The following is a 114354-nucleotide window of genomic DNA, read 5'->3' on the forward strand; positions in this document are numbered from 1 at the left end:
CTAATAACGACGGAGCAGTTGATGTGGCAGACGACGCGGAGAAGCTGGGCGGAAAAGCCGCAGTATTGTATGCGCTTGCCGCGGATGTGTTGAAAAATAGCGGAGCACAAATATTAGATGGAAGTCTTGACGCAAGTGGAAGCATCATAGCGCCTAATTTCAGGATAGATGTAGCGGACGGTTCTATGTGGTTTACGGGCGGGTCAAGGCTGTTCAGGATTCACTATGACGGCGGCAACAATCTATATTTTCACGTATATAATGCCAATGGGACAAGTGTTGTGGCGACGCCGCTGTATATATCGGCAGCGGGAGAGGTTGTCGCACCAACGATAAACGCGACGGGCGCGCTGAAATCGCAGGGTACATATAACCGTACAACGACGGCGGCGGCGAACACTCATATTTCCGACAGCGCAAGCGGCCATCATTTTTACCGCTCTACATCATCACAGCGGTGGAAGACGAATATCAACGCCGCAGACCTGGAAGAGATCAGAAAAGCATTATTAAAAATCCTTGTGGTCAACTTTACATCATTGTGTGAATGCGACGATCCAGATAAGGTACACACGGGATTTATTGCAGAACAGCTTGCAGAGATAGACCGGCGCATGGCAACGTACGGCACGGATGATGATGGCAATGAGCAAGTGGAAGGATTTGACAGCAACGAATTGATTTCGCGCACTGTGGCCGGGTGGCAGATACATGAAATGGAGATAAATAGGATTAAAGCGAAAGCTGCAAAATTCGACGCGCTTTCGGCGCTGCTCGTTTCCAAAGGGATACTCACACAGGAAGAAATTGACGGATTGGGGGATAAGGCATGATGCAAATAGAAATCACAATCCTGATTGCCGTAGTCGGGTGCTTTGTCGGCCTTGCGGGGTGGCTGACCGGACGGGACAAAAAAATAGCGAATGACAGCAAGTGGCGGGGCGGTGTAGACGCAAAGCTCGACACGATACTTGGCATAAAAAGCGACGTCGAAAAGCTCGATTGCAAGGTGGACGACCACGAACACAGAATTACGGCGGTAGAAGAAAGCGCGAAGCAAGCGCACAAAAGAATCGATCATATACAAAAAGACCACTAGGCGGCGAGAGCCGTTTTTATTTTGAAAGGAGCTATTATAATGGCAAAAATTACAGCGGCGCAGCTCATAGAGGGCTGCAAAAAAAGGTTAGGCTGGGGGTATGTCCTCGGCGGGCAGGGCGAATTGTATTCCGAGGATGTGGGAAAGCGGTTTTTTGAAAGATATAACGAAAAGCCCCTGTCCTACTATATCAAGGAATGCGCTAAATGGTTTGGTAAGCACGTTGTAGATTGTTCCGGGCTTATCATCGAGGCATTCAGGGATTATCTGCCCAGCTACGGCGATATGACGGCAAACGGTCTTTATGACAGATGCTTTGAGCGTGGGGCAATCGGGACGATCCCGGAAGTGCCGGGTGTGTGCGTTTGGAAGAATGGGCATATAGGGATTTATATTGGCGGCGGTAAAGTCATTGAATCGCGCGGTAAAGCCTATGGAGTGGTGGAAACGGTGTTAAACGCGCGGGATTTTACGAACTGGGGCAAGTTGCGTGATGTAGACTACGCAACGGCCACGCCACAGCCCGCAGCGCCTTCACAGAACGCTCCTACGCTTACGCGCAACCTTTCCAATGGGATGCGCGGCGAAGACGTGAGACAGGCGCAGGAGCGGCTTGAAAAGCATCTTGCACAGCCGGGGAAGATCGACGGCATCTTCGGAGAAAGGACGGAAGCAGCCGTAAAGCGTTTCCAGCAAGCGCGCAAGAACGAAGGCCGTGACATTGGCGCGGTAGATGGGATCATCGGCCCAAAGACATGGGCGATCCTGTGGGAATAAGGAAAGGAGAAGTAGGGAATGGAAAATATGCAGAACAGGTTAAGAAGTTGGCCGTTATGGCTGGCAATCGCGGCGCTGGCCGTGTGGGTAGTGAAGGCTTTCGGAGGTCTTGACATCTCGCAGCAGGTGAACGATTTCATGAACGTTGCCTTGCCTGTTGTGGTCGGTTTCGGGATTATCAATAATCCCACAGATGCAAAGAAAATATAACGGAATCGGGCGGCCTTGCGGTCGCCCTTTTTTTGTTCGTTTGGTTAAAGTGGGTTCAAATGTGGGTTATTATAAATATTGCTCGGCGCAAATCCGGCAATGTAATCGCATTTTAGGGATAAAAAACAGGCGTTTCCGACCCCCAATCATTTGCGGAAACGCCCGTTCTTCAGATATAAGATATATTTCAGCTGCACGGCAATTTAGGAGGATGCCTTTGCAGATGAAGCGCAATGCTTGCATGTGCCGTAAAACAAGATCGCGTGGCCTGAGATCCGGCAGCCCGTCTTTTCCTCGAATTCGTGATCGAACGGCGGAACATATTCCCGCGGAACGTCCACCATTGCCCCGCATTTCTCGCAGATCATGTGGTAATGCGGTTCCAGCGTGCCGTCGAAATGATCTGCGCCGCCCGGAACGGGAATTTTTATAAGCAGCCCGTTTTTCGCAAGCTGGTTCAGGTTCCGGTATACCGTCGCAAGGCTCAGCTCGGGGTGATCGGGCTTCAAAAAGGAAAAAACCGCATCTGCCGTGGGATGCACCCTGTTTTCCAGTACGGCTTTGAGTATCAGTTCCCTTTGCTTTGAATAGATCATAGCCTCACCTTTTCAAAGATCATAATTAAGAATAATTATCATTCCTGATTATGATTATACTCTCCACATCAAAAAAGTCAACACAAAATTGTAAAAATTTGCATAATTTTTTTCCGGATTGTTATATACAAGAGGCAAGACAAAATACAGGAGGAAACCGGTATGCACAAAATCATAAAAATCGAAGGAATGACCTGCGGGCATTGCGCGCAGCGTGTGGAAACTCTTCTGAATCAAATGGAAAACGTATCCGCGAGGGTCTATCTCGAACAGAATGCCGCGGATGTGGACGTCGGAGCACAGGTAAGCGATGAAACGCTTCGCGCGGTGGTGGAGAATGCAGGATTTCAGGTAACGTCCATCGAATAAAGCGGGCGCGGCGTGTCAAACCGCCGGATGAGCGCCATCGCGGCATAGGCGCAGCCGCATCCGAGCAGCGTCCCCGCGAGAACGTCGGACGGGAAGTGCACAAATACATAAACCCGGGAAAAGGCGATCAGGAGCGCGTAGGCCGAAGCGGGGATGCGCACTTTCCTGTTTGTGGCGTAGAGCACTGTCAGCGCGGCAAAGGAAGACGAAGCGTGGCCCGACGGAAAGGAAGAACCGGGGGGCGGCGGGATGAGAAGCTCCATAACGCCGTATTGCTGGAAGGGGCGCGGGCGCATTACAAGGTCCTTTACGATCACGTTTCCGATCACATAGGCAAGCGCGATTGCGAAAAACAGCATCAGGCCTTGCCTGCGCGTCCTTTTGTCAAGCAGCAGCAATAACGTGGCCAGCAGCCATAGGAACCCGGAGTTGCCAATCAGGGAAAAGGAGGCCATGAGTACGTCAAGGATACCGCACGAAAAAAAAGCGGTATGCAGCATGGCTTGGTCGGGCATTGGCGTCTTCCTCCTTTAGACATTCAAATGACATTATAGACAAACCGGGAAGCAAATGCACGCAACATTTTCTAAACAATTCCTGAACAATTCCCCCGAAGTATATAAAAAGGCCCGGGAACACCAGAAAGGCTTCCCGGACCGCAGACCTGCCCGTGCTTATTCCTCAAATACGGCGGCGACTTTTTTGAGCTGGTTTATGATATCGATATGCTGGGGGCAGGCGTGCTCGCATTGCCCGCAGGCGATGCAGCCAGACGCTCTGCCGAAAATTTTGGCATAGTTATTGTAATAGACCGACTGCAGGGAAAAAGTGGACGGCTTAGCCTGCTTTTCGGTATTATAGAGCGCAAAATATTTCGGGATAGGGATATTTTCCGGGCATCCCGGCACGCAATACTGGCAGGCGGTACAGGGGATGGCGATAGATTCATTGATGATATCCGCCACCTGCCGGACCATCTCCCGCTCTTCCGGGGAAAGGGGTTGGAAATCGCGCATATAATCCGTATTGTCAAGGAGCTGCGCCATGGTAGACATCCCGCTCAGCACCATCATCACGTTTTCAAGGCTGGCGGCGAAACGAATGCCCCACGAGGGAACGGACCAATTTGGGCGGCGCTCTAAGAGAAGCTGTTCTGCTTTCGGCGGCACCTGCGCCAACATGCCGCCCTTCACCGGTTCCATAACGATTACCTTTTTTCCATGCCTTTGCGCAGCCTCATAGCATAGGCGGGACTGGATGCTTTCGTTGTCCCAATCGAGGTAATTGATTTGCAGCTGAACGAAATCAACTTCCGGATGCTCGGTCAGGATCCGGTCCAAAAGCTGTGCGCTGTCGTGGAAGGAAAAGCCGATGCTGCGGATCATTCCTTCCTGTTTTTTTCGGGAGATAAAACGGAAGCTGTCCATTTTCTCCGCGATTTCATAAGTTTCCGTGCCGAGGTTATGCAGCAGATAGTAGTCGAAATAATCCACGCCGCATTTCTCAAGCTCTTCGTCAAAAATACGGACTTGGTCGTCCTTTTGCCTCATGAGACGCATGGGAAGCTTGGTCGCCAATGTAAAACTGCCGCGGGGATGGCGTTTTACCAATGCCTCCCGAATGGCATATTCACTTTTCAGACCGTGGTAGACGTACGCAGTATCAAAATAAGTAAAACCGCGTCCGAGGAAAACATCTACCATGCGCGATACCGTATCAAGATCGATTGCTTCCGCATTGTTCGGGTCAAGCAACGGGAGCCGCATGAACCCAAAACCTAGTTTTTTCATCAAGATCCGCCTCTTTTTCTGTTGGTATAAAGAGCTTATTTATCCGCCGAACGTTTCTCTCGCCCGTTCCATATTTTCGCGGATAGGAACCCCAAACGGACACCGCGTTTCGCATGCGCCGCAGGCGGTGCAGTCCGAAGCAGGGTGGGAAAGGGCCGCGTAATGTTCGCGCACTGTTTCGGGAACCGTATCCTGCGCCCTTGCAAGATTCAAGAATTTCGTGACGGCAGCTACATCGATCCCCTGCGGGCAGGGGGCACAGTGGCCGCAGTACATACAATGCCCCTGCCAGCTGATTTTTGGAAAAGATGCAAACGCCGCCGCATAATCCTTTTCGCTGGCCGGGGCTGTTTCATAGGAAAGGTCAGCGTCGAGCTGCTCCCGTGAATGGACGCCCGCAAATACCGTCGCCACGGCGGGGCGTGTGAGTGCGTAGTGAATACACTGGTTTACCGTCAACGCCACCCCGGCAGGTGAATCAGCCGTCAAAAGGTCGCCGCCGCCAAAGGCTTTCATTACGGTGATGCCAACGCCCATACGCTGGCATGTTTCGTACAGCGCCTCGCGGTTGGGGTCCATATTGAAAAGATGGTTCTTATAGCTTTCTTCCGCCCACAGGGCTTCGATATCTTCCCCGCCGGGCTGCAAGTCATAACAGGGGTTGACGCTGAACATCAGCACGCGGATCAGACCGCTTTTCACAGCTTCGAGCGCGGCAATAGGATTGTGGCTGGAAAGGCCGATTTCCCGGATATTCCCGGCGGCTTTCAGCTCTTCGGCATACCGCATGACTTCTCCGTCCGCGATGCTGTGCCAGGTATCTACAGAATCGACATAGTGGATCATGCCGACGTCGATATAATCCGTTCCGAGACGGGTGAGCAAATCGTCGAAAGAGGCGCGGACCTCGTCCGGCCTGCGCGTCGCTTTGTATTGCCCGTCCTGCCAAACGGTGCATAAGTGCGCCTGCATCACAAAATCCTTTCTTTGTCCGCGCAGGACGCTGCCGACCCGGCTTCGCAGATCCGGGTCAGGGCTGTAGAGGTCCATGCAGTTCACGCCGTGTTTCCGGGCAAGGTCAAACATTTGCCGGGTAAACGCTTCGTCCCTACCGGCAAAGCCTTCGCACCCGAGGCCGATTTCACTTACACTGATGCCCGTTTCGCCGAGCGCACGATACTTCATAGATTACCTCCCCGTCCGTTTGCCCGGCGCGCCATTGCGGTCTTGATCGCTGTGAATGCCTGCGCGGGGTCATCGATTTCCGCAACGGCTTTTTCCATGGGACAGGGCCCGGTTCCCGCACGGTTTTCGATAGACGGCGTAAGCGTATCGCAGGAAAAGGCAATCCCGTTTTGCCGCAGCACTGGCAGGGCGGACCCGCTCATCACAGGAGCATATATTTCCCGCGCCCCGGCCAGTGCAAATAAAAGCGCGGCGGCCTTGCCGACGATCTTGTCGGCGGCGGAAAAACCATTGAGACCTGCGCCCGAGGAAAGAAATTCCACTAGGGGGGCGATGCCCGCTTTTCGGCTGGTATAAATGATATCGCCTTTCACAAGGACGCAGGAACAGTCTTCTGTTTGCAGGAGGGCCTTTGCCCGTTCTATATCACGCATGGCTCTTCTCCCGGTTTTCCAGCCAGAAGACAGCAAGGGGGATCAGGCACCATTGGAGTGCGAGGCCCGGGAGTCCTGTGGCAATGCTCATCCAGATGGAACTTACCGTTACCGCTTCGCTGCCCATGCCATAGACCGCGGCGAAGACAGCTGCCGCGCGAATAATCCGGCCGGCAACTTGTGCCAGGAGTAATTTTACAATCACGGGCATTTTGGTTTTGCCAAGAAACCCGGCCGCAAGCCCATAACCCGCAAGTTCGATCATCATAAAAGGAACCATTGCCGCGCCCGGCATGCCAGATAGGGCGAAACTCAGCAGCGGGCTGAGCGCGCCTGCCACCGTACCGACGACCGGTCCCGCAAGCAAGCCCACCAGCAGGATCGGCAGGTGCATGGGTAGGAACGCCTGACCGAGGGACGTGCCCATCCCAGACACGGCGCCCAGTACATGGAATAACTGAGGCAGAGCCACCGCAAATACGATAGCCGTCAGGATAGCGGTGGACTTGGCCTTGATTGTTTCCTTTTGAAGCGTGATTGCATGTAACATAATAACGATTCTCCTCAAATGTTTGATAGTTCCTATTAAGGGTAACACCTGGAGTGCGCTCTAAGTCAAGAGGGATTTTTCTATTTAAGGAATTTATGTGCGAAAAGGATAAGCAAGACGTGAAAACCATCGGCATAAAAGCGATCGCCTATTTGCGAAAGATTGATTGCACAAGCATGCGGCATTCCTTATTGCACAAATTATAAATTAAAATGCTGCAATCAGGGCGTTGACTTTTTCCGGGCTTTATTATACAATAATATAGCTTCAAATTTTATAGTTGTGCCAGTAGCTCAGCTGGATAGAGTGTTTGACTACGAATCAAAAGGTCGGGGGTTCGAATCCCTTCTGGCACACCAGAAAAAGCCTTTAACCATGCGGGTTAAAGGCTTTTTGCTTTTTCTTGATTTTTCCGGGAGCTTGTTTTGGTCATTATTTGGTCATTACGGCGTTTTTTTATAGGTTTTCCGACACGATGAAAAAAGAGGCGTTTCCGTTTAGGATTGCCCCTCTTTCGATGCAGGATTTAAGATATCGTCGAGCACTTCCGCCGCCGCTGCGTCGGCTGATTGTATGGCGTGAGCGTATATATTAACCGTTGTGGAGGTCTGCGCATGTCCGAGCCGCTGTGATACTGTTCTGATGTCTGCCTTATTAGCGATCAGCAAAGTTGCGTTTGTGTGCCGGAGGCTATGTAGCGTAACGGGTGGCAAGTCTGTCTTCTTGATGAATTTTGCGAACCACCCGGAAACGGTATCTGGGTGAATAGGGTTCCCGTCCCATTGCGTAAACAATCTGTCCGTATTGTGCCATTGATCGCCAAGCTGCAACCGTTCTTCATTCTGCCACGCCTTATGGCTCTTTAATAATTGGCAAGCCACAGTCGGCAGCTTGATAACGCGCATGGACGATCTCGTTTTTGTGGTATCGGTATAAATCCCCTTATCCGGCAAATATAAGCTGTTCCTCTGTACGCTCATGGTCTGATTATCAAAATCGATGTCTTTCCATTCAAGGCCGCATAACTCCCCGCGCCGCAGACCTGTATAAATCAGCAGGATTATCATTGTTCTATACTGCGGCGGCGCACCGTCAAGAAGCTCTATTAAATGCCGCGCCTGCTTATCGTCTAAATATTTCGCTTCCGTGTGTTCAAGGCGCGGCGGCTTTACCCGCATGGCTGGATTGCTTAAAATCACTTGCCATTGTACCGCCGTTGTAAGGATAACGGAAATAAGCCTGTGATAGTGATTCAGCGTGTTTTTGTTCAGCCTGCGTTCTTCGGTCGCGGGTTTAAAGTACTCTTCCACACTAAGCCCGTATGCTTCCGCCGCTTTTTCGGCGGTTTTCCGGGAAACATGCTTTTGCTGCATAAGGTTCTGCGCCGTGTTGATTCCGATGTGTGCGGATTTTGAAAGCCGCGCAATAGATTGCCTATGTTTTTTCAGATAGGCAAGCATTTTATCAGTCGCAATATAGCCGATATTGCTTTTTACGCCGTTTTCAGCAAGGTTATTATAAAAGGCCAATAAATGATTTGGCTGTAGCCTGTCGAGGCGTATATGACCGATTGCGGCGTTGATACGTGGAAGCAAGGCGCGGTAGCTGCTGACCGTTCGGGGCTTTAGCTGTTTTTCCGCGTAATCGGTAAGCCAACGCTCTGTAAAAGAGGCAAATTTAATATTGCTGTCTATAAATTGGCTTGTCAAAACCTGTTCTTCAAACAATGCGGCCTGCTTCTGTGCCTCTTTTAAGGCCGTTTTTTCATTCATACCGGGTTTGGGCCTATACGTCATGGAAGCAAACATCTGTTTCCCCGTTACGTCGTAGCCATTTGATACCCGTATGCGGTACGTGTTATTTCTTTTCGTGATCGTCGCCATTTTCGGAAGCCTCTTTGGTACCTTTATCAAATATTGCATCTAATTCACGTTCAAATTCCTCATCAACGCCCATTAAATTATACTTCTTGTACTCCTGTAATTTATCATTCAGCCAAAGATCGTATAGGTGTTTATCAATCGTTCCAGCCTTGTACAGACTATATAATTTCTCAAAGTCTTCGATGAATTTTATAATATAGAAGTGCGCATCATGCAGAGCTTCGCCGTTATCTGTAAAATGAAAGGCTATACCCGCGCTATATTCCGTGGCATATTCATTATGAACGATAGTATCAATGATCTTCTCATCATAATAAAAAGAAGCATCGATCACGGAAATATCTAAAATACTTTTAATAATATCGCTTAAATTTTCGGGTTTATGCTCTTGTTTATTTTCAAGTCCACACAGCCAATCAAGCGATACCCCGCACTTTTGCGCAATATCTATCGCAACGGCTAAAGATGGATTTTTAGCGTTATTCTCATACGCGGATAAAGAAGTGATAGCAATCCCCAATTCCTCCGAAAAATCAGCCTGTGACTTATTGCCGCGCACTTCTCGGAGCCTTTCTGCAAATTTTACAAGTTTTGGGTTTTTGATTTTTGGGCGCGACTTATCCATTATTTTAGCCTCCTGTGCTTTTTGTACACTATTATCATACAACAGCAACAATAACAGCGTCAATAAATATTTTTGTGTTTTCATATGTTTGAATCGGTTCGAAAATAAATTATTTGTGTATTATTGTTTGTTTTGGCGAAGTTTAATGTTGTTTAATTTATTTTAGTGTTTTTATATGCGCTATATTCGTTTTATAAATACTATATTGAAATTATATCCACATAGGTGTATAATAACAGAAACAACAAACGGAGGTGTCAAAGCTATGTATTCCAAGAATTTAGACTTGAAAACAGAAGCGAAAGCGGCGGGAGTGTATTTGTGGCAAATAGCTGATAAATTAGGAATGCGGGATAATGAGTTCAGCCGGAAACTGCGCAAAGAATTATCCGCTGAGAAAAAAGCGGAAATCCGCGCCATTATCAAGGAATTAAGCGAGGTGAAATAGTATGCTGCGTATGCGAACAATCGAGCAGGCGGCGGCAGAGATCAAAAAGGCCGATCCAGACACCGCCATAACGAAATACGCGATCCGGCAGCTCGTGGTCTCTCACGAGATACCGAGCATCACACGCGGGAACAAGTATCTAATCAACATTGACGCTTTGCTTGCGTATCTGGGCGGAGAAACGCAGCCGGAGCCGCCCCGGAACGTAATCCGCATGGTTTCCGAGAGGTAGGAACGAATGACGAATACACAGAATCTGTCCGCCGCACTAAAAGAATCCGCCTTATTCTGCGTGTGGAAAAAAGAGGAACGCGGCGGCAAACCTACCAAGATCCCATACAATCCCATTACAGGCGGCAAGGCGCAGCCGAACAATAAAGCGACCTTTGCTCCGTTCCAGACAGCGGCAACAGTTATGGAAAGTTATGACGGGCTGGGAATCGGTATCTTTGATGGGCTGTGCGCTATAGATATAGACCATTGTATCAAGGACGGTAAGCCCTCCGAAATGGCAGCAGACATTATTTCCACAATGGACAGTTACACCGAATACAGCCCAAGCGGAAGTGGCGTACATATTTATTTCACCGTATCGGCGGGATTTCAGTATAACAAAGCAAAGTATTATATCAACAACCAAAAATCCGGGCTTGAGGTGTACATCTCCGGCGCAACGCAGAAATACGTTACCGTGACCGGGAACGCTATAGGAACGCGCGTCATCATGGAACGTGGGGAGCAACTTCAAAAGGTACTGGACAAATATATGCTGCGTAGAAAGCCGGACGAAGCACGAGGGAAGCACGAGCAAACCTCTTTTTCCCTATCGGACGACGATACATGACGATGAAATACTAACTTTCACATGAGAGAGTAAAAAGTTAAATATAAAAAAGTTGGAAAACGATCACCTTCCATCGTCAAAACAGCTTAACCAAGCGGTTTAAGCGGTGTGCGCAACTGTGGGGGGAAGGAGGGCGAAAATAGAAGTTTTGAAAAAGTATCGAGAGAAAACGCCTGAGTTTTCCAACCGAGAAAAAAGAGGTTTTTCCCCACTATAAAAAAGCCGAAAATACAAGCGGAAAAGATAGGTTTTCCAACACGAGAAAAAAACAAAGATAGGTTTTCTGACACGATAAAGAGAGGATGCCCCAATTTTGGGGAACGAAACGGGAGTTTTTTCCCACGATAAAACAAGAGGGGTTTTAAGGGGGTTTTTCCGAAGCCCTTTATAAAAAAGGGTTCGGGACAAAATAAACATACGGAGGAAAAAAGAAATGGTAAAGTATTGGGAAAATGAAACGCCGCAGACGGCAGACACGGGAGCAAATGTATTTCGGTATTTCAAAGAAGCGGGCAAGCTGCAAGTGAGTATGCCTTATTGGGAGGACGCGAACGGGAACCGGAAGCCGGGAAAGACGGTAACGCTTGACGTTGCGGCGTTCCGTGGATCGCCGGAGGCTATGGAATTGCTGCGGGGCGTTCTTGATGAATGATGGCAAGTACAAGAAATGCCCGGTGTGCGGTAAGCGGTTCTGGGTTGCGGGCAAATGGGCGTACAAACTCGATACAAAGTATTTTTGCTGCTATACGCACTACGTAGAGGGCGGAGGCGACGGAGGGCTTGACCGGGTAAACGGTATCAAGCGCAAACGGCGGTCAAGGTGGCACCGGGAATGATTGCGAGATTTGCAAGACCCTAAAAAGGACAACGAACAGTGAGCGCGAGTGCGCAATGATGAATCCGCAGGATAATAAAATCTGCGCGTACTTCCGGGATTGCGTGTTGCCGAACAATCCGGCACTTGAAGCGGAGATACTGCACAAGGACACGCAAAAGAAAGTTTGTGTGATATGCGACGGTGAGTTTGTTCCGGTGAACAATAGACAGGTATACTGTTCGCCGGAATGTGAGCGGAAAGGCAACAGAATTAAGAGCCGCGCCCGCATGGAGAAGAAAAGGGGGTTAAATGTTACGATTTAGAAAAGAAAAAAGCCTTTTGTAATGCGGGCTTGCGGGGTGCGTATTTTGAGGGTTGGACTTATTTATACCTATCCCCCTAAAATCGGGGTTCTAAATCGTAACAAAGCACAAACAAAAAGAGCAGCCTGCCCAAAGGCAGCTGCCGCCCTTTCCGTGTCCTTGTTTCATGGTAAATATACTATGCCACGGGAGGCGCGGAATGTCAAACGAGGAAGCTGCGCGGCGTATACAGGGCGGAGAGCAAAGCGCAATCCCTCTTTTATGGGAGGGCGTGAAAAGGTTCGTCCGGTTGTGGGCGCATAAATACTATGTGCAACATGAGAGCTTGTGCAGACGTACGGGAGTTGAAAAAGAGGATTTATATCAATGCGGGTACTTTGCCATGCTAAGCGCGGTGCGGGCGTATGACGCGGCAAAAGGCTATCAGTTCATTACCTACATGGCCTATCACCTGCAAAACGAATTTAACGCCGCTGTGGGCGTTCGGACGACAAAAGGACGTAACAACGCACAAATACGCCTAATAAGCCTTGAAGCGGAAAAAGAGGGCGCAGACGGCATTATAAACAGCGACAGCATACCAGACGAAGCGGCGCAGAATGATTTGGATAACGCCATTGAGAATCTATACAGCGAGGAAGCCCGCCGCAACATTGCCCCGGCTCTTGAACGGTTATCTACGGACGAATACGAGATCATGCGGCGGTATTTCTATCGAGGCCAGAAGCTATCAGAGATAGCGCGGGACATGGGCGTGGAATACCACAAAATACAGAGGCTTTACGGTTCGGCTCTGCGCAGACTAAGACACGCAAAAGAGGTACAGGAGTACAAAGAGGAATACATGAGCTTGTGGGCTTATAGGGGTACAGGGTTCGCCTCTTTTCGGGACAGACAGGAAAGCAGCGTTGAACGAGCGGCGGCGTATCTGGAAGAATTGCGGGAAAAACTCAAGGTGTGGGGGTATGAATAGTCCCCCCATTCGGAAATTACAGGAGAACACGGGAGACCGGGTTGCGGGAGTTAGATTTTACCCTGCAAGGCTCGCGCGAGGGGGTGTGAAAATGTGATTGCGCATGATACAATAATACCAGAGTTTGCGCTAAGAATAATCCGAAAAGAGGAGATATTATGAGTTTTCAAATTGAGATTATACATGGGCATGATAGCGGTTCCTATTTTTGGATTATGCCGGTTCGATGCCGCTCTGGGGTTCATGTTTTGGGTATCTGCGATGTAGAAGAAAAACGTGATGCCGAAATTTCTATAGAAGAAGAAAATGTGGCATCTTTTCTCGCTGTCTTTTTCCGAAAATATTTTGATAAAGATTTAATTTGGAATCGAATTCGAGAAGATTGCGAAATAGAGTTTGAATGGTATCTGGAGCATAATTTTTATACCTATCCAACTATACAAATAATGCTTCAGGAGATACAAAATGTTGCAAATCTTCTAAAAACTGATTGCACTAATCCTTTGCTCGATGAATATAAAGCACAGTTTTCAATCTATGATATGACGGAACCGGACAGTATTCTCCGGGAAGAAGCCTATGTGGCGACAGAAGAGCGTAAGAAGCAAATGATAGAGGAAAATATTGATGTAGTCATTGACTTTTATCATCGCTTTTGCACAGAACTTTCTAAAATGATCGAAGAAGCACCTGACTATCAATGTATATCTATTATGGGGCCATAAGGCATAGCAATGAAGCATATAAGATAACAAAAATGAGGGCTTACAACGCCCTCTTTTGCTGTCTGTATGGGTGGTAGTGCTGAAAAAAATGTGTAAACCTCCATTGTCAGATGAGATAAAATGATGATGGAGGTTAAAAAAATGGCAAGGAAAAACAACACAAAACTAAGAGAACTGATGGACGAGTTTGGCGTAAAAACGATGGATGATGTCCATGCGTTCGTAAAGATGCTGACGGCAGAGACAATTCAGGCGGCTCTGGACGGGGAACTGGAAAACGAGCTCGGATACAGCAAGTACGACTACAAAAACAAAAATACGGATAATAGCCGCAACGGCTACAGCACAAAAACAGTGCAGGGAGCGGTTGGAGAAATGGAGATATCTGTACCACGGGATCGTAACGGAGAGTTTGAACCGCAGCTTGTGAAGAAACACCAAACGGATATTTCGGCGATAGAGGACAAAATTATCTTCATGTATTCGCAGGGCATCTCCACGCGGGATATTCAAAAAACGATGCAGGAGATGTACGGCATAGACGTGGATGACAGCCGTGTGTCTAAGATAACAGACAAGGTCTTGCCGTTGGTGCGCGAATGGCAGGAGCGTCCATTACAGAGCGTCTATGCCATGCTGATGCTGGATGCGATTCACTACTGTGTGCGTGATAACGGGATCGTGGTGAAAAAAGCGGCATACATTGCCATCGGAACAGATTTGGAGGGGCGAAAGGATGTCCTTGGTATTTGGGTTGGTGCGACAGAATCGTCAAAATACTGGCTGAATGTACTGAACGGCTTGAAAAACAGAGGGCTGAAAGATATACTGATAGCGAGTGTGGACGGGCTTTCCGGGTTTGTGGATGCGATCAACACGGCATATCCGCAAACAGAGGTGCAGCGCTGCATCATCCACCAAATCCGGTCGTCGACGCGGTATGTATCCTACAAGGACAGGAAGGCATTTACGGCTGACTTAAAGCTCATCTACAAGGCCGCCACGGAAGACCTTGCCCTGCTGGCGTTGGAAGACCTGTCCAACCGCTGGAGCGCCAAATATCCACTTTCGGTGAAATCCTGGCAGGCTAACTGGCCGGAGCTTTCGACGATGTTCAAATACCCGCCTGAAATCCGCAAGTTGATATACACGACGAACGCAATCGAGAATTTTAACCGCCAACTGCGGAAGGTCACGAAAACGAAGAGCGCTTTTGTTTCGGACGGCGCCTTGATGAAAGTGCTTTACCTTGCGACCATGAACATAACAGAAAAGTGGAGCATGCCGATTCGGGACTGGGGCATGATACTGGATAATCTGATGGTCTATTTTGGGGACAGGATTGATATCTCGCTGTAAGAAACAGCCCTGGCCAATCGGCCAGGGCTAACAAAGACTTTATCTGACTTTGGGACTTTACACAAAATTTTACGCGCTATCTCACGGCATTGTCAAGGCAATTTCCTTTGCGCGACATACTCTGCCGGATACCCTTTTCCCGGAGCATTCTTTGATATTGTTTCATCTGATACTGCCAGCCCTGGTCAGAGTGCAAGATCAAATTCACGCTGTTAGGAAGTCGCCTAAATGCCTTTTCCAGCATATCTACTGTTTGTGAAAAACGTGGATGATGACTGATACTGTAGCTGACAATTTCTCTGTTGTATAAATCCAATATGGGAGAAAGATACAGCTTCTGTCCAAACAGAGAAAATTCGGTCACATCCGTCACCCACTTCTCATTGGGTATGCCTGCATGAAAGTCGCGCTGTAACAGATCGGGGGCAATTTCCCCAACCTCGCCTCGATATGAAGCATATCTCTTCATCCGAACACGGCAGTAAAGGCCAAGTTGCCGCATCAGTCGTTGTACGGTTTTATGGTTAATATGGTATCCTCGATTTTGTAATTCCAGCGTAATCCGTCGATAACCAACCCTCTGGCGATTTTCTTCGTAAATCACAGCTATTTCCTCCTTTACTGCCACGTATTTGTCAGGCTTCTCTAACTGCTTTGTGTGATAATAGTATGTGCTACGGGCAAGTCCTGCGATTTCAAGTAACAGGGTGATCCTGTGTACATGCCTTAGCTCCCGGATCACCTGGGTTTTCTCTCTTGCCGTTCCTTTTCTTGAACTAAGGCGTTCAATTTTTTTAAATAGTCTACCTCCGCGCGCAGGCGTTGGTTCTCTGCAATCAAGTCTTCTTCCGCTTGCTTAGTCAGCTTTGGTGGACGGCCTTTGATTCTGCGACCTCGGCGTTCAGCATACAATCCTTGCGCCCCTTCCTCTAAGTAGATGCGCTCCCAGCGACTAATTGTGCTATGTATAGCTATGTTATATTTCGCTGCCGTTTCCCGCAATGACAGTCTGTTTATGCGCATATCCTCTATAACGGTTTGCTTGAACTCTCCGGTATAACTGCTTCCCCGCCGATCCAGGCCTGCCACTCCATGCTGTTCATACGCCGCTATCCATTTTTGAATATCTCCTTTATGGATGCCCGTATTTCGCCCGGCCTCTTTAATGCCCCATTCTCCTGATAACACCTTTTCTACTATCGATACCTTTTCTTCCAGGCTATACTTCTTTTTTCCCAATAAAATACACCCCTCTCGCTAAACAGTTTATCATACTGTCCAACTTTTGGGGTGCAGTTCACGTGCCGGGGCGGTTGTTATTTTTTGCCTTTGAAAATCTGATAGATAACAATCAATATAATTGTTAACATTACCAAGTATTCCATTGACATCACCACTTTCTAGCCGTCAGAAACGGAGAAGTGGCTAACCGCCCGCATTGTACCCTTGCAAACTATATTTTTAACGTGAAAAAAAGGAAAAAGCAACAAAGTTACTTTTCCTTTTCATCAAAACAAGCGTGATAGATTTTCCAAAAGAGGTCAATTTCTTTTTTGGCTTCCGTTGCTGATTCGGCAACGGAGCAATTGAAGTTATTGGGCTGAAATAGAAAAACGAAAAAGAGCAAAAGAAACTATTGCACATCCTTTGAAAATCCGAATACTCTCATAGCTATCTGGGCCATAGATAATTTTTGGCAAGGAATGCAAAGGAAGACATACTTAGCAGTGTTGTAAAGGGAATAACGCACAAATATTGAGAAGTATGTTTTCCCATGCAGGATAACATATTTTAATTCAAGAACCTAATGGGTATACGGGAGCCGATAGAAAATTGAACGGCCCGCGGCTTTGCACAGTTATATCCTGTTTGTAGTGCCCTTGAGAAGCGAGAGATTCAAGATATACGGGTACAACTTGCTGTGCGCCGGGAAGTGCATTGACAGAAACCATGAGAAGCTTTGGTACGAGTCCTTCTAATTCAGGGAGCGGGATGCAAGCCAAACAGACAATCGACTGCTTGGGTTCAGCAGCTACTGATTAAGTTCCTCCTCTATCTCGTTTGGCGTATAAATCAGCTTTCGGTTTTCAGGCGAAGATTTAGATATACGGCTATCATCACTATGCCGTACATTTTTTCAAGATTTTTCTTATTCTTAATATAGATGCCCCGTAAATAAATGAAGCTGATTTATTCCTTACGGATGTCCGTCAGGGACTTCTTCACCAGTTGTGGTTCAAATACAAGATATACGACATCAAATTATTTTGATAATTAGCGGCCCATATAAGCCCTGTAATAGGTTAGTACATCATCGCTGGAATGTCGGTTCATATCAAATTGGGTAAGGACTTTTTTTTCGCCGGTAAAAAGAATTGTATCGCAGATATGTAACTGGTCATAAATATTGTTAGAAATAAGCAGGATAGATATTCCTGCACGTTCTTTAAGATGAACAATTTTGCGAAGGATTTGAGTGACGGAAAGACTATCCATTAACTTAGTGGGATTTATTAGGACCAATATAGACGGCCCCAGCATCAAAGCACGGCATAAGGATAATTCTAGGCGCATTTTGCGGCTAAAAGCTTTGATTGAATGTTTACGCATTTCTGATAATTCTTCCATAAAATGAGGCAGAACAAGCTCATTATACAACATCTGTATTTTAGAGTGTGGAATTATTCCGAAAGGAAGGCTAAATTCCTTCTGGGCAAGAAGTGTAATATTTTCATTCATTGAAAGATTCTCATAAATAATGTCATTTTCAGGAATTAAGAAAATATCACGATAGATAGCGCTGCGTAATAAAGGTCGCTGTCTAAATAGAATTTGCCCCTGTGTCGGGTGGGGAATTTTTAGAACGGCTAAAATGCCCTCCAGCATGTGTTTATTGTTGCAGAGCAGGCCCACGATTTGGCTTTTGTGTATGGCCATACTAAAAGACTTTAGCATCTTACCATAACAAACATTTTGCCATTCTAAAAGTGGACTGCCTTGATTTCGTAATATTTTGCCAGACCTATATAACGGTTCTTTAATTTTTTGGCCAATCATGATAGATGTCAGTTTTTTTTCATCAAATTGGTCAGAACTGCATATACTAGCAATTGTTCCTTCGCGTACAACAAAAATTCGATCACATAGGTGCATGAGTGTCTTTGCCCGATACTCAGATAAAAGAATAGAAATTCCCTCTTTGCAGATAATCTTTAAGACATTATGTATTGTTGTTAATTGATCCTCGGTAAAAGTAAAGAGGATATCTTCTATTACAATTATTTCTGCATGTTCAGCAATCGCTCGTGCGAGCAGGACAATAAATTGTTCCACCAAATTAAGATCGCGCACTTTTGTTTTGGAAGGAATACGTAGCCCCAAAAAATTTAAAATCGCTTGTGACTGCATGGCATGAACCTGTTCATTTACTAAAAATCTTTTCGGATTTTCTGGCATTAGAAAAATATTATTTGTTAAATCAAAATCTAAAAATAAAGAGTTGAAACTGTTAATGCGAACGATGCCCATTTGCTTAGCATGGACGGGAGATAATAGTACTACTGGTTTTTCATTCCGGTAAATACGTCCTGCGGTTGGAAGAATATTGCCGCATAAAATTTGAATTAAGGTAGTTCTTCCGGAATTATTTAATCCAAACAGTCCTACTATTTCATTTTTTTGTAGGTTTAGCCAAGCGTTATACAGCGTAGGAACATTGTGTGCATTAGCAAAAATTCCTTCTAACCGCAATACTTCTCGAATCATGGTCTTACCCCATTTTCTAAAATTAAGGGGAGGGTGACTTCAACTTCTGTACCAATATTTAGAGTGCTGGAAATTGTCAGGCCATACTGCTCACCCATCTGAAGACGAATACGCTGGTGAATATTATAGAGCCCGATTCCTATTCCTCTCTTCTTTTGTTCAGATGCAAAAAACGGTAATTTAAGTTTGTCCATAGACACTAAGCGGCAATTTATTTCATTCAGCCGGTCCCTGGAAATTCCCATACCATTGTCTGTAATGCGTATAATTAACCGTTTCTCAGTTGTATAAATATCCAATGTGATCAAACCGCCCTCGGGCAATAGTTCTAAACCATGAAAGATAGCATTTTCTACTAAAGGCTGTAAAGTCAACTTGGGAACCTTGTAAGAAAGTAAATGCGGGATCTCTGTATGAAACTTGGTATGCAGTTGAAATTTTCCGGGGAATCGAAAATCCTGTATCAATATATAATTTTGAACATTTTCCAGTTCATCGGAAAGTGGAACTAACGTATCCATATTCTGGATACTGCTGCGAAATAAATGTGACATTGCTTCTGTGATATCCGCAATCTCTGGAACATTTTTTTTCTGCGCAAATCCACGGATCGATTCCAATGTGTTAAATAAAAAGTGTGGATTAATCTGGCTTTGGAGGGCGTCGAGCTCTGCCTCTGTGCGCAAATATTCTAAAGTTAGTTCGCGATTGGCCAAGCGTTGCTGATTATCCATGATCCAATCTAACATTGCTTCCGGACTGTCTGCATAGCCGTTTTGTTGAGATGTTGTATTGCTACGTATTGAAAGCAATTTGATCAAAAAGTGTTCATAAGGGCGGAGGACGCGCAATTCAAAAAAAATAATAAAAAACAAAAACAATCCGAGTAGTAATGCGTTTATTGCAACAAAATAGAGTGGAAGGTATCTTTGTGTTAGGCTAAAGATGATAGATGGCAATACAATTAAAATTGCCCCTGCTGTAAAAACAAGGTTGCGCTGGGGAATACGAATAATCCAAGGAAGCGTATTAAAAAATTCAATTTTTTTCATTCGCTATCTCCATTTCTAGAGAGAGATTGAGACATGTTTCCTGCGGTATTCTGCGGGAGAAATACCTACATACTTTTTAAATACTTTAGAAAAATACCGGGCATTCTGGAATCCAACCATTTCTGCTATAGATGCAATACTTTCTTGTAGATTTTTCAACAATTCTTTAGACTTTTCAATCCGATATTCATTGATATAGTCTACAAAATTAAGGCCTGTATCTCGTTTGAAGCAAATACTAAAGTAGACAGGATTTAAAAAGACTTGGTTCGCAATATCTTTTAAACTAATATGTTCATTGTAATGCCGGGCAATATATTTTTTGGCAATCAAAACCGCTATATTTTCCGGCGGATGTGCTGGGTCGTAGTAATGCTTAAATTCATTCAACAGATATTTCGTAAAGGTTGTTTCAAGCTGTCGAAGAGATACGCAGTTGTCTAATAATTCGTAGAGTTCCTGATCCTTCTGTTTTCGATTTAGATCCTCTGCGATATGGATTGAAATTAATGTATTCCAGAACAAATCTGCCAACTCATAACAAATCTTGAAATAATACTTGGCGCTTTTAATCTCAGAAAGCCCCGCGTTGGTAAAGATATCCATAATCTGAGTTTGTAGCGCGTTTAAATCAAAACTTTCAATTGATTTCTTAAGCAAACGACTTTCGTAAGGAGACAAAGCGTTTTTAATATCCGGGTATTTATCCTCCTTGCAGGAAGTTGAAAGGAGGGTATTGCAGCCTGTCAAAATACGTTGCTGCAGAATGGCTGTTACGTCATCCCAAGAAGAAGAGAGATCTGCAGAATTTAGTACCTCTTTACCAATAGCGATTGTCAGGCTAATACCTTCAAATTTTTTAATATAGGCAAATAAATTTTTCCCAGTCATAGCAATGGAAGAATGTATTGCCGCATATTGATCGTGATCGTAGTTAAGCAAAAAAACAACATAAGATTTAATCGGAAGGCAAATAACCGTATGGCAATAATCTACAACAACCACAGTAAGGTTCTCTTTGATTTTAGTGCGGATTGTTTCGAAAAAAGAATCTTCAGATATTGGTTCCGTATTGGAAAATCTATCGATTTTACAACAAATTAACCGAAAGGAGCCAGTTTTAAAGCCTGTCAAGTATTTGGAATTCAATACATCCAAATTTGAGGGCAACTCTTTTTTCTCTATAATATGCTGGAGAAGAGATGCTTGCAAATGGTTTTTACTGGATAAGATTATTTTGTCTTGCTCCTTTAAAAGTATAGTTTTTTGCCGCTCTTCTGAAATTAACCGGATAAGCTTTTGCAACGCTTCATTAAGTTCCGTACGTTTGATTGGTTTTAATAGATAGTCTGTCACCCCATATTTAATGGCATTTTGTGCATATTCAAATTGTCGAAATCCACTAATAATAATGAAATGAGCATCGTTATTTTGTAGCCGCACACGCTTGATAAGTTCGATCCCATCAAATCCAGGAAGACGAATATCGGTAATAACGATATCGGGCCTTAAGGTTGTGATAGAATCAAATGCTGCAGAACCTTCTGTCGCAGTACCGACTAATTGCAAATCGGTTGCCTCCCAATCAATTAAAGCTTTTAGCATATCTAAAATATAAATTTCATCATCAACAAGCAATAGCTTCATTTGAAATTCCCCCTGAAAGATGTGCTAATCACTAATAGGATCATTAATAGAATAAATGGCGTGGCAATTTTAAAATTTAATAACATATTAGCACAAACGTTTTTTTTTGTCAAACAATAGCGGGCTTTGGTGTATAGACATAAAAATTGTACCCTAAATGTAAATTTTAGGATATTGAATACAAAGCTGTATTCCCGTATCTTATCATTAAGAACTTTATTCAACCCCAAAATAAAACTGAAGGAGCAAATAAATATGAGAACGATTTGCTATACCTGTCCCGGATACGGTCTTAAGGAATTGGAGAAACCCCAGATGATATTTGAGGATGATGTACTGGTTCGCATTGCCTATGCTGGGATCTGCGGATCTGACATCAATATTATCCATGGACACGAAGATGATTTTCTGGGAATCAATCCAGGCGATACCTATGTATTAGGGCACGAAGCCTCTGGTTATGTTGAAGCCTTAGGAAAAAAAGCAAATACCAAAGGGCTAAAAGTTGGCGATAAAGTGGCGCTTTATTTCAATCAATATTGTGGAAAATGCTATTATTGCCGCAACGCTCAAGAGCAGTTTTGCGAAAATGTACTGTCACGCGGCGGTTTTTTTGCCGATTATGCCGTTGTCAATGAACAACAGGTTTTTTTATTGCCGGATAATACAGATATGCGTAAAGCTGCGCTAGTCGAACCCATATCAGTTGTACAACGTGGAATCGACCTACTGAACCTAAAACCAGGTATAAAAGTTGCGATAATTGGTGGCGGGAGCGTAGGATTGCTATTTACTGAACTATTGCATACTGCAGGTGCTGTACGGATTACGGTTATTGAACCGGTAGCAAATAAACGTACTATGGCACTGGAGTATGGAGCTGATTATGCGCTTGATCCTAACAAGGAAGATATGATTGCCCAGTGTATGCAAATCACAGAAAGGCGTGGATTCGACGTAGTCGTAGAGACATCAGGAGTAAGATCTGCGATTCAGGCAGGATACGACATTTTAGGCAGGGGCGGTACACTTGAACTTTTTGCGAGCTACGGAAGCGGTGCTGTCTATCCGCTTGATCTGCCCTCTTTTTTTGCTAAAGAGGCGAAGGTGATAGGTGTATTCCAGTCACCTTATATGTACCCGCGGGCCATTGAACTCTTTAATCGCCTTGAACTGGATCCGTTCATAGAGCATATCTATCAGCCGGAGGAATGGAAAGAAGCTTTTGAATTTCGAATGAGCGGAGGTCCACAAAAAGTATTATTTGAATTTCATAAAAATCAGGAGAATTTATGATATGAAAAGTTTAGCCATAGAAAAAAATTATACTCTAAACCTCATTGACATCCCTGTTCCTCAAATCGATAGAAGCAGTGCCCTTGTTAAAATACATGGCTGTGGCATCTGTGGCACAGATATGAAGATCGTTCATGGGACATTTAAAGAATTTGAGACATATCCATGTTTGCTTGGACATGAGGCAGTAGGTGAAGTTGTAGAGGTCGGAAGTGATGTAACAGCTTTTAAAGAAGGCGATAAAGTATTGCTTCCTTATTTGGAAGGTGAGATTGATGGATATATTCCTTCGCATGGCGCTTTTTCAGAGTACGGGATTTGTCACGATATCATTGCTATGGCCAAAGAAGGGAGAGGCCCGGATTCCCCTGGATTCAATGAACTGTTTTATCCGCAGAAAAAAGTACCAGATGATTTTGACACTGAATGTGGGGTTATGATGGTAACCTTGCGTGAGGTTCTAGCTGCCACACGGCACTTTGGGTTTACAGCTGGTCAAAGCTTAGTAGTATTTGGCGGTGGAGCGGTTGGTTTATCATTTGTAAAATTTGCAAAGCTTATCGGGATGGCGCCAGTCATTTTGGTCGATATTATGGACGAAAAAGTCGATGATGCAAAATATATAGGTGCAGATTATGCTCTTAATAGTATGAAAAGCGATATTGTGAGCGAAATACGCAAGTTATGTCCGCAAGGTGTAGATTATACGCTTGATGCAGTTGGGGTAAACGAATTGATTTCCCAGTCTATGCAGCTTATTTGCCGGGGAGGGAAAATTCTAATATATGGAATTTCACCAGTGGTATCGATGCAGTTTGATTGGACATTAGCGCCAGATAATTGGTCGTTGGATTTCTTTTGGGCACCAGACAAGATTTTAGAATCGGCCGTACACGATCAGTTAGTGCAGTGGATATCAATGGGAATTGTGAATCCATATGATTTTATTTCCCACACATTTGCATACGCAGACATTATGAAGGCGTTTGATGTTCTGGAGCAAAAGAAACCCGCCAAAAAGATTATAGTAAAAATGACATAAGATGCTCTTGGTAACAGAATTCAAATATTAAACCAAAAAATTCAAAAACCATAGCTATTTGCCTTTGTTGTAATTAAGTACTAAAAAATAGTATCTACACATGTTGTACCTATATAGATTCATTGCGAAAAATCAAATCAGTCAAGTCTTACTAAACTCGAAAGTATTGAGTTTTTTAAAAAGAAAGGAATAAAAGGAGGAAATGTAATGAAAAGAATTTGGGTAGTAGTAGTATGCTTAATGGTAATGGTGTTGTTCTTCTCAGGGTGCGGTGCGCCAGCAAATGATGCAGTAGAGAAAACACCCTCTGTTGCAGCAGAAGATGGGGACGCAAGCAAATCAAATGATACAGGGAAGCAGATCACCATTGGATTGACAGCGAGAGATCTTGCCATCCCAGCTTATACCTCAATTACGGGACTATTAGAACAGAAATGTCAGGAAAATGGGGTACAGCTGACAGCGGTCAGTGCTAATGCCGATCCTTCAAAACAAGCTACACAAATTGAAAATTTTGTACAAAGCGATGTGGATTGCATAATCGTTATGGAAGCAGTTGAACAGTCGGCAGCGGCTACCACAGTACAGGATGCTGTTGCGGCAGGCGTGCCGGTGATTGGTTATGGGTTGGCTGTCGAAGGAAATACAACAGACCTTGTATGCCCAAACTATGATATAGGGTATGCAAGTGCTGAGCAGTGTGCGGAATGGATGAATGAAAATTATAATGGGAAAGGTGAAATTGGCATCCTCCATTTATCTCTAACATCTGAAGGGGGCATTGACCGATATGAAGGCGCTAAAGCCGGAATTAAAGACAAATTACCGGATGCGGAAATTGTAGCAGAGCAATTTGCGCAGACTGTAGAAGAAGGCGTCAAAGTTACAGAAAGTATGATTCAAGCCAACCCCGATATAGTTGCAATTGTGTGCAGTTCTGGCGGTGCGGCAGTAGGCACGGCCGAGGCATTGACTGGTTTGGGTCTAAATGATGGAAAAATTGCTGTATTTGGTACAGATACGACAACTGACGTGCTTTCAGCAGTGAAATCTGAAGCGAATCCACTTTTGGCCACAGTATGTGTAGGTAGCGATACCTATATGGCAGATAAGCTTTACGAAATGGCAATGTTGATTATCAATGATGAACCCTATGAGGAACACTATCTGTCAAAGTTAGAAAAAATTGATGCCGCAAATGTGGATGAATTTATCGAAAGAGAGAATATAGCCCTTTAACAATTAGGACCATAAAGCGGGCCGTCTATAGTCTTGAGTGTAGGTGGCCCGCATAAAAAGGAGTTATACTGTGGAAGAACATGCAATTTTAGAATTTCGCCATATTACGAAAAAGTTCCCAGGAACAATTGCTCTAGATGATGTTACGATTGATTTCAAAAAAGGCGAGGTCCATGCGTTGGTGGGCGAAAATGGAGCTGGGAAATCCACTTTGATAAAAACTTGCAGCGGTGCGATTTCACCCACGCAAGGAACTATATATATATCTGGACAAAAGTTCGAAAAACTTGATCCGATTACTTCGCAGGAAAATGGCGTAGCTGTTATTTATCAGGAATTTAACCTTGTTAATGAACTGAGTGTAGCTGAGAATGTTTATTTAGGAAATCCGATCAAAAAAAGAGGTATTGTTCCGGATTTTCGAGCAATGGAACAAGAAACTGAAAAAATTTTGAAACGTTTCCATATCCAGATCGATTCTAAACGGTTGGTCGACAATCTGAGTATTGGATATCAGCAGATGGTAGAAATTACGAAAGCTGTTTCCAAAAAAGCTAAAATTTTAATTATGGATGAGCCAACAGCGCCTTTGACGACATCTGAAGTAAATATTCTAATGGATGTAATCGGTCAATTAAAATCCGAGGGCGTAACGATCGTATATATTTCCCATCGGTTAGAAGAAGTTTTTCGCATTTCAGATCGTGTGTCTGTATTGCGTGACGGGAAATTGATCAAAACAATGCAAACAAGCGATACAAATAGGGAAGAACTCATTAGCCTCATGGTAGGACGAACCCTGAAAGAGACCTTCCCGGTCAGAGAAAACACCATTAAAAGTGAGGTTTTGCTGGAAACAAAAAATCTCAGTGGAAACGGAATTAAAGATATTTCATTTCAGGTACATAGAGGAGAAATACTTGCTTTTGCAGGCATTATGGGCGCCGGGCGTACAGAGTTAGCACAATTATTGTTTGGGATGGCTCGCCCTTCGGCAGGGGAAATTATTTTTAAAGGCAACCCCATATTTCCAAGGACGCCTGCTCAAGCGGCGGATTTGGGTATCGCATTGGTTCCGGAAGACCGTAAACAGCAGGGAGCTGTCCTTGATATGTCGATTGCACATAACATCACATTGGCACAAATTAAAAAGTTATCACATTTTTTTGTGATAGATAAGAAAAAAGAGATAGAGGTTGCCAGACAATACAAAAATGAACTGCGTATTAAAACACCGTCTCTGGTCAATGAAGTAAACAGCCTGTCCGGAGGAAACCAGCAAAAAGTAGTTATAGCCAAATGGCTAGCCACATCTCCCGAACTTATCATTATGGATGAACCAACTAGAGGAGTCGATGTTGGAGCAAAACAAGAAATCTATTACCTTATGAATAAATTAATTGATGCGGGTAAAACTATCATAATGATTTCGTCTGAAATGGAAGAAGTTATGGGGATGGCAGATCGCATTATTGTACTAAGTGAAGGTGTTATGACTGCAGAACTGAAGCGAGGCGAATTCGATAAAGAGACTATATTACATTATGCATCAAAGATAGGGGGGAATTAAAAATGTTAAAAGTATCAATCAGTTCTATTGTTAAAAAATATGCGGTATTTATTGTATTTATTATAGAAATTATTCTCTTCGCATGTTTGGCGGATACATTTTTTACAGTATCAAACTTTACCAATATATTACGGCAAGTATCAATGATCGCTATCGCAGGCGTTGGGCAAACCCTGGTACTGCTGACAGGGAACATAGACCTATCTATTGGATCACAAATTACCTTGCTCAATGTATTGTGTGCATTTTTAATGGTAAATGTGGGAATAGATCCGGTGTTAGCTTGTATTGTTGGTATGACGACAACAATTGTAATAAGCTATTTGACTGGTTTTATAATTACCGCTACAAAAATGCCGGCGATGATTGCCACGATTGCCATGATGAGTATTCTGCGTGGTATCGCCTATATGATTTCAGATGGGCAATCGATTTTTGGCTTCCCAGAAAGCTTTCGTGTTCTGGGTCAAGGCGTAATTGGAGGTGTCATGCCGGTTCCTGTTGTTATCATGATTGCATGCCTTATATTTGGCTGGTTTATATTGAATAAAACTTATATAGGGCGGTATTTCTTTGCGATTGGGGGAAATGAAACTGCGGCTGAATTATCTGGGATCAATGTCAATAAGATGAAGAGACTGTCCTATACGCTAAATGGCATTTTTGTAGGATTTGCAGGCATTATTATGCTGTCAAGGCTTAATACAGGCTCACCATTGACGGGAAAAGAATTTGAGTTTGATGTTCTGACGGCAGTGGTACTTGGCGGTGTCAGCATATCGGGCGGCAGAGCCAAAATATCCAGCGTTATTATCGGTGTTCTAATTATTGGAACTCTGACGAATGGGTTTGTACTGCTCAACGTTGGGGAATACCCGCAATTAGTAATCAAAGGAGTTGTATTGCTATTAGCAGTTGGCTTTGATTGTATTCAGCGGAGCAGAGAAGCAAAAACTAGCAAAATTTAATGATCTCTGCAAGTATACTTTAAAAACTTAATTATGTATGAAGGAGAATACAGATGGAATATAAAAAATTTAAAGTAGCCTTTATCGGCGCAGGCAGTGTGGAATATGCGGAAAAGCTAATGTATGATATCTTATCAGTTCCTGAATTTCAGCAAATAGAAATTGCGTTTCACGATATTGATAAAGCAAAGTTAGAGCGGTCGGTAGCATTATGCCAACGAGATATCGACGAAAATAAACTGTCCATTAAAATTGAGGGTACAACTGACCGACCCGAAGCCATTAAAGATGCCAAATATGTGTTCAATATGGCCAAGGTGGGCGGACTGAAGGCATGGGAATACGATTTGAAAATACCATTATCGTACGGATTGGACCAATGTGTAGGAGATACCCTGTGCGCTGGCGGCCTGATGTATGGCGCGCGGATGATTCCGCTTGTTTTAGATATCTGCAAAGATATGAAAATGTATGCGGCGCCTAATGCTATGTTTTTTAATGTTGCAAATCCATTGACCATGACAACCTGGGCTGCTGCTCATTATGGCAATGTGCCTTCTGTCGGTATGTGCCATGGCGTGGGTATTGGGCATCGGCAGTTTGCAAAAGTATTGGATATGCCAGTGGAGGATATTTATATTACCTGTCTTGGCGTGAACCATATGGGTTTTTATACTGAAGTGAAAACAAAAGATGGAAAGAATTTAATCCCTATGCTTCCGGAGGCATATGCCAAACATCCGATTTATGGAGAACTGGAAAAAGCTCGTCGTGATATGTTGGATTGGTTTGGCGCATATAATTCAGAGCAAAATGGCCACACCACGGATCTTGTTCCATGGTATCGTACAGACCCCCGAACATTACCTGACTGGATTAGCTACTATCATGTTTTTGGCGGTGAAACAAATGGTTATTTCGGTATGTCGGAGCTTGAGCAGAAACTTGCGGCGGAAAATTATGATAAACGTATGCAATCGCCAGGACTTATTTTTGACCCCAACAAGCGGTCGACCGAACATGCCTCCTTTTTAATGGAAGGGCTAGAATTAAACCGTATTTACCGCGGCCACGTCAATGTAGTCAACAATGGAAGTATTGCTAACATAATGGATGAGGCGATTGTCGAAGTTCCTGTATATGCAGATATTCATGGACTAAATGTACCAATTTATGGGGAGATGGATACTGCGCAGGCAGAGGTGGTCAATCGTATGGTTTCAGTCAATAAATTGGCGACTGAAGCATCGTGCACAGGCGATGTTAAAAAGCTTTATCAGGCTATGCTGCTTGATCCATTGACCGGTGCAGCCCTAGACCCACGGGCGATTCGTCAGATGACAGATGAGATGCTAATCGCGGAAGAAAAATGGCTTCCTCAATTTAAAGAAGGCATACAGAGCGCCAAGAAATGTATAAAACAGGCCAAAGCAGAAGGTACTTATATTCCAACAAATCCAAATTATAAGGGAGCAGCGGTGCGTGATTTCCCTTATGAAATGTATAAAGAATAGCCTTTCTTCCTATTTAAATGTGGCAGCCGGAACCGAAATTTATTTTTTCTGGCTCTGGCTGCCGCACAAATTTCGCGATTCCAGGAGGTAAATAAAATGTTAAAAAATAGAAAGCATGATCATATTGGTATTGCTACTAACGATATAGAAAGCTTTGTAACGTGGTATGTAGACGAAATGGGGTTTGAAGAATTTGGTTCGTGTACTGCACCAGATGGAACTCCCATTAAATTTATTCGCAATAATGAGCTCAAATATGAAGTGTTTCAACCTGCCAATGTTCAGCCTGAAAGCATAGGGAGAATTGACCATGTTTCCTATATTTCCAAAGATATTGAAGGGGACTATAAGTATTGCCAAGAAAAAGGCTATAAGATTTTAACGGATGGAATTGAGGAAATTCCAACCGCGTGGGAGAGAGGCTGTCGCTATTTTAAAATTGCAGGGCCGAATGGTGAAGCAATTGAGTTCGATCAAATATTATGAGGAGAAAGATAATGAAAAAAAACGCTGTAGTAACTGGGGCAGGCAGCGGAATTGGGCATGCTGTCGTAGAGCTGTTTTTAGATAAAGGCTATCGTGTATTTGCAATAGATATGCATCGGGAACAAATTTTAGAAAGTACACAGTCCAACGAACAAGAAGATTTTTTTGCCGTCGAACTTGATGTGCGGGATGCCGAAAAATTTTCTGAATTGGCAGCAAAGATGGATGAAAAAGGGGGATGTGATGTCCTTGTGAACTGTGCGGGTGTATTTTGCGGAAATCAAGTACATCAAGCACACGATAGGGATTATGATTTTCAGTTTGATGTGAATATGCGAGGAATATTCTATGCAACAAGGGCGCTTATCCCCGCTATGATAAAAAAGAACGAAGGTGCGATCGTTAATATTTCATCGGTTTCCGGTTTGCGAGGTGATTACAATGCGCCGCTCTATTGTGCGAGCAAAGCTGCTGTAATTGGATTTACACGAGCAATAGCGCTGGATTATGCGCAAAATGGTGTGCGTATTAATTGTGTCTGCCCGTCCGCAACGGAAACGCCAATGTTTTTATCTGGCACAAATAAAAATGTGATGGATTCATTTCTAAGCGCACTTCCGGATCATCGGCTGGGAAAACCAACAGATGTTGCAAATGCGGTCTATTTCCTCACCTCAGAATCTGCTTCGCATATCAATGGACAAGTATTATGTGTAGATGGAGGGCTTTCCGCATGGAATGGCCAACCGAGGCAAGATAAGGAGTAGAACGTGAAAAAGATAATAAATGACCCTGCCAATTTTGTCAGAGACACTATGGAAGGAATTGCGTTTGCCTATGCTGGAAAAGTGGCTCTTATAGATGGAGATGTGCGACTTTTGCGCTCTACCTATCCACGGAAAAAGGGCAAGGTAGGAATTGTGACAGCAGGCGGAAGCGGACACTTACCATTGTTTCTGGGATATGTAGGGCAGGGGCTCGTAGATGGCTGCGTTGTTGGCAATGTATTTGCATCACCTTCTGCCGCCAAAATAGAACAAATGATACGCGCGTGTGATTTTGGTGGGGGAGTATTGTGCCTATATGGAAATTATGGCGGTGATAGAATGAATTTTACATTGGCATGTGATTCTGTAGAATTTGATGGGATCGTAACACATCAAATCTTGGTGAAAGATGATATTGCTTCTGCGCCGATTGACCAAAAAGAAAAACGGCGCGGAGTTGCTGGTTTGGTCTATGCCTATAAAATTGCTGGCGCAGCTGCGGAAAGAATGTATGATATCGAACGTGTGGTAGAGATTACACAAAGTGCATTGCAAAATATACGAACTATAGGGGTTGCAACGGCTCCCTGCATTATTCCGAATATTGGAAGTCCGTCTTTTGTAGTGGAAGATAATCAAATTGAAATTGGCATGGGAATACATGGTGAACCCGGTATTAATACAAGTACAATGATGACGGCCGATGAACTTGCAAACCTCCTGTTGGATAAGCTGTTAGATGATATGCCAGTTTCGTCTGGAAATACAGTTTCTGTTATGATAAACGGATTAGGCTCGACCCCGCTTGAAGAACAGTTTATCTTTTATCGTGCCGTTTACATGCGTCTCAAGAGTATGGGAATTCGCATCCATATGCCACATATAGGAGAGTTTGCAACCTCGATGGAGATGGCGGGACTTTCGCTTACGCTATTCCAACTGGATGATGAACTAAAGTCGTTGTTAGATGCTCCGGCATGTTCGCCGTTTTATACGAATTATAATAAGTAGAGGAAATAAATTGTTATGATCACAACAAAGAGCTTGACAAAAGCTTTCCATGAAATCAGTATTTGTATTTCAAAAAATGTAGACAAATTGACTAAATTAGACCAGAAATGCGGAGATGGTGATCTAGGTCTTTCGATGAGCAATGGGTTTTATGCGGTGGACACTTTTTTGGCTGCAAGCTCCGAAATTGACTTGGGACGAATTTTGATGCAGGCTGCAAACACATTAAATGAAGCCGCGCCTTCTTCGTTGGGGACTATATTGGCAATTGGGTTATCGGGGATGGCCAAACAGCTACGCGGTAAAAAGGAGATAAGTCTCTCTGCCCTAACTGATGCAATGCAAACGGGGGTTCAAGCAATTATGAAGCGCGCGGGATCCAAAGCTGGTGAAAAGACAATTTTGGATGCGCTTATACCTGCAGTGGATGAACTGAAAAGATATTCAAATAGTAATGAAGAGAGGGCATACCATGCGGCTGCGGAAGCGGCCGCTGCTGGAGCAGAAGAAACAGCCAATATGCTAGCTGTTCATGGACGTGCAGCATATTATGGTAGTCAGGGAATTGGTTGTGTAGACGGCGGAGCCGTTGTAGGAAGTTTGATTTTTGAAGCGATAGCGATATGTGCTTCACCTAATCACAAAAGAAAAGCAGATGTGTTCCAAAATGAATAGAATGAAACCACACTTACATTTAAGAACAGTGCCTGAAATACAAGAAAAATTATGAATATGGGTAGTGCTGAAAAAAATGTGTAAACCTCCATTGTCAGATGAGATAAAATGATGATGGAGGTTAAAAAAATGGCAAGGAAAAACAACACAAAACTAAGAGAACTGATGGACGAGTTTGGCGTAAAAACGATGGATGATGTCCATGCGTTCGTAAAGATGCTGACGGCAGAGACAATTCAGGCGGCTCTGGACGGGGAACTGGAAAACGAGCTCGGATACAGCAAGTACGACTACAAAAACAAAAATACGGATAATAGCCGCAACGGCTACAGCACAAAAACAGTGCAGGGAGCGGTTGGAGAAATGGAGATATCTGTACCACGGGATCGTAACGGAGAGTTTGAACCGCAGCTTGTGAAGAAACACCAAACGGATATTTCGGCGATAGAGGACAAAATTATCTTCATGTATTCGCAGGGCATCTCCACGCGGGATATTCAAAAAACGATGCAGGAGATGTACGGCATAGACGTGGATGACAGCCGTGTGTCTAAGATAACAGACAAGGTCTTGCCGTTGGTGCGCGAATGGCAGGAGCGTCCATTACAGAGCGTCTATGCCATGCTGATGCTGGATGCGATTCACTACTGTGTGCGTGATAACGGGATCGTGGTGAAAAAAGCGGCATACATTGCCATCGGAACAGATTTGGAGGGGCAAAAGGATGTCCTTGGTATTTGGGTTGGTGCGACAGAATCGTCAAAATACTGGCTGAATGTACTGAACGGCTTGAAAAACAGAGGGCTGAAAGATATACTGATAGCGAGTGTGGACGGGCTTTCCGGGTTTGTGGATGCGATCAACACGGCATATCCGCAAACAGAGGTGCAGCGCTGCATCATCCACCAAATCCGGTCGTCGACGCGGTATGTATCCTACAAGGACAGGAAGGCATTTACGGCTGACTTAAAGCCCATCTACAAGGCCGCCACGGAGACCTTGCCCTGCTGGCGTTGGAAGACCTGTCCAACCGCTGGAGCGCCAAATATCCACTTTCGGTGAAATCCTGGCAGGCTAACTGGCCGGAGCTTTCGACGATGTTCAAATACCCGCCTGAAATCCGCAAGTTGATATACACGACGAACGCAATCGAGAATTTTAACCGCCAACTGCGGAAGGTCACGAAAACGAAGAGCGCTTTTGTTTCGGACGGCGCCCTAATGAAAGTGCTTTACCTTGCGACCATGAACATAACAGAAAAATGGAGCATGCCCATTCGGGATTGGGGCATGATATTGGATAATTTGATGGTCTATTTCGGAGACCGTATTGATATCCCGCTTTAAGAATTAGCCCTGGCCGATCCGGCCAGGGCCTGCAAGGACTTTATCTGACATTTGGACTTTACACAAAATTTTACGCGCTACTCGCTGGCGGGCTGATCCACTCACCGTTGACTGCTTCTATGAATTTGCGAAAAACTATTGACGGTACTTGCGACCGAAAATAACGGCGAAGCACTACACAAGCACAAAGCCGATATTGCAACGTTTGAAATATTTGTGGAACATGGGACATTTATTCCGAAAGTGTGAACAAAAAAAGGATAAAACGCAACACTTTCCAAAATGGAAATAGTTGAAAAAAGGCTTATCCGTACAGGAACAAACCTCTTTTAAGTAAAAAAATTTATCTTAAATAGTCTTCCCAATCCCCATTGCATCCCAAATGGCTTAACAAAATATTTGGATGCGTGGCGATAATGTTTTTAAATTCGTCCCGGAATGACTGTTGGCATTCTTTGGATAACAGGTTATACATTGCCACTATTTGGCAAAATACTCGGTTCCGTTTCACTATAGCAGGAGGATATTTTTTGCCATCTAATTTTGGGCTTGACACAGGGCGGTTGTATAATCTACCCCAGTGCGCACATATATTCCGTAAATCTGCAACGCTTTTGAACCAGCTAGATACATAGACCCAGCTACTATTGAAATAGGTTTTCGCAATATGCTTTTTATCAGGAGTAAGCATATTATCATAGAGCTTACTTAATGCACCGATGGTGATTGTTTGAACCGCGACCCAGACGGGAAAAACAGCCCCATATTTATTTTTATGATGTGCTACAAATACATCGTTCGAACGTTTGATTGTTTTATCTAAATTACAGATAAATTGCGCATAGTAGTGGATATTGTCAAAGTTATCTGATTTCAAATAGCCCGTGGAACCATAAGCTTCAGCATGATGGTGTGATATGGCATTTCTAAAGGCAATCTCTACACGTGCAATATATTTTAACAGTAAGACCTTTAATTCGTGATCGAAATAGTATAAATCCTCAATAGCTTCAAAAGTTACGTCCGGGTAAAAATTTGAACCGTTTTTGAATGTAAGAAAATAGCCACTAAATCTATAATAATTGACCTTTTTTAAAAAATTTTCTACGGTGCTTCGATTGTTTACAATTAGGCCATGATCAATAAGAATCTGGACAAGGCTATTATAATCATGAAATTGCTTTACCGGGCAAAGGTTAGGCATAGTAATACCCCCTGAAAACAAACGTCCCACCCTGGTACGCATAATAGTTTGCACTAACATAGGCGTGGTGGGATCTAGTAGCTATATTATACCACAAATTGTCATTTTATAAACCAAAGGAAGTTGTCAATAATCGCCTTTTGAGATCAAATACGATTTTAAATCATATTTTCCAAAGCAATAGGTGATCATTTCTTCCGTTTTCTTCTGTTTGCTGTATTTTCTAGTAGTCTGTAGTATTTTGAAGTATTTAAGCAATTATATTTGCTCTATTGTCATTCTGTGGCCTCCCTCATCCTTTCATAGCCTCGATATGCCGTTGATAACGTTTCGGGATATTGATACCTACAAGGAAGCCTAAAGCCTCCAGCGTGTGGGATATGACGTTAAAACCGTCTTTATAAAAGGCCGCAATGCGCCGCTGCTTGCCCTCTATCCCCTTATAGTCAGGCGGGCATACAAACGTCCAGTCCGCGCCGGAATCATCAAGGACAATGCGGAAATATTTATCAATATCACGGCTGTCTTTCCCTACGTTGGCAAGTAAAATGTGATGTTCCACACTGGCATCCACCGAACTCATAATGATTTCTGTTCCGTCGAAAGAAATTAGCACTAAAAGAGGTTCTTTATCTGTGATTGCCTCTTTTACTGTTTGCTCATCGGGGTAATATGTGTAATTCATTCTGTGGCCTCCGGTTTCCATTCAATACGAAAGCCAATTATTTTTGCAATCTCTTTGACTTCGCTATATTTAATCGTGCCGCGTGTTAGTTTGTTTGAGATATTCTGCGGCGTTGTCTTTTCATTTTCCGCCCTCTTTTTATTCATTTCCGCAACTATATCCACAAGCGACCAACCGGAAGCCGCAATATATGATTTTATTTCATTTCGAACATTTGAAAAATCCTTTTCGTTCATCGTTATACCCTCCTGTTATTATTATAACATGAATACACTATAATGCAACTATCAAAACTAAAATAAATATATTTTATTGTTATAGTGTTGACATTCGTTGCGATATAGTGTATAATGAAACTATGATAAAACAAAGGAGGCCACAAGCCATGAGTATAAGCGAGTTAAGAACAAAGTTAAACGAGTACCGAGACTACAAAGCGATGTTGAACGAGTTGCAAGACGCTATGAGCGCCATAGAGGACGATATCAAATCTTATATGGGCGAACAGGAAGAATTGAACGTAGAGGGCGTTAAAGTGCGCTGGACGCGGTATCAGTCCACAAGGTTTGACAGCAAGACCTTTGAGGCGGAACACGCCTCCATGTACGCCCAGTACACAAAGACTACGGAAGCCCGCCGTTTCACAGTGGCATAAAAATAGGGCTGTTTGCACAACCTACCACAGCAACGCAAGCAGCCCATAATACCCCGCAAAGGAGGTTGTATGTCAATTATGCGACCTCCGGCGGCAAATATCAAGGAGGAATTGAAAATTGTACGAGATTGAAGAAAAGGACGGTAAGAAGCATGTCTGCATCCCAGTTATAGAAATAAACGAGGATGGAGCCATTGACGGAAGGAGACTTAAAGAGATACTAGGCGTAGATGAAAACTGGCCCACTGCATGGGATATGGTAATGGGGAGGACTGGGGAATGAGCTATTACAGAACGTGCCCTGTATGCGGGGCGCATTTAGACCCCGGCGAGAAATGCGACTGTCAGCGATACACGTTTGGCGTGTGTGACACGTTATACGGGGCGCGTGTGTGTTGGATGCAGGTAAAAGAGGGCGAAATTTCAATTAGTGATACTTCGGAGGTTTGCCGTGTGCTCGGTTATGGTTACGTGATGCACATTGCAAGGCCAGAAGATCGCGAAGCTTGCTTCTGCGCTGTTATGGCTGATGAGACTGGGAACGGCTGCGAGGTAATAGAGACAATGGGGAAATATGAGTACACTTTGAAAATAGACCATAGAGAGGAGGCGCACTCCGACAAAGGCAGCACCCCCGAGCATTAGTTTTTTTTGTCATTATTTTTTCAAGGAATCGCTTAACCATGCAGGATAGAGAGCAAATTTTTGGTCATTATTTGGTCATTATTGCTACTAAAAACGACCTGAAACGGCTTGCGGACACCAGAGGCAAAATGGAGAAAAACCGCATAACAATGCGGGTTTCGGCGATTTGGTGAAAAATGCAAAAACGGCGATTTCGTTCTACGAATCAAAAGGTCGGGGGTTCGAATCCCTTCTGGCACACCAGTAAAAAGCCTTTAACCATGCGGGTTAAAGGCTTTTTACTTTATATTTTAGGCACTTTAAACTGCCGTCTTGAATTATCATTTTTGCGGGACGTCTCAATGCCCTCTTCGCTGGTGGATCGCTTGATCGTACAAATGTTACCTCGTATAAGGTTGTGAACAGCAATTTGCCAATGGTTCCTTTTTCCGGCACAGTGAGCGGTTCCGATCCTTTTTCGTCTAAATAAAAAATCCGTTCATTCCTGGACTTTGATCCGTATCACAACCTGTGCGCCGTGAGGGGCGACATTATGGATGGCAAGCACGGTATCGATTTCAGGATATAGGTAGTGCAGGCGGTCACGCACATTGCGAAGCCCGATATGCTGTCCGCGCTCGGATGCGCTGACGGGAGGTTCGTCTTTGGCATAAAATGCTGAAGCGGCTTCCTCTGAAATTCCCTTTCCGTCATCTGTAACGGTAATCAGGAGGTAATCGCCATCGAGGCTGAAAGCAATATCGATTCTTCCGCTGATTTGTCCGGTCTTCACATCGTACAGGCCGTGAAGCAGCGAGTTTTCAACCAAGGGCTGAAGAATGTTCTTGGGAACCTGAAACTTAAGCAGCTCTTCCGGACACAGGAATGAAATCGCTACATCCATTTGTGTGCGGTATTGTGTGATACTAATGTATTCACGCGTTACCGATATTTCGTGCCCGATGGAATCAAATACTTCCGTGGGTGTGATGCGCAGCCGGTCCTGAAGGAGCTTAATCAGGGCCGTATTCAGCCCGATGATATCATCGACTTTATTTTGGCGTGCGAGGGAAGTAATAATATTCATCGTATTTAAAATAAAGTGGGGGTCGATCTGGCTGACAACAAGGGAGAAACGGAGACGGTTTTCCTCACGCTCCTTCTCCAGCAGCGCTGCCGTATGCAGGTCGATCGTATCCAGCATAGAATTATAAATAGTGCTCAACTTGCCGATTTCATCCTGTGTTTCGATATGAACGCGCGCCTTGTTTTTGCCTTGCGTAATACCTTTCATTGCGGCATACAATTGCTGGATAGGGGCGAGGCTGCGTGAAATTATTGGCAACAAAATGATAATGGTTGCAAGGAAGATCAGGATGAAGCTAAGCAGGATGGCAAAAAAGTAGGACCAGAAGTCTGCATATAGGGTGGCTTGGGACGTATAGCCGATCAAGGAACAATTATGGTTTTTCCCGGAGGCAAGCGTAAAGTAATCGTAAGAGGAAGAATCTGCCGCATGAATGCGGCCGTAGATGTCTCCGAATTCCGGATTGCTCGCAAAGACGTCCGTATTTTGGGAACTGTACAGGCTGTTGCCGTAAATATCGAACAAGGCGATATCGTCGAAAAAAGAAGCGGAGATATCGCTCATATATGTAAAAATATCCGTGATATCAGCGTAAATGCTAATGATATAAGGGACATCGCTGATTACAAATTTTTTACAATATGCAAAAGAATAAGAGAGGGAATCCCCGCCTTTGGCATACGTGTAAATGGGGGAAATCCATGTGGATTTTGTGCCGTTTGCAATATCCCAATAGCTGGACGCGCTGAAGATGGCGGAATCGGCCTCGGATTTGCCTGTGATGGAAGAGAAAACAGCGCCGCCCATATCGTCTATAACGATGCGGCGGCAGGAATTATTGATACTGGCAAAATCGTTCAACAAAATATTGAGCTGTGCTGTTTCCTTCTCGGGGATACCGGAAGCGAGGGACGCCTGATTCAGTGCGGCAACTACGTCAGTGGAGCCGGCGAGGATATAGGCCATGTTGGACATCGTGTGCAGCTGGTTGTCGAACAGGTTGACAATGGTTGTGGAAATATAATTGCATTTGTTGGTCGTGGAACGGATGAGCGCGGGGAGCAGCAAAGTAAAAAGCAGGATAATAACCAAAAGAAAAAGAGCCAGTTCCACAAACAGGAAACGGAATGTGATTTTTTTTGCCAATACGGATTTTACCTGGATTTTATTCATGATTCATATGCCTCTGGTACTCTTTGGGGGCCAGGCCGGTGCACTTTTGGAATATCTGGCTGAAATATTGACCGGAAGAATAACCGACGAGGGCCGCGATATCGGAGATGCGGCGCGTTGGATCCTGCAATAATTTTTTGGCTTTTCCGATCCGTACATCGGTAATGAACTTTTTAACGCTTTTACCTGTCTCCTGTTTGAACAGGGTACAGAGATAACCCACGGAAAGATAGGAAAAGCCGGCGAGCATAGAAGTCCCGAGCCGAATGTCGGAATAGTTTTGATAAATAAATTCGATGGCGCGCTTGATGAGCGCAGAAGTGTCGGGGGCGCTGCCCTTATCCGCTGCGAGAGCTTCCTCCGCAGCGGATATGCACCAGGCGAAAAATTCTGCATAAGAATATACAGTGGGAAAAGACGGGTGCTCAAACCGCCGGCTGTACACCATTTGGTCGATTGAATGGAACAAACGGCCGGCCAGCTCCGGAAAAGGATCAAGGCCGTCACATTTTTCCAGAAAAAAGATTGCACGGTCGAATAATGTCCGCAGCTCGAAGAGATTGCCCTCTTCCAGCAAAGAAACCATCGCCGAAGGGTCCGCGTCGGGGTCCGGCGTTTTTCGCCCCGGAGCAAGGGAGGAAACCTCAACAATGAGGCTCCCGGCAGAAAGCTGACGGAAATGTCGTTCGGGAATACCGAGGGAAGCATATACGCTGTAAAAATCCGTAAGCGGCTGCATCGTCTCGGAAAACAACAGGCAGGCCCCGTGATGAAGGATGGATTCCAGGCGGTCAAGCAATTTCCGGCAAAAACGGTATAAATAATTTCTGGCCGCCAACTGGGATTTGGCATCGGAAAACTGCAGCACGAGTAAAATATGCCGGGCGGATACCGGAACCGCAGCCACCGGGAGGATTTCCGCCGCATAAGGGAAATCCAGTATATTCTTCATAACCTCGTCCACTGCCATTTCGGGCAGGCCGGATCTTATGGAGGAAGGCAACTCCAATATAATGTGATAATAACTTTTTTCCACGAAAGCCCGAAGGGTTTGATCCCTCTGCGTGGACGAGGGAATCGAAAGACGTCCGGAATGGAACAGCTCACCGATTACATTTTGCTTCAGGAAAGAAGTAAACTCAATTTCTTTTCGCAGCTCCTCGGCAATAGATTCCATCTTCCGGGAAAGGGTTTCCGGAGAAATCTCACTTTTCAAGAGATAATCGTTGGCAGCATACTGCAAGCCCTGTTTGGCGTAACAGAATTCATCGTAGGAGGTCAGCAGGATGACGTGTACGGAGTGGTCGAGCGCGCGAATTTCGCGCAGCAGGTCGATTCCGTTCATCCCGGGCATTACAATATCGGTAATGACAAGCTGCGGATGGAATTGCCTAAAGAGGGTTAAGGCCTGGACGCCGTTCACTGCCGTAGCGACGACCTGGAAGCCGCCGCCTTGCCAATCGTACATGGATGTGATATCATCTAACAATATTTTGTCGTCGTCTACGACAAGTACGGGAATATAATCCATTTTATCGCACCCCCGGGTTTTATCCTGCGTGACTTATTATAGTAAAAAAAGAGATTTAAAAAAAGTTTTTCAAGAATCATGTGAAGAAACATAACAAAAAATGAAGTTTATGATATTTTTTTTGTTTTGCCGCCCGTACATAATAATATCATAACCATCATCAACAGATCAAAAATTTTTCAAAAACACCTGAATAGACGGCGGGGAGAGTTCCATGGAGAAAAAGGATGTTATTTTAACGGTCAATGGTATGGATAAGTCGTTTGGGGCAACGAAAGCCCTGAAAAACGTCGGTATTGAAATCTACAGGAACGAGATTCACGGATTGATTGGGGAAAACGGCTCGGGCAAATCCACTCTGTCCTCCATTATCGCAGGGATGCAAAAATGCGATGAAGGAACAATGGAATACTGCGGGCGGCCGTACGGGCCGGCCAATATCTTCGAGGCCGAAAAGGCCGGAATCGCTATGGTCGGACAGGAACAAAATACACTGGAAGACATTTCGGTCGCGGAAAACATTTTTATCGGAAAAGAGGAGAGGTTCCAGTCGGGGCCGATTGTAAATTCCGGAAAAATGAACCGTGAAGCGCGGACGGTCCTGGATGGTCTCGGCCTTGGCAAAATAAAGGCTGAGGAACAGCTGAAGCATTACGATTTTGAGCAGCGAAAGCTGGTTGAAATCGCCCGGGCGTTGTATGATAGGCCAGAACTGATGATCGTTGACGAGACCTCGACCGCGCTCAGCAAATATGGCCGGGAAATTCTCTATCGGACAATCAACGGGCTGCGCGACCAAAACAAGGCGGTATTATTTATCTCCCATGACATTGTGGAGATCATGGCGGTCTGCGACCGTGTAACGATTCTGCGCGATGGTGAAATTGTCTGCACGCTGCCAAAGGAGCAATACGATTCGCACACCATGAAACAATACATGGTCGGCCGGGAGATCGAGGAAAATTATTACAGGACGGACTACGAGAACCGCCTGACAGACGAGGTCGCGTTACGGGCGGAACACATCAATACGGAGGTGCTCAAAGACGTATCGCTGGAGCTGCATTACGGAGAGATACTCGGCATCGGCGGGCTGACTGATTGCGGGATGCATGAGCTGGGACAGGTTTTGTTCGGCCTGCGCCGGCCGGTCGCGGGAAGCGTATGCACGGGAGACGGAACGCCGCTAAAGAATCCTTCCGTTGCGTTAAAAAAGAAAATCGCATACATCTCAAAAAACCGGGACAAGGAGGCCCTGATGCTTTCCTCCACGATTCTGGAAAATATTTGCCTGCCTTCGCTGGACAAGTTGAAAAAAGGGCTGCTCGTTACACCGGGGGCAGAGAAGGCGTTTGCGCTGAAATATGCCGATTTGCTGAGCGTTAAGATGGACCGCATCACCCAGAACGTTATGTACCTGTCGGGTGGGAACAAGCAGAAAGTAGCGGTTGCAAAATGGTTGGGGACCGATGCGGATATCTATATATTTGACTGCCCGACGCGGGGGATCGACGTCGGCGTACAGTCGGATATCTATGACCTGCTGGAACGCCTGCGCAAAAAGAAAAAGGCGATCCTGATGATATCGGAGGAGCTTCCGGAAGTCATCGGGATGAGCGACAGGATCCTGATACTGAAAGACGGCTCTCTCACGGCGGAAATCGGCAGGAGCAAAAATACGACCGAAAATACATTGATTCACTATATTATCTGAGAGGGTGCGGACATGAAAAATAGCGGAGCCAAAGCAAAAACGATCAAAAACGGATTGCCGTTCATAGGGCTTATTTCCGTCATCGTGATCCTTGAGATAGCAAGCGGGGGGCAGCTGCTGACCTCCCGGAACATATCGACGCTGGTCAACGAGGTCTTTGTCCTGATGATCGGCGCGAGCGCCATGGTGTTTTTGATGGCGCAGGGCAACCTCGATCTTTCCATGATGGCCAATCTGGCGGTTTCCTGCGTGCTGGCGGTAAAAGCCGCACAGGTGAACCCGTTGCTTGCGATCCCGGTCGGTATCGGCGTGGGAACCGGTATTGGCGCGGTAAACGGCGTGATTAATGCAAAATGCAAAATAGATTCGTTCATCACAACCATAGGGATGTCGTTTGTGCTGACCGGACTGGTGACCATTCTGCTCGACAATCAGGGGTCCATCGCCGGACCGATGGAAATGCTTTCCTGGAACAGCACCGAGCTGAGAATCGTAGTGCTGGCCTGTGTAGCGGCCGTGGGATATATCCTTTTTGAGTATTCCAAACTGGGGAAATACTGCAAAGCCATTGGTTCGTGTGAAGAGGCGGCGCGTCAATCCGGAGTTAACGTGGATAAGGTAAAGATCATAACCTTTATGATAACGGGAGGGATCAGCGGCTTACTGGCATTTTTCAGCATCCTGCGGACGGGAACGGCGACTTCCAGCGTGGCGACGAATACGATGTTCAATATCCTGATCGCCGTTTTGCTCGGCGGCGTATCCATTACCGGAGGGTCGACCTCAAAATTCCGCGCGGCCATCTTGGGAAGCTTTACTATGGCATTCCTGGCAGTCGGTATGACGATATGCAATGTCGACACTACGATCCAGCAGTTGATCCGCGGGGCGATCCTGATTGGGATCGTATACCTCACTTACGACAGGAGGGGAATCGCGATCATCAAATAATTTTATGGAAACGCTTGTTTCCACGCTTTCAAATAAAAAAAGGAGGAAAAAACATGAAAGGTTACAAATGGCTTGCAATGATTTTGGTAATTGCATTTGCGGCCGCGCTGTTTGCCGGATGCGCGGATGCGGCGCGTCCGGCGGACGGCGGAGGACAGGAAACGCCTGCGGCAGGATCGGATGCAGCGGAGGAAACGGACGGAGGGGCGTCCTTCTCGGTCGGCTTCCTGGATCAGTCGGGCGAGGCGCCGCCGGTCGTCCGCATGAGGGAGATTATCCGCGGCGTTGTCGAGTCTGCCGGCGGAGAACTGATTTGCGATACCTCCAATGAAGATTCCGCGGAGGCACAGGTAAACGCATGTGAAAAACTGATTAGCGCAGGTGTGAAAGGCATCATTATGACGCCGATGGCGGATTCGATCCTGCCCTCTATTATCAGCATGTGCGAAGAAAACGGCGTATACCTGGCCATTACTTTCCGCAATATCGGGGATGAAGACGTTGCAAAGATCGTGGAAGCATCCGAATATTATGCCGGAAACTGCTATGAGGATGAAGAAATGGCCGGATATAACGTTATGAGCGACGCCTTCGAGAAAAATCCGGATATCAAGCAGGTTGCGCTGATTGCCCTTGCCGTAGGGGATAATACGAGCGATGCGCGCGTGGCGGGGATTCAAAAGGCCTGCGCCGAAAACGGTGCGGAAGTGGTAGCGGAAGTGCGCGATATCCAGCAGGCGAGCGACGCGACCGAGGCGGTACAGAATTTTGTAGCGGCCTATCCGGAGCTTGACTGCATCGCGGTAGCGTCGTGTTATGAAAACAGCGCGATCACCGCGCTTCCCGAAGCGATCAAAGGGACCGGACTGACTGCCGACGACATCTGTATCGTAAGCTGCGACGGCGGGTCCGATATGACGAAGCTGTTCGATTACGGATATGCGATTTCCGTGGGCGGCGGCCATCTGGAGATAGACAGGGGCGCAACAGCCGTAATGCTGGTGAATGCAATCCAGGGCAATCCCCTGGGTACGCCCGCGCATATCTCCATCCCGTATATGTACTTCGGCAGCGTGGAAGATGTCGGCGATTATGCGACCTATGTCGAGGGAGAAATTCCGATCTGGACCCAGGACGAGATCAGGGAGAACCTGTTGATTTCTCAAAATTCGGCGCTGGCGCCGGAGGATGTGATTTCCTATATCCAGAACTATAGTCTTGATGACCTGAGGACGCGCCACGCCGATCTGGCAGGCTGACGGCCGGCAGAACGGCTAAGGCAAAAGACAATGTGCGCCGCCCCTTGGGGCGGCGCATAAAAACAAGGTGCAGAATATGAGAAGAAATATATTGATCCGAATTGGTTATATCCTCATCATTCCTCTCTTGCTGATGGCCATTTTCACATTGGCAAGCACGGGATTCAGCTTTGCAAGTTCCTATATCGTACTCAGCCAGACGATGCTGCCCCTTGTAATGGCATTTGGCGTATCGTTTACGTTTGTAGTCGGGATTTTTGAGATGAGCGTTGGAGCACAGGTGATTCTGTCGGCCGTTGTAGGCGGAATCCTATGCAGGTATCTTGGGTTCCCGGGGCTGGTGATCGGCGCGGTGGGCACGGGCCTGCTGTGCGGGGCGGCCATGGGGGCCGTATACCGCTTTCTGAAAATCCCAACGATGGTGATTTCGCTCGGGATGCTGATGCTGTTCGAGGTTATTGCGCAGGCCCTGACAAAAGGGAGCGGCTATGTATCGCTGGAGAGCGAAATATCCTCAATGGGAACTCCGCCGTATAATTTTGTGATCGCGGGAATCGCGGGCGTTCTTTTTTACATCATTTTCCACAAGACGAAATTCGGCCACGGTATCCGTGCGCTTGGGTGCAACGACTATGTGGCGGTCAACTTAGGTCTCAACAATAATAAGCTCAAATTTAAAACCTACCTGATCGGCGGAATGTTTTATGGGATTGCCGGGATTCTCAGTATATGTTATGCGGGTTCTATTTCGGCAAAGATGGATTTGGGAAGCCTGAGCATGATGTTTCCGCCCATTATTTCTGTTTTGATTGGACTGCAGCTGAAAAATATCGTCAACGTATTTCCCGTCACGATCCTGATAGGGGCATATTCCGTTACGGTATTGGCATCGGGGATGATCGCGGTAGGGCTGCCCGCGCCGATGCAGGATTTTGTCACCGGAATATTTATGCTGGTGGTGATGATTATTTCGACCAACAGCGCGAAATTAGGAAAGCTGTTTGACAGGCGGAAATTATTAAACCGGCTCAACAAGGCGGCCGAATAAGACGGGAGATAAAAATGAAATATATTCTAAACCTTGAAATGGTCAATATGAAGACAAGCAAACCCAATGCGTTTTACATGAATTCCACGATGTTTTGGATCGAATATTTCAAGTGTATCGGCGCAGCGGGCTTTGACGCCATAGAAATGCAGTATAATCCATATAGCCTGGATCCGTTGTCCTTTGAGATCGGCAGGTGCGGAGTTCCGGTCAGCAGGTTCGCGATCGAAGCGAAATATGGGTCGATACCGGAATTCCTGGCAATGATCGGGGAGTTTGGCCTCCGCGGCATAGAGGCGGTCCATATCGACACGAATGAAATACTCAATGAAATCATCGCGGCAGACGGAGATGCGAAGGAATATTTCCCGATGATGGACGCCCTGATGGAAGAGGCGGTCCAATTTTGTGAAGAGGCCCGTATTCCCTGGATCACGCTGACTCCCACGCCGGAGATCGGGATGCTGGAACGGTATTATTATACGCAGGCCGGGGATGACGAACCGGGTTTCCTGGAACGGCTGGAAAAACATTTGGAAGCGGCGCGGGAGAAAGCGGAAACGAGCGGGGTTAAGATAGCCGTCAGGAACGAATTTTGGTCGGTGCTGCGCGGCGAAAAGATCGTGCCGTTCTTGCAGCGCGAAGCCTGCCGGCGGCTTTACTATTCCCCGGATATGGCGCACCTGACCATTGCGGAGGCAGAGATCGGCAGGATACTGCGCAGCATGGGAAACAGGATCGCCTGTCCGCGGTTCAATGATACCGCTTTTGCGGACAGGCACGAAAATTACAAAAGGCTGAACGCGGAAATCCCGACGGAGGGGCGGCAGAGGATTTTTTGTGACCTTGGAGATGGAACGGTCGATTTGCCGCATTGGCGGGATGAACTGCAAAAATTGGGCTATGATGGCGTGGTCTCGTGCGAAAGCAGGAAAACCCTGGAGGTATATAAGGGATTGCTGAAGACAAAATGGTACATTGACCGCGTATTGTGCCGGAAATAGTTTTGGAGGATGATGATGGGCAATATAAAATATTCATACCAGACCAATATGTGGGGACTGATGGTACAATATCCCAAATTGAACGAATGGGACGAATGGTACGCGAAGGATATCAATAACGGAGTCTATTATCTTGACTGGGACAAAATATTGAAATATCATTCGGCGCTCGGCTATACCGGCATCGAAATCATGATGAATATGCCGCGGTATATCCGCGAATTCTTCGGAACGCCTCAAAAATTTACGGAATTTCTAAACGAATATGGGATCGAAAAGGTGACGGGAACCTTTCAGATCGCCATTGGATCGCAGGATAAAAGAAAGCACGGCGAAATCTTTGAGAAATTGAAGAAGATGGTGGATTTTTCTGCCGGACTGGGAGCGAACAATATGAATATGATGCCTTGCGGAGGCTATTACGGCGTGGGGCCGCTTTCGCAGGAAGGAATATCGAACGCGGCAGCCTTTGCCAACCGGATCGGACGGTATGCCAGGGAAAAAGGCGTTGATATCGCCATACACAGCGAGTTTTGGGGGGCGGTCAACTATAACGAGCTGGAAGCGTTTATGGACCAGACCGATCCGGAAGCGGTTTGTTTCTGTCTGGACACGGCGCAGGTAAGCATTATGGGGTTTGATATGACGGAGCTTTACGGAAGATGGCATGACCGTATAAAGTACCTGCATCTGAAAGATACCAAGTATGCCAATGCCCCCGATGAACTGCGCTACAAAGCCGGAGCGGAATTTGCGGACGATGGGACGCGCTGGTTTTGGGAAATGGGAATGGGATCCCTTGACTTCATCGCGCTTTGGAAGATGCTCAAAAAATACCGGTTTGAGGGCTGGGCCACGATTGAAACGGACGGAACGCCAGACCCGCTCGCAACGGCGGCAAACGCAAAGTTCTATCTTGACAAATACCTGAAACCGATATACGAATAGGTGAAATAATGGATATATCTGTTAATATCGATTTTATTTACGAAGGGATCGACTATGCCGAAGCCATCCGGGAAGTAAACGCGGTTGGCTGCCGCCGTGTGGAAGTGGTGTTCCTGCAGGGGAAATCTTTTGATGTGCTGAAAAAACTGCGGGAAGAATGCGGAATACGGTATGAGGTATTGATGACGGATTTCATCCCCTGGCTGGATGGGACCCGCGAGGATGAATTTATATGCGCGGCGGAAAAGCGCGTGGAACAGGCTGCGGCCCTCGGGTGCGGGAAGGTCATATTTTTTACCGATGACGACGTGGAAGGGATGCCGCATGAAGAGCAGCTTGGGCGTATTGAAAACTGCGCCAAAAGGATGCTGCCGTTTTTTGAGCGGAAAGGCGTGACGCTGCTGCTGGAGCCGATCAACAACAAGATAGACCACAAACGATGCAGTATATGGGATTTTGAGGAGGCGGCGGCCATCGTGCGGCGGGTGGGTTCCCCGAATTTCAGGCTGCTGTTCGATATCTATCATATGCAGATCATGCACGGAGACGTTACCAGGACGATGCTCGACAATATGGAGCTGATCGGGCATGTGCATTGTGCGGGAAATCCCGGGCGGCATGAAATTTTTTATGGAGAGCTGGATTACCGGTATATCCTCGCCAGCCTGGAGAAGGCGGGATATAAGGGCGGCGTGGGGATCGAATATTCCCCCTTGCTTCCCCCGCGCGAAGGCCTTGAAAGGACGATGCGGCTGCTAAACCGCTGAAGCAAACGGGCGGGCGCAAAACAGGAAATACAATACCGCCAATGACCCACGGGGCCTGCCGCAAAAGCGGGATGGCGTCATCGCGTGGAATCGCGCACGATGAATTCTGAATTCACCCAAACCTGCCGGGAAGCGAGGGATGGGTCGTTGATCTTATCGATCAGGATATTGCAGGACTGGTAGCCGATTTCATAACACGGCTGGTTGACCGTTGTGATCGCCGGATCGGTCATAGTGGATACGTCGGTGTTGTCGAACCCGATAATGGCAAGCTCCTGGGGAACGGAAATTCCAAGATGCTTCGCTTCCTTCAGAACCGCGGCGGCAAAGGTATCTGTGATGGCAAAAAAAGCGTCCGGAGGATCGGGCAGCGACAAAATCTGGCGGGCCGCATTCCGCGCCAGGTTATAATTGAAATCGGAAACGGAAATATAGGTAATATACTCCGGCCGGATCGGGATATCGGCCTGTTTCAGCGCATCCAAAAATCCCTGCTCCCGGCGGACTGTGAAGGGCATGGAGAGATCGCCGTTTAACAGGGCGATCTTTTTGCGTCCCAGTGTGATGAGGTATTCCACCGCCGATTTGACAGCGGCATAATCGTCGATTCCCACGCTGGAGATGTTTTCGGTTTGATACTGCTCAAAGCTTACCACCGTGGGGAACCGCGCCGCAATAAAATCCGTGAGCTCGTTGCCGCCTACGATTTGCTGGAAAATAAAACCTGCGACGGGAAGCTCCTTTATCATATATTCAAATTCAATGCGGTCATAGGCGTTGTTGAAGCAATTATATTGAAGGACATGGTATCCCTTGCTGTTGGCGCAGGTATTGACCCCATTGATAAACGGACTGATGAGCGGGTTGGCGTCGTTGGTCACAACGGCAATGATAAGGTTGCCGCCGTGCTTTTTGAATTTGCCAAGCAGCGCTCCGTTCGTATCCACCGCCTGGATTACATCCATCACCTTTTTCCGGGTTTCTTCCTTAACGTTTCCCTTATTGTTCAATATCCGGGAAATAGTAGCAATGGAGACACCGGACATATTCGCAATGTCAGAAATTGTAATGTTGTTTTCCTTTGCCATGGGAGACTCCTAATTAAAACCGTTTTTTCTTATTATAGCATAGTTTTTGAAAAAAACCAAATAAAATATGTAAATTTACAGAAAAAAATAAAAAACTTGCAATTTTGTACTTGACAAGCAAAATTTTGTTGGCTATAATGGGCCTATAAGAAAATTTACATGAAAATACATAAATTTTTCAGAAAATTATCCGAATGTATCTAAAAATAAATAACGGCTAAAAATTCCTGTATTCTAAATTCATATGAAATAGGAGATCAATGATGGAAACTATTTTGGAGATGAAGAAAATCACAAAAATATTTCCCGGGGTAAGGGCGCTTGACGAAGTGGATTTCGACCTCCGCAAAGGAGAAATTCACGCGCTGATCGGGGAGAACGGCGCGGGAAAATCCACGCTGATGAAGGCCCTGCTGGGGATGTACGAGATTGACGGCGGGGAGATCTGGTTCAAAGGGGAAAAAGTGAATTTCAAGGGCCCGAACGACGCTCTCCATGCCGGAATTTCGATGATTCACCAGGAGATCAGCCTTGTACAAACGATGTCTGCCGCTGAAAACATCTGGATGGGACGGACCGGGCGTTTTACAAAAATGGGCATTATCGATCATAAACGGCTTATGCGCGAAACGCGCGAGCTGTGCGCAAGGCTGGGCATCCAGATTGACCCGGCGGCGGTCGTGGAGACGCTGAGCGTTGCAAATATGCAGCTGGTAGAGCTGGTGCGGGCCGTTTCCTATAATGCGGACGTGATCGTTATGGACGAGCCGACCTCGGCGCTCACAGACGCCGAAATAGAGCTTCTGTACAAAATTGTGCGGGACCTTGCGGTAAAAGGTACTTCGATCATTTTCATTTCGCATAAGCTGGAAGAAATTTTTGAAATATGCGACCGGGTCACCATTATGCGCGACGGCCAGTATATTGACTGCCGCGACACCACGGATATCGGCCACGACGAGCTGATAAAGCTGATTGCCGGCCGCGAGATCAACAATATCTATACGAAAGACCGGTTTGAAAAGGGAGATGTCGCCCTCGAGGTAAAAAACCTGTCGAGCACGGGGACGTTCCGGAACGTGAGCTTTGCGGTGCGGAAGGGAGAAATCCTCGGATTCTGCGGCCTGATGGGCGCGGGACGCTCGGAAATTATGCGGGCGGTTTTCGGCATCGACCCATACGATTCGGGCGAGGTCCTGATCCGCGGGAAAAAGGCAGCGATCAAAAGCCCGCAGGATGCGATTAAAAACGGCATCGGCATGGTGACGGAAGACCGGCTGCGCCAAGGAGCGATCCATTCGCTGGATATCAAAACGAACATGTCGCTGCCCTTCCTTCCGCAGCTGAGCAAAATGGGTTTTGTCTACAATGCGAAGGAAAAAGAACAATGCGAACGGATGGCCCAAAAAATGTCGGTCAATATGGTATCGTTCGCAAACAACATCGGCTCGCTTTCCGGCGGGAACCAGCAAAAGGTCATCATCGGAAGATGGCTGCTCATGGACCCGGATATCCTGATACTGGATGAACCCACGCGGGGAATCGACGTGGGGGCGAAATCGGAAATATATAAGATTATGAACGATCTGGCAAAACAGGGAATGGCGATCATCATGGTGTCGTCTGAAATGCCGGAGATACTCGGCATGAGCGACAGGATCGCCGTCGTCCGGGAGGGAGAGATCGTATGCGTCATGGAAAACGAGGGTCTCGAACAACAAACTTTGCTTGCACACGCCTTCGGCGTTGCGAATAAAATGAGCTAATAAGAGGAGGAATTGAAACAAATGAAAACACTGAAGAGGATTTTAACGCTCGCGGTAATCGCCATTATGGCATTTTCGCTCTTTGCCTGCAGCGCGGGGGCACCCGCGGCCGAAGAGCCGTCCGGAAGCGAAGCGGCGGGAACGGACGCTGGAGAAGCTGCGGCGGGCTCCGAAAATACGGGGGAGAAGAAGACGCTCAAAATCGGCTTTTCCTGGAGGTCCCTGGATGAAGGGATGACGACATGGTGGGACGGCACGGAGGCCGCGATCAAAGAATATAATGAAGGCGATAACCCGTATACGATCGAATATTTCTTTACAAACGCGGAAAGCGGCGTGGATAAGCAGATTTCCGACGTGGAATCGCTGATCGTACGCGAACCGGACGTCATCTGCATCCAGGCGGTGGATGCAAACGGTTCGGTCCCGGCCTATGAAGCGTGTGTGGAAGCGGGCATTCCGGTCGTGGACTTTGGCTACAATGTAAACTATGACCAATGCACGACCGTATATAAAACGATCGACCATTATAAGGCAGGCGAGCTGCAGGCAGAATGGGTCAACAATTACCTGGAAGAAAATCCGGATGCGACCCTTCAGGTAGGCTATATTTTGGGCCTCGCGGGTGTTGAAGACATGACGGTCAGGATGAACGGCTTTATTGAAAACGCGAACCCGGACAAGGTGACGGTCGTGGCAACGAAGAATTGCGACTTCCAGGCGTCGCTCGCACAGTCGACCGCGGAAGACTGGATGCAGGCATTCCCGGAAATGAACACGGTCGTTGCATGCAACGACGAGATGTGCGTGGGCGCGCTGCAGGCGTTCAAATCCGCAGACACACCCGTGATCGCGCTCGGCCTTGACGGCGGTGCAAGCGCGCTGCAGGAGATTGCAGACGGGAGCATGGCCGCAACGGTGGCGTTTGACTTCAACGTGATGGCGGTCGAGGGCGTGAACCTCGCGATCGGCGTGGCCTCCGGCGAATATACGGATCCGGTTTTCGACGTTACCCAAACCGCATCCGTATTGATCGACGCGTCCAACGTGCAGGATTACCTGTAAGCGTCCGGGCGGATAATCAGGAAATGAAAGGCGCGGCGGCAAAGGCCGCCGCGCCGGTAAGGTGGAAATTATGGAAAAAACGTTACTGACAAAAAATAGGAACAACCCCTTTGCCAATTTCTTTACAAATTATAAGTGCGTATTTATTTTCCTTGTGATCTTTGTGGTATTGTCGATTTGCTCTGACGCGTTTCTTTCAAGCCGCAACCTGATGAACCTGGTACGCCAGATCGCCGCGTCCTCCATTTTGGGCGTAGGCTTTACGCTGGTCGTTGCTTCCGGGAACATCGACCTGTCGGTCGGCACGATGATCGGCATGATCGGCGTGCTGACGGCATTGCTCTCGAAGATTCCGGGCGTACCGATGATCGCGGTGCTGCTCGTGGGGATCGCAATCGGTCTTGGAGCGGGAGCGTTGAACGCGTTTTTCATCAATATTTTTAAGCTTCCGTCGTTCATCGTCACCCTTGCGAATATGTCGATTTTTGAGGGAATCTGCTACCTGTCCGCGAACAGCACGCCTGTCTCGCAGATACCGGAATGGTACAAGGAGATCGGGCAGGGCTATTTCCTGGAAATACCGGTGCCGGTCTGGATTATGATCGCCGTTGCGGTCGTGGGCACCATCATCGTGACGAAGACGGTCTTTGGCCGAAACGTCCTTGCAATCGGCGGGAATAAAGAGGCGGCGCGCGTGTGCGGTGTCAATACGACAAAGGTGATGTACGGCGTGTTCATGATGATGGGAATCTGCGCGGCAATTACGGCGTTTGTCATTACCGGGCGGTCGGCCTCGGCGCAGACGGGCGCAGGCCAGGGCATGGAGCTTGACTCGATCGCAGCGGTCGTCATCGGCGGAACCCCGCTTTCCGGCGGGCATGGGAGCATCATCGGGACGGTGGTCGGCTGCCTGATCGTCGGTTCTATCAACAACGGGCTGAATCTTCTGAACGTAGATTCCAACTGGCAGCTTATCGCTAAGGGCCTGCTGATCCTCGGCGCGATCATTCTCGACGCACAGAGCGCGAAGTTGAGCGCTAAGGCCCTGAAGAAAAAAATGGCATAAACAAACGTGAGAATGAAACAGGAGGCATTGAAAATGCTCGAAGGCAGGGAAAGAAAACTGGTATCAAGAACGTATGAAGGCGAGCGGTTCGACGTTGCCTTCGTAAAACAGCTTCCGCTGGAGGGCTCTGCCTACCCGGGCTTCCATCCGGAGGTAAAAACCCTGAAACAGGGGTCGGTGAACGGCAAGGACGCGAAGCCGCTCGGCTGCGATATTGTTTTTGAACGGGACGTGCCCGTGAAGCTGCGGGACGGCGTGACGATCTATACCGATATTCTCCGGCCGGCCACGCGGGAGAAGGTGCCGGCGCTCATCGCATGGACGCCATACGGAAAGCATTTCCACATCCACGATTTCCCCGGCGGTATTGCGCGGGAAACGGTTTCCAACCTGCAAAAGCAGGAATGTCCGGATCCGGGCTTCTGGTGCGCCCACGGCTATGCCGTAGTACAGCCGGATACGCGCGGCGCATGGAACAGCGAGGGAGATACCGTCCAGTGGGGCAGGGAAGAGGGAGAGGACGCCTGCGACCTGATCGAGTGGGCCGCAAGGCAGGAATGGTGCAGCGGAAAAATCGGTATGAACGGCAACTCGTGGGGCGCGGTTGGCCAGTGGTGGGCAGCGGCGCAGAATCCCCCGCACCTCGCGGCGATCGCTCCGTGGGAAGGCCTTGCAGATGTATACAACGAGATTATATGCCGCGGCGGCATACCGGATACGGGCTTCCAGGAATTATGCGTTAGCTTGATGACGGGACACGGCTATGCGGAAAATGCATCCGATATGCTGGAAAAATATCCGCTGGCGTCCCATCCCTATTGGAAAAGCAAGATGGTTCCGGCGGAAAAAATAACAGTTCCGGCCTATATCGTCGCCAGCTATGTCAGCACGCTGCATACGCACGGCACGTTCGACGTATACCGGAGGATTGGGTCGAAAGAAAAATGGCTGCGCGTGCACAATACGCACGAATGGCCGGACCTCTATGAATATCAGGAAGACCTGAAAAGATTCTTTGACTATTATTTGAAGGGAATACAAAACGATTGGAAACAAACGCCAAAGGTCAGGCTGTCCGTGCTGGATCGGGAAGGCGCCGATGACGTAAACCGGCCTGAGGAAGATTGGCCCCTTCCGGACACGGAGTACCGGAGGCTGTTTCTCGACGCAAACAAAAGGACTCTTGACGCAGAAACGCCGGAGCAGGAGGGAGCCGCTACCTACCGCGCGGACGACCGTGCCGGAAAGGTGCTGTTCTCCATGCCGGTCCAAAAGGATATGGAGTTCACCGGATATTTTGCGGCCCATCTGTATGTCAGTACGGATGAAGCAGACGATGCGGACCTGTTTGTCTACGTGGTAAAGCAGGATGAAACGGGAAGGCTGCTTCCGCCGGTCGTAAAGTGTGCGCCGTTCAGCGGGGAAAAGGGCGCGGAGATGTTTATTCCGAACGGCAGGCTGCGGGTCTCGGGGCGCGGTCTTGACGAGGAGCGTTCCACGGAAGCAGAGCCGGTTTTAAAGCACGTAAGGTGTGAAAAGATCGAGCCGGGGAAAGTATACCGGGTGGATATCCCCCTGTGGCCGATAGGCATGAAGGTGCGGCAGGGCCAGGAGCTGGTGCTGATTATAAGCGGATACAACCTGAACCCGGAGGAATGGCCGGAGATACCTCCGCTGCCGACAGTCAACAAAGGAAATGTAACGATACATACGGGCGGGGAATATCGTTCCTATATTACGGCGCCGTGTGTGGAACGGTAAATATAGAATATGGAACAGCTGGAACAGAAAATAAAAAAGCTATGGATTATGCAGGAATGCCGCAACCAAATGGCGCGGTACGAATACCTGCACTCGGCGAAAAAGCATGCGGAGACCTACCGGTTGTTTGCACTTTCGCGGGACGACTGCTGGATCGAAAACTACGATCTTGGATTTTTCCGCGGGCCGGAAAGCGTCAAGCGCTTCTTTGTGGATTTTCACGAAAATATGGACGGCACGGACGTCCGGGGGTCTTTCTGCGAACATACCCTGACGACAGAGGTTATGGCGGTGGCGGACGACCTTAAGACTGCGAAAGCCTGCTGGATGTCGCCTGGGTGCGAAACGCGCCGGGAACCCGGAACAGGGAAATTGACTTCCTATTGGGTATGGGTAAAGTATGCGGTCGATTTTATCGAAGAGAACGGAGAGTGGAAATTTTGGCACTTTACGATTTTCTCGGATTTTTGCAGCGATTATTACACATCCTGGGTGGAGATGGAATATGGCACTCCGGCAACGCCGGACCTGCTGGCGCCGGACGGCAAACCGGCCATGGCCCTGGCTTATACGAACCAAACAAAGCCGCAGCTTTGGCCGGTTCCTCCTATGCCATATAAAACATATGACGGCAATACAATGACGCCGCGCAAGGAGTGACGGGCCGCGCCGCAAACAGAGAAAGCAAGGATAACAATGCAAACGAGGTGTAATTATGGATTTTACAGCATTTAATGAACGGATGGTATGTGAAGATAAAATAAGGCGCTATGAAGCGGATGGAATCCCGCTGGGGTATGAGTTTAAGCTAAGGTATCCCACCTACCGCGGAGCCTACGTATGCAACGTGGAAGAGATGAATGTCACGGTGGACGGCCGCAGGATCGAGCCGCGGGATATGCGGTTCGGCGTGAACGGGAAATGGTTTTTGATGAGCCAGATTCCGGAGCTGAGCACGGAATACTGGTTTACGGGAAGCAAGGCTACCATGCGTATTCTTGATGGAAACGGAATTTCGGACGGCAAGCATACGGTCAAGGTGGAGATGAAGCATAAGATCCCATACACGGGATATTTTGGGAATTATCTGGTAGTGGACAGCGATTGCGAAAAGACGCTGGACGTAGAGTAAGGGAGGCGGCAAAGATGGAAAATGAGAAACTGAAATTCGGCATATCGCTTTATAGCTTTTCGGATTCCTTTTACACAAGGGAGCTGGACATAGAAGGATGCGTCCGCCGGGCAAAGGAACTGGGATATACGGGGATCACACTGGTTGCGGCGCAGAGCGCGGAAGAATATCCGTTTATTTCCGACGAATGGCTGTATCGCCTGCGCGATATCATGGAAAAGTACGAGATGGAGCCCGTTTGCTGGGAGGGCTATCTCGATATCGGGATGCGGAGCGACAGGGATATGAACCAGGAAGAGCTGGCGGAATATACGCGCAACGACATCGTTTATGCAAAAAAAGCGGGTTTCCCAATGATGAAGACACAGCACTCCATCACGCCGCAGAACTTTGAAGCGATGCTGCCGTTCTGTGAGAAGATGGATGTAAAGCTGAATATCGAAATGCACTATCCCCATCATCCCCATGTGCCGGTGTGGCTGGAATATTATAAGATCATGGAAAGATCGGGCGGCTATCTCGGTATGTGCCCCGACCTCAGCATCTTCCAGAAGTATCCGCACCAGCTGCACATCAACCAGGCGGCAGAGGCCGGGTTCCGGGACGATAAGCTGAAGGCGGTTCTTGGCATGATCCGGGAGAAAAAACCGATAGAAGAGACGGAAAAGCTGGAGCTGACGGATGTGGAAGAAAAGTTCACGGATGAGTTTTACCACAAATTCTCCAACCCCTCGGCAGTCGGGGAGCTTGCGCCCCTGCTGAAATATGCGCAAATGATCCACGGGAAGTTCTATTATCTGGGAGACGACGAATACGATCCGTGCATTCCCTATGAAGAGATTATGCCGGTCCTGAAACGGGAGAAGTATAGCGGATACATCGTCGCGGAATATGAGGGACATCATTTCAGCATCCGGGAAAATGAACCGCAGCAGCTTGAACGCTATATTAAAATGACGAAAAAGATGTACGAGAACGCATAAGGGAAAAGAGGTAACTATGAGCAACTTTAAAGGATTATTCCACGTCTCGCTGCATGTGAACAGCGCGCGGGAATCAATCGAATTTTATCAAAAGGTCGGCCTCGAATATATGTTCGAGCTGAGGGAAGGCGGAGAGGGCGCTGAACCGTGGGTGATCTATATGAAAATCGCGCACGGGCAGTATCTCGAATTACAGCCCGTTCACGCGAAGACGCCGGAGGGGATTCCTGACAATGAAGGCGGCGTACATTACGACCGGAACCAGACGGCCTGGCATTTTGCCCTCGAAACGGAAGATATCGGTACGCTGATCCGCAGCCTTGTGGAGCAGGGGATCGAGGTATTTACCGGCCCGGACTGCACAAAACGGGTAAACAGCATAGAGGATGCGATTTGGGGCGGGGACGGATGCAGGATTGCCTGGATTATCGACCCGGACGGCACGCCGGTCGAGCTGATGGAGCAGGTCGGACAGACGATGCAGAGAAAGCATGACGCGGAGTAACGGAAGAACGGGGCAAGGCGGTTTCCGGCGGAACTAGGGGATCATGGACTGAAAAAACAAAAGGAGCAAAACGGGCATGCCGCATGCCGGTCTGTTTCGTATTGCCAAAATGGAACGGGAGAGGGAAAAGTGAGCATCTTAGTGAAGGAAAAAAGTTTTTACCGGACGCTTTTTCCGCTGATTGCGGTGATCGCCCTGCAAAATGTCATTACGTTCGTGGTGGCGCTCGCGGACAACGTGATGCTCGGGATGTACAGCGAGACCGCGCTATCCGGGGCGGCGCTTGTCAATCAGATTCAGTTTTTGCTCCAGATGGTGGTGGGCGGCATCGGCGAGGGAATGATCGTCATGACGTCGCGCTTTTGGGGAGCGAAGGACATTTCATCGATCAAAAAAACGACGGCAATCGGTATGCTGCTCGGCATTGTGATCGCAGCGGCTATGTGGGCGGCGGTGTTTTTCATGCCCGGGGAAGTGCTTTCCCTGTTCACCTTTGAACAGGCGGTGATCGGCGAAGGAACGCAGTATATGCAAATCGTCTGCTTCTCCTACGTGTTCTTCACGATAAACAGCATCCTGCTCGCGTCCCTGCGAAGCGTGGAAACCGTGAAGATCGGCTTTGCCGTGTCGATCATTTCGCTCGGAGTGAATATTTTTCTGAATTATATGCTGATCTTCGGAAACCTCGGAGCGCCCGGGCTCGGCTCCCGCGGCGCGGCCATCGCGACGCTTACCGCGCGGATCGTAGAAATGGGCATTACCTGCATCTACGCGTTCCGCATCGACCGGAAGATCAGACTGAAGGTGCGCGACCTGCTGCGCATCAGCAAAGGGATATTCCGGCAGTATATTAGGGTAGGAACGCCGGTCATCGTATCCGGCGCCATGTGGGGAGTGGCAATGGCAATCCAGGCGGCGATCCTCGGACATATGGGCGCGGCGGCGATCGCGGCCAACAGCATCGCGGCCGCGGTGTTTGAGGTAGTAACGGTGGTGGCCTATGCGTCTGCGAGCGCGGCGGCGGTGGTGATCGCTAAAACGCTGGGCGAAGGAAAGAAAGAGATGGTGAGGCCGTATACGCGGACCCTGCAGGTAATTTTTCTGCTGATCGGCGCGGTCACGGGGCTTCTTCTGTTCCTTTTGAAGGACGCGATCGTCGGACTCTATTCTATCACCCCCGAAACAAAGCGTCTCGCGCTTGAATTCATGACGATCCTTTCGGTGACGGTGGTAGGAACGGCCTACCAAATGCCCGCGCTGACTGGGATTGTGCGCGGCGGCGGAGATACGAAGTTTGTGATGATTAACGACCTGATTTTCATGTGGGGCATCGTTCTGCCCATATCTGCCATGGCGGCGTTCCTGTGGAGCTGGTCCCCGGTGCTGGTGTTCATCTGCCTGAAGGCTGACCAGATATTGAAATGCTTTGTGGCGGTAATCAAAGTGAACCGTTACCGCTGGGTGAAGCAAATCGACTGATGCCAATCCCATTTGAAAAGCACGATATATTTTTATAGCGCGAAGCGCAAAGAAGCTGGATCAGACGGGTTCCGCGCGAATCCTTGTGCGGAACGGAGCAGCCCCAATGGGGAGGCGGCCCCAAATTGAAAAAGTACCTTAACCTGAGAGAGTAGTATCAGAAAGGAAAAACCGATGAAAAAAATAAGCCTGGAAGAATTAAAAACCTATGAAGCGCCGGGCCACTACGGCATGACGGCGATGCGTATCCACGGGAAAGACGAGACGGGCGCACAGAAGTTCTGGATGGGCCTTTCAACCTTCCTGCCGGGCGGCGGCGCGGAGTATGCCTATGAAGACAACCCGCTTGAAAAAGTGTATTACGTGCTGGAAGGAGAAATGACCGTGCGCGACAAGCAGGGGAAAGAATATGTGATCCACAAGGACGAGGCGATCGCGTTTGCGCCCAATGAAGGGCGCTATCTTTCCAACGAAAGCAACCTGCCCGCCAGGATGCTGGTCGTCATCAACTATCCGGACTGACGGGGGGAGTAAGGTGGATAAGATCGAAACGGTCGCCGTGATCGGCGCGGGGCTGATGGGATGTTCCGTTGCGCAGGTATTCGCGGCGGCGGGAAAACGGGTTACGCTATACGATACCAACATCGATATAGATCCTATCGGGAAGATAGAAGCCAATATAGAGATCATGATCGGCAAATGCGCAGCCGATGAGGTATATAAGAAGAAAGTCCTTGAACATATTGGCTTCTGCTCCCACCTCCAAAAGGCGGTGGAAGGAGCGGGTCTGATCGTAGAATGTGTATTTGAGGATATGCGGCTCAAGCGCGAGGTGTTCGCCGGGCTGGAAGAGCTGTGCGGGGAGGAAACGATCCTCGCAACCAATACGTCGGTGATGAGTCCGACGGAAATATCGGAAGGAATGAAGCACAAAGGGCGGTTCATCGGCATGCATTTTTGGAACCCGGCGCACCTGATGCCCCTTGTGGAGCTGGTCAAAACGGAAGAGACCCGCCAGGACGTCGCAAAGCTGTGCGCAAAAGAGCTGGAGCGGGCGGGAAAAAAGCCGGTCGTGTGCGAAAAAGACGTTCCCGGCTTCATAGCAAACCGCCTGCAGCACGCCCTGTGGCGGGAGGCGATTTCCCTTGTCGAACATGGGATCGCGGATGCGCAGACAGTGGATATGGCCCTGAAATACGGACCGGGCCTGCGGCTGCCACAGCTGGCGCCGCTCGAAAACGCGGATATGGTCGGCCTTGACCTCACGCTTAATATCCACAGCTATGTACTGCGCTACCTGGAGGATTCGCACGAGCCGTCCCCGCTGCTCAAGCGGCTTGCAGCGGAGGGCAAAACAGGATTCAAAGCGGGCGGCCATGGCTTTTATGACCTTTCACCCGAGGAAATGCAGCAAAAAACGAAAGAGCTGAACGAATATTTAATAGAACAGACCAGAAAAGAAAAGGAGTAAAAAATGGGAAAGAAAGTTTTTGTGGATTTAACACATCCGTTTGGCGCTGAAATACCGCGCTGGCCTTATTTTGATAAACCGCTGATCGACAGCAAGCATACGATGGCAAAAGGCGGGGTCCTGACGCAGTCAATCTGCTGTACGATGCATACGGGTACGCACTGCGACGCGCCGCGCCATGTGATGGAACGCGAATTCGACGGGCGGCGGGCGCGTTATACGCATGAAATGCCGGTAGACGCTTATACGGGCGAGGCGGTATGCCTCGAGGTTAAAATTGGGCGCTGGGGCCTTATCGGCCCGGAGCACCTGGAGGACGCCTGCAAGCGGGCGGGCATCAGGCCGGAAGAGCTAGAAGGCATGGTCGTCTGCCTGAACACGGGAATGCACCGCCAGTTTGACGATTCAAAGGAATATTACCATTATTCCTGCGGAACCGGGGTAGAAGCGGGCAAATGGTTTGTGGAGCATAAGGTGAAATGTGTGGCTATGGACATGCAGGCGCTTGACCATCCGCTCCATACGGCGATGGGAAACAACGGAATGACGCGCATGAACCTCATTGGGGCGTCAGGGAAGCCGATCACCGAAGAATATATCGAGCAGTTCGGGGAAGAGGCCTACGCCGAATTCGACAAAGAGCTGTATATAGGGCTTCACGGGAAAGAAGCCTACGATAAGAAATTCGGCGACCTTGAGGCTATCGGCTGCTGGGGGACGTGGGAGCCATGCCATAAGCAAATGCTCGGCCACGGGATTGTAGGCGTGGAAAATCTTGGGGGTGATCTTGACAAGGTTTCCGGGAAACGGTTCCGTTTCTATTGCTTTCCGATCCGCTGGCATATGGGTGACGGCTCGATGGCGCGCTGTGTAGCGGAGATCGACGAAGAGGAGCTGAACGACGTGCCGGACAGAACCTATCCCTATGGCGTATTCTAAATAATCGCGGGACCGTACCTTGGGAAGGTATGGTCCCTTTTCAGAAAAGGAGCGGACAATGGAAGAACTGAAAAACAAACGTATCATTACAGTTGCGACAACGGGTGCGTGGCCGACGAAAGAAAATACGCCGAACGTGCCGCTGGAGCCGGAAGAGATCGCGGAAGAAATTTATAATTGCTGGAAAGAGGGAGCGGCGGTCGCGCATATCCACTGCCGGGACGACCAGGGCCGGGCTGCGATGGAATTTGAAAAATTTGAAAAGACGGCCTCTCTTATTCGCGCCCGCAAAGATTGCGATATCATACTGAATATTACGACAAGCGGCGGTGTAAACCTGAAAGAGGAAGACCGCTTGAGGCCTTTTTACGAATTGAAACCGGAAATGGCGTCTTTTGACTGCGGCACGATGAACTGGCAGCATACGACGGTTTTTGAAAATAATCCGAAGTTTCTGGAAAAGCTGGCAGGAATGATGCGTGAAGCGGGAGTCAAGCCGGAGATCGAAGTGTTCGATCCCGGAATGATCTATAACGCGGGATATTACCTGAAAAAAGATTTCCTCGTAAAACCGCTGCATTTCCAATTTTGCATGGGCGTTGCGGGAGGGATCGCCGCAACCACGAAAAACCTGGTATTTATGAAGGACACGATGGAAGCAGTCGCGCCGGGAAGCACGTGGAGCGCCTTCGGCGTGGGCGCGGGCGCAATGGAGATCATGTATGCCGCGATTGCGCTGGGCGGCAATATCCGGGTGGGAATGGAAGACAATGTTCTATATAAAAAGGGCGTCGTTGCTGAGAGCAACATGCAGTTTGTCGCGCGTGCGGTACGCGTCCTGCGGGAATATAACTGCGAGCCGGCCACGCCGGATGAAGCGCGCCGGATACTTGGCCTGCCTGCCAAGGACCGGGCTGTTTTGAAAAGAAAATAAGAGGGAATGTTATGGAAAAAATTACAACGGCGGAGAAGGCCGTAAAAAAAATCAAAAGCGGGGATATCCTGCTGGTCGGGGGATTCCTCCAGGCGGGAAGCCCGGAGACGCTGATCCGAGCGGTTCTCGATACGCACGACGCCGGCGCGCTCACTGTCGTTTCGAACGACACGGGAACGGCGGAAACAAACATGATCCGGCTGATGGAAACGGGGCGCGTGACAAGCGTAGTGGCGTCCTATATTGGGGCGAATCCGCTGACGGGGAAGATGATGATAGACGACCCGGGAAGCGTGACGCTGTTCCCGCAGGGAACGCTGGCGGAGAAGATACGTGCGGCCGGGGCAGGGCTTGCCGGGTTTTATACGCCGGTAGGCGTTGGGACAGTTGTAGAGGAAGGAAAAGAAAAGAAGGAGATCGGCGGCAGGGAATACCTGCTCGAGACGGCGCTTCGGGGCGATGTGGCCCTGATCCGCGCGACGAAGGCGGATAGGTCCGGGAATTGTTTTATGCGCGGGGCGACCAAAAATTTTGGCGCGGTCATGGCGCCGGCCGCCGATTATGTGGTTGTGGAAGCGGAAGAGATCGTAGCGGTAGGAGAGATCGATCCGGAGCTTGTCACGGTGCCGGGAATTTTCGTCGACGCGGTCGTACAGGCGGGGGAATGAACAATGGATGATAAAAAAACTTTTATTGCGAAGCGCGTTGCGCGGGAGCTGAAGGATGGGGATGTCGTTAATCTGGGGATCGGGCTGCCCACACTGGTGGCCGATTATGTGCCGGAGGACGTTAAAGTTGTATTGCAGGCGGAGCTCGGGATTCTCGGGACCGGTCCGGCGGCGGAGAAGGGAAAAGAAGATAAGGATATTGTTAACGCCGGAGGCAGCCCGATTACGGTCCAGCCCGGGGCAGTTTTTGTGGACAGCGCAGCGTCGTTCGCAATCATCCGGGGAGGACATGTCGACGTGACGGTGCTGGGCGCGCTGCAGGTGGATGAAAAGGGAAACCTTGCAAACTGGATGGTACCGGGGAAAAAAGTACCGGGAATGGGCGGCGCGATGGACCTTGTCGTGGGCGCAAAACGCGTGATCGTATCGATGGAGCACACGGCAAAAGGAAGCCACAAAATACTCAAAGAATGTACGTTTCCGCTGACGGCGGTCGGCGTGGTGGACCGGATCATAACCGATATGGCGGTGATCGACGTGACGCCGGACGGGCTTTTGCTGCGGGAAATCGCCGGAGGATATACGGCTGGCGACGTACAGGAAGCAACGGGCGCGCGGCTGATCCTGCCGGATGGGATCGGCACGGTGAGAAACGCGTAGGCTTTCGTCGCAGGCATGCTTTGCCAAAAGTATGGAAAAGGCGGCAGGGGAAGCCGGGTATGGAGGGAAGGGAAAGAAATATGAGATATGCATTGGTTACGGGCGCAGCCGGCGGCCTCGGAATAGAACTGGTAAAACAAAATCTGGCGGAGGGCTTTTATGTGTTTGCGCTGGAAACCGATATTTCAGATGAGTTGCGGTGCATGGAAGCGGAAAATAAGATGCTGCGGGTGTACCGGTGCGATATTTCGTCCGGCGCTTCCGTAAATCGTACGGTCAAAAAAATCGAAAATGTTGCAGGACGTCTCGACAGGGTGTTCAACAATGCGGGAATCCACCGGTTTAAAGACTGGGTGCCGCTGGAGAAAACGGAGCTTGATTTTGTGAAAACGATGGTTGATATCAACGCGGCCGGAGCTCTGAGAGTCGTACAGGCGGCATGGAACCTGCTGGGGAAAGGAACGGTACTGGTTTACATATCCTCGGAAGCCGCAAGTATAGGCGGATGCACGGCAGAGGCGGCCTATGCGTATCATATGTCTAAAGCGGCTATGAATATGGGAGCGCGTATCGCGGATAATACGCTGAGGAAGCGGGGAGTGCGCACCCTGTGCGTCCATCCGGGGAGGATGAAGACCGTAAAAATGGGAAGCGCGGACAGCGAGATTGAGGCAAGCGAAGCCGCGGAAGGAATTATGAAGCTGCTGCGGCAGCCAGACGCCCTCCCGGAAGAAGCCGTTTTTTTGGACTATAAGGGGACCCGGTATTGCTGGTAGAAAAAGGGCGCGCCGAATGGCCGGATGGGCCGCGACAAGCGGGCTGCTGGCGCGCGGCGCTGATGCGCTTTTGATCCGGCGGAGCCGTGAAGGCTGATTTCGGGCGGCCCATCGCTTAGGGGATGTTTGGGAAATATATTGGCGGTATGACTGCCAAATGACGACAGGAGGAGTATTCGAAATGGAAAAAGAGATTGTGCTGGCAGGGGCCGTGCGCACAGCGGTTGGGAAGTTCGGCGGCATGCTTGCGGATGTGCCGGCAAGTGAAATGGGCGCTGTTGTGATCCGGGAAGCGCTGAAACGCGCGGGCGTTCCGTCCGCACAGGTAGACGAAGTCCTGATGGGCTGCGTGCTGCAGGCCGGGCTGGGGCAGAACGTTGCACGCCAGTGCGCGTTACACGCCGGACTTCCGGAGCATGTACCGGCAATGACATTGAACAATGTTTGCGGTTCCGGCCTGAAGGCTGTGAATATGGCGGCCGCCCTGATCGCCGCGGGAGACGCGGATGTGGTGGTCGCGGGCGGGACGGAGAACATGTCCGCCGCGCCTTATGCGCTGACGGCCGCCCGGTTTGGCTACCGGATGAACAATGGGGAACTTGTAGATACGATGATAAAAGATGCGCTCTCGGATGCGTTTCACCAATATCATATGGGAATTACGGCAGAGAATGTGGCGGAACGCTACGGGATATCGCGCGAGGCGCAGGATGCTTTTGCGGCCTTAAGCCAGCAAAAATGCGAAGCGGCGCGGAAGGCCGGAAAATTTGCGGAAGAGATCGTCCCCGTCGAAATTAAGCGGCGGAAGGAAACGGTTCTCTTCGATACGGACGAATTCCCGCGGGACGGTGTAACGGCGGAAGGACTTGCAAAGCTGCGTCCGGCATTTAAAAAGGAAGGGACTGTAACGGCGGCCAACGCCTCCGGCATCAACGACGGAGCGGCCGCGGTCGTTGTGATGAGCAGGGAGAAAGCGGATGAGCTTGGCGCGCGCCCCATGGCCCGGATTCTTGCCTCCGCGTCCTGCGGCGTGGACCCTGCGGTCATGGGGATAGGACCGGCGGAAAGTACGAAGAAAGCGCTGAAAAAAGCTGGCCTGGATATCCGCGATATCGGCCTGATCGAAGCGAACGAGGCCTTTGCGGCACAGGCGCTTGCGGTGGGGATGCTGCTTGGCTGGGACGCCGCGCGCGTGAACGTGAACGGCGGGGCGATCGCTCTCGGGCACCCGGTGGGCGCTTCGGGCTGCCGGATTTTGGTATCGCTCCTGCATGAGATGGAACGGACGGATATCCGTTATGGCCTGGCGACGTTATGCGTCGGCGGCGGTATGGGCGTTTCGACGATCATTGAAAAAATATGAAAAAGGGAGAGGAAAAAATGGAAAAGCAATTTGTAGAAACGATGTTTGATATCGGAGGAAAGACCGCGCTTGTGACAGGCGCTACCGGCAACCTCGGAAAAGCGGTGGCCGAGGGCTATGGAATAGCGGGCGCAAAGGTCATGCTAACCGGACGCTCGGAGGAAAAGCTGAAAACATTATGCGAAGAATTGACTGGGAAAGGAATCGTATGCGCTTACGCGGTGGGCGATCCGGCAGTGGAAGAAGATGTTGTCCGCGTAGTGGAAGAGACCGTCCGTAAATTTGGAGGGATCGATATCCTTGTTACGTCGGCGGGAATGAACAACCCCAAGCCCATCCTTTCCCAGCCACGCGAAGAATGGGAGCAGATCATGGACGCCAATGTGCTGGGAACATGGCTCTATTGCAAGTATGCGGGCAAGGTGATGGTGGAACAGGGCCGCGGCGGGAAGGTGATTTTGGTTTCTTCAACGCGCGGCAAACTGGGAATGAAGAATTATACGGCGTATAGTCCTTCCAAGGCGGCGGTCGACCTGATGACCAAATCCCTTGCGTGCGAATGGGGCGAGTATGGCATCAACGTAAATGCGATCGGTCCTACGGTATTCCGTTCGGAGCTTACGCAATGGATGTTTGACGACGATACGGCGCGCACGAAATTCCTTACGCGCATCCCGGCCGGCAGGCTGGGAGAGCCGGAAGATTTTGTCGGTGCATGTATTTTCCTTGCCAGCGCGGCCAGCGACTTTATCACCGGAACGACCGTTTATGTGGACGGCGGCTACCTGGCGGGATAAGCGGGAAAAGAAAAACGGCTTGCGGCCGAAACCCTACAGCAAAGAATTGTACAAAAATACCATCCCTTTTCGCGGGATGGTATTTTTGTAATGAAAGCGGAGAAGAGCCGCGCGGCCGGAAGAAGGGGCAAGTATAATTTAAAGCGAAACATATTGGTCAATCATCATTGATGCAGTATTCTGCTTCTGGCGGGAAGACCTCGGAATGCAACGTGATCCGGCGATCGAGAAACCATACGGGAAAGCATTTTCCTGCGGCCTTTTTTCTAATCCAGCATGTATTTCCTGTGAAAGCAAACGATCAAAGCCGCGGACACTGCGCCAAGCACCAGATAAAGGAAAAGGGAATCGCCGTCCCCGGTTTTCGGAGCGCGGACGGAAGAATCGGAAGATGGAGCCGGGACAGGCAGCGCGATTCCCTTTACAGTAATGGTGTTTTCCTTCCCATTTTTTTCCAGCACCGCGACAGATGACGGCGGGTCGGTAAGGTTTCCATCCCTTACAATTCCGATCCGGGAGACCTCGCCGGTTTCCGTCATATCAAAATATATGGTATCCACGGCTTCATATCCACCGGGAACGCCCGTCTGCATGAGTCGGTAAATGCCCTCGGGAAGCCGGTAGATTTCTTTTGCGGCGCTGCCGGTGGCCCAGGTGTTTGCGGTCTGCACATAAGAATTGTTTTGCAGCGAATCGAGGGAAAGGGAATGCCAAAGATCGGAAAGCAATGCTTCGGCGCTTTCGCAGCTGCGCCAATTGACTCCATCATCAATGGCTTCGTTCCATTGTTCGAGGGTGAACTCCGCTCCGGAAACGGGCTGACCGTCCTGGTTGATAAACTGGATATTTACACGGGTAGGCGTCAATTCGAGACCGCGTTCGACCTCGGTTACAAATTGTCCGTCAGCGAGCTTTCCGGTGGAAAAATTTATCGGGCCAGCCGTAAGGCAGTATCCCTGCGCCGAGCGCAGCTCTGCCGTATAGCTGCCCCAAGGCAGGCCGAAAATTTTTATCGCGCCTTCCCCGTTTTGCCCTGTTTTTGTGCAGGACGGCTCCGTCTTCAAATCCACCGTATATTCGCTGCCAACGGCCAAATCCAAAAACGCAAGGGAGCCCCACTGGTCCGAAACCCGAGTGAGGTCGATGCGCGCACCATATACCGGTTCCTTGGTCAGCGCGTCGCGCACACTCTGCGTATACGCGGCGGTCTGCCTTTCAATGGAAAGGAATATGGTTTTGGAGCCTTCTGTCACAAAATCTATGGTCTGGAAGCTGGTAACTGGCGTTTCAGGCCCCTGTGCAGTATAACCTTCCGGTACGCCTGTAATATAAACGTCGTAATTGGCTGTGAGCACGGGAAGGAAAAAGTTGATTTTTCCTTCCGTACCTGTCTCTCCCGCAAACACGGCCTCGCCGTTTTCCCTTTTTACAACACAAAAGGTTACGCCGGGAAGCGTTTGTTCCTGCGGATAGAGCATCGGATCGGTTGCCGCGATGGTAATGTCATATTGCCCCGCCGACTGTGAGGCTGCGCCATTTTCCCCGGCATTCGCGGCGTCCGTCGTTTCCGGCTTGTCCGCTCCGGGTTCATCCTCCGCCAGCGCCGCCGCCGGCAGGAGGGCAAGCAGCATAACCACCGTAAGGATCGCCGCTAAAATCAGCTTCTTGTTTCGTTTCATTTGGTCTCCCCCATTATTTCCATAAGTATCCGGTGATAAAACTAGCTACTGTCATGATAGCAGGCCGCCGCGTCCTCGTCCATGTTTTTGCAGGAACGGGAAGGATACCTGCATAAACAGGAATACGGGTCAGGGCATTGCATTATCTCAAAAAGTAGGTATAATTTTTATTTATAATAAAGATTTTAGAGGTGATATCAATATGGCAAAAAAGCAATTTAAGGCGGAATCGAAGCGTTTGCTGGACCTGATGATCAATTCCATCTATACGCACAAAGAAATTTTTCTGCGCGAGCTGATTTCCAACGCAAGCGACGCAATCGATAAGCTGCTGTATCTTTCGCTGACAGACAGCGGCACGGGGCTTTCGCGGAGTGATTTTTATATCCGTATCGAACCGGACCGGGAAAAACGGATGCTTAAAATATCCGATAACGGAATCGGGATGAATAAAGAAGATATGGAATCAAATCTCGGCGTGATTGCCCGCAGCGGCTCGCTTCAGTTCCGGGACGAGATGGAAAAGGGCGAGGAGCAGGAAGATATCGATATCATCGGCCAGTTCGGCGTGGGCTTCTATTCCGCGTTCATGGTCAGCGATAAAATTACCGTCATCAGCAGGAAGTACGGCGAAGAAGGAGGCTGGAAATGGCAGTCCTCCGGCGCGGACGGATACACCATCGCTCCCTGTGAAAAGGAAACGCAGGGCACCGAGATCGTCATGGAGATCAAGCCAGATACGGACGGGGAAGACTACAGCCGCTTCCTGAATGAAAACAGCCTCGCCGCGCTGGTGAAAAAATATTCCGATTATATCCGCTATCCCGTCCAGATGGAAATGGAGCATTCCCGCAACAAAAATGCGGGGCAGGCGGACGCAGAGCCGGAATGGGAGACCTACCGGGAGGTAGACACCTTAAACAGCATGGTGCCCATTTGGCAGCGCAATAAAAACGAAGTGACGGAGGAAGACCTCAACCGGTTTTATAAGGAAAAGTTCTTCGACTTTGAGGACCCGCTTAAAACCATTCGCGTGGACGCGGAGGGACTCATAAGCTATAAGGCGCTGCTGTTCGTTCCCGCGAAAGCCAGCTATGATTATTATACCAAGGAATACAAAAAAGGCCTGCAGCTCTATTCGAGCGGCGTGCTGATTATGGACCGCTGCGAAGAGCTGGTGCCCGAGCATTTCCGCTTCGTGCGCGGCGTGGTGGATTCGCCGGATATTTCGCTTAATATCTCCCGCGAGATGCTGCAGCAGACCCGCCACCTGACGGCGATCGCTTCCAACATTGAAAAGAAAATCCAGGGCGAACTGGAAAAAATGATGGGAAGCGACCGCGAAGCCTATGAGAAATTCTGGCAGGCGTTTGGACTTCAGCTTAAATATGGCGTTATGGCGGAATTTGGGGCGCATAAGGACAAGCTGAAGGACCTGCTGCTGTTCCACTCTTCGGCGGGAGAAAAGCTTACTTCGCTGGCGGAGTATGCGGGGCGTATGAAGGAAGACCAAAAAGCCATCTATTATGCGACGGGTGAAAATATCCAGATGATCGCTTCGCTGCCGCAGACGGAATATATCCGGGAAAAGGGCTACGAGATCCTTTATTTCACGGACGAGGCGGATGAATTTGTGGCGCAGGCGCTGATGGCGTATGACGGGAAACCGATTCAGTCCATCGCCAGCGCGGACGCCGACCTGAAAACGGACGAGGAAAAGAAGGAGATCGAAAAACAGGCGGAGGAGAATAAAGACCTGCTCGGCTTTGCGGCAGACGTATTGAAAGGGCGGATCAAGGAGGCGCGCATTTCCGGCAAGCTGCGCAGCCAGCCCGTATGCCTGACCGCGGAGGGGCCGCTTTCTTTCGAGATGGAAAAATATTTAAAACAGATACAGCCCGAAAACGAAATGAAGGCCGAACGGGTGCTCGAATTCAACGCGGAGCATCCGGTGTTCGGGAAACTGAAGGAGCTGCAAAAAACGGACCCGGAAAGGGCGGAAACCTATGTGAAAATTCTTTACCATCAGGCGGAGCTGATGGCCGGCCTGCCGGTGGAAGATCCTTCCGCCTACTGCGAAATGGTCGCCGGCCTGATGTAAAGCGCCATCAAGCTATGCACGAAATACAGCCGCCCGGGTTTTACTTGCCCGGGCGGCTGTATTATCTCCCTGCCAATAAAACAGAAGCAAGGCTTGCCAAGAGCTTATAGTCATATCTGCCCTGTGATTCTGTGTTACAGCTTCTCCAAAACAGCATGGGCTGCTCCCGCAGACCAAGATAAGCCTGCGAATAGACCGTATCGACATTGGGACGGGTGAGGCTGGCTATCTCCGGGGCCGCCAGGACCCGCGCGTGGAAAAGCTGGTTGATGGGCGCTTTCTCATGGGTGGGGATTTCCGCATTGGTCACCGTTTCCCGGATCAGAGCGAGCAGTACCGGAGGGTAGGCGAAGACATACGCTTCCTCAAGCGTTTGGGCCTGTGCCGCAATAGGATCAATCATCGTTTTTTATTCTCTTTGTTCAATCATGCCGCCGCATATGAGCGAAGATAAGAATTACGGTTATTTGATGCTGCGGGGCTGTCCCGTATGAATCCATTGTAGAGTCCGCCGCGCGTCAAAATCAAAATTCGCGCTTCATTGCGCTGACGCAGGCCCATAACGTGCTTTTAACTTCCGCGCGGACGGTTCCCGCGGGACGGACGGGAAAAAGAGGCGCCCGGCGGGTATCCTGCCGAACTCATCCGCTTTTCGGCGGCGATTCGGTTTGCGGAAGTTTCCCTCGCCTTCCCTGCGCTTTGCGGTTCTTTCCGCCGCGGCCTCTTCTTTGCTTTCTTTTTGCTTCCATGTTATGGTTGATAAACTATGTCAAGAAGGAGGTGCACGGTATGTACCAATCAATTTATCGCGGTGAATTAATAGCATACGGCGTATGTCCGAGGTGTAATATCATCTGTAAATTCCGGTCTGCGGCCGAAAAGAAAACAAAAACCGGTGACACAGGCAAAGGCGGCGAAGTGTTCCGCTGTTCGCGGTGCGGCTCTGTCGTAGACGCCACCAAGTTGTCGTAAATACCCCGCGGCTCCCGCCGTTGCAATGACCGAGTGTGGCATTGACTGTGGCGGGAGCCTTTTTGTTGCCCGGAACCGCCGGAGCCGGAGGGCGTATGGAGAACTGCCTGACGGCGTTTTGGTTCGTTTGGGAAAACGGCGTTATTTGACTTCATACCCGGTCGCGTTCACGGCGTCCCTGATCTGGCCAACCGTCACCTGCGCGGGATCGTATTCCACCACGGTTTGCTTTTTCCGCCTGCTGGATTTTACCTTTTTGATCCCGGGGAGCTGACGAACCGCGTGGTTCACATGCGCCTCGCATTCGCCGCAGGCCATTCCCTCTACGTGCAGCTCAACTTTTTCCATTTGATTTTCCTCCATGCTCAAGGATATTTGCCGGACGATATGGACCGGACAAAATTAGCTTATGCTAACTAAAGTATATCAACAGTTGGATATTTTGTAAAGCAGAATGCAACGCATGGCGATCAAGTCAAAAACCGAAGGCTCCCTGCCTGTGCGCCGCACCGTTCGGGAATTGTAAAAAAGATGTCCTTTTGGAGCAATCCGCACCGTTTGGAGTTGTTAATAGTCCGGCGGAAAGAGTATACTGTTCAATGGTTAGCTTATGCTAACGAAAGGACAAAAGGAGAAAAACATTGAAAGAGAACAAGAAAGGAAATATTTCAAAGCTCCTCGGGTTTGCGGGCGGCCATAAAAAGCTGACGGTGCTTGGATGTACGCTGTCGGGCGTTTCGGCGCTGCTGTCGATGGCGCCCTACATCCTGATCTGGTTCGTGGCCCGGGGCATCTTTGAAGCAATGCCGGATTTCTCGTCGGTGCAGAATCTGGTACATTTCGGCTGGGAAGCCCTGTGGTTCGCGCTTGCAAGCGCGGCGATCTATTTCGGGGCGTTGATGTGCACGCACCTTGCGGCCTTCCGTACGGCACGGAATATGCGGTTTCGCGCGGCAAAACATCTGGTGGACCTGCCGCTCGGCTACTTTACCTCAAACCAGTCGGGCAGGCTGCGCAAAATGATCGACGACAACGCTGGCATGACGGAGACCCTGCTGGCCCACGAACTGCCCGATTCTGTCGGGGCGGTGGTGACCCCGGTTGCCGCGGTTGCCCTGCTGTTTGTGTTCGATTGGCGGATGGGCCTTTTATGCCTGATTCCCATTGCAATCTCCATCGCCACGCTTTTCCAGATGATGGGCGGGAAGCAGGCAAAGTTTTTTAGCCGCTACCAACGCGCCGTTGAGGACCTGAGCGCGGAAGCAACGGAATACGTGCGGGGCATCCCGGTGGTCAAGGTGTTCCAGCAAACGGTGTATTCCTTCAAAAGCTTTTATTCCTCGATCATGAGCTACAGCAAGCTGGCTTCGGAATACGCGATGGTGAACCGTACGCCCATGACGGCTTTTACAACGGTCCTGAACAGCACATTCCTTCTGCTGATCCCGGCGGGGATGATCCTGTGCGGGGTCTCCGCGGACGGTTGGGGCGTACTTGTGGACCTCGTGTTCTATATCCTGTTTACGCCGCTGTGCGCGATGATGATTAACCGCCTGATGTATGCGGGGCAAGCCTCGATGGAGGCGGCAGAGGCGGTGTATAAGCTCGGCCAGATCATGGAGGAAGCGCCGCTCCCGGAACCGGAGAACCCCGAATTCCCCAAGGGCACGGACGTTGAGCTCCGGCATGTGACTTTTACCTATCCGGGTGCGGAAGCCCCGGCGCTCTCGGACGTCAGTTTCCGTGTGCCCGGAGGAAAAACGGTGGCGCTGGTCGGCCCGTCCGGCGGAGGAAAGACCACTGCCGCCAGCCTGATCCCGCGTTTTTGGGACGCACAGGAGGGGGAGGTGCTGGTGGGCGGCGCCGATGTGCGGCGGATCACGACGGAAGAGCTGATGGATAAGGTGGCCTTTGTGTTCCAGGATACCCATCTGTTCAAAACGAGCATTCTGGAAAATATCCGCGCCGCACGCCCGGACGCAACGCGCGAAGAAGCGCTCCGCGCGGCCCGCGCCGCGCAGGCGGACGATATCCTGGAAAAAATGCCGCAGGGCATCGATACCGTGATCGGTACGAAGGGGGTATACCTTTCCGGCGGCGAGCAGCAGCGGATTGCGCTCGCCCGTGCGATCCTGAAGGATGCGCCCATTGTCGTGCTGGACGAGGCGACCGCCTTTGCGGACCCCGAAAATGAAGCGCTCATCCAAAGGGCGTTTGAAACGCTGACCCGGGGAAAAACGGTGCTGATGATTGCGCACCGGCTGTCTACGGTGCGCGGCGCCGACCGGATCATTGTGCTTAAGGACGGGAAGAAAGCGGAATGCGGTTCCCATGAACAGCTGCTTGCGGCAGGCGGAATCTATGCGGCCATGTGGAAGGATTACCAGACGGCCGCCGAATGGAAGGTAGGAAAGGAGGTATCCGCATGATTAAAAAACTGCAAAGGCGTTACGCCCTTACGGAGAACGGCGCGAAAGGCCTTGTCCGCGCGACCCTATGGACCGTAGCGGCGAACCTCAGCCTGATGGTCCCCATCGGCCTGCTGATCGTGGTGCTGATGAACATCATCACGGCGCTCTCTGCCGGCGGGGATGCGGCAAACGGCGTATGGGGCTATACGGCGCTTGCGGCAATACTTGTGGCAGTCATCTATATCGTTCACTGGATTCAGTATAAGGCGTTGTATATCGCGGTGTACGGCGAAAGTGCGAACCGGCGCATCCGCCTCGCGGAAAAGCTGCGCGAGCTGCCTCTCTCGTTTTTCGGGCGGCGGGACCTTTCAGACCTCACGGCGACGCTGATGTCCGACTGCAGCTCTCTCGAGCAGGCGTTTTCACACTTTGTCCCCCAGCTCTACGGGACAATCATTTCCACGGTCATCATTGCCGCCGGCATGCTGGCGTTCGACTGGCGGCTCGGACTCGCGGTGATGTGGGTCGTTCCGGCAGCCGCGCTTCTGGTAGCCGCGTCGAAAAAGGTACAGGATAAATTCGGGACGCGCACCCTGTTGGTGAAGCGGGAGGCGACGGACGGCCTGCAGGAGCTTCTGGAAACGGTGAAGGACATCAAGGCCTGCAACCAAAAGCAGGTTTACCTCGCCGGGCTCGGGCAGAAGCTTGAGGCGGCAGAGCGCGCGACCATCCGTTCGGAGCTCGTTACAGGAACGTGCGTCACTTCTGCGCAGGCGTTCCTTAAGATCGGCCTTGCCACGACTGTGCTCGTGGGGGTTGGTCTCCTGGCCGCGGGACAGGTCGGCCTGACGGTGTTTCTCGTCTGCCTGATCGCGGCCTCGCGCATTTATGATCCGATCAAAGCGGCGTTTATGAACATGGCGGCGGTATATAGTGCGCAGATCAGGATCGAGCGCATGCGGGCCATTGAAGAACAGCCGGTACAGACGGGCACGGACCAGTATTTCCCGCAGGGCTACGACATTACGTTCGATCATGTGAAATTTGCCTACAATGAAAACGAGGGCGTGCTGGAAGACGTTTCCTTCACGGCGCGGCAGGGTGAAGTAACGGCGCTGGTCGGCCCGTCCGGAGGCGGAAAGAGCACGGCTGCCAAGCTTGCCGCGCGCTTCTGGGATGTGGACGGCGGAAAGATCACCCTCGGCGGCGTGGATGTGTCCGCGGTGGAGCCGGAAGCGCTCCTCACAAATTACGCGATCGTATTCCAGGACGTCGTGTTGTTCAGCGATACAGTGATGGAAAATATCCGTCTCGGACGCCGGGACGCTTCGGATGACGAGGTGCTGGCCGCCGCACGGGCCGCCCAATGCGATGAATTTGTAACCAAGCTGCCCGAAGGCTACGGAACAGTGATCGGCGAAAACGGCTCCACCCTTTCGGGCGGCGAACGCCAGCGCATCTCAATTGCGCGCGCCCTCCTCAAGGATGCGCCGGTGATCCTGCTCGACGAGGCGACGGCCAGCCTCGACGTGGAAAATGAAACCGCGGTACAGGCGGCGCTCTCGGGGCTGGTGCAGGATAAAACGGTGCTCGTTATCGCCCACCGGATGAGGACGGTCATGGGCGCGGACAAGGTCGTTGTGCTCGCCGGCGGAAAGGTCGCGGAAGCAGGCGCGCCGGCAGAGCTGGCACAGGGCAGGGGAATATTCGCACGCATGGTGGAATTACAGCAGGAAAGTGCAGAATGGAGCATTTCATGAAGAAGGGCGAACCTACCCGGCTGCATGCCTCCGGGGAAGATTACCTCGAAGCGATCCTGATCCTGAAACAAAAAGAAAAAACGGTCCGGCCGATCGATCTTGCCCGCTATATGGATTATTCCCGGCCGAGCATCAGCCGGGCCGTTGCCGCGCTCCGGGCAGAGGGGTTCCTCTGCCCGGATACAGGCAGCGACCTGGAGTTTACGGAGGAAGGACTCAAGCTCGCGCAAAAGGTGTACGAACGCCACCGTTTTTTTACGGACAGACTTACGGCGGCGGGCGTGGACCCGGAAGTGGCGGAACAGGACGCATGCCGGATCGAGCACGCGATCAGCGACGAGAGCTTTGAGAAGCTGAAGGAAGCGCTTTCCGGCTAAAGCGCAATAGTTTTCTATCCAATCATAAGTACGGCAGGATATAACGCGGATTTTGCGAAGGGCTTCCGCGGTTTTTGTGTTTCCCGGCTTTGCGGCTTTAAGGTCCGCGTGTACGCGGCGGTACCGGTGCGTCCGCTTCAGGGCGCGCCGCAATCCCGCAGTTTTAAAACCGGAGCGCTCTATTCCTGCTTTCATGAAAAAATATGGTATAATAGACACAGAATGTTTTTATTTCAAGCCTTGCGGCGGCAGGCCCCGGCAAGTCCCCGGGTTCCGGCCGGAAGGGGAAAAAATAGCGCATGAAAAAAATATTTCATAAGTGGAAGAATTTTTTCAAAAGGTTGTTGACAAAATTTTTTCACTTTGATACAATTGCGTCAAGGGAGAAAGATTGGCATGGATTATAACCTGATTACCCAAAGACAACAAGAAATCTATGACTTCATAGCAAACGCGAACGTAACGACGATCCAGGAGATCAGCGACGCGCTGAAGTTTTCACCCTCCACGATCCGCAGGGATCTGAAGGTGCTGGAAAAGGAAAAACGGATCCAGTCGTTTCACGGCGGAGTGTCGGTTAATACGGGTTATGGTTCCTTCATAGAACGTACATCGAAAAACAGCGAGGTTAAGAAAAAAATTGCCGAGGCCGCTGTCGAGCTGGTCGAGGACAACGATTTTATTTATGTCGGCGGCGGATCGACGACCTTTGAATTCGCAGCCATGCTGGGCCGGAGGTTTGACCTCAGCGGAGTCACGATCGTTTGCTCCGCAATGAACATCGCCCGATGCTTCGTAGCCAATAAGCAGTTTAAGATCATCGTGCCCGGCGGCGAACTGGAAGCGGAAGACGAAAGCATGGCGTCGAAGATGACGATCGATATGCTCAGCCGTTATAATTTTACCAAGGCGTTCGTTGGTTCCCAGGCGATTAACGCCAAAAACGGTTACTCGATCCCACGGCTCAATCTCAGCGAGCTGAAGTCGATGATCGTGGAAAACAGCAAGGAACTGATCCTGCTGTGCGACCATACAAAAATTGGCAAAGTAAGCGCCTATAAAGTTTGCGGCATTGATGGGGTGCATACTCTTATCACGGATTTTTTTGCGGAAAATGAAGAAGAACTCCAGAAAATTGCAGATCATGGTGTAAAAGTCATACGTGTCTGAAATTTCCGGTTTTTATACGAATGTTTCTTTAGTGTTCCTTTTTTTTACCAAAATGTGGAATAATCTAACCAGAATGGAAAATAATAGTCACGAGAAAGGGAAAAAGAATGAGTAATCAGTATGTTTTGGCGCACGATTTTGGAACCAGCGGCGATAAAGCGTGCATTTTCGACATCGATGGCAATTTCCTTGCGGAGGCCTATTATCCGATTAAAACATATTATCCCCAGCCGGACTGGGCGGAGCAGCGCCCGGAGGAATGGTGGCAGGCCGTAAAAGACGCCACCCATGAGGTTGTGGCGAAATCCGGAGTGGCGCCGAAAGACGTAAAGGCGATTTCCTTCAGTTCGCACGGCATGACGGCGATTCCCGTCGATAAAGACGGAAACCTTCTCCTTGAGCAGGTCATGACGTGGATGGATGCACGGAGCACGCGGGAAGCGGAATATATCCTCGGGCACATCGGGGCGCGCAAGCGTTACGAAAAGACGGGCAACAGCTTCGACGTCGCGTTGTACCCCTCTTCCAAGTTGCTGTGGATGAAGCGCAATCTGCCGGAGGTCTACAACAAGGCCGTCAAGTTCTTAAACCCGAAGGAGTACCTTGCCTACCGGATGACGGGAATCTACCGGAACACCGATTACGGCGACGCCGGGATGAGCGGGCTTTACAACATGAACACGCACAGGTGGGACGAAGAATTGATGCGTATTTCCGGCGTGGACGAAGAAAAGCTCCTGGTCCCCGCGGAAAATACGACGCCCGTCGGCAATCTTACGAAGCGGGCTGCAGCAGATATGGGCCTTACCACCGATACGCTGGTCGTCCTCGGCTCGTGGGACAATTACGCCTGCGCCCTCGGCGGCGGGGTACGTAAGAAAAATACCTTTGTAACATGCCTGGGGACAGCCGGGTGGGTAGGCGTGAACAATGAAAAGCCCCTGATCGCGGACGGCTTTATGTCTAATGTGGTCTATGTTGGAGACGGCACCTATTTCACCAGCGTGCATTCCCATTCCGCCTGCGCAGCCTATGAATGGGTGGTCCAGAACCTATGCGCAGACCTCAGGGAAAAGTATGGGAAACAGGTTCACGAAGCGGCTACGGAGCTGGCGGAGCAGGCGGGAGCCGGTGCGAACGGCGTTTTCTTCCTGCCGTCCATGTTCAGCGGAAATACGTTCTATTCCGATGCCAGCCTCGCAGGGAGCCTTGTCGGGCTGAAAATGCACCACACCAAGGCGGATATCCTCCGGGCGGCAATGGAAGGCCCGGCGTTCGACCTGATGATGGGCGTGGATTTTTATAAAATGATGGGCGTAATGACGGACGAAGCGCGGCTCATTGGCGGCGGAGCGAACAACAGGCTGTGGATGCAGATACTGTCCAATATGTTCGGCGTCAAAATGATCCGCCCGAAAAACCTGCAATACATCGGCGCGCTCGGCGCGGCGCTCATCGCGGGCGTGGGTGCGGGCCTCATCAGCAGTTTCGACGCGGTAAGCGACGTCATCCAGCTTAGTGACAGCGCGCAGCCGGACGGCGGGGAGATGGAAAAATACAGGCGGCTTCTTCCGGTATTTAAGCATTTTTACGAAAGCCTGATGCCTGCATATAAAGAACTCAGTCAATTCACATTTTAAGGGGGATAACGTGTATGTGGAATTTCACAACAGGAGCGGATGCCGCTCCAAAGAGCATCAAAAAAACCAATAAAAAAACATTTAACGAACTTGGGATACTGATCGTGCTGGCCGCGCTGTGCGTCTTCATCGGCCTGTTTAACCCGGTATTCTTCACCGCGACAAATGCGATCAACGTACTGCGCCAGATTTCCGTTATGGGCATCATCGCCGTGGGCGAAGCGTTCGTCATCATCACAAGCGGCATCGACCTTTCCGTCGGCAGCTTTATCTCCCTGGGCGGCGTGAGCTGCGCCGCGCTGATCGTGGCGGGGGTCAACCCGTGGCTCGGCCTCGTCCTTGCGCTCGCACTGGGAGCGGGTCTTGGCTTTGCGTCCGGCCTGTGTGTGGTCAAACTGAAGCTCAACCCGTTCATCACGACGCTGGCAATGCTCAATATTGTAAAAGGGATCTCTTATCTGATCTCCGGCGGGCTGCCGATCGATTTCGATAACCCTGTCGCCGTCCTCGGCGGGACGGTAGGACCGATTCCCGTACCCGTTATCCTGATGTTCATTATCATCGTGATCGGGCATATCGTCCTCACAAAAACGGAATTCGGCCGCAACATATTCGCCGTAGGCGGAAACGAGAAGGCAGCGAAGCTTTCGGGCATCCGCGTAGACCGCGTTAAATTTGCGGTATATGCCATCACTGGCGTGCTTGCCGCTTTTGCCGGCATCATCACGGCAGGCAACCTGAACTCTGCGGATACCGCGGCCGGTTCGGGCATGGAGCTCGACGTGATCGCCGCGTCGGTAATCGGCGGATGCAGCCTTTCGGGCGGCCAGGGCTCTATCGTCGGCGTACTGATCGGCGCGGGCATCCTCGGCGTTATCCGCAACGGCTTCGTGCTGCTGATGGTTTCCAACTATTGGCAGATGATTACGATCGGCCTTGTTATCATCGCGGCCTGCGCATTCGATATGTTCCGCCGCAGCAAGCAGTAAGGAGGCGCGTATGGAAAATTCGGAACTGCTCCGCGTAGAACATATTTCCAAATCGTTCCCGGGCGTAAAAGTGCTAAACGATATCAACATCGATTTCCGCAAAGGAGAAGTCCACGCGATACTCGGGGAGAACGGCGCCGGGAAATCTACCCTGATGAACATCCTGTTCGGTTATTACCGCGCGGAAGAAGGCAGCCTGATCTGGGAAGGGAAAAAGGTATCGCTGCATTCGCCGCTCGAGGCCCAGCATATCGGCATCTCTATGATCCACCAGGAAAATTCACTGGTTCCTTACCTTAGTGTAATGGACAATATCTACCTCGGGCATTATCCCAAAAACGGGGCGTTTATCGACAAGCGTAAACTGCGGGAAAATGCCGTGGACCTGCTCAGGGAGCTTGAGGTGCCGGATATCGGACCGGATACCCCGGTGGAAAAACTGAGCGTAGCGCAAAAGCAGCTTGTCGAGATCGTGAAGGCGCTGTCCTTAAAACCAAAGCTGCTGATGATGGACGAACCAACCGCGGCCCTCACGGCCAAGGAAACACATACGCTGATGAATATCATCGGCAAGCTGCGCAGGGAAGGGACCGCCATCGTTTATGTATCGCACCGCATGGAAGAGGTGTTTGAGGTAGCCGACAAGATCACCGTCCTGCGCGACGGCGTTATGATTAAAACAGTCGACAAAACGGATATCGATATCGACGAGGCAGTCCGCCTGATGGTGGGACGCGATCTTGAAAACCAGATGAGTAGTATGGAGAAGCGCGACCCGGCAAGCATCAGCAGCGAGGTAATCCTCGAGGTGCGCGGCCTGAGCCGGAAGAACAAGTTCGAGGATATCAGTTTTGCCGCGCGCAAAGGCGAGATACTTGGGTTCGGGGGACTCGTGGGCGCGGGGCGGAGCGAGTTGATGGAATCCATCTTCGGCTTCGACAAGATCGACAGCGGCGAGGTGCTTATTAAGGGCCGGGTCGTGCAAATCAAAAGCCCTTACGACGCGGCAAGATACAAACTGGCGCTGGTGCCGGAGGAGCGCAAGGTAAAAGGCCTGTTCCCAGACCTGAGCGTGGGCGACAACATCAACATCGCAAGCTACAAAAAACTGAAAAAAGGGAAGCTGATTGATAAGAAGCTGGAGACGGAAGCGGCCCAAAGATATGTGGAAAAGCTGAATATCAAAACGACAAACACCAGGAAGCGCATCGGCGACCTCTCGGGCGGCAACCAGCAGAAGGCGGTACTTTCAAGGTGGTTGCAGACAGAGCCGGAGATTCTGATCCTCGACGAACCGACACACGGGATCGACGTAGGGGCAAAAGCCGAAATCTACGGGATCATCCGCGATCTGGCGGACCAGGGCATCACCATCCTGCTGATCTCGTCCGAGCTTCCGGAGCTGCTGATGCTCAGCGACAGGATCGTCGTCATGAGCATGGGCAAGATAAGCGGCATCGTGGAACCGCAGGATTATTCCGAGGAAAATATCATGATGCACGCTACAGGGCAAAAGAAATCCAATTTAAGCGAACGCTTAAAAAAATAAAAACTTCAGGAGGAAAAAATGAAAAAGATTATCAGTCTGATTGTGGTAGCAGTTCTGCTGGCAACGGTCGCATTCGCCGGCTGTGCACAGCAAGCGCCCGCTGCCAGCGAAGAGCCTTCCCAGTCCGCGGAAGCTTCCGAGTCCGCAGCACCGGAAGAATCCACGGGGGCGGAAGCGTCCGCAGGCGCCGCAGATGCCGGCTCTTACGAGTGGAAGCAGGTCGGCGAAGTCGAGAATGTGAAGATCGTCGAGCAGGAACCGGAAAAGCCGTTGCGCTTTGCCTTCCTTGGCTTCCAGAACAACCCGTTCTGGAATCTCGTACAGGATGGCGTGGCGGAAGCGACGGAATTCCTTGCCGGACATAATGTAACGATCGACAACATCAACCTCGGCGAGAACATCGACGCGACGGTCATCAACAACGGTCTTGAAGCGGCGGTTGCGCAGCAGTATGACGGGATCGTAACGACGCCCTTCGTAACCGGCGTGGAAAACTATATCGATGCGGCGGTCGATGCGGGTATCCCGGTCGTGACCCTTTACGGAGAAAGCGAAAAACCGAGCAAGCGGTTCGTATTCATCGGACAGGACAATAAGGAAGCGGGCCAGACGGTTGCGGAAGCAATGGACGAAGCCCTCGGCGGAGAGCAGGGAGCGAAATTCGCGATCATCACGGCTTCCTTCACGATGGAAAACCTTGAGATCAAGCGGAACACCGTAAAAGATTACCTCGAATCCAAAGGCTATGTCAGCGTGGGCGATTTTGAGGCGAACGACAGCGCAGACCAGACCTACACGCTCACGAAGGACATCCTGACGGCAAACCCGGACGTCAAAGCGATCTACTGCGTGGCAGGCGGCCCTTACGGTGCACCGAAGGCAATTGCGGATGCCGGTAAGACGGGCGAAGTATTCGTCATAGGCCACGACGAAACCGCTGAAAACCTGGGCTATGTGCGTACGGGAGAGATGACGGTCATTGGGCAGAACCCAACGGGCGTATCGTTTGACGGGTTTATGTATCTGTACAACAAGGTAGTAGCGGGCCAGGATCCGGAAGAAGCAGTGCTTGCTTCCCATTCCATGATTATTGATAAAGACAATGTGAACGAGTTATTCCCAGAATAATAGAAAATTATCGTCTGGGCCCACCACAAGTAAGGACATTCCGCGGGACAAAACCGTCCCGCGGGATGAGTGTGGGTAAAAGCCGGACCGGACGGAATCGAATTTGTATACGACAGGCCATGCCTGTGAAATAAATTTAAAACGAAATAAGCCAGGAGGAATTTATCATGAATGCAAGAGAAGCGGCGCGCCTGATCGATATCAGCGCGGTAAGGACGCATCACACGATGAGTGACATCGAGGAGATCGTAGGGTACGCAAAGGAATATAAATTCATCAACGTGCACGTACTGCCGAACTGGATGAAGCAGCTTTCGGAAATGCTGAAGGACGTAGAAGGGGTGTATGCGGGAGGGCCGGTGGGATTTCCGTCCGGAGCGCATAAAACGGAGACGAAGGTCGTCGAGGCGAAGGGACTGATCGAGGACGGCATCGAGGAAATGGACATCGTGATGAACGTAGGACGATTCAAAAACAAGGAATACGGTTATGTGCTGAAAGAACTGAGGGAGATCATAGGGCTTGCGAAAAACGCGGGGCGTCCGATTCTCACGAAGGTGCTGATCGAGCTGAATTGCCTGACGGAAGAGGAAGCGGACAAGGCGTGCGAGATCGTCGTGTCAAGCGGAGCGGATTTTCTGAAGACGGGAACAGGCTGGGTGCCGGGAGACGCGAATATCGAACGGATCCGCAGGATAAAGAAGAACCTGGCGGGAACGGGGATGAAGGTAAAGGCGGCGGGAGGCATCCGCACGCGTGAGGAATTCGACGAGCTTCTGGAGATGGGAGTAGAGCGCTTCGGCATCAACACGCAGTCGGCGATCGAGATCGTAAAATCGTTTGAATAAGGAGAGGCGGAAATGACAGCAAAAGAATTAGGCAGGATCATGGGAGGCCGTATCCTGGAAAGCTATTATGATTATGCACACGTATCCAACCTGGTATACGAGGCGCTCGACCTGGGATTCGAGTGCATCCAGGTATTCCCCAATATGCTTCCCAAGGTAAAGGAAGTCCTGAACGGACGCGGCCTTGAGGTCTGCGCGGTGGTTTCCTATCCTCATGGAATATTCCTGCCGGAGCAGAAGGCGTTTGAAATCAAAGACGCCATCGAAGCGGGCGCGACGCAGATCGAATTCGTGGTACACAACATCAATGTTCGCTCCGGCAACTGGGAGCTCGTGCGCGATGAGTTCCGGGCCTGCCGTCAGGCGGCGGGCAGCCACGTCCTGAAGGCGATCCTTGAATGCGAATGGCTGACGGACGAAATGATCCGCAAGGTGTGCGGGATCGCGGCGGAAGAGAAGATCGACCGCGTATGCACTTCGATCGGCGTATACACGCGGCCGGACGAAAACAAGAACGATATGCTGATCGGCGTGGAGCCTGAGGATGTGCGGAAGGTGAAGGCCGCCGTACAGGGAAAGGTGAAAGTCGTTGCGCAGGGAAATATCGACAGCGTTTCCAAATGCAGGGAATTGCTGGACGCGGGCGCGGATTATATCAGCTCGGAATTTGCGGCGGATATACTGCGCAGCTGGGAATAAACGGGAGGAAACTATGTACGACAGAGATTTTGTAAAACGGGCGATCACTTCGCCGTTCGTTTCATACCTATCGGAAGATATCGTAAGGCAGGAGTTGGTGGACGGCTACAAGAACAGCATCCGGTCGGCGATCATTGCCCCCGGACAGTGCGACCTCATCAACGAGGTCAAGGTGGAATACGGTAACGGCTATTCCAGGACCGGGATGGTCGTTGGGTATCCCTACGGCGGGATGTCTACGAATATGAAGGTATACCTGACCAAATATGCAAGGGAAAAGCATCTTGACGAAGTCGACGTAGGCTTCAATGTGACGGCGGCCGCTTCAAGGGATTTCGATAAGGTGCGGGAAGAAATGAAGCAGATCGTGGAAGCGGCAGGCGGGGAAGTCAAGGTAATCCCCATGCTGTGGATGGTCAAGTTTCCCTTCGAGATCGTGGACGAGCTGTGCCGGATTTATGTCGATCTCGGAATCACCTCCGTAAAAACGAGCGCGGGTATCCATTTTGGGCGGATGCAGGTAGAGCATATCGAATGGCTGTGCAACAATTGGGGCGATCAGCTGGAGATCGAGGTTGCCGGGAAGGTGCGTTCGCGTGAGATCGCGGAACGAATGATCGAAGCGGGCGCGCGGTTCTTCCACATGGGAAGTTGGCGGCGCCTCGGCGGAATCGGACAGGATATCCAGTTCGATTTCAACACCAAGGAAACAAAATACGGGGAATACAAGGAAGCGGAATAAAACGGGCCCGGGTCTTGAAAAGGGGGAAAGGGCAAATGAAGATAAACCATGCGCATCACATTGCCGTCAATACGATGGAGATCGAACGGGCGGTGGAGTTTTACCGGGATATCCTCGGGTTCCGGGAGGTGCGGCGGGCCGATATGGGGCCGTGCACCCTCGTCTATATGGAGATTTCGGAAAATATGTATATGGAGTTGTTCGACCTGCGCGGCGGCACGGAAGACGGGCAAACCGCCGAAAACCGGCGCGGCCTGCGCCACATTGCTTTCGATGTGGACGACGTGCGCGCGTGGGACGCGTTCCTCAGAGAAAAGGGAGTGCCCTTTGTACAGGAACTGTCCGAGATGCCGCAGATCGGCAAACGCGCCATCCTGGTTTCCGATCCGGACGGCGTGGTAGTGGAACTTTGCGAATCCCTCTGAGCGGAATCACGGAAAATCAGGAGAAAGAAAATGAAATTCGGAACCCATTATTTAATTGGAATCAACTCATTCTCGTACGATCCCTTCGGAACGATCGACCGTGCGGCCCGTCTTGGCTTTGACGCGCTGGAGATTCCCTTCGGCGACCTCATGGCCGGCGGTGGGGAAGAGCGCGGTCTCAGGATCGCCGATTATGCGAACAAAAAAGGGATCAAGCTGGCTTTTTGCGGGGGTTTCCCGGAAGAATGCGATATGCTCAGCGACGATGCAGCCGTCCGCGAAAACGGCATTCGGTATATGCACAACCTCCTCCTACTGATGCAAAAGATGGACGCGGACCTGCTCGTAGGCTGCCACTATACCAAGTGGCCGGTACGCAGGACAGAGACGCTTTCGCTGGCCCATAAGGAAGAACTGGTGGAACGGACGGCGGAAGCGTACCGGCTTGCGGCGCAGCCCGCACAGGAATGCGGCGTAACCTGCGCGATCGAGACGCTCAACCGTTTCGAAGCCTATTTGCTCAACTGCAGCGAGGAAACGGCCGATTTCGTGGACCGCGTAGGTAACCCGAACGTCAAGGTCCATTTCGATACCTTCCACATGAATATTGAGGAAGACAGCATTGGCGGGGCAATCAAAACGGCGGGCACGCGGCTGGCGGCGCTGCACGTCGCGGAGAGGAACAGGCGGTTCCCCGGCATGGGCGATTTCTGCTGGGATGAATTTTTTTCCGCACTGAAGCAGGTCGGCTTCGACGGCTATATGGACCTCGAGGTGTTCATGTTGCCCGAAGGGGATATGAGCGCGATCATCGGCGTGTGGAGAGATATTTCCCGCGGCGTTCGTGGGAAAGAATTTGAACAGCTGGAAGCAAGGTCGCTGGAGTTCCTGAAGGACAAAGCGGCGCAGCACGGCCTCATTTAAGGGAGCGGGGAAATGACGGACGGAAGAAAACACGATCATATCGGCCTTGCGGCAAAGAATCTTGAAGAAACGGTCGCTTTTTATACCGGAATTCTCGGTTTTGAAGTGGTTGGGGAATGTACCGCGCCGGACGGAACGCCCATCAAATTCCTGCGCAATGGAGGCCTGAACTATGAAATTTTCCAGCCAGCCGGGGGAATGGCTCCGGGGCAGGCGGAAAAGGTAGACCACGTTTCCTATGTTTCCGACGATATCGAAGAGGATTACCGCTGGTTCATGGAAAACGGATACGAATGTACGACCGATGGCATAGAGGCGCTAGACAGCGCATGGGAAAAGGGTTGCCGCTATTTTAAGATCAAAGGACCGGGTGGCGAGGAGATAGAATTCGACCAGATTGTGTGAGCTTTCCGGGATGGAAATAAGAGGAGATCAGAGGAAAATGAAACAGTTGGCGATCGTAACGGGCGCAAGCAGCGGGATCGGAAAAGCCGTTGCGAAAAAGTTTCTTGAACTCGGCTATGAAGCCGTTCTTGCCGACCGGAACCCGGACAGGCTGCGGGCGGCAGAAGAGGGATTCGGTGCGTGGAAAGGCCGTTTTACCTGCTGTGAAACCGATGTGGCGGACGCCGGAAGCATCGACGCGCTGATCGTACAGGTACGGCGGAGAAAAGCGGATTTCCATGTGCTTGTGAACTGCGCCGGGGTGTTCCGCGGCGGCCTGCTGCACGAAGCGGCGGCGGAAGACTACGATGTGCAGTTTGATGTGAACGTAAAAGGGACATGCCTGATGATGAAGGCAGTGCTGCCGCTGATGCTGGAAGCACACGGCGGGAGCATTGTGAACGTCGCCTCGGTTTCCGGGATTCGAGGGGACTATAACGCGCCCCTCTACTGCGCCAGCAAGGGCGCGGTGATAAGCCTTACGCGCGCCGCCGCGCTCGACTACATGGAAAAAGGCATCAGGATCAACTGCGTATCACCGTCGGCGACGGCGACGCCGATGTTCCTGTCGGGGACCGGAGACGGTGTGATGCGGGCGTTTAAGGAAGCGCTTCCGGACCATAAGATCGGGCTGCCCGAGCAGGTGGCGGATGCAGTCGTGTTTCTGGCTTCACCGCAGGCGGCGCATATCTGCGGGCATAACCTGCCCGTGGACGGCGGCCTCACCGCGTGGAACGGACAGCCGAGACAGGATAAGGACGCCTGACCGGGCGGCCGCCGGCGGACGGCATCCGTGTTGTACGGAAAAACAGAATAGGAACACAGCGAAACGCCGCTTAAACGGCGTTTCGCTTTTTTGTTGCCGGTTTTGCGGATATTTCGGATAGCGTACCGTCCTTAAGGAGAAGGACCCTGTCGCACATCCCGTCCGCCTCGCCGAGGTCGGAGGTGAGGATCACGATGCTTTTCCCTTCGCGCAGGAGATTGTTGAACATATTGTAAATCTGTACCCGTCCGATGTTATCCACCCCGCGCGTCGGTTCGTCCAATATAAAGATGTTCGCCCCGGCCACGATGCCGCGCGACAGCACCAGCTTTTGCTGGTTTCCAGCGCTCAGCAGCCCGGGCGGCTGTTTGATGTCAAAGTAGTCGATATCGAGCCTGTTTGCGAGGCAATAGGAAGTCTCGGTATATTTGCGGGAGGAGATAAGCGAGAGGACGGATTTGCGGGAACTGTAATAGGGAAAGATGAGATTCTCCGCCAGGGAGAGATGCTGGATAATACCAAATTCCCTGTCGTCCAGAATCAGCCGCAGCCCGTTTTGATAGGCGTCGTGGACGGAAGAGATACGGACCGGCTTTTTATTGATGTAAAGGGTGCCGCCGCTTTTGGGAAGATGGCCCGAAAGCAGCCGCGCCAGCGTGGTCTTTCCAACGCCCGCGCCTCCGACGATACCGAGGATTTCCCCTTCGTGGAGGCCAAAAGAGATGTCCGTTAAAAGGTCCCGGTAAGACATATGCTCGCAGCGGAAAACCTCTTCACCGGGTTTCACGGGAAGCTTGGGATAGGCGCGCGGCGGCGGATCGTTGCACAGGACCGCCGTAAGGTCGGTCCTGTGCAACGCCTCGCCAGAGGCGGTAAATACGATCTTTCCCTCCTGTATCAGCAGCAGGGAATCTGCAAGCTCGGGGACCTTCGCGCACGAGGAAAGGTACAGGATAGACATTCCCTCGGCCTTGATCTGCTCCAGCACACGGAAGATTTGGTCCAGCTCCTCTGTGTTGAGTGCGGAAAATGCGTCGTCAATAATCATCACCCGCGCGTTCTGCGTCAGCGCGCACAGGAACGCGAGGATCTGCTTTTCCGCGAGGCCGAGCGTCTCCACCGTATCGCACGGGTCAAGCCAGCCGAACCCATATTTCGTGAGGAAAGACCGGGCCGATTCGGCAACCGCCTTTTTGCTGTTCCAGCTGCGGTTTATTTTTTCCGGGGAAACGCTTTGCTTCCCGAACAGGAATATATTTTCCGCGATGGTAAGGTCTTCGCACAGCCTTGCGATCTCACCGAGGACAACGACTCCAAGGCGGTGGGCGCCCGTCGGGGACGCAAGGTTCGCGGGTTCGCCGCCGATCAGAACCGTGCCGCTGTCATATGGCTCGAGGCCGCACAAAATTTTGGCAAGCGTTGTCTTGAAGGAGCTGTTTTGGCCCACAATGCTCAGCATCTCGCCGGAATGAACGCAAAAGGAAACATCCGACAGCAAACGAACGCTGTCGTAGGCTTTGCTTAAATGAGATACCTCAAGCGTAATATGGCTATGCATCATATTATTCCTCGCAATCAGTCGGCCTGAATATCGTCCAAACGGTATGAATGATATACCGGGATGTTGTGACTGTAGAAATAATCGGAATATTCCTCGGGAATGGCTTCGGCCGTAATGATCTTGGTCGCCAGGTCTGGCGCGCCAATGCGGGCAAAGGAGTTCCTGGAGAACTTGGAGCTCTCGGCGCAGACGATAACCTCCCCCGTTTTCGCGCATACATTCTGATAGGTAAGACAAAGGTTGCTGTTGTCAACGGAGTATCCGGTATTGAGCGAAATTCCGTCCACGGCAATGAAGACCTTGTCAAAATACATATTATCCAGGAACCCTGTATAAAAAGCATCCATAACACCGTAATAGCCGTTATATACGCCAAAAGTCCCGCTGGCAATGATTACGTTTAATTCCGGATTCTTTTTGAGATGGATAGCCGCCGAAATATTGTTGGTCACGATCGTAAGGTTCTTTTTCTCCGGCAGGATCCTGGAAATTTGCGTACAAATAGAACCCGTCCCGAGAAAAATAAATTCATCGTCCTGGATAAAATGAGAAGCAATCGTAGCGATCAATGATTCCTCCGGATTGCACATATCCTCTACGGCGTCCGGCGTATGTTCCTGCTGCGGAAAAGAATCATTCAGTATAGCTCCCCCGTGCGTGCGGGTCAGGATGCCCTCGGATTCCAATAATTCCAAATCCTTTCGGATCGTTACGGTCGAAATATTGAATAATTTACTTAATCTCGAAACATCAACGCTTTTGTAATCCATCAACATTTGACAGATTTTTTTTCTCCGCTCGCTGGCAAACATAATAACTCCATTTGAAGCATAGTTCTTTAAATAGAATTATATACTGCTTCGTCCTTTTAATCAAGCGTTTTGCCAAATCGCCTGTAAAGGAAAAAGACCGGAAAATTGGATCGGCAAGAGATGGTTTCCCCGGGCAGCGGTTGCTTTTTGGTTTCGAAAAACATTTCGTATACTTTCGTTAAAAAAGAACAGACAGAGAATACCGGCAGGAAGGCATTTTTAGAGAGGAGGATAAAATTGCTTCAATAAGGGCTGTATAATTGGTAAAACCAGGGGAGAAAAAATGAAAAAAGAATTTTGAATTTTTTATGAAAATTTGGTTGACAAACGAAATGCATACAATTATAATCAAAACATAAACAAACCAAATGAAACAATAAAAAGCTAAATGAAATATTTGAGATATTCGGTAGCTTATCAAAAAAAATCATACTAAAAAACCAAGCATATAAAACAGAAAACAGAAAAGCTTCCCTTTGTTCATTGTAATTTTGTCCGTGGAAGCGGACAAATAAAAAATATCTGATGGAGGAAAGAATAATGAAAAAAATGTTGGCTCTTTTTCTCGCCCTGCTTATGACGTGCTGCGTGTTCGCAGGATGTGCTGCGGGCGGCGGCAGCGCGGAACCGTCCGCGGAAGCTCCCGCCGAAGGTACGGGAAGCAGCCCTGCTGCGGCAGCTACGGAAGCGGCCGGGGAACAGGGAACGAAAGATACGTTTAAGGTGGGCTTTTCGGCGATCACCCTGAACGGCGATTTCTTTACGACGATGGCATCCGAATTGCAGCAGGCCTGCTATGACGAAGGCCTGGTCGCATCCCCGGAAGACGTGCTCGTGCTCAACGCGAACAGCAACACCGCGGACGAGATCGCGAATATGGATACATTTATTGCCCAGGACTACGACATGATCTTTGTCGACAGCACCAACCCCGACGATATCGTTCCCCTGATTAACCAGGCAAACGCGGCGGGTGCGCAGGTGATCTGTATCGACTCCTACGTAAACGGCGGGGACAAAGTCACGGTCGTGTATTCGGACAACAAGCAGAACGGCAGGAAGGTGGGCCTCGCGTTCGCGGAAGAAATGGGAGACCAGGAAATTTATTCTATTATGCTGTCCGGCGTCAAGGGCAACATTGCGGGCGAAGAGCGGCGGGTCGGCATCATGTGCGGCGTGCTCGAAGCGCGGCTCGGGATCACCGAAGACGAAGCGTGGGAACTCGCCTACCAGATGAACGACGAGCTGATCGGCAACGGCTATACCGAAAATACGGATGCCAAATTCGTCATTGCCGGCCAGGGTTGGGGCAACTGGAATATCCAGGATATCATGGCGGACGCAAATGATTTGATCGTCAAGACCTACGGCAAGCTGAATACGATCTTTGCCGAAAACGACCAGATGCTCTTCGGCGGTATGCAGGCGGCCGAGGACGCGGGCCTCAAGGAAGGTATCTATTATGCGGCGGCGGCCGACGGCGAAAAGAAGACCTGCGATTACATCAAGGAAGGCAAAGTCGTAGCCGTCGGAGAGAATTCTCCGGTACAGATCGCGAAACTTGCGGCGCAGACGGCAAGGGAAGTCCTCGTGGACGGGAAAGACCCGACGAGCTATCCGGATACGGTGACCACGGACGCGGTTGCGGTCACGAAGGAAAATGTGGATGAAGAATACGAAAACTGCTTCTGATTTGCGGTAAGCGGGAAAAGGCCGAACGATCGGCTGTTGCAGCTGGCCCCGCCCGCAAGGGCGGGTGCCGGTTCGATATATGGCGTCCGGTGCCTGGGAAAAGCAAGGGCTTCCGGACAGGGAGGATTCATGCATGGACGGCAACTATAAACTACAAATGAAAGATATCTCAAAAAGCTTTGCGGGGGTGCATGCCCTCCGAGACGTCAACCTGAATGTGAAACAGGGGGAGATCCACGCGCTGCTGGGCGAAAACGGCGCGGGAAAATCTACCCTGATGAAGATTTTGTCAGGCGCATACCAAAAAGACTCCGGCGAAATCTATATCGACGGCAAGCGGGTAAAAATTCACACGCCCCGCGACGCAAAAGAGCTTGGAATCGCAGTTATTTATCAGGAGCTGGTACTGGCGCCGGACCTCACCGTGGCGGAAAACATCTTTATTGATAAACTGTCCGGGGGACGCGGATACATCAACTGGAAAAAACTGCGTGCAGATACAAGGAAGCAGCTTGACGACCTCGGCTTTGGCGATATCGACCCAAACGCAAAATGCGGCGACCTAAGCATCGCCTACCAGCAGGTCATAGAAATATGCAAATGCCTCACGCGCAAGGCGCGTATCCTGGTGCTCGACGAACCGACGGCGGTCCTTACCTTCAAGGAGATTCGCAAATTGTTTGACGTGCTGAACAGGCTGCGCGCGGACGGGGTAAGCATTATTTACATTTCACACCGGCTGGAAGAAATTTTTGAGCTGAGCGATAACATCACGGTGCTAAAGGACGGTCATTACGTGACGACTGTACCCACAGGCGAAATCGACAAGCACAAGCTTGTCAACCTGATGGTGGGCCGGGAACTCAAAGACTTGTTCCCGCCGCGCAATGCGGCGATCGGCGACGTTGTGCTGTCCGCAGAAAACATCAGGGCCGTGCCACGCGTGAACGGCGTGAGCTTTTCCGTGCGGGCGGGGGAAGTTGTCGGATTCAGCGGGCTTGTCGGCGTAGGCCGGACGGAAACCATGCGCGCCATCTTCGGCGCGGACAAGATGGATTCCGGAAAAATATTGTACTGCGGAAAAGACACGCATTTTAAAGACCCAAAGGACGCGGTCAAACATAAATTTGGGATGCTCTCCGAAGACCGGAAAAATGAAGGCGTGCTGCTGGAACAGAGCATCCGCATGAATGTGACCATCGCCGCGCTCGATAAAGTGACGGACAGGACGGGCTTTATCATCAAGCGCAGGACTGAGAAGAAGTTCGTGGAAGATATCCTGAAAAGCATCCAGACAAAATACGCATCCATCGAAAACGATGTGGACAGCCTGTCGGGCGGCAACCAACAGAAGATAGCGCTTGCGAAATGGATCGCGGCGGACTGCAAGTGCATTGTGTTCGACGAGCCGACGCGCGGCGTCGACATCGGCGCGAAGGTGGAAATTTATAAAGTAATCAACAGTTTTGCGGAAAACGGGATCGCCGTGGTTATGATATCGTCGGAGATGCCGGAGATCATCGGCATGTGCGATAGGGTCTATGTCATGCGTAACGGGAAAGTTTCCGGGGAACTTGAAAAAGAAGAACTGAGCGAAGATCAACTGATCGGCTTGGCGATGGAGGTATAGTATGCAAAAATCAATCAATCTGAAATCATTTCTGGTAAAGAATAACACATATATCATATTTTTTGCCATGCTCATCGCGTGTATCTGTATATCGGAAACGTTCCTGCTGCCCATCAACCTGATTAACATCGGGCTGCAGCAATCCGCGCCGCTGCTCGTAGCGGTGGGCATGCTGTTCGTCATCATGACGGGCGGTATCGACCTTTCGGTGGGGTCGATCATGGCGATCTCGTCGTCGGTCGCGTGCCTTTTGATGCGCGACGCGGGCTTCGGCCTCGCGGGGGGCATCCTTGCGGCAGTGTGTATCGGGCTCATATGCGGCATGATTACGGGCGCGCTGGTGGCGTACTGCAATATGCAGGCGTTTGTGGCCTCCCTCTCCGTCATGACGGCGGTGCGGGGCGTCGCGTATATTATCACCAACGGTTCGCCGATCAAGGTAGAGGGCGCCATCCTTTCCACACTGGTCGCGCCGGAGAACGGTTATCCAGTTATCATTATCGCGGCTTTGGTGATCGTGGTCTTCTGCCTCATCCAGAATTATACGACCTACGGACGCATCGTCATTGCGGTCGGTAGCAATAAAAATGCGGTCGAACTCGCGGGTATCCGCGTTAAACGCTATATGCTCTCCACCTATATGATCTGCGGCGTTCTCGCGGCGATCGCCGGGATATTCTATTCGGCAAGAACGTCCACCGGCAGCGCTACGGTCGGCGACGGCGCAGAGCTTGACGCCATCGCGGCGTGCGTGCTCGGCGGGGCGAGCCTTACCGGGGGCCGCGGCAGCGTGTTCAAAACATTGCTCGGTGCGCTGATCCTTGCCTTCATTGGCAATATCATGAACCTCAAGGGCGTCGGCGCATATGCGCAGGACGTCGTTCAGGGCTGCCTGATCGTTGCTGCGGTTTTGCTGCAGGGAATCAAGAGCAAATAAGGAGGGCGGACGTGAACGAAAAAAAAATCACCGTAATAGGGCATTACGGGATGTCCCTGCTGATGGATGTGGAGCGCTTTCCGGCCGTAGGCGAAACGGTGGAGGGCCTGGGCCTTGTTACCGAGCCTGGCGGCAAGGGTTACAACCAGGCAATCGCAGCGAGCCGTCTTGGTGCGGAGGTGAATTTCATCACTGCCGTCGGGGATGACGAGTTCGGCGCGCTGTGCGGCAAAGACCTCGTTTCCGAAGGTGTGCAAGGACGGTATATCATTCCCTTTGAAGGCCAGAGGACAGCCTGCGCCTTTGTAATCAACTCGGCAGATAAGTGCAGCGAGGTGTATGTCTATCCGGGCGCGATCCGCAAGGTGACGGGCGCACACATCAGGAGGTACGCGGATGTGATCGCGCAAAGCGGCTTGCTGCTCCTGCAGAACGAAATTACAGTGGAGGCGCTGATGGAAGCGGTCGATATCGCGCGGGAAGCGGGGGTCGAGGTCATCTACAATCCCGCCCCGGCAAGGGAGCTGCCCGCGGAGGCGTTTCCGCACATCACCTGCATCACGCCGAATGAAACGGAGGCCGCCATCCTCACCGGGGCAGACCCGGATGCGCCGCTTAATGTAGAGCGGGCGATTAGCCTGCTGCACGGGAAGGGCGCGAAAAACGTTATTATAACGCTCGGCGGAAACGGATCGGCCGTGTCTCTTGAAAACGGACGGACGCATCGGGTAAACAGCCTGAAAGTGGATGTGGTGAGCACGACCGGCGCGGGCGATTCCTACAACGCCGCGTTCGCGGTGCGCTATATGGAAACGCGCGACATCCTAGAGTCTGCAAAGTACGCGGCAGTGGCTTCCGGGTTACAGGTAATGCGTCCCGGTGTGATCGCCAACATGCCGTATAGGCAGGAGGCTGACGCATGGTTCGCGGAGCATAAAGATGAGATGGAAAGAGAGGAAGGATAGAAAAATGGACTTTTATAATCAGGAAGCGGATATTCACGTGCCCGACGGGCTTGGCGCAGAAGAAGCGCTCGCGCGGACGACTGTCATGAGCATCGCCGCCCATCAGGACGACTGCGAAATCATGGCTTACCATGCAATCGCAAACTGCTATGAGTCGGACAGCGAGTGGTATACCGCCGTCGTATTGACAGATGGGGGAGGCTCCCCGCGTTCGGGCGGGTACGCGAATTATACCAACCATGAAATTCATATCAAGCGGTCGCAGGAACAGCGTGTGGCAGCGGACATTGGAAAATACGGCGCGATGGTACAGCTCGCCTATTCCAGCGCCGACGTGCGCGCGGATAAGCGAGATATCATCGAGGGTGAGCTGGCCTCTCTCCTGCTGGCGGCACGGCCGCATACCATGTTCATCCACAATACGGCGGATCGCCACGAAACGCATCTCGGCGCCTGTTTGCGCGCGCTCGGGGCATTGCGTAAGCTGCCGAAGGAGGCGCGGCCCAAACGGGTATACGGAATGGAGGTGTGGCGCTCGCTTGACTGGCTGAGCGCAAAGGAACGGCTGGTATTCGATACGTCCCGTTATCCCGAACTTGCCAAAAAGGTAATCCAGGCGTTCGATTCCCAGTGTACGCCCAAAAAGCGCTTTGATCTCGCGGCGCTCGGGCGGCGGCTTGGGAACGCGACCTTCCAGGAACCGCGCGAGATTGACGAGAGCGATTCGTGTAACCTTGGTATGGACCTTACCCCGCTGGTCGAGGATGATACGCTGGATATCCGGGAATTTACCCTGGAATACGTGAAACATTTTTATCAGGATGTAGACGGGCTGCTCCGGCAGCTTGGAGGAGGAAACAAATGAAACTGGTAATCACGCACAGTTATGAAGAAAGCGCGGCCCTGTGCGCCGAAATAATGAACGAGGTGTTCCGGAAAAAACCGGATGCGCTCATGGGTCTTGCCACGGGCAGCACGCCTGTTCCCGTCTATGAAAAAATGGTGGAAGCGCACCGGGCGGGGACCGTGGACTATTCAAAAGCGCGGTCCATCAATCTTGACGAATATATCGGCCTTGCGGGAAGCGATCCCAATTCCTACCTTTATTTTATGCGAACAAATTTATTCGACCGCGTGGGTATGTCACTCCACAACGTGTGGATACCGGACGGAATGAAACCGGTGGAAGAGGAGCTTGCGCGTCTCAACGGCTACCTTGACAGCCATGAGATGGAAATACAGCTGCTGAGCGTCGGGACGAACGGACATATTGGCTTTAATGAGCCAGACGACGTATTCTACGACAAATACCACGCCGTAGATTTGACGGAAGAAACACGCAGGAGCAACTCGCGGCTGTTCAGCAGCATAGAAGAGGTGCCGAGGGCGGCGATCACAATGGGCATCGGGGGCATCATGCGCGCGAAACAGATCGCGTTCCTTGCGACGGGCGGCGAAAAACTGCGGGCGATGAAAGCGGTCCTTGAGAAGGGGAATGTTACGCCAAAGGTGCAGGGCACCGTTTTAAAACTGCACCGCGATTGCACGATTTTTCTCGACCGTGCGCTCGCGCAGCAGATCACGCCGGACCGCGGCGTGGAAGTGATTTATAAATAAAACAAAAAACGAGGAGGAAATTCATCATGATTAAAATGGCTGTTATAGGCGCGGGCCTGTGGGCGCAGGAGCACGGAAGGATATTCAATGAAATGGAAGGCGCCGCGCCCGTTGCGATCTGTGACCTCGACCGTACGCGCGCGGAAAAATTCGCCGCAATGTTCGGCATCGGAGACGACCAAATTTATACCGACCACAAGGAGATGCTCGCAAAATCCGGATGCGACGCGGTTTCGATCGTAACGCCGGATTTCCTGCACACGGAGGTCGCGTGCGACTGTGCGGACGCGGGAAAACATATGCTGATCGAAAAGCCGCTTGCCACACGGCGGGACGATGTATTCCGCATCCTCGACGCGGCGGCAAAAAACAAGGTGCGCATCATGGTGGATATGCACAACCGCTGGAGCCCGCCGTTCAACAATGTCAAAGCGATCCTGGACAGCAAAAAATACGGGGACCCCGTCAACGCTTATTTCCGGCTGAACGATGTGAAATCGGTGGCTACGGACATGCTGTCGTGGGCGTCTAAGTCCTCGATTCTGTGGTTCCTCGGAAGCCATTCGCTGGATACGCTGAGCTGGCTCCTGGACAGCCGCCCGCGCGAGGTGTACGCGCTTTCCTCACGCGGCGTGCTAGACGGCCTCGGCGTTGACACGGTGGACGTATACCAGACGTCGATCAGATATGAAAACGGCGTGATCGCCCAGATGGAAAACGGTTGGATCACACCGAACGGGAACCCGTGCGTCAATGACATCAAATTCAATGTCGTGTGCGCACGCGGGAAGATGGATATCGACGCGTCGAGCAACAACCTTTTGCAGGTGACGGGCGACGACCGTATGGATACGGGAGACTGTATCGTCTCCAATCAGGTTTTCGGGCATCATAAGGGCTTTGCTTACGAGAGTATCCGCAGCTTCCTCAAAAAGCTCGAGAGCGGGGAGGAATTTTTCGTTTCGCTGGAAGATTCGGCGCGTGTGGTGCTTGCACTCCTCGCGGTCATGGAATCCGCGGAAACGGGAAAGATCGTGACCTGCGAAACAGTATAACGCCGTCGCTTCTTACCCATCCGCCCTGCGGCGGGGAAAGCCGAGGTGGGGCGAACGGCGCGGTTATGGGATTGCGAAATGGATTATTACAGTATTGTATTCAGCGATGTGGACGGTACGCTCCTCGATTCCGATCTTCGGGTATCGTCCGGCGCAAGACAGAAGATCAGGGAACTGTCGGATATGGGGATTCCGTTCGTGCTTGCGTCCGCCCGCAAACCCCAGGGCATCCGGATCCTTCATGAGGAGCTTGGGTTCCGCGCTCCGTCGATTTGCTACGGGGGCGCCCTGCTGCTTGGCAGCAGCTACCAGCCCATTTACAGCAGGGGCCTTGAGCAGAAGGAAGCGCTGCGCGTCAGACAGGCCATACGGGAATCCGGATGCGGGGTATGCGCGAGCGTTTACCACTACGACCTGTGGATCGTGGACGACAAGGACGATCCGTGGGTGGCGCACGAACGCTCAGGGATTGAGCAGGCGCCCATAGAAGGGGATCCAGCGCGCATCCTTGAAAAAGGAGACAAGATCCATAAGGTCAGCTGCCTCGGCAGGCCTGCCGAGATCGGACGCCTGCATCTTTCCCTGAAACGGGCGTTTCCCGGGCTTTCGGTCATCAAATCGGCGGACAACTGTCTGGAGATTATGCACCCGCTTGCAGGAAAGGCGCGGGCGGCCCTTTACCTGTGCAAGCACCTGGGAATTCCGGTCCAACGCGCCGTGGCGTTCGGGGATCATGAAAACGACCTCGACCTGCTTTTGCAGGCGGGGCTTGGCGTGGCGATGGGGAATGCTCCGCGGGAAATCCGTGAAGCGGTGCGCCATGTGACGGCCGATAACGACCACGACGGGGTGCTGCATGGGCTGGAAAAACTTGTATTCCGGGCGGAGGACGGCTGGGGGTCCAAATAAAGGAAGAGAAAAAGACGGGCTGCGCGCCCGCCTTTTTTATGTTTTCATTCCTCAAACGGGATACTTTTGGCGGGCGGGACGGCTGCGGGGAAGACGTGCATGAAAAAGGAATGGAAACCCAAGCGCTTTTTTGATATAATAATGAATCATATGGAGCCGGAAGAAAACGGCTCCCGGAGGATATTTGATTGAAGTATGACGTAACGCTGAGCATCGTCAATTACAACGACTATGAACGCGCGAAGAAGGCAATCGCGTCTGTTTTGCAATATACGCACGGAGTCCGTGTGAAAATATACCTTGTCGACAACGCTTCCACCGACGGAAGCGCCACCCGGCTTGCGGATGAATTTCCGGCCATCAGCGTGATTTTCAGCGACAAAAATCTCGGGTTCGGCGCCGGGCACAATCTTGTGCTGCCGCTCATTGATTCCGATTTTCATGCCATCGTGAACCCTGATATCATCCTCACGGGGGATATTCTCGCTGAACTCACCGATTATATGCGCAGCCATCAAGACGTTGGTATGTGCACCCCCGCGATCCGCTACATATCGGGTGCGCCCCAGCAGCTTCCCAAGCGGAACCCGCGTCTTCGCTACCTGATCGCAAACCGCGCGCCGGGCAAGCGGTGGGAGCCGCTCCGCAGGCATTACAAAATGCTCGATGAAGACCTGTCGGAGGTTACGGATGTGGAGTTTGCGTCCGGATGCTTCCTTTTCGTACGCACGCCGCTCCTGAAACTCGTGGGCGGGTTTGACGAACGGTATTTTATGTATTTTGAGGATGCGGACCTCACACGCACCCTGCGCAAGAACACGCGGGTGGTCTATTATCCGCATGCATACGTTTATCACGATTATTCACGGGCCAGTGCGCACAGCGCGCGGTACCTGCTGATCCATATCGCGTCCATGTTCAAATACTTCTGGAAATGGAGGGGGCAGGGCGAAGCTTCCGCCCCGCAGGACATGGTCGGGCCGGAGAATAAATAACCTGAAAAGAGGTACGGTAATTATGAAGGGAATTATACTTGCGGGCGGCAGCGGAACACGCCTCTACCCGCTCACTATCATGACCAGCAAACAGCTTTTGCCGGTCTATGATAAACCGATGATTTACTATCCGCTTTCCACGCTGATGCTGGCGGGCATCAAGGATATCCTGATTATTTCAACGCCTGTGGACCTGCCGCGTTTTAGGAATCTGCTTGGGGACGGGCAGCAGTTCGGGATATCGCTTTCCTACAAAGAGCAGCCCTCGCCGGACGGACTCGCGCAGGCCTTTCTCCTGGGAGAAGAATTTATCGGCGGGGATTCGTGCGCAATGATCCTGGGAGACAATATCTTTTACGGGAACGGGCTGTCGCAGCTGATGGCGGAAGCGGTGGCGAACAAGGACCGCGCGACTGTCTTCGGCTATTATGTAGACGACCCGGAGCGCTTCGGCATCGTGGAATTCGACCAAAACGGCAGGGCGCTTTCGGTGGAGGAAAAGCCGGAGCAGCCAAAATCGAATTATGCCATCACAGGACTATATTTTTACGACCAGCGCGTGGTCGAATATGCGAAGAGCTTGAAACCAAGCGCGCGCGGCGAGCTTGAGATCACGGACCTCAACCGCATCTACCTTGAAAAAGGCGACCTCGACGTAAAGCTGATGGGCCGCGGCTATGCATGGCTCGATACGGGCACGTTCGATTCGCTGATCGAGGCTGCGGAGTTCGTGCGTATGCTGCAAAAGCGGCAGGGTATCGTGATGTCCGCCCCGGAGGAGATCGCCTACCGCAAGGGCTGGATCGACGTAGAAACGCTCGTTGAAAGTGCGAACCGGTATGGAAAATCATCTTATGGACAGCATCTGCACGCTGTCGCGAAAGGAAAGGTGCTCGATATATGAAAGCGGTAGAAACAGGGATCGAAGGGCTCGTGGTCATCGAGCCGGATTGCCACGGCGACCATCGCGGCTGGTTTATGGAAACGTACAGCAAGCCTAGGTTTGAGGCGCTCGGCATTACCTGCGAATTCGTGCAGGACAATCAGTCCTATTCGGCGCAGAAGGGAACGCTGAGGGGGCTGCATTTCCAGAAAAACCCGATGGCGCAGTCAAAGCTCCTGCGGTGTACGCGCGGGAAGATACTCGACGTGGCAGTGGATATCCGCAAAGATTCGCCGACCTATAAAAAATGGTATGCCGTCGAGCTTTCGGCGGAAAATAAAAAACAGTTCTTCATGCCCAAGGGTATGGCGCACGGCTTCGTGACGCTCACGGACGATGTGGAGGTACAGTATAAGGTAGACGCGGTATACGCGCCCGAATGCGACCGTTCCATCCGTTTCGACGACCCGGAGATCGGTGTCGAATGGGGAATTGCGGACCCGGTTTTGTCGGAAAAGGACCTTAAGGCGCCGCTTCTTGCGGACAGCGACGCGGATTTTTAAGCGCAGCGGTGCATTTCGGCGTTAAGCCGCAGGCTCCCTTATGCGGTGAATAACAGGCCCCCGAGCGTTAGCGGTCCGTTTGAGAAAAAGAGGGAGCGATCCGCATGAAAGCGCGGTTTTGGACGTAAGTACGAAGCAAGCGGATTGCAACGCATATCCTGCCGCCGCTATGCGAATTGCGCGGCGCGCGAATAAAAAGCGAATGGCGGCGTGCATGTAATACAGATAAATTTTAAGGAGTCTATGATCTTATGAAAATACTCGTCACCGGCGGAGCCGGATTCATTGGCAGCAACTTTGTGTTTCATATGCTGGAGAACCATCCGGACTACGATCTTGTGGTCCTCGACCTGCTGACCTACGCGGGTAATCTCGAAACGCTGAAGGATGTTTTAGACCGGCCGAACGTGCGCTTTGTCCGTGCGGATATCGCCGACAGGGAAGCGGTCTACGGGCTGTTCAGGGAAGAGCATCCCGATATCGTAGTCAATTTCGCGGCGGAATCGCACGTGGACCGCTCCATCGAAGACCCGGGCATCTTCCTGCGCTCGAACATCATCGGTACGCAGACGCTGATGGATGCGTGCCGCAAATACGGGGTCGCGCGTTATCACCAGGTATCCACGGACGAGGTGTACGGCGACCTGCCGCTCGACCGCCCGGACCTGTTTTTTACAGAGGAAACGCCCCTGCACACTTCTTCGCCCTATTCAGCCTCCAAGGCTGCCGCAGACCTGTTGGTGCAGGCGTATCACAGGACCTACGGCCTGCCCGCGACTATTTCGCGGTGCTCGAACAACTACGGGCCGTATCATTTTCCGGAGAAGCTGATTCCGCTGATTATCTCGCGGGCGCTGGCGGACGAAAGCCTGCCGGTATACGGTACGGGGGAAAACGTGCGCGACTGGCTCTTTGTGCGCGACCACTGCGCGGCCATCGACCGCATCATCCATGACGGGCGCGTGGGCGAGGTATATAACATCGGCGGGCACAACGAGCGCACCAACCTACAGGTGGTGAAGACGATCCTGAAGGAGCTTGGAAAGCCCGAGAGCCTCATCACCTTTGTCCGGGACCGCGCAGGACACGACATGCGCTATGCGATCGACCCGGCCAAAATGATGAGCGAGCTCGGCTGGGAGCCGACTACCACCTTTGACGAGGGGATCAAACAGACGGTAAAGTGGTATCTTGACAATGAGGACTGGTGGAAGAATATCATCAGCGGGGATTATCAGCAGTATTACGAGAAGATGTACGCAGGCCGGTAATGCGCGCGGCGGGCCGCCGCGGTCCCAAACCGGATGCGGCATGATGAGAAGAGGGATCAATGGCAATGAAAGTACTTATAACAGGCGTAAAAGGACAGCTCGGGTACGATGTGGTGCGGCATCTTGATGCGCGCGGCATTGAGAACCGGGGCGTTGATATTGAAGACTTCGACCTGACGGACGAAGCGGCTGTGCGCGCGTACATTGGCGAATACAAGCCCACGTGCATCGTGCACTGCGCGGCCTATACCGCGGTGGACCGCGCGGAAGCCGACAGCGAGACCTGCTATGCCGTCAACGTCACGGGCACGAAAAACGTGGCGCTTGCCGCGAAGGACGTGGGCTCCGAACTGCTCTACGTCAGCACGGATTATGTATTCGACGGGTTTTCCCGGGAAACGCCGTGGGAAGCGGATGATCCCAAAGACCCGCAGAACGTGTATGGCAAGACCAAATACGAGGGTGAGCTCGAGGTACAAAAGCTCCTCGATCAGTATTATATCGTGCGGATTTGCTGGGTGTTTGGCAAAAACGGCAATAATTTTGTAAAGACCATGCTGCGCCTCGCGCAGTCGCATGACGAAATCTCCGTGGTGTGCGATCAGCACGGCGCGCCCACCTACACCTACGACGTGGCCCGGCTCCTGTGTGACGTGATCGCGTCCCACAAGTACGGCGTTTACCAGGCGCCCAACGAGGGAGATATCACGTGGTACGATTTCGCGGTGGAGATTTTCCGGCAAGCGGGGAAAGATACGAAAGTGATCCCGGTCTCCACGGAGGAATATGCGAAAAAGAACCCTGCGGCTGCGTCGCGTCCCAAAAATTCGCGGCTGTCGAGGAAGTCGCTGGACGAGGCGGGCTTCTCCCGTCTTCCCGATTATAAGGACGCGCTCGCGCGGTACCTGAAAGAGCTGTGAGCTATGGAACCCCTGATTTCCGTCGTCATTCCATCCTATAATTACGAAGCCTATATCGGCCACGCCATCGAAACCGTGGCAGCGCAGAGCTACCGCAATCTTGAGCTCATCGTGATCGACGACTGCTCGCAGGACCGAAGCTTTGAGAAGGTAAATAAGCTTGCCGGGAACGAACTCCTGCGGGAGCGTTTTTCCGGGCGGGTTACGGTGCGCAAAAACAGGCATAACTTGGGCGCGCACGCGACCATCAATGAAGGGATCGCAGCGGCAAACGGCGAATACTTCGCTATCCTCAATGCGGACGACCTTTTCGAGGTAAACCGTTTTTCCGCGCTGATGGAGGAAATGCGGCGCAAAGGAGCCATGTGGGGCTTTTCGCGCGTTCGGTGTATCGGCCCGGACGGAGGGCCGCTTAACACAGAGCAGGCGCGTTTGTTTGAGCGGATACAGGATAAGCTCTCCGGCAAGCGTTTTGCGGCGCTCGCGGCGGTGGCGGAAAATGTGGGAATTTCCACGGGCAACCTGCTTTTTTCCCGCCGGCTCTTTGACGGGATCGGCGGCTTCAAAAACTATAAATACGTGCATGACTACGATTTTTTCCTGCGGGCCTGCCTGTACGACGAGCCTGTCTTCACGGCGGAAACGTCCTACCTGTACCGCCTGCACGGGGAGAACTCTTTCCTTTCCCTGCACGGAGAGGGGATACGGGAAAACCGTGTCGTGTGGCTGGAATTTTACCGCGCCGTACAAAAAGGGGAGATCGCCAACCGGACGATCCTGCAAAACCCGGCGTATGTGCAGGAGTTTTACGAAGCGGTGAGCGCGGAAGGCGAAAAAAAGCGCGCACTGTGGAAGCTGGCAAGAAATCCGCTTATACGCGCGGGCCTGAAGCTTTTCAAGGCCAAATACCGTATGGACTGATTTTTTCCCAAAAATAGATTTTACGGGAAAGCAGGAGTGCTTTTCCTTTTTTTTGTAATTTTGGCAGCGTCCCTTGTTGCCGCACCGCGATTGTGTTAAGATAATGCTTACGCTGCAATGAAAGACCATAGGCGTCGGAAAGGGGAACACGGTATGGAAAAGACGATCGGCCACAAGCAAATGCTGAAGCTGTTTCTTACGATCGCACTGCCTGTAGCGCTGCAAAATCTGTTGACCTATGCCGTGGGCCTGATGGATTCTATCATGGTCGGCTCGCTTGGTGAAGTACAGCTTTCCGCGGTCACGGTGGCAGGCCAGCCCTTCTTCCTTTTTATGATGTGCATGTTCGGCCTTTCCTCCGGTGCGTGCGTCCTGATCTCGCAGTATTGGGGCAAGAAAGATAAAGATACGATCTCGCGGATATTCGGTATCGTCCTGCGGATCGCGGTGCTCGTGGGCGTGGGCGTCACGGCGGTGGCCCTTCTCTTTCCGCACGGGGTCATGGGCCTTTATACCAACGAACAGCCTGTCATCGAATACGGCGTGCAGTACCTGCGTGTCGTTGCCTTTTCCTATATTCCCTTTGCGTTCACAAACGGCTACCTTACCTGTGTACGCAGCGTGGAGCGCGTAAAGATTGCGGTCGTCACCTACAGCATTTCGTTTGTTGTGAACGTATTCTTCAATTATATGTTTATCTTTGGCAAATTTGGCGCGCCGGCCCTCGGCGTCGCGGGCGCGGGCGTGGGAACCATCATTGCCCGCGCGGCGGAACTTGTTATCGTGCTCCTGTACGCGCTCAAAAAGGAGACGCGCGTTACCCTGAAATGGGGCTATATCGTAAAAAACGAAAAATGGATTCTGCACGACTATATGAAATTTTCCATGCCTGTACTGGTCAACGAAATGATGTGGGCGGTCGGTTCGTCGGCGACCACCGCCATCCTCGGGCGCATGAGCGTTTCGGCGGTCGCGGCGGTCAGCATCGTTTCGACCGCATTCCAGATCGTCACGGTATTCATCTACGGCGCGGCTTCCGCAACGTTGGTCATCGTAGGCAAATATATCGGGGAACGGAAATTCGCGCTGGCGCGCAAAAGCGCAAACTGGCTGGTGGTCGCCAATATCGTCATTGCGGCGGCAACCGCCGCCGTATTCCTGCTTTTAAAAGACACCTTCATGGGCTTTTATACGATTACGCTCGAAACGCGCGAGGCGCTCGACATGACGATGGTCGTGGCAGCGGTGATAATCCTTTTCTATGCGGTCAACATGGCGTGCATCGTGGGTGTGTTCCGAGGCGGCGGCGATACGGTTTTTGCCATGCTCCTCGATATCATCGCCATGTGGGGCGTCGCCGTGCCGCTGGGCGCACTCGGCGCATTTGCGTGGGGGCTGTCCATTCCGCTGGTCTATTTCCTCCTGCGCTCTGACGAGGTCGTCAAGGCCTTCGTCTGTCTCGTACGCATGAAGAGCGGCAAGTGGCTGCGCGTAGTTACGCGCAATGCGGACGGGACAGGAGGCGCCGGGCCCATGCCGCCGGAATCAAGCCAGGTACTGGAATGAGCCGAACAGGCTCATTTTCTTTTTCCGGGGAAACCATGATATAATAGGAAAGAAGAAATTGTGTATTTTGCGGACCTTTTGTTTATAACATATGGAAACCAGGCAGAAACGAGAGGTGGAGGTAATATGGCGCAAAACGGAACGATGATGCAGTATTTTGAGTGGTATTTGCCCCCGGGAATGCTGTGGAATAAAATGAAGGACGAAGCGCAGGTCCTTGCGCAAAGCGGGATCACCGCGCTGTGGATTCCGCCGGCCTATAAGGGCAGTGCAGGTGTAAACGATGTCGGCTACGGCGTCTACGATATTTACGATCTCGGCGAATTTGGGCAGAAGGGGACGGTGGCGACCAAATACGGCACGAAGGACGAGCTTCTCGCGGCAATCCGGGCCCTTCACGGGGCGGGGATCGCGGTCTATGCGGATGTGGTGCTCGACCACATGATGGGCGCGGACGGGGTGGAGCTCGTAAACGCCTCGGAGGTCAATCCAGGCAACCGCAACGAAGAAGAGGGGGGGCCGCAGCAGATCGCGGCATGGACGCATTTTTATTTTCCCGGCCGGAACAAAGTATATTCGGACTTCGAGTGGCACTGGTACCATTTCACGGGAATCGACTGGGACCAGAAAGCGAAGGAGACGGCAGTCTTTAAATTTGAAGGCAAGGAATGGGACGAGGAAGTGGATGCGGAAAACGGTAACTTCGATTACCTGATGGGCGCGGATCTCGACCTTGACCATTTCGATGTAATTACCGAGCTGACCCGGTGGGGCAAATGGTTCATCGAAACGACGGATATCGACGGCTTTCGCTTCGACGCGGTCAAGCACATGAAATTTTCATTTTATCAGAACTGGCTCGATTCCATGCGGCGCGACGCCAAGGAAGAGCTTTTTTCCGTAGGCGAATACTGGAACGCGGATATCGGGGCGCTCAAAAACTATATTGATACGACGAAGGGCGCGCTGTCGCTGTTTGACGTGCCCCTGCATTACCGCTTTGTGGATGCGGCGAATTCGGGTGGGGCGTTCGATATGCGTACGATTTTTGACGGAACGCTCACGCAGGATAATCCCACGCGTTCCGTTACCTTTGTAGACAATCACGATACACAGCCGGGGCAGGCGCTCGAATCGTGGGTGCCGGATTGGTTCAAGCCCCTTGCCTACGCCCTCATCTTGCTGCGGCAGGACGGCTACCCCTGCGTTTTTTACGGAGATTATTACGGCATCGGACAGAGCAATATTGCTCCCAAAAAGCAGGCGCTCGACTGCCTGCTTGCAGCGCGGCGGGACCATGCCTACGGAAAACAGAACGATTATTTTGACCATCCGGATATCATCGGGTGGACGCGCGAGGGCGACGAAGAGCACCCGGACGGGCTTGCCGCGGTTGTCACCAACGGCGGAGGCGGCACAAAGCATATGTATGCAGGGCGGGCGCATGCCGGGGAAACCTGGTACGACTGCACGGGAAACCGCACGGAGGAAGTGACCGTCGGGGAAGACGGCAACGGAGATTTTCCGGTCAACGGCGGTTCGGTGTCGGTGTGGGTCAAAAAGGAATGAGCAGGGAAGAAAACCAAATGAACGGAAGAACGGTGCGCCTCAAAGACGGCGGTGAAATGCCCGCTCTCGGGCAGGGTACGTGGCGCATGGGCGGACATAAGGGCAGGGAGGAACAGGAGATCGGGAGCATCCGCCTCGGGATATCCCTTGGCATGACGCTTCTTGATACGGCGGAAATGTATGGCGAGGGCGCTGCTGAACGTATGCTCGGCAAAGCCATCGCACCGTTTGAGCGGGACGAATTGTTCCTTGTTTCCAAGGTTTATCCGTGGAATGCGGGGCGGGCAAATATATTTGAAAGCTGCGAAAACAGCCTGCGGCGGCTGGGGACGGATTATCTCGACCTCTATTTGCTGCACTGGCCGGGCAGCGTGCCGCTGGCGGAAACGGTGGACTGTATGGAGCGGCTCGCGGCGGAGGGCAAAATATTGCGCTGGGGCGTTTCCAATTTTGATACGGACGATATGGAGCGGCTGTGGGCTGTGCCGGGCGGCGACAAATGCGCGGTCGATCAGGTGCTCTACCATCTCGGTTCGCGCGGTGTGGAATACGGCCTGCTTCCGTGGCTGCGGCAGCATGAAACGGCAATGATGGCCTACTGCCCGGTTGCGCAGGGCGGCGCATTGCGGCGCCAGCTCCTCGGGAACAAGGTCCTCCGTGAGGCGGCGGACGCCCACGGGATCACAGTGATCCAGCTTTTGCTTGCCTTTATACTCCGGCAGAAAGGCGTAGCGGCAATTCCCAAAGCGGGAACGCCGCGGCACACGCGCGAAAACGCGGAAGCGGCGGAGATCCGGCTCTCGGATGCGGAATGGGAACGGATCGGGGCGGAATTTCCCGCCCCAACGCATAAAATGCCCCTCGACATCCAATAGCGGGTAAACAGGAAAAACCGTTCCGAAAGGAACGGTTTTTAGATATGGGGCGTCTCATATAATATCATACCAGAAAGAAATAGCCTATATTTTGTTTCGTTTCTGGTAAGCTTATATCACTGCTGGACATAAAGGCGGCTGCCCTGGGGCAGCCGCCTTTTGCTTACTCATAGTCTCTTTTAAAATTGCCGCGCTGCTGCTTTCTCGCCTTCCTGCAAGCCGGGCACCTGACCGGGTCGTTGTCAAAGCCTTTTTCTCTGAAAAATTCCTGCTCACCCTCCGTAAATACGAATTCGTTTCCGCAATCCTTGCAGATCAGGGTCTTGTCAGCCATGTTCATGCATCCTCCTGAAAAATAATTTGGGAAAAGAGACCTTGGTTAAAATCTCCCCCAAATCGAATTTTCTGAAGGATTTTTTTAATTTGCGGTTCTTTTTCTGGCTTCATTTTAACATGGCGTTTTTGGCTTTACAACGTTTTTTTCGCAGGGGAAAAACAAAATTTACAGAAAAATAATTTTCTGCCGCCAGGTTTTGTGATATAATCAATACAATATATCATGGGAAAGGTGTTCGGTTTTTCATGGCGTGCACAGCCGCCCGCAAAAACCTTTCCATGGTGGAAAGAAATGGATATGACGAAAACAACGCAAAATATTATGGTCAACATACGCGGAAGCCAAGCGGACGAGTATGACGACAGCACGATGGAGCTCTATACCGAGGGAATGCTCACGCACGACGGCGGAAAATATATCATCGAATACGACGAAAGCGAAATCTCGGGTATGGAAAATACGCGGACATCCCTTACGGTGGAGGGAGACCGCGTACAGCTCAGAAGGACGGGCGCGGTGGAAACGGAATTCGTGTTTTTAAAGAGCCGTGTGTTCGAGGCCGCCTACGAAACGCCGTTTGGCATGATGCAGATGTCGGTGCTGCCCACGCAGATTTTAAGCGAGCTTTCCGAGGAAAAGGGAAAGATCAACCTCGAATATGTTATCCGTATTGGCGACCAGCAGGCCGTGAACAAGCTGAATATCGATTATAAAAAGTTACCGAAAGCGTAAGCTTTGTAATATGTTTTAAATGCTTCCCGGAGGAGGATTGATGAATTATGTTGATTGAATGGATTGGACATTCGTGTTTTTATATGACAACGGAGGCGGGCAAAACGATACTGATAGATCCCTACGATAATACGATAGGGCTTCGTGTGCCCGAAGCGCGCGCGGATATCGTGCTCGTAACGCACGACCACTTTGACCATAAAAACCAGGCGTATCTTGACGGTATGCGCGACGGCGACGTGCTGATCGCGGAAGCGGGCGAGTTCGAGGCAGGCGGGATCAGGGTCACGGGGATTCCCGTTTGGCATGATGACCGGCAGGGCAGTGAGCGCGGGCAGGTCATTACCTACCTGATCGAGGCGGATGGAATGCGCCTTCTCCACATGGGCGACGTGGGCGAGATGCCTGCGCCCTCGTATTTTGAGAAAATCGGGAAGATCGATATCCTGATGATCCCGGTGGGCGGCTACTATACCGTAGACGCAAAGGGCGCGCTGAATATTATGGATACGATCCATCCGAATATTACGATTCCGATGCATTATCTTGTAAACGGCCTTACGCTGACCGAGCTTGCAAGCCCGCATGATTTCCTTGCGCGTGCTGCGAGCCGCGAATACGATGTTTCGCGTCTCGGCGGCGGAGTGTTCGAGATCACAAAAGACAACCTGAAGAAGCGGAACAGGATCGTCGTGATGGAATGTTCGCATTGCTGACGGCGGTGCAATGCGCGCTTCTTAAACGGATTGTGCGCGGCAGCATAAGGCCGCGGCAGGTACCTATATAATATGAAGCATTGAAAACGGGAACGCATTTTATGCGTTCCGTTTCTTGTGAATTTGTAAAATTTGGCGTAGTTTCTTTTGGATTCTTTTGCTTTCTCAAAGAAAAAAGAATTGAGTATCGTTTCGGGAGGCTTATGTGTTTATGAAGACCGGGTTTGACAATGAACTGTATATTGAGAAGCAGACGGAAAAAATACGCGAGCGGATCGCGCTTTTTAAGGGGAAGCTGTACCTTGAATTCGGAGGGAAGCTGTTCGACGATTACCACGCCTCGCGGGTACTGCCCGGGTTTGACGTAAACGGAAAAGCAAAGCTCCTGCAAAGCCTTAAGGACCAGGCAGAAATCATCTTCTGCATCAACGCGGGAGACATCGAGAAAAACAAGGTACGGGCAGACCTTGGCATCACCTACGATCTCGATGTGCTGCGCCTGATCGACAACCTGCGCGGGATGGGCCTCTATATCGGCAGCGTAGTCATCACCCAGTATACCGAGCAGCAGGCGGCCGATATGTTTCGCCAGAAGCTCGAACGCAGGGGCGTTAAAACCTATATTCACAAGCATACGAAAGGCTACCCAAATGAAATCGAACTGATCGTGAGCGACGAGGGCTACGGCATGAATCCCTACATCGAAACGGCACGCCCGTTGGTGGTGGTAACGGCTCCCGGCCCGGGCAGCGGTAAACTTGCGACCTGCCTTTCCCAGCTCTATCATGAAAATAAGCGGGGCGTGAAGGCGGGTTACGCGAAATTCGAGACCTTCCCCATCTGGAACCTTCCCCTCAAGCATCCGGTCAATATGGCGTATGAAGCGGCGACATCCGATCTCAACGATGTGAATATGATCGATCCGTTCCACTTGGAAGCATACGGGAAAACAGCGGTTAACTATAACCGTGACATCGAGGCGTTCCCTATTGTCAAGACGATCCTCGCCAAAATCACGGGAAACAGAGACTATTACCAGTCGCCCACGGATATGGGAGTCAACATGGCGGGATACGCCATCACGGACGACGAAGTGTGCCGGCAGGCGGCATGCCAGGAGGTTATCCGTCGCTATTATAACGCGCAGTGCGATTTCAAGAAAGGACTCGTGCAGCAGGAAGCCCTGCAAAAGAACCTGATGGTCATGAAACAGCTTGAGCTTGAGCCGGCGGACCGCGTGGTGGTCGGCCCGGCAATCGCGAAGTCCGAGAAGGAGGGCGTCCCCGCCGCCGCGATCGAGATGCCGGACGGCACAATCATCACAGGAAAGACGACAGAGCTGATGAACAACGTTTCAAGTATGCTGCTTAATGCCATCAAACATCTTGGCAATATTGCCGACGAGATACGGCTCATTTCCCCGATGGTGCTGGAGCCGATCCTGAAGCTTAAGGAGGGTGCGCTCAAAGAAATCGATCCAATCCTCAACATCGAGGACGTCCTCATCGCTCTTTCCATCAGCGCGGCGATGAACCCGATGGCCGAGGTCGCGATGGATAAGCTGAAAGACCTTGCGGGTTGCGAGGTGCATTCCACCTGCATGCTGACGCAGACGGACGAATCGGCGCTGAAAAAGCTCAATGTGAACCTCACCTGCGAGCCGGCATATCCATCCAAGGACCTGTATTACGTGTAAGCGGGATTGATATGGGTTAAAACGGGAATGCGCAAAAGGCATTCCCGTTTTTGACTGTGTTTTTAACCGGTTCAGAAAACGCGAAGCGGCCGAAGCGGAAAACCGGCCGCAATGCGGCGGCCATAATTTGAAATTAAGACGAAGCCTTTTTCCTTCCGGCGCATGGATACCAAAACCAGAAAAAAACGCCGAGAGCGATGAGCGCGAGACTGATCCACTGGGAAACGGAAAAAATGCCATAGATACCGCGGATTGCGTCGTAGCGGAAGAATTCGAGCACGAAACGGATGATTCCGTAGCCGGTCAAATAGAATGCGAGAACCTTGCCCGGCGGCCGTTTTTCTCGTCCATAGCGAAGCATAAGAAAAAACAAGGCCAGCAGGCATGCCGCTTCGATCAGCTGAACGGGCAAGAGCCTTACGCCGTGCGGCGCAAAGGGAGAAGCGTCGAAATAGACGCCGAAGCCGCAGGGAAGCCCATAGCAGCACCCGGCGGAAAAGCAGCCGATGCGCCCTATGGCGTGCATCAGCGGGATAGAGGGCAGTATGGTGTCGATCATAGCCCATACCGGCGTACCAACAAGCTTTGCGGTCATGAGTACAAACAGGACCGCGCCGGTAAAACCACCGTAATAGACAAGGCCCGCATCCCTGAAATATTCGAGAACCGTATAGCCCGTTTCTCGCGCCAGCTCCAAAAACTGTGGGAAGCCCTGGATCATATAGAACAGTTTGCCGCCGAGAAGCGCGCCGGCTGCCGCAATAAATAAGCAGGCGACAAGATCGTCTGCACGGATTTCGTTTATCTTACGCCGCAGAACGGCACAAACAAGTCCGGCTGCAAAGCCGATGATAATCATGATTGAATAGGTAGATACGGAAATACCAAAAATTTGTGTTACAGGGCACATGGAAAAATCCTTTCCCAAAGAGAAAAACAGGCAAACCTTTCGGTTCGCCTGTTTTTAAACCCAGCCAGATTAACCAAGCATACTTGCAGCGGTCATACCTGCAGCGAGAAGTGCGCCCGCGCAGGCAATCGCAACGATAATCAGGATAACCGAGAGAATCAGGCCGATCAGGGAAAGAATCCAACCAGCGGTTGCCATCCCGGAAGGAGCCTGCTTTTTCGCCTTGGAACCGAGTACGAGACCAATAATACCGCACACGAGACCAACCGGCCAGAAGACAAAGGCGAAAATAATCGCTACGATACCAAGCACGAGCGATACAACTGCAAAAGTACTTTTGTTTTCCATAATTATGATACCTCCGATAAATAATATATGATATTTGGAATTATACAGCCGGACATGAAACCTTACCTAAAAAGCAGGGTTTTACGCCGTTTTCCATAGTTTTATTATATAATGAAACTGTGCCGCAAGTCAAATTCGGAAGGTAAAAAAACAGTAAAATCGTGACAATTTGGTGCAGGCTGTCTTTTTTGGGAAAAAAATAGTTTTTTCGTGTAATAAACGTAATATTTTTGTATAAAATATAAATAAATTTCATTGACAAGAGCGCCGTTTTTGCGCATAATAAAAGGGACAGAAGTGGAAATTTATAAAAATGGAGTTCACAACCGTTTTTTCCTGTATATTTTAGTGTATATATAATTTTATCACTTCCATGCACGTTAAAGGGTTTTGATTGACGCTGTTTCATTACTGTTGTATTTAAATTTTAATAATTTTAACATACCAAAAAGGAGTAATCATTGTCGTGGATACCAGTTTACTCGAATCCAAGAGTCTCGCAGACCTGCGCGAGATCGCAAAACTAGCAGGCGTAAAGTCCCCAACAAAATATAAAAAGGCAGACCTCCTTGCGAAGCTGCTCGAGATGGAGCAGGCGGAAGAGCAAAATGCCGCGTCTGAGCCGGAGGCCGTCATGAACGGGCCGGAGGCTTCCGCGCAGCCGGTCCCGGAGGCCGGGCCGGTTCCGGAAAAAGCGCCCGCATCAGGGCGGGGGCGGCCGCGGTCAAAAGCCAAACCGGAGCCGGAGGCTTCCGCACAACCGGAAGAAAAGGTGGCGGAACCCATGCAGGATTTCGGCGACGAAGAGCCTTCCGGGGAAGGAGAGCAGCATGATTCCCGACGGCGCAGGATCATTGAATATGTACCGAACAACGATGCGGTGAACGAAATACTCAATACCGGGGAATGCAAGGAAGCCAACGGCATTCTTGAGGTGCATTCCGAGGGATATGGCTTTTTGCGCAGCGAAAATTACCTGCCGGGTTCTAAAGATGTATACGTATCACAGGCGCAGATTCGTAAGTTCAACCTCAAAACAGGCGATAAGGTGCGCGGGAAAACCCGTCCGTCCAAAGACGGAGAGCGTCTTCTGGCGCTCCTGTATATTGAAACGGTGAATGACGAGCCGGTGGAAAACTGCCAGACGCGTCCGGCGTTTGAAACGCTGACGCCGATTTACCCGGACGAACGCTTTACACTGGAAAATATCCGCGCCTCGCGCGATCTTGCCATCCGCATGATTGATCTTATTTCGCCGATCGGCAAAGGCCAGCGCGGCCTCATCGTCGCGCCGCCGAAGGCAGGTAAAACGATCCTGCTGAAAAAGATCGCCAACAGCATTACCACCAATTATCCGGAAGTAGAGCTCTTGGTGCTGTTGATTGACGAACGCCCGGAGGAAGTTACGGATATGCAGCGCTCGATTGCCGGCGAGGTGGTCTATTCCACCTTTGATGAAAAACCGGAAAACCATGCGCGCGTATCGGATATGGTCATCGAACGTGCCAAACGCCTCGTGGAGCACGGGCGCGACGTCGTTATTCTGCTCGACAGCCTGACACGCCTCGGCCGTGCGTACAACCTCATCGTCCCGCCGTCCGGACGGACGCTTTCCGGCGGTCTCGATCCGGCGTCGCTCTATAAGCCCAAGCGCTTTTTCGGTGCGGCGCGCAACATTGAGGGAGGCGGTTCCCTTACCATCATCGCCACGGCGCTGGTAGAAACGGGCTCCCGCATGGACGAGATCATTTATGAAGAATTC

General features: G+C 50.7%; 116 protein-coding genes, 1 tRNA gene and 1 pseudogene (2 of these 118 only partly in view). 91 read left to right on the forward strand and 27 right to left on the reverse strand.

Annotation, left to right across the window (positions count from 1 at the left end):
• The 4 genes in view from B1H56_RS13020 to B1H56_RS13035 are tightly spaced (at most 39 nt apart) and all read left to right on the forward strand, a layout consistent with a single transcriptional unit that may run on beyond the window.
• A protein-coding gene (locus tag B1H56_RS13020; RefSeq protein WP_066651189.1) for a tail fiber domain-containing protein crosses the window boundary here: on the forward strand, window positions 1-833 show its 3' portion. Its footprint begins 523 nt before the window's first position; only the last 833 of its 1356 coding nucleotides appear in the window; the start codon falls outside the window, past its left edge; it ends in the stop codon at window positions 831-833.
• Window positions 830-1099: a hypothetical protein gene (locus tag B1H56_RS13025; RefSeq protein ID WP_066523212.1), complete on the forward strand. Its 270-nt coding sequence runs from the start codon at window positions 830-832 to the stop codon at window positions 1097-1099. Before B1H56_RS13020 ends, B1H56_RS13025 begins: the two co-directional genes overlap by 4 nt.
• A 39-nt stretch (window positions 1100-1138) precedes the next feature.
• On the forward strand, window positions 1139-1876 hold the full coding sequence (locus B1H56_RS14785; RefSeq protein ID WP_066523724.1) for a peptidoglycan-binding domain-containing protein: 738 nt from the start codon (window positions 1139-1141) through the stop codon (window positions 1874-1876).
• A gap of 18 nt (window positions 1877-1894) precedes the next feature.
• Window positions 1895-2086: a hypothetical protein gene (locus B1H56_RS13035; protein ID WP_066523721.1), complete on the forward strand. Its 192-nt coding sequence runs from the start codon at window positions 1895-1897 to the stop codon at window positions 2084-2086.
• A gap of 203 nt (window positions 2087-2289) precedes the next feature.
• Here B1H56_RS13035 and B1H56_RS13040 read toward each other — a convergent pair whose 3' ends face one another.
• Complete coding sequence (locus tag B1H56_RS13040; protein ID WP_066523719.1) at window positions 2290-2682, reverse strand: Fur family transcriptional regulator; 393 nt, start codon at window positions 2680-2682, stop codon at window positions 2290-2292.
• Between the two features lie 162 nt (window positions 2683-2844).
• On the opposite strand from B1H56_RS13040, the gene B1H56_RS13045 reads away from it, so the two are divergent.
• Window positions 2845-3051 carry a heavy-metal-associated domain-containing protein gene (locus B1H56_RS13045; RefSeq protein WP_066523717.1) on the forward strand — a complete coding sequence of 69 codons (207 nt, stop codon included), beginning with the start codon at window positions 2845-2847 and terminating at the stop codon, window positions 3049-3051.
• Here the strand turns inward: B1H56_RS13045 and B1H56_RS13050 are convergent.
• From B1H56_RS13050 to B1H56_RS13070, 5 genes are all read right to left on the reverse strand, one after another.
• A complete protein-coding gene (locus B1H56_RS13050; RefSeq protein ID WP_066523715.1) occupies window positions 3030-3566 on the reverse strand; it encodes a phosphatase PAP2 family protein in 537 nt (178 codons plus the stop codon). The two genes, B1H56_RS13045 and B1H56_RS13050, sit on opposite strands and share 22 nt — an antisense overlap.
• A 159-nt stretch (window positions 3567-3725) precedes the next feature.
• Complete coding sequence (locus tag B1H56_RS13055) at window positions 3726-4841, reverse strand: aldo/keto reductase (protein ID WP_066523713.1); 1116 nt, start codon at window positions 4839-4841, stop codon at window positions 3726-3728.
• 39 nt (window positions 4842-4880) lie between these two features.
• Window positions 4881-6026 carry an aldo/keto reductase gene (locus B1H56_RS13060; RefSeq protein WP_066523711.1) on the reverse strand — a complete coding sequence of 382 codons (1146 nt, stop codon included), beginning with the start codon at window positions 6024-6026 and terminating at the stop codon, window positions 4881-4883.
• The gene (locus B1H56_RS13065) at window positions 6023-6460 is read right to left on the reverse strand and encodes a DUF1893 domain-containing protein (protein ID WP_066523709.1); all 438 of its coding nucleotides are present in this window, start codon (window positions 6458-6460) and stop codon (window positions 6023-6025) included. Before B1H56_RS13065 ends, B1H56_RS13060 begins: the two co-directional genes overlap by 4 nt.
• Window positions 6453-7010 (reverse strand): ECF transporter S component, encoded by a 558-nt coding sequence (locus B1H56_RS13070; protein WP_066523707.1) that lies wholly within the window; start codon window positions 7008-7010, stop codon window positions 6453-6455. The genes B1H56_RS13065 and B1H56_RS13070 overlap by 8 nt, the downstream gene beginning before the upstream one ends.
• A gap of 282 nt (window positions 7011-7292) precedes the next feature.
• On the opposite strand from B1H56_RS13070, the gene B1H56_RS13075 reads away from it, so the two are divergent.
• Window positions 7293-7369 (forward strand) — tRNA-Arg (locus tag B1H56_RS13075).
• 138 nt (window positions 7370-7507) lie between these two features.
• On the opposite strand, the gene B1H56_RS13080 is transcribed toward B1H56_RS13075, so the two are convergent.
• Window positions 7508-8893 (reverse strand): site-specific integrase, encoded by a 1386-nt coding sequence (locus B1H56_RS13080; protein ID WP_066523705.1) that lies wholly within the window; start codon window positions 8891-8893, stop codon window positions 7508-7510.
• Complete coding sequence (locus B1H56_RS13085) at window positions 8868-9602, reverse strand: helix-turn-helix domain-containing protein (protein WP_082770993.1); 735 nt, start codon at window positions 9600-9602, stop codon at window positions 8868-8870. Before B1H56_RS13085 ends, B1H56_RS13080 begins: the two co-directional genes overlap by 26 nt.
• Before the next feature lie 181 nt (window positions 9603-9783).
• On the opposite strand from B1H56_RS13085, the gene B1H56_RS13090 reads away from it, so the two are divergent.
• The 8 genes from B1H56_RS13090 (at window position 9784) to B1H56_RS13130 (ending at window position 15007) form a co-directional block, all read left to right on the forward strand.
• A complete protein-coding gene (locus B1H56_RS13090; RefSeq protein ID WP_066523701.1) occupies window positions 9784-9966 on the forward strand; it encodes a hypothetical protein in 183 nt (60 codons plus the stop codon).
• Between the two features lies 1 nt (window position 9967).
• On the forward strand, window positions 9968-10198 hold the full coding sequence (locus tag B1H56_RS13095) for a hypothetical protein (protein ID WP_066523695.1): 231 nt from the start codon (window positions 9968-9970) through the stop codon (window positions 10196-10198).
• A gap of 6 nt (window positions 10199-10204) precedes the next feature.
• Entirely contained in the window at window positions 10205-10810 is a 606-nt protein-coding gene (locus B1H56_RS13100; protein ID WP_066523694.1) for a hypothetical protein, read from the forward strand.
• Window positions 10811-11243: 433 nt separating this feature from the next.
• Entirely contained in the window at window positions 11244-11462 is a 219-nt protein-coding gene (locus B1H56_RS13105) for a hypothetical protein (protein ID WP_066523692.1), read from the forward strand.
• Window positions 11455-11646 (forward strand): hypothetical protein, encoded by a 192-nt coding sequence (locus B1H56_RS13110; protein WP_066523690.1) that lies wholly within the window; start codon window positions 11455-11457, stop codon window positions 11644-11646. The genes B1H56_RS13105 and B1H56_RS13110 overlap by 8 nt, the downstream gene beginning before the upstream one ends.
• Before the next feature lie 503 nt (window positions 11647-12149).
• Window positions 12150-12923, forward strand: a complete 774-nt coding sequence (locus B1H56_RS13120) for a sigma-70 family RNA polymerase sigma factor (RefSeq protein WP_066523688.1) — start codon at window positions 12150-12152, stop codon at window positions 12921-12923.
• Window positions 12924-13081: 158 nt separating this feature from the next.
• A complete protein-coding gene (locus B1H56_RS13125; RefSeq protein ID WP_066523687.1) occupies window positions 13082-13648 on the forward strand; it encodes a hypothetical protein in 567 nt (188 codons plus the stop codon).
• Window positions 13649-13789: 141 nt separating this feature from the next.
• Window positions 13790-15007: an IS256 family transposase gene (locus B1H56_RS13130; RefSeq protein WP_121419016.1), complete on the forward strand. Its 1218-nt coding sequence runs from the start codon at window positions 13790-13792 to the stop codon at window positions 15005-15007.
• Between the two features lie 76 nt (window positions 15008-15083).
• Here B1H56_RS13130 and B1H56_RS13135 read toward each other — a convergent pair whose 3' ends face one another.
• From B1H56_RS13135 to B1H56_RS13155, 5 genes are all read right to left on the reverse strand, one after another.
• A complete protein-coding gene (locus B1H56_RS13135; RefSeq protein WP_066523637.1) occupies window positions 15084-15749 on the reverse strand; it encodes an IS3 family transposase in 666 nt (221 codons plus the stop codon).
• Window positions 15746-16246 (reverse strand): helix-turn-helix domain-containing protein, encoded by a 501-nt coding sequence (locus B1H56_RS13140; protein WP_066523633.1) that lies wholly within the window; start codon window positions 16244-16246, stop codon window positions 15746-15748. The genes B1H56_RS13135 and B1H56_RS13140 overlap by 4 nt, the downstream gene beginning before the upstream one ends.
• A gap of 1035 nt (window positions 16247-17281) precedes the next feature.
• Window positions 17282-18772, reverse strand: a complete 1491-nt coding sequence (locus tag B1H56_RS13145; protein ID WP_066523631.1) for an ATP-binding cassette domain-containing protein — start codon at window positions 18770-18772, stop codon at window positions 17282-17284.
• Window positions 18769-19824, reverse strand: a complete 1056-nt coding sequence (locus tag B1H56_RS13150; RefSeq protein WP_066523629.1) for a sensor histidine kinase — start codon at window positions 19822-19824, stop codon at window positions 18769-18771. The genes B1H56_RS13145 and B1H56_RS13150 overlap by 4 nt, the downstream gene beginning before the upstream one ends.
• Window positions 19825-19839: 15 nt before the next feature.
• Window positions 19840-21471 carry a response regulator transcription factor gene (locus tag B1H56_RS13155; RefSeq protein ID WP_066523627.1) on the reverse strand — a complete coding sequence of 544 codons (1632 nt, stop codon included), beginning with the start codon at window positions 21469-21471 and terminating at the stop codon, window positions 19840-19842.
• Window positions 21472-21726: 255 nt separating this feature from the next.
• On the opposite strand from B1H56_RS13155, the gene B1H56_RS13160 reads away from it, so the two are divergent.
• The 11 genes and pseudogenes from B1H56_RS13160 (at window position 21727) to B1H56_RS13210 (ending at window position 33385) form a co-directional block, all read left to right on the forward strand.
• Window positions 21727-22767, forward strand: a complete 1041-nt coding sequence (locus B1H56_RS13160; RefSeq protein WP_066523625.1) for an alcohol dehydrogenase catalytic domain-containing protein — start codon at window positions 21727-21729, stop codon at window positions 22765-22767.
• A 1-nt stretch (window position 22768) separates the two neighbouring features.
• A complete protein-coding gene (locus B1H56_RS13165) occupies window positions 22769-23809 on the forward strand; it encodes a zinc-dependent alcohol dehydrogenase (protein WP_066523623.1) in 1041 nt (346 codons plus the stop codon).
• A gap of 207 nt (window positions 23810-24016) precedes the next feature.
• A complete protein-coding gene (locus B1H56_RS13170; protein WP_066523622.1) occupies window positions 24017-25048 on the forward strand; it encodes a sugar ABC transporter substrate-binding protein in 1032 nt (343 codons plus the stop codon).
• 70 nt (window positions 25049-25118) lie between these two features.
• Complete coding sequence (locus tag B1H56_RS13175) at window positions 25119-26618, forward strand: sugar ABC transporter ATP-binding protein (protein WP_066523621.1); 1500 nt, start codon at window positions 25119-25121, stop codon at window positions 26616-26618.
• 2 nt (window positions 26619-26620) lie between these two features.
• On the forward strand, window positions 26621-27586 hold the full coding sequence (locus B1H56_RS13180; RefSeq protein ID WP_066523620.1) for an ABC transporter permease: 966 nt from the start codon (window positions 26621-26623) through the stop codon (window positions 27584-27586).
• Window positions 27587-27639: 53 nt separating this feature from the next.
• On the forward strand, window positions 27640-29100 hold the full coding sequence (locus tag B1H56_RS13185; RefSeq protein ID WP_066523618.1) for a family 4 glycosyl hydrolase: 1461 nt from the start codon (window positions 27640-27642) through the stop codon (window positions 29098-29100).
• 96 nt (window positions 29101-29196) lie between these two features.
• Window positions 29197-29586 (forward strand): VOC family protein, encoded by a 390-nt coding sequence (locus B1H56_RS13190; RefSeq protein WP_066523616.1) that lies wholly within the window; start codon window positions 29197-29199, stop codon window positions 29584-29586.
• An 11-nt stretch (window positions 29587-29597) separates the two neighbouring features.
• Window positions 29598-30353 carry an SDR family NAD(P)-dependent oxidoreductase gene (locus B1H56_RS13195; protein WP_066523614.1) on the forward strand — a complete coding sequence of 252 codons (756 nt, stop codon included), beginning with the start codon at window positions 29598-29600 and terminating at the stop codon, window positions 30351-30353.
• 3 nt (window positions 30354-30356) lie between these two features.
• Window positions 30357-31364 (forward strand): dihydroxyacetone kinase subunit DhaK, encoded by a 1008-nt coding sequence (locus B1H56_RS13200; protein ID WP_066523610.1) that lies wholly within the window; start codon window positions 30357-30359, stop codon window positions 31362-31364.
• A gap of 15 nt (window positions 31365-31379) precedes the next feature.
• Window positions 31380-32039, forward strand: coding sequence for a dihydroxyacetone kinase subunit L (locus tag B1H56_RS13205; protein ID WP_066523609.1), 660 nt, complete (start codon window positions 31380-31382; stop codon window positions 32037-32039).
• Between the two features lie 129 nt (window positions 32040-32168).
• Window positions 32169-33385, forward strand: a pseudogene (locus B1H56_RS13210) (IS256 family transposase).
• Between the two features lie 343 nt (window positions 33386-33728).
• On the opposite strand, the gene B1H56_RS13215 reads toward B1H56_RS13210, so the two are convergent.
• The 3 genes from B1H56_RS13215 to B1H56_RS13225 all read right to left on the reverse strand — a co-directional run bounded on the left by B1H56_RS13215 (window position 33729) and on the right by B1H56_RS13225 (window position 35510).
• The gene (locus B1H56_RS13215) at window positions 33729-34589 is read right to left on the reverse strand and encodes an Abi family protein (protein ID WP_066523323.1); all 861 of its coding nucleotides are present in this window, start codon (window positions 34587-34589) and stop codon (window positions 33729-33731) included.
• A gap of 292 nt (window positions 34590-34881) precedes the next feature.
• On the reverse strand, window positions 34882-35274 hold the full coding sequence (locus tag B1H56_RS13220) for a hypothetical protein (protein ID WP_066523324.1): 393 nt from the start codon (window positions 35272-35274) through the stop codon (window positions 34882-34884).
• A complete protein-coding gene (locus tag B1H56_RS13225) occupies window positions 35271-35510 on the reverse strand; it encodes a phosphoribosylglycinamide formyltransferase (RefSeq protein WP_066523325.1) in 240 nt (79 codons plus the stop codon). The genes B1H56_RS13220 and B1H56_RS13225 overlap by 4 nt, the downstream gene beginning before the upstream one ends.
• Before the next feature lie 149 nt (window positions 35511-35659).
• On the opposite strand from B1H56_RS13225, the gene B1H56_RS13230 reads away from it, so the two are divergent.
• From B1H56_RS13230 to B1H56_RS14790, 3 genes are all read left to right on the forward strand, one after another.
• Window positions 35660-35929: a hypothetical protein gene (locus tag B1H56_RS13230; protein WP_066523326.1), complete on the forward strand. Its 270-nt coding sequence runs from the start codon at window positions 35660-35662 to the stop codon at window positions 35927-35929.
• 118 nt (window positions 35930-36047) lie between these two features.
• Window positions 36048-36212: a hypothetical protein gene (locus B1H56_RS14690; RefSeq protein ID WP_156468673.1), complete on the forward strand. Its 165-nt coding sequence runs from the start codon at window positions 36048-36050 to the stop codon at window positions 36210-36212.
• Window positions 36209-36574: a hypothetical protein gene (locus B1H56_RS14790; protein ID WP_066523327.1), complete on the forward strand. Its 366-nt coding sequence runs from the start codon at window positions 36209-36211 to the stop codon at window positions 36572-36574. The genes B1H56_RS14690 and B1H56_RS14790 overlap by 4 nt, the downstream gene beginning before the upstream one ends.
• A 478-nt stretch (window positions 36575-37052) precedes the next feature.
• Here the strand turns inward: B1H56_RS14790 and B1H56_RS13240 are convergent, their stop codons facing one another.
• Together B1H56_RS13240 and B1H56_RS13245 are read right to left on the reverse strand one after the other, a co-directional pair.
• The gene (locus B1H56_RS13240; protein ID WP_066523328.1) at window positions 37053-38813 is read right to left on the reverse strand and encodes a sensor histidine kinase; all 1761 of its coding nucleotides are present in this window, start codon (window positions 38811-38813) and stop codon (window positions 37053-37055) included.
• Window positions 38806-40344, reverse strand: a complete 1539-nt coding sequence (locus B1H56_RS13245; protein ID WP_066523329.1) for a response regulator — start codon at window positions 40342-40344, stop codon at window positions 38806-38808. Before B1H56_RS13245 ends, B1H56_RS13240 begins: the two co-directional genes overlap by 8 nt.
• Before the next feature lie 214 nt (window positions 40345-40558).
• On the opposite strand from B1H56_RS13245, the gene B1H56_RS13250 reads away from it, so the two are divergent.
• The 7 genes from B1H56_RS13250 to B1H56_RS13280 all read left to right on the forward strand — a co-directional run bounded on the left by B1H56_RS13250 (window position 40559) and on the right by B1H56_RS13280 (window position 48035).
• Window positions 40559-42058 carry a sugar ABC transporter ATP-binding protein gene (locus B1H56_RS13250; RefSeq protein ID WP_066523330.1) on the forward strand — a complete coding sequence of 500 codons (1500 nt, stop codon included), beginning with the start codon at window positions 40559-40561 and terminating at the stop codon, window positions 42056-42058.
• A gap of 12 nt (window positions 42059-42070) precedes the next feature.
• On the forward strand, window positions 42071-43009 hold the full coding sequence (locus tag B1H56_RS13255; protein ID WP_066523331.1) for an ABC transporter permease: 939 nt from the start codon (window positions 42071-42073) through the stop codon (window positions 43007-43009).
• Between the two features lie 53 nt (window positions 43010-43062).
• Complete coding sequence (locus B1H56_RS13260) at window positions 43063-44268, forward strand: sugar ABC transporter substrate-binding protein (RefSeq protein WP_066523332.1); 1206 nt, start codon at window positions 43063-43065, stop codon at window positions 44266-44268.
• Window positions 44269-44344: 76 nt separating this feature from the next.
• Window positions 44345-45316, forward strand: a complete 972-nt coding sequence (locus B1H56_RS13265; RefSeq protein ID WP_066523333.1) for an ABC transporter permease — start codon at window positions 44345-44347, stop codon at window positions 45314-45316.
• Window positions 45317-45330: 14 nt separating this feature from the next.
• Window positions 45331-46320 carry a sugar phosphate isomerase/epimerase family protein gene (locus B1H56_RS13270; protein ID WP_066523334.1) on the forward strand — a complete coding sequence of 330 codons (990 nt, stop codon included), beginning with the start codon at window positions 45331-45333 and terminating at the stop codon, window positions 46318-46320.
• 15 nt (window positions 46321-46335) lie between these two features.
• On the forward strand, window positions 46336-47268 hold the full coding sequence (locus tag B1H56_RS13275) for a sugar phosphate isomerase/epimerase family protein (protein ID WP_066523335.1): 933 nt from the start codon (window positions 46336-46338) through the stop codon (window positions 47266-47268).
• A gap of 8 nt (window positions 47269-47276) precedes the next feature.
• On the forward strand, window positions 47277-48035 hold the full coding sequence (locus tag B1H56_RS13280) for a TIM barrel protein (protein WP_066523336.1): 759 nt from the start codon (window positions 47277-47279) through the stop codon (window positions 48033-48035).
• A gap of 77 nt (window positions 48036-48112) precedes the next feature.
• On the opposite strand, the gene B1H56_RS13285 is transcribed toward B1H56_RS13280, so the two are convergent.
• Window positions 48113-49123: a LacI family DNA-binding transcriptional regulator gene (locus B1H56_RS13285; protein WP_066523337.1), complete on the reverse strand. Its 1011-nt coding sequence runs from the start codon at window positions 49121-49123 to the stop codon at window positions 48113-48115.
• Window positions 49124-49383: 260 nt separating this feature from the next.
• Here B1H56_RS13285 and B1H56_RS13290 point away from each other — a divergent pair, with 260 nt between their 5' ends.
• The 18 genes from B1H56_RS13290 (at window position 49384) to B1H56_RS13375 (ending at window position 66488) form a co-directional block, all read left to right on the forward strand.
• Complete coding sequence (locus B1H56_RS13290) at window positions 49384-50889, forward strand: sugar ABC transporter ATP-binding protein (protein ID WP_066523338.1); 1506 nt, start codon at window positions 49384-49386, stop codon at window positions 50887-50889.
• Between the two features lie 21 nt (window positions 50890-50910).
• Window positions 50911-51954 (forward strand): sugar ABC transporter substrate-binding protein, encoded by a 1044-nt coding sequence (locus tag B1H56_RS13295; protein ID WP_066523339.1) that lies wholly within the window; start codon window positions 50911-50913, stop codon window positions 51952-51954.
• Between the two features lie 70 nt (window positions 51955-52024).
• Entirely contained in the window at window positions 52025-53020 is a 996-nt protein-coding gene (locus B1H56_RS13300) for an ABC transporter permease (RefSeq protein ID WP_066523340.1), read from the forward strand.
• Window positions 53021-53053: 33 nt separating this feature from the next.
• On the forward strand, window positions 53054-54781 hold the full coding sequence (locus tag B1H56_RS13305; RefSeq protein WP_066523341.1) for a CocE/NonD family hydrolase: 1728 nt from the start codon (window positions 53054-53056) through the stop codon (window positions 54779-54781).
• A 9-nt stretch (window positions 54782-54790) separates the two neighbouring features.
• Window positions 54791-55441, forward strand: coding sequence for a nuclear transport factor 2 family protein (locus B1H56_RS13310; RefSeq protein ID WP_066523342.1), 651 nt, complete (start codon window positions 54791-54793; stop codon window positions 55439-55441).
• Between the two features lie 55 nt (window positions 55442-55496).
• The gene (locus B1H56_RS13315) at window positions 55497-55913 is read left to right on the forward strand and encodes a C-glycoside deglycosidase beta subunit domain-containing protein (protein WP_066523343.1); all 417 of its coding nucleotides are present in this window, start codon (window positions 55497-55499) and stop codon (window positions 55911-55913) included.
• A 14-nt stretch (window positions 55914-55927) separates the two neighbouring features.
• A complete protein-coding gene (locus B1H56_RS13320; RefSeq protein ID WP_066523344.1) occupies window positions 55928-56896 on the forward strand; it encodes a sugar phosphate isomerase/epimerase family protein in 969 nt (322 codons plus the stop codon).
• A gap of 16 nt (window positions 56897-56912) precedes the next feature.
• The gene (locus tag B1H56_RS13325; protein WP_066523345.1) at window positions 56913-57401 is read left to right on the forward strand and encodes a VOC family protein; all 489 of its coding nucleotides are present in this window, start codon (window positions 56913-56915) and stop codon (window positions 57399-57401) included.
• Window positions 57402-57530: 129 nt separating this feature from the next.
• Entirely contained in the window at window positions 57531-58880 is a 1350-nt protein-coding gene (locus tag B1H56_RS13330; protein WP_066523346.1) for an MATE family efflux transporter, read from the forward strand.
• 174 nt (window positions 58881-59054) lie between these two features.
• Entirely contained in the window at window positions 59055-59402 is a 348-nt protein-coding gene (locus B1H56_RS13335) for a cupin domain-containing protein (protein WP_066523347.1), read from the forward strand.
• A 13-nt stretch (window positions 59403-59415) separates the two neighbouring features.
• Window positions 59416-60351, forward strand: a complete 936-nt coding sequence (locus B1H56_RS13340) for a 3-hydroxyacyl-CoA dehydrogenase family protein (RefSeq protein WP_066739564.1) — start codon at window positions 59416-59418, stop codon at window positions 60349-60351.
• A gap of 3 nt (window positions 60352-60354) precedes the next feature.
• Window positions 60355-61290 (forward strand): cyclase family protein, encoded by a 936-nt coding sequence (locus B1H56_RS13345; RefSeq protein WP_066523348.1) that lies wholly within the window; start codon window positions 60355-60357, stop codon window positions 61288-61290.
• 58 nt (window positions 61291-61348) lie between these two features.
• Window positions 61349-62224, forward strand: a complete 876-nt coding sequence (locus tag B1H56_RS13350) for a beta-keto acid cleavage family enzyme (RefSeq protein ID WP_066523349.1) — start codon at window positions 61349-61351, stop codon at window positions 62222-62224.
• A gap of 11 nt (window positions 62225-62235) precedes the next feature.
• Window positions 62236-62892 carry a CoA transferase subunit A gene (locus B1H56_RS13355; RefSeq protein ID WP_066523350.1) on the forward strand — a complete coding sequence of 219 codons (657 nt, stop codon included), beginning with the start codon at window positions 62236-62238 and terminating at the stop codon, window positions 62890-62892.
• Window positions 62893-62895: 3 nt separating this feature from the next.
• Window positions 62896-63552, forward strand: coding sequence for a 3-oxoacid CoA-transferase subunit B (locus B1H56_RS13360; RefSeq protein WP_066523351.1), 657 nt, complete (start codon window positions 62896-62898; stop codon window positions 63550-63552).
• Between the two features lie 80 nt (window positions 63553-63632).
• The gene (locus B1H56_RS13365; RefSeq protein WP_162939010.1) at window positions 63633-64328 is read left to right on the forward strand and encodes an SDR family NAD(P)-dependent oxidoreductase; all 696 of its coding nucleotides are present in this window, start codon (window positions 63633-63635) and stop codon (window positions 64326-64328) included.
• 181 nt (window positions 64329-64509) lie between these two features.
• The gene (locus B1H56_RS13370; RefSeq protein WP_066523353.1) at window positions 64510-65691 is read left to right on the forward strand and encodes an acetyl-CoA C-acetyltransferase; all 1182 of its coding nucleotides are present in this window, start codon (window positions 64510-64512) and stop codon (window positions 65689-65691) included.
• Window positions 65692-65708: 17 nt separating this feature from the next.
• On the forward strand, window positions 65709-66488 hold the full coding sequence (locus tag B1H56_RS13375) for an SDR family NAD(P)-dependent oxidoreductase (RefSeq protein WP_066523367.1): 780 nt from the start codon (window positions 65709-65711) through the stop codon (window positions 66486-66488).
• Window positions 66489-66754: 266 nt separating this feature from the next.
• Here the strand turns inward: B1H56_RS13375 and B1H56_RS13380 are convergent, their stop codons facing one another.
• The gene (locus B1H56_RS13380) at window positions 66755-68167 is read right to left on the reverse strand and encodes an MSCRAMM family protein (protein WP_066523354.1); all 1413 of its coding nucleotides are present in this window, start codon (window positions 68165-68167) and stop codon (window positions 66755-66757) included.
• Between the two features lie 202 nt (window positions 68168-68369).
• On the opposite strand from B1H56_RS13380, the gene htpG reads away from it, so the two are divergent.
• Entirely contained in the window at window positions 68370-70268 is a 1899-nt protein-coding gene (gene htpG / locus B1H56_RS13385; RefSeq protein ID WP_066523355.1) for a molecular chaperone HtpG, read from the forward strand.
• A gap of 61 nt (window positions 70269-70329) precedes the next feature.
• On the opposite strand, the gene B1H56_RS13390 is transcribed toward htpG, so the two are convergent.
• Window positions 70330-70671, reverse strand: coding sequence for a DUF1254 domain-containing protein (locus tag B1H56_RS13390; RefSeq protein ID WP_066523356.1), 342 nt, complete (start codon window positions 70669-70671; stop codon window positions 70330-70332).
• A gap of 386 nt (window positions 70672-71057) precedes the next feature.
• Here B1H56_RS13390 and B1H56_RS13395 point away from each other — a divergent pair, with 386 nt between their 5' ends.
• Complete coding sequence (locus tag B1H56_RS13395; RefSeq protein ID WP_066523357.1) at window positions 71058-71240, forward strand: hypothetical protein; 183 nt, start codon at window positions 71058-71060, stop codon at window positions 71238-71240.
• A 141-nt stretch (window positions 71241-71381) separates the two neighbouring features.
• Here the strand turns inward: B1H56_RS13395 and B1H56_RS13400 are convergent, their stop codons facing one another.
• Window positions 71382-71588, reverse strand: a complete 207-nt coding sequence (locus tag B1H56_RS13400) for a heavy-metal-associated domain-containing protein (RefSeq protein ID WP_066523358.1) — start codon at window positions 71586-71588, stop codon at window positions 71382-71384.
• A gap of 293 nt (window positions 71589-71881) precedes the next feature.
• On the opposite strand from B1H56_RS13400, the gene B1H56_RS13405 reads away from it, so the two are divergent.
• The 15 genes from B1H56_RS13405 (at window position 71882) to B1H56_RS13480 (ending at window position 87112) form a co-directional block, all read left to right on the forward strand.
• A complete protein-coding gene (locus tag B1H56_RS13405; RefSeq protein WP_066523359.1) occupies window positions 71882-73669 on the forward strand; it encodes an ABC transporter ATP-binding protein in 1788 nt (595 codons plus the stop codon).
• Window positions 73666-75411 carry an ABC transporter ATP-binding protein gene (locus tag B1H56_RS13410; protein ID WP_066523360.1) on the forward strand — a complete coding sequence of 582 codons (1746 nt, stop codon included), beginning with the start codon at window positions 73666-73668 and terminating at the stop codon, window positions 75409-75411. Before B1H56_RS13405 ends, B1H56_RS13410 begins: the two co-directional genes overlap by 4 nt.
• Window positions 75396-75788 (forward strand): metal-dependent transcriptional regulator, encoded by a 393-nt coding sequence (locus B1H56_RS13415; RefSeq protein ID WP_242861980.1) that lies wholly within the window; start codon window positions 75396-75398, stop codon window positions 75786-75788. Before B1H56_RS13410 ends, B1H56_RS13415 begins: the two co-directional genes overlap by 16 nt.
• Window positions 75789-76184: 396 nt before the next feature.
• A complete protein-coding gene (locus tag B1H56_RS13425) occupies window positions 76185-76958 on the forward strand; it encodes a DeoR/GlpR family DNA-binding transcription regulator (protein WP_066523361.1) in 774 nt (257 codons plus the stop codon).
• Window positions 76959-77065: 107 nt separating this feature from the next.
• Entirely contained in the window at window positions 77066-78598 is a 1533-nt protein-coding gene (locus B1H56_RS13430; RefSeq protein WP_066523362.1) for a xylulokinase, read from the forward strand.
• A 14-nt stretch (window positions 78599-78612) separates the two neighbouring features.
• Entirely contained in the window at window positions 78613-79587 is a 975-nt protein-coding gene (locus tag B1H56_RS13435; RefSeq protein ID WP_066523363.1) for an ABC transporter permease, read from the forward strand.
• A 10-nt stretch (window positions 79588-79597) separates the two neighbouring features.
• Window positions 79598-81136 carry a sugar ABC transporter ATP-binding protein gene (locus B1H56_RS13440; RefSeq protein WP_066523364.1) on the forward strand — a complete coding sequence of 513 codons (1539 nt, stop codon included), beginning with the start codon at window positions 79598-79600 and terminating at the stop codon, window positions 81134-81136.
• An 18-nt stretch (window positions 81137-81154) separates the two neighbouring features.
• The gene (locus B1H56_RS13445) at window positions 81155-82264 is read left to right on the forward strand and encodes a sugar ABC transporter substrate-binding protein (RefSeq protein ID WP_066523365.1); all 1110 of its coding nucleotides are present in this window, start codon (window positions 81155-81157) and stop codon (window positions 82262-82264) included.
• Between the two features lie 167 nt (window positions 82265-82431).
• Complete coding sequence (gene deoC / locus B1H56_RS13450) at window positions 82432-83112, forward strand: deoxyribose-phosphate aldolase (protein ID WP_066523788.1); 681 nt, start codon at window positions 82432-82434, stop codon at window positions 83110-83112.
• A 12-nt stretch (window positions 83113-83124) separates the two neighbouring features.
• Window positions 83125-83811 (forward strand): deoxyribose-phosphate aldolase, encoded by a 687-nt coding sequence (gene deoC / locus B1H56_RS13455; protein WP_066522738.1) that lies wholly within the window; start codon window positions 83125-83127, stop codon window positions 83809-83811.
• A gap of 13 nt (window positions 83812-83824) precedes the next feature.
• Complete coding sequence (locus tag B1H56_RS13460; RefSeq protein ID WP_066522739.1) at window positions 83825-84553, forward strand: hypothetical protein; 729 nt, start codon at window positions 83825-83827, stop codon at window positions 84551-84553.
• A gap of 35 nt (window positions 84554-84588) precedes the next feature.
• Window positions 84589-84978, forward strand: coding sequence for a VOC family protein (locus B1H56_RS13465; protein ID WP_066522741.1), 390 nt, complete (start codon window positions 84589-84591; stop codon window positions 84976-84978).
• Window positions 84979-85008: 30 nt separating this feature from the next.
• Window positions 85009-85902, forward strand: a complete 894-nt coding sequence (locus tag B1H56_RS13470; RefSeq protein WP_066522742.1) for a sugar phosphate isomerase/epimerase family protein — start codon at window positions 85009-85011, stop codon at window positions 85900-85902.
• 12 nt (window positions 85903-85914) lie between these two features.
• Window positions 85915-86307 carry a VOC family protein gene (locus B1H56_RS13475; protein ID WP_066522744.1) on the forward strand — a complete coding sequence of 131 codons (393 nt, stop codon included), beginning with the start codon at window positions 85915-85917 and terminating at the stop codon, window positions 86305-86307.
• Between the two features lie 37 nt (window positions 86308-86344).
• Window positions 86345-87112, forward strand: coding sequence for an SDR family NAD(P)-dependent oxidoreductase (locus B1H56_RS13480; protein ID WP_066522746.1), 768 nt, complete (start codon window positions 86345-86347; stop codon window positions 87110-87112).
• Window positions 87113-87182: 70 nt separating this feature from the next.
• Here B1H56_RS13480 and B1H56_RS13485 read toward each other — a convergent pair whose 3' ends face one another.
• Together B1H56_RS13485 and B1H56_RS13490 are read right to left on the reverse strand one after the other, a co-directional pair.
• Window positions 87183-88673 carry an ATP-binding cassette domain-containing protein gene (locus tag B1H56_RS13485; protein ID WP_162939011.1) on the reverse strand — a complete coding sequence of 497 codons (1491 nt, stop codon included), beginning with the start codon at window positions 88671-88673 and terminating at the stop codon, window positions 87183-87185.
• A 14-nt stretch (window positions 88674-88687) separates the two neighbouring features.
• Complete coding sequence (locus tag B1H56_RS13490) at window positions 88688-89485, reverse strand: DeoR/GlpR family DNA-binding transcription regulator (RefSeq protein WP_066522748.1); 798 nt, start codon at window positions 89483-89485, stop codon at window positions 88688-88690.
• Between the two features lie 540 nt (window positions 89486-90025).
• Here B1H56_RS13490 and B1H56_RS13495 point away from each other — a divergent pair.
• The 17 genes from B1H56_RS13495 (at window position 90026) to B1H56_RS13575 (ending at window position 107853) form a co-directional block, all read left to right on the forward strand.
• On the forward strand, window positions 90026-91177 hold the full coding sequence (locus B1H56_RS13495; protein ID WP_066740117.1) for a substrate-binding domain-containing protein: 1152 nt from the start codon (window positions 90026-90028) through the stop codon (window positions 91175-91177).
• 133 nt (window positions 91178-91310) lie between these two features.
• Window positions 91311-92807 carry a sugar ABC transporter ATP-binding protein gene (locus B1H56_RS13500; protein WP_066522876.1) on the forward strand — a complete coding sequence of 499 codons (1497 nt, stop codon included), beginning with the start codon at window positions 91311-91313 and terminating at the stop codon, window positions 92805-92807.
• A gap of 1 nt (window position 92808) precedes the next feature.
• The gene (locus tag B1H56_RS13505; RefSeq protein ID WP_066522749.1) at window positions 92809-93744 is read left to right on the forward strand and encodes an ABC transporter permease; all 936 of its coding nucleotides are present in this window, start codon (window positions 92809-92811) and stop codon (window positions 93742-93744) included.
• An 11-nt stretch (window positions 93745-93755) separates the two neighbouring features.
• A complete protein-coding gene (locus B1H56_RS13510) occupies window positions 93756-94709 on the forward strand; it encodes a ribokinase (RefSeq protein WP_066740114.1) in 954 nt (317 codons plus the stop codon).
• Between the two features lie 4 nt (window positions 94710-94713).
• Complete coding sequence (locus tag B1H56_RS13515) at window positions 94714-95574, forward strand: PIG-L deacetylase family protein (RefSeq protein WP_066522750.1); 861 nt, start codon at window positions 94714-94716, stop codon at window positions 95572-95574.
• On the forward strand, window positions 95571-96326 hold the full coding sequence (locus B1H56_RS13520; RefSeq protein WP_066522752.1) for a glucosamine-6-phosphate deaminase: 756 nt from the start codon (window positions 95571-95573) through the stop codon (window positions 96324-96326). Before B1H56_RS13515 ends, B1H56_RS13520 begins: the two co-directional genes overlap by 4 nt.
• A gap of 26 nt (window positions 96327-96352) precedes the next feature.
• Complete coding sequence (locus B1H56_RS13525) at window positions 96353-97381, forward strand: Gfo/Idh/MocA family protein (protein WP_066522755.1); 1029 nt, start codon at window positions 96353-96355, stop codon at window positions 97379-97381.
• Window positions 97382-97459: 78 nt separating this feature from the next.
• On the forward strand, window positions 97460-98290 hold the full coding sequence (locus tag B1H56_RS13530) for a Cof-type HAD-IIB family hydrolase (protein ID WP_066522756.1): 831 nt from the start codon (window positions 97460-97462) through the stop codon (window positions 98288-98290).
• Window positions 98291-98478: 188 nt separating this feature from the next.
• On the forward strand, window positions 98479-99285 hold the full coding sequence (locus B1H56_RS13535) for a glycosyltransferase family 2 protein (protein WP_066522757.1): 807 nt from the start codon (window positions 98479-98481) through the stop codon (window positions 99283-99285).
• A 22-nt stretch (window positions 99286-99307) separates the two neighbouring features.
• On the forward strand, window positions 99308-100189 hold the full coding sequence (gene rfbA, locus B1H56_RS13540) for a glucose-1-phosphate thymidylyltransferase RfbA (RefSeq protein ID WP_066522758.1): 882 nt from the start codon (window positions 99308-99310) through the stop codon (window positions 100187-100189).
• Window positions 100186-100731, forward strand: coding sequence for a dTDP-4-dehydrorhamnose 3,5-epimerase (gene rfbC / locus B1H56_RS13545; RefSeq protein WP_066522759.1), 546 nt, complete (start codon window positions 100186-100188; stop codon window positions 100729-100731). Before rfbA ends, rfbC begins: the two co-directional genes overlap by 4 nt.
• Before the next feature lie 251 nt (window positions 100732-100982).
• Window positions 100983-102002, forward strand: coding sequence for a dTDP-glucose 4,6-dehydratase (gene rfbB, locus B1H56_RS13550; RefSeq protein ID WP_066522762.1), 1020 nt, complete (start codon window positions 100983-100985; stop codon window positions 102000-102002).
• Window positions 102003-102067: 65 nt separating this feature from the next.
• Window positions 102068-102922 (forward strand): dTDP-4-dehydrorhamnose reductase, encoded by an 855-nt coding sequence (gene rfbD / locus B1H56_RS13555; RefSeq protein ID WP_066522878.1) that lies wholly within the window; start codon window positions 102068-102070, stop codon window positions 102920-102922.
• Between the two features lie 3 nt (window positions 102923-102925).
• Entirely contained in the window at window positions 102926-103843 is a 918-nt protein-coding gene (locus tag B1H56_RS13560; RefSeq protein ID WP_066522763.1) for a glycosyltransferase family 2 protein, read from the forward strand.
• Window positions 103844-103996: 153 nt separating this feature from the next.
• Window positions 103997-105409, forward strand: a complete 1413-nt coding sequence (locus B1H56_RS13565) for an MATE family efflux transporter (protein ID WP_066522764.1) — start codon at window positions 103997-103999, stop codon at window positions 105407-105409.
• Window positions 105410-105535: 126 nt separating this feature from the next.
• The gene (locus tag B1H56_RS13570; RefSeq protein ID WP_082771230.1) at window positions 105536-106978 is read left to right on the forward strand and encodes an alpha-amylase; all 1443 of its coding nucleotides are present in this window, start codon (window positions 105536-105538) and stop codon (window positions 106976-106978) included.
• A gap of 17 nt (window positions 106979-106995) precedes the next feature.
• Window positions 106996-107853 (forward strand): aldo/keto reductase, encoded by an 858-nt coding sequence (locus tag B1H56_RS13575; protein ID WP_066522879.1) that lies wholly within the window; start codon window positions 106996-106998, stop codon window positions 107851-107853.
• A 163-nt stretch (window positions 107854-108016) separates the two neighbouring features.
• Here the strand turns inward: B1H56_RS13575 and B1H56_RS13580 are convergent, their stop codons facing one another.
• Entirely contained in the window at window positions 108017-108187 is a 171-nt protein-coding gene (locus tag B1H56_RS13580) for a zinc-ribbon domain-containing protein (protein WP_066522881.1), read from the reverse strand.
• 300 nt (window positions 108188-108487) lie between these two features.
• On the opposite strand from B1H56_RS13580, the gene B1H56_RS13585 reads away from it, so the two are divergent.
• The 3 genes from B1H56_RS13585 (at window position 108488) to B1H56_RS13595 (ending at window position 111334) form a co-directional block, all read left to right on the forward strand.
• Window positions 108488-108922, forward strand: a complete 435-nt coding sequence (locus B1H56_RS13585) for a YwiB family protein (RefSeq protein WP_162939013.1) — start codon at window positions 108488-108490, stop codon at window positions 108920-108922.
• Window positions 108923-108969: 47 nt separating this feature from the next.
• Window positions 108970-109638, forward strand: a complete 669-nt coding sequence (locus B1H56_RS13590) for an MBL fold metallo-hydrolase (protein ID WP_066522772.1) — start codon at window positions 108970-108972, stop codon at window positions 109636-109638.
• A 211-nt stretch (window positions 109639-109849) separates the two neighbouring features.
• Window positions 109850-111334: a DUF1846 domain-containing protein gene (locus B1H56_RS13595; RefSeq protein ID WP_066522773.1), complete on the forward strand. Its 1485-nt coding sequence runs from the start codon at window positions 109850-109852 to the stop codon at window positions 111332-111334.
• Between the two features lie 133 nt (window positions 111335-111467).
• On the opposite strand, the gene B1H56_RS13600 is transcribed toward B1H56_RS13595, so the two are convergent.
• Window positions 111468-112244: a prolipoprotein diacylglyceryl transferase gene (locus B1H56_RS13600; RefSeq protein ID WP_147554722.1), complete on the reverse strand. Its 777-nt coding sequence runs from the start codon at window positions 112242-112244 to the stop codon at window positions 111468-111470.
• 69 nt (window positions 112245-112313) lie between these two features.
• Window positions 112314-112592 carry a DUF4190 domain-containing protein gene (locus tag B1H56_RS13605; RefSeq protein WP_066522775.1) on the reverse strand — a complete coding sequence of 93 codons (279 nt, stop codon included), beginning with the start codon at window positions 112590-112592 and terminating at the stop codon, window positions 112314-112316.
• A 466-nt stretch (window positions 112593-113058) separates the two neighbouring features.
• On the opposite strand from B1H56_RS13605, the gene rho reads away from it, so the two are divergent.
• Window positions 113059-114354 carry the 5' portion of a transcription termination factor Rho gene (gene rho / locus B1H56_RS13615; RefSeq protein ID WP_082771206.1) on the forward strand. The gene runs 306 nt beyond the window's last position, so the window shows 1296 of its 1602 coding nt (coding positions 1-1296); its start codon is at window positions 113059-113061; the stop codon falls past the right edge of the window.

It is taken from the genome of Christensenella minuta (assembly GCF_003628755.1).
Classification (GTDB): domain Bacteria; phylum Bacillota; class Clostridia; order Christensenellales; family Christensenellaceae; genus Christensenella; species Christensenella minuta.

Bases quoted from the DNA above. Each gene is read 5' to 3' on its own strand.
- B1H56_RS13025 (WP_066523212.1), top strand. From the start codon at position 830: ATGATGCAAATAGAAATCACAATCCTGATTGCCGTAGTCGGGTGCTTT.
- B1H56_RS14785 (WP_066523724.1), top strand. From the start codon at position 1,139: ATGGCAAAAATTACAGCGGCGCAGCTCATAGAGGGCTGCAAAAAAAGG.
- B1H56_RS13035 (WP_066523721.1), top strand. From the start codon at position 1,895: ATGGAAAATATGCAGAACAGGTTAAGAAGTTGGCCGTTATGGCTGGCA.
- B1H56_RS13040 (WP_066523719.1), bottom strand. From the start codon at position 2,682: ATGATCTATTCAAAGCAAAGGGAACTGATACTCAAAGCCGTACTGGAA.
- B1H56_RS13045 (WP_066523717.1), top strand. From the start codon at position 2,845: ATGCACAAAATCATAAAAATCGAAGGAATGACCTGCGGGCATTGCGCG.
- B1H56_RS13050 (WP_066523715.1), bottom strand. From the start codon at position 3,566: ATGCCCGACCAAGCCATGCTGCATACCGCTTTTTTTTCGTGCGGTATC.
- B1H56_RS13055 (WP_066523713.1), bottom strand. From the start codon at position 4,841: ATGAAAAAACTAGGTTTTGGGTTCATGCGGCTCCCGTTGCTTGACCCG.
- B1H56_RS13060 (WP_066523711.1), bottom strand. From the start codon at position 6,026: ATGAAGTATCGTGCGCTCGGCGAAACGGGCATCAGTGTAAGTGAAATC.
- B1H56_RS13065 (WP_066523709.1), bottom strand. From the start codon at position 6,460: ATGCGTGATATAGAACGGGCAAAGGCCCTCCTGCAAACAGAAGACTGT.
- B1H56_RS13070 (WP_066523707.1), bottom strand. From the start codon at position 7,010: ATGTTACATGCAATCACGCTTCAAAAGGAAACAATCAAGGCCAAGTCC.
- B1H56_RS13080 (WP_066523705.1), bottom strand. From the start codon at position 8,893: ATGGCGACGATCACGAAAAGAAATAACACGTACCGCATACGGGTATCA.
- B1H56_RS13085 (WP_082770993.1), bottom strand. From the start codon at position 9,602: ATGAAAACACAAAAATATTTATTGACGCTGTTATTGTTGCTGTTGTAT.
- B1H56_RS13090 (WP_066523701.1), top strand. From the start codon at position 9,784: ATGTATTCCAAGAATTTAGACTTGAAAACAGAAGCGAAAGCGGCGGGA.
- B1H56_RS13095 (WP_066523695.1), top strand. From the start codon at position 9,968: ATGCTGCGTATGCGAACAATCGAGCAGGCGGCGGCAGAGATCAAAAAG.
- B1H56_RS13100 (WP_066523694.1), top strand. From the start codon at position 10,205: ATGACGAATACACAGAATCTGTCCGCCGCACTAAAAGAATCCGCCTTA.
- B1H56_RS13105 (WP_066523692.1), top strand. From the start codon at position 11,244: ATGGTAAAGTATTGGGAAAATGAAACGCCGCAGACGGCAGACACGGGA.
- B1H56_RS13110 (WP_066523690.1), top strand. From the start codon at position 11,455: ATGAATGATGGCAAGTACAAGAAATGCCCGGTGTGCGGTAAGCGGTTC.
- B1H56_RS13120 (WP_066523688.1), top strand. From the start codon at position 12,150: ATGTCAAACGAGGAAGCTGCGCGGCGTATACAGGGCGGAGAGCAAAGC.
- B1H56_RS13125 (WP_066523687.1), top strand. From the start codon at position 13,082: ATGAGTTTTCAAATTGAGATTATACATGGGCATGATAGCGGTTCCTAT.
- B1H56_RS13130 (WP_121419016.1), top strand. From the start codon at position 13,790: ATGGCAAGGAAAAACAACACAAAACTAAGAGAACTGATGGACGAGTTT.
- B1H56_RS13145 (WP_066523631.1), bottom strand. From the start codon at position 18,772: ATGATTCGAGAAGTATTGCGGTTAGAAGGAATTTTTGCTAATGCACAC.
- B1H56_RS13150 (WP_066523629.1), bottom strand. From the start codon at position 19,824: ATGAAAAAAATTGAATTTTTTAATACGCTTCCTTGGATTATTCGTATT.
- B1H56_RS13155 (WP_066523627.1), bottom strand. From the start codon at position 21,471: ATGAAGCTATTGCTTGTTGATGATGAAATTTATATTTTAGATATGCTA.
- B1H56_RS13160 (WP_066523625.1), top strand. From the start codon at position 21,727: ATGAGAACGATTTGCTATACCTGTCCCGGATACGGTCTTAAGGAATTG.
- B1H56_RS13165 (WP_066523623.1), top strand. From the start codon at position 22,769: ATGAAAAGTTTAGCCATAGAAAAAAATTATACTCTAAACCTCATTGAC.
- B1H56_RS13170 (WP_066523622.1), top strand. From the start codon at position 24,017: ATGAAAAGAATTTGGGTAGTAGTAGTATGCTTAATGGTAATGGTGTTG.
- B1H56_RS13180 (WP_066523620.1), top strand. From the start codon at position 26,621: ATGTTAAAAGTATCAATCAGTTCTATTGTTAAAAAATATGCGGTATTT.
- B1H56_RS13185 (WP_066523618.1), top strand. From the start codon at position 27,640: ATGGAATATAAAAAATTTAAAGTAGCCTTTATCGGCGCAGGCAGTGTG.
- B1H56_RS13190 (WP_066523616.1), top strand. From the start codon at position 29,197: ATGTTAAAAAATAGAAAGCATGATCATATTGGTATTGCTACTAACGAT.
- B1H56_RS13195 (WP_066523614.1), top strand. From the start codon at position 29,598: ATGAAAAAAAACGCTGTAGTAACTGGGGCAGGCAGCGGAATTGGGCAT.
- B1H56_RS13205 (WP_066523609.1), top strand. From the start codon at position 31,380: ATGATCACAACAAAGAGCTTGACAAAAGCTTTCCATGAAATCAGTATT.
- B1H56_RS13215 (WP_066523323.1), bottom strand. From the start codon at position 34,589: ATGCCTAACCTTTGCCCGGTAAAGCAATTTCATGATTATAATAGCCTT.
- B1H56_RS13220 (WP_066523324.1), bottom strand. From the start codon at position 35,274: ATGAATTACACATATTACCCCGATGAGCAAACAGTAAAAGAGGCAATC.
- B1H56_RS13225 (WP_066523325.1), bottom strand. From the start codon at position 35,510: ATGAACGAAAAGGATTTTTCAAATGTTCGAAATGAAATAAAATCATAT.
- B1H56_RS13230 (WP_066523326.1), top strand. From the start codon at position 35,660: ATGAGTATAAGCGAGTTAAGAACAAAGTTAAACGAGTACCGAGACTAC.
- B1H56_RS14790 (WP_066523327.1), top strand. From the start codon at position 36,209: ATGAGCTATTACAGAACGTGCCCTGTATGCGGGGCGCATTTAGACCCC.
- B1H56_RS13240 (WP_066523328.1), bottom strand. From the start codon at position 38,813: ATGAATAAAATCCAGGTAAAATCCGTATTGGCAAAAAAAATCACATTC.
- B1H56_RS13245 (WP_066523329.1), bottom strand. From the start codon at position 40,344: ATGGATTATATTCCCGTACTTGTCGTAGACGACGACAAAATATTGTTA.
- B1H56_RS13250 (WP_066523330.1), top strand. From the start codon at position 40,559: ATGGAGAAAAAGGATGTTATTTTAACGGTCAATGGTATGGATAAGTCG.
- B1H56_RS13255 (WP_066523331.1), top strand. From the start codon at position 42,071: ATGAAAAATAGCGGAGCCAAAGCAAAAACGATCAAAAACGGATTGCCG.
- B1H56_RS13260 (WP_066523332.1), top strand. From the start codon at position 43,063: ATGAAAGGTTACAAATGGCTTGCAATGATTTTGGTAATTGCATTTGCG.
- B1H56_RS13265 (WP_066523333.1), top strand. From the start codon at position 44,345: ATGAGAAGAAATATATTGATCCGAATTGGTTATATCCTCATCATTCCT.
- B1H56_RS13270 (WP_066523334.1), top strand. From the start codon at position 45,331: ATGAAATATATTCTAAACCTTGAAATGGTCAATATGAAGACAAGCAAA.
- B1H56_RS13275 (WP_066523335.1), top strand. From the start codon at position 46,336: ATGGGCAATATAAAATATTCATACCAGACCAATATGTGGGGACTGATG.
- B1H56_RS13280 (WP_066523336.1), top strand. From the start codon at position 47,277: ATGGATATATCTGTTAATATCGATTTTATTTACGAAGGGATCGACTAT.
- B1H56_RS13285 (WP_066523337.1), bottom strand. From the start codon at position 49,123: ATGGCAAAGGAAAACAACATTACAATTTCTGACATTGCGAATATGTCC.
- B1H56_RS13290 (WP_066523338.1), top strand. From the start codon at position 49,384: ATGATGGAAACTATTTTGGAGATGAAGAAAATCACAAAAATATTTCCC.
- B1H56_RS13295 (WP_066523339.1), top strand. From the start codon at position 50,911: ATGAAAACACTGAAGAGGATTTTAACGCTCGCGGTAATCGCCATTATG.
- B1H56_RS13300 (WP_066523340.1), top strand. From the start codon at position 52,025: ATGGAAAAAACGTTACTGACAAAAAATAGGAACAACCCCTTTGCCAAT.
- B1H56_RS13305 (WP_066523341.1), top strand. From the start codon at position 53,054: ATGCTCGAAGGCAGGGAAAGAAAACTGGTATCAAGAACGTATGAAGGC.
- B1H56_RS13310 (WP_066523342.1), top strand. From the start codon at position 54,791: ATGGAACAGCTGGAACAGAAAATAAAAAAGCTATGGATTATGCAGGAA.
- B1H56_RS13315 (WP_066523343.1), top strand. From the start codon at position 55,497: ATGGATTTTACAGCATTTAATGAACGGATGGTATGTGAAGATAAAATA.
- B1H56_RS13320 (WP_066523344.1), top strand. From the start codon at position 55,928: ATGGAAAATGAGAAACTGAAATTCGGCATATCGCTTTATAGCTTTTCG.
- B1H56_RS13325 (WP_066523345.1), top strand. From the start codon at position 56,913: ATGAGCAACTTTAAAGGATTATTCCACGTCTCGCTGCATGTGAACAGC.
- B1H56_RS13335 (WP_066523347.1), top strand. From the start codon at position 59,055: ATGAAAAAAATAAGCCTGGAAGAATTAAAAACCTATGAAGCGCCGGGC.
- B1H56_RS13345 (WP_066523348.1), top strand. From the start codon at position 60,355: ATGGGAAAGAAAGTTTTTGTGGATTTAACACATCCGTTTGGCGCTGAA.
- B1H56_RS13350 (WP_066523349.1), top strand. From the start codon at position 61,349: ATGGAAGAACTGAAAAACAAACGTATCATTACAGTTGCGACAACGGGT.
- B1H56_RS13355 (WP_066523350.1), top strand. From the start codon at position 62,236: ATGGAAAAAATTACAACGGCGGAGAAGGCCGTAAAAAAAATCAAAAGC.
- B1H56_RS13360 (WP_066523351.1), top strand. From the start codon at position 62,896: ATGGATGATAAAAAAACTTTTATTGCGAAGCGCGTTGCGCGGGAGCTG.
- B1H56_RS13365 (WP_162939010.1), top strand. From the start codon at position 63,633: ATGAGATATGCATTGGTTACGGGCGCAGCCGGCGGCCTCGGAATAGAA.
- B1H56_RS13370 (WP_066523353.1), top strand. From the start codon at position 64,510: ATGGAAAAAGAGATTGTGCTGGCAGGGGCCGTGCGCACAGCGGTTGGG.
- B1H56_RS13375 (WP_066523367.1), top strand. From the start codon at position 65,709: ATGGAAAAGCAATTTGTAGAAACGATGTTTGATATCGGAGGAAAGACC.
- B1H56_RS13380 (WP_066523354.1), bottom strand. From the start codon at position 68,167: ATGAAACGAAACAAGAAGCTGATTTTAGCGGCGATCCTTACGGTGGTT.
- htpG (WP_066523355.1), top strand. From the start codon at position 68,370: ATGGCAAAAAAGCAATTTAAGGCGGAATCGAAGCGTTTGCTGGACCTG.
- B1H56_RS13390 (WP_066523356.1), bottom strand. From the start codon at position 70,671: ATGATTGATCCTATTGCGGCACAGGCCCAAACGCTTGAGGAAGCGTAT.
- B1H56_RS13395 (WP_066523357.1), top strand. From the start codon at position 71,058: ATGTACCAATCAATTTATCGCGGTGAATTAATAGCATACGGCGTATGT.
- B1H56_RS13400 (WP_066523358.1), bottom strand. From the start codon at position 71,588: ATGGAAAAAGTTGAGCTGCACGTAGAGGGAATGGCCTGCGGCGAATGC.
- B1H56_RS13410 (WP_066523360.1), top strand. From the start codon at position 73,666: ATGATTAAAAAACTGCAAAGGCGTTACGCCCTTACGGAGAACGGCGCG.
- B1H56_RS13415 (WP_242861980.1), top strand. From the start codon at position 75,396: ATGGAGCATTTCATGAAGAAGGGCGAACCTACCCGGCTGCATGCCTCC.
- B1H56_RS13425 (WP_066523361.1), top strand. From the start codon at position 76,185: ATGGATTATAACCTGATTACCCAAAGACAACAAGAAATCTATGACTTC.
- B1H56_RS13430 (WP_066523362.1), top strand. From the start codon at position 77,066: ATGAGTAATCAGTATGTTTTGGCGCACGATTTTGGAACCAGCGGCGAT.
- B1H56_RS13435 (WP_066523363.1), top strand. From the start codon at position 78,613: ATGTGGAATTTCACAACAGGAGCGGATGCCGCTCCAAAGAGCATCAAA.
- B1H56_RS13440 (WP_066523364.1), top strand. From the start codon at position 79,598: ATGGAAAATTCGGAACTGCTCCGCGTAGAACATATTTCCAAATCGTTC.
- B1H56_RS13445 (WP_066523365.1), top strand. From the start codon at position 81,155: ATGAAAAAGATTATCAGTCTGATTGTGGTAGCAGTTCTGCTGGCAACG.
- deoC (WP_066523788.1), top strand. From the start codon at position 82,432: ATGAATGCAAGAGAAGCGGCGCGCCTGATCGATATCAGCGCGGTAAGG.
- deoC (WP_066522738.1), top strand. From the start codon at position 83,125: ATGACAGCAAAAGAATTAGGCAGGATCATGGGAGGCCGTATCCTGGAA.
- B1H56_RS13460 (WP_066522739.1), top strand. From the start codon at position 83,825: ATGTACGACAGAGATTTTGTAAAACGGGCGATCACTTCGCCGTTCGTT.
- B1H56_RS13465 (WP_066522741.1), top strand. From the start codon at position 84,589: ATGAAGATAAACCATGCGCATCACATTGCCGTCAATACGATGGAGATC.
- B1H56_RS13470 (WP_066522742.1), top strand. From the start codon at position 85,009: ATGAAATTCGGAACCCATTATTTAATTGGAATCAACTCATTCTCGTAC.
- B1H56_RS13475 (WP_066522744.1), top strand. From the start codon at position 85,915: ATGACGGACGGAAGAAAACACGATCATATCGGCCTTGCGGCAAAGAAT.
- B1H56_RS13480 (WP_066522746.1), top strand. From the start codon at position 86,345: ATGAAACAGTTGGCGATCGTAACGGGCGCAAGCAGCGGGATCGGAAAA.
- B1H56_RS13485 (WP_162939011.1), bottom strand. From the start codon at position 88,673: ATGATGCATAGCCATATTACGCTTGAGGTATCTCATTTAAGCAAAGCC.
- B1H56_RS13490 (WP_066522748.1), bottom strand. From the start codon at position 89,485: ATGTTTGCCAGCGAGCGGAGAAAAAAAATCTGTCAAATGTTGATGGAT.
- B1H56_RS13495 (WP_066740117.1), top strand. From the start codon at position 90,026: ATGAAAAAAATGTTGGCTCTTTTTCTCGCCCTGCTTATGACGTGCTGC.
- B1H56_RS13500 (WP_066522876.1), top strand. From the start codon at position 91,311: ATGGACGGCAACTATAAACTACAAATGAAAGATATCTCAAAAAGCTTT.
- B1H56_RS13505 (WP_066522749.1), top strand. From the start codon at position 92,809: ATGCAAAAATCAATCAATCTGAAATCATTTCTGGTAAAGAATAACACA.
- B1H56_RS13515 (WP_066522750.1), top strand. From the start codon at position 94,714: ATGGACTTTTATAATCAGGAAGCGGATATTCACGTGCCCGACGGGCTT.
- B1H56_RS13520 (WP_066522752.1), top strand. From the start codon at position 95,571: ATGAAACTGGTAATCACGCACAGTTATGAAGAAAGCGCGGCCCTGTGC.
- B1H56_RS13525 (WP_066522755.1), top strand. From the start codon at position 96,353: ATGATTAAAATGGCTGTTATAGGCGCGGGCCTGTGGGCGCAGGAGCAC.
- B1H56_RS13530 (WP_066522756.1), top strand. From the start codon at position 97,460: ATGGATTATTACAGTATTGTATTCAGCGATGTGGACGGTACGCTCCTC.
- rfbA (WP_066522758.1), top strand. From the start codon at position 99,308: ATGAAGGGAATTATACTTGCGGGCGGCAGCGGAACACGCCTCTACCCG.
- rfbC (WP_066522759.1), top strand. From the start codon at position 100,186: ATGAAAGCGGTAGAAACAGGGATCGAAGGGCTCGTGGTCATCGAGCCG.
- rfbB (WP_066522762.1), top strand. From the start codon at position 100,983: ATGAAAATACTCGTCACCGGCGGAGCCGGATTCATTGGCAGCAACTTT.
- rfbD (WP_066522878.1), top strand. From the start codon at position 102,068: ATGAAAGTACTTATAACAGGCGTAAAAGGACAGCTCGGGTACGATGTG.
- B1H56_RS13560 (WP_066522763.1), top strand. From the start codon at position 102,926: ATGGAACCCCTGATTTCCGTCGTCATTCCATCCTATAATTACGAAGCC.
- B1H56_RS13565 (WP_066522764.1), top strand. From the start codon at position 103,997: ATGGAAAAGACGATCGGCCACAAGCAAATGCTGAAGCTGTTTCTTACG.
- B1H56_RS13570 (WP_082771230.1), top strand. From the start codon at position 105,536: ATGGCGCAAAACGGAACGATGATGCAGTATTTTGAGTGGTATTTGCCC.
- B1H56_RS13575 (WP_066522879.1), top strand. From the start codon at position 106,996: ATGAACGGAAGAACGGTGCGCCTCAAAGACGGCGGTGAAATGCCCGCT.
- B1H56_RS13580 (WP_066522881.1), bottom strand. From the start codon at position 108,187: ATGGCTGACAAGACCCTGATCTGCAAGGATTGCGGAAACGAATTCGTA.
- B1H56_RS13585 (WP_162939013.1), top strand. From the start codon at position 108,488: ATGACGAAAACAACGCAAAATATTATGGTCAACATACGCGGAAGCCAA.
- B1H56_RS13590 (WP_066522772.1), top strand. From the start codon at position 108,970: ATGTTGATTGAATGGATTGGACATTCGTGTTTTTATATGACAACGGAG.
- B1H56_RS13595 (WP_066522773.1), top strand. From the start codon at position 109,850: ATGAAGACCGGGTTTGACAATGAACTGTATATTGAGAAGCAGACGGAA.
- B1H56_RS13600 (WP_147554722.1), bottom strand. From the start codon at position 112,244: ATGTGCCCTGTAACACAAATTTTTGGTATTTCCGTATCTACCTATTCA.
- B1H56_RS13605 (WP_066522775.1), bottom strand. From the start codon at position 112,592: ATGGAAAACAAAAGTACTTTTGCAGTTGTATCGCTCGTGCTTGGTATC.